Here is a 115,343-nt window from a genome sequence, read left to right on the forward strand (position 1 = left end):
CTCCAGAAGTGATAGCACAATACCGTGAAAAGCTCAAGGCAAGAATAGAAAGTTATTTAACGGAACCGATTGATGAAGCACGCCTTATTACAGAAGTGGCGATTTTTGCAGATAAAGCAGATATTAATGAGGAATTGGTTAGATTACATAGTCATATTAGACAGTTTTATCAAATTATGGAAGAAAATAACCCGATTGGAAGAAAGCTTGATTTCTTACTTCAAGAAATGAACAGAGAGGTTAATACCATTGGCTCCAAAGCTAATTCAGCTGATATTGGAGCAAATGTGGTGGAGATGAAAAGCTGTTTAGAAAAAATGAAAGAGCAAATTCAAAATATTGAATAATAAGGGTTTAGAATAAATCTTCCTAGTTAAAACTAAAAATAATAAGATTGGAGAAGACGAATGTCCATAAAATTAATCAATATTGGTTTTGGAAATATAGTTTCTGCAAATAGAATTATCTCTATTGTCAGTCCAGAATCTGCTCCTATTAAACGTATTATCCAAGATGCTAGGGATAGAGGATCCTTAATAGATGCAACGTATGGACGAAGAACAAGAGCTGTTATTGTGATGGACAGTGACCATGTTGTTCTTTCAGCAGTTCAGCCAGAAACAGTTGCACACCGTTTAAACGATCGTGATGAGATCATAGAGGAAGGGTAGGAGAAAAATTTGGTAGAAAAGGGACTTTTAATCGTTTTATCTGGACCTTCTGGTGTAGGGAAAGGAACAGTGAGAAAGGAAATCTTCTCACAAAAAAATACATCCTTTGAATATTCTATTTCCATGACAACCAGATCACCGCGCGCTGGTGAGGTAGATGGAGTAGATTACTTCTTTAAATCAAGAGAAGAATTTGAGAATTTAATTGAACAAGGAAAATTACTAGAATATGCAGAGTTTGTTGGAAACTACTATGGTACACCTGTTGACTATGTAAGAGAAACAACATTAAAGGGCAAAGATGTCTTTTTGGAAATTGAAGTAGAGGGTGCGAAACAGGTTCGTGAGAAGTTTCCAGATGGATTATTTATCTTCTTGAGCCCGCCGAGTTTATCAGAGTTAAAAAATCGTATTGTGACAAGAGGAACAGAGTCAGAAGAAATTATTAACAACCGCATGAATGTGGCAAGAGAAGAAATAGAAATGATGCACTTATATGATTATGTCGTAGAAAATGATACAGTAGAGAATGCTTGTGAAAAAATAAAAGCAATCATTGTTGCAGAGCATTGTCGCAGAGAAAGAGTAGAACCAAAATACAAAAAAATGCTGGAGGCTAATTAATCTATGTTATATCCATCTATTGATAAATTAATGACAAAAATCGATTCCAAATATTCATTAGTATCTGTTGCTGCAAAAAGAGCAAGAAAGCTACAAACAAATGCGAAACCGCAATTAGCAAAATATGTTTCTCATAAAAATGTCGGGAAAGCATTAGAAGAAATCAACAAAGATCAATTAACTTATCGTGTGAATACACCCAATGGCGCAAGCGAGGAATAATTAATATTTAATCAATATAGTACGGAATAAAAGGCTTAAGTAAAAGGAATGATTCCATTTACTAAGTCTTTTTTCATGGACATAATGATTATTTAATTATATGCTAACAATAATAAAAGAAATGCAAATCTTACATATGGCTGAAGTTTAAGCATATTGATTCTAACAAAGTTGGGGGAATTTCTGTTCAGGATTGCTCACATTTTTTATGAGCAACTTGCTTCTTTAATTCAATAGCCTTATTCATAAACAAACAATATATCTTATTCTTAACGAAAAAAAGATTCATATAAGTCTGACAGATACAAATGGTTCAACTAACCGGTAAGAGAGGGTGAGGGACAACTTCTCTGACTGATGATATGATCATAAACTTTAGAATAAAAAGAAAGGAAGTAGGCACATGATGTTGAATGGCAAGAAGATTCTTCTGTGTGTAACAGGGGGAATTGCGGTATATAAGGTATGTGCTTTAACTAGTAAATTAACGCAAAAGGGTGCAGATGTGAAGGTTATCATGTCGGAATCGGCAATGGAATTTGTGAATCCATTAACCTTTAAAGCCCTCTCTAAAAACGAAGTATATACAGACACCTTCGATGAAAAAGATCCAAAAGTGATAGCACATATTGATTTGGCTGATTGGGCTGATCTAATTTTAGTGGCCCCAGCAACGGCCAATGTGATTGGAAAGATTGCAAACGGTATTGCGGATAATATGATCACAACAACTTTGCTTGCAGCAACAAGTGACGTTTGGATTGCGCCAGCGATGAATGTACATATGTATGATCATCCTGCTGTTATTAAAAATATTAACACGCTTCATGACTATGGTTACCGTTTTATCAACCCAGGTGAAGGCTATTTAGCATGTGGCTATGTCGGAAAAGGAAGATTGGAAGAACCGGAAATGATTGTTCAGCATATGGAGGACTATTTTTCCGATAATAACAAGAACAAAATCCTAACTGGAACAACCGTCCTCGTGACTGCTGGACCAACGCGTGAAAAAATTGATCCAGTTCGTTTTATTTCTAATCACTCCTCTGGAAAAATGGGATATAGTATTGCTAAAAAAGCAATTGCGTATGGGGCAGATGTTATTTTAGTATCTGGACCTACGAATCTAGCTCCACCAAAAGGTGCTCAAGTTATTTCAGTGGAAAGTGCGGAAGAGATGTATAACGCTGTAATGACATCCAGAGAAAAAGCTGACATTATTATTAAAACAGCTGCGGTAAGTGACTATAAACCCACGATTGTTTATGACCACAAAGTGAAAAAGCAAAGTGGTCCCGAAACAATTGAATTCACGCGGACCCAAGATATTTTATCCGAACTTGGAAAAAGAAAAGAACAGCAGATTCTCATTGGCTTTGCAGCAGAAACGCAAAATATGGCTGAATATGCAATGGATAAATTAAAACGGAAAAATGCAGATATGATTGTGGCTAATAATGTAAATAGACAAGATTCTGGCTTTGGAACCGATACAAATCTTGTGACGATGTACAAGAGAGATGGAACTTCTATCGAATTACCGCTTCTTTCTAAGGATGAAGTAGCGGAAAAAATCTTGGAACAAGCTATGTTGATGAAGGAAGCTGTTCAAAAATGACGGTAGCCAAAGTAATTGTCGATGTACCGGCAAAACAAACGGACAGACCCTTTGATTATCTAATTCCAGAAGAATTGGAAGATGTTATTCAACCAGGAATGCGCGTAATTGTTCCATTTGGTCCTAGAAAGGTGCAAGGTTTTGTGGAAAGCATAGAAGAAACCTCAAGCTTTAAATCATTAAAAAAAATCATAGAACCGATGGACTTAGTGCCCGTTTTAAATAAAGAACTTTTATCTCTTGCTGACTGGTTGTCCCATTCTACGCTCTGTTATAAGATTTCTGCTTTTCAAGCGATGTTACCACCGGCTTTAAAAGCTAAATATGAGCGTAAAGTAAAGAAGGTATCTGGGGAAGAAGAGAAGATGGCTGAAGGGGTAGCCGCTCTTTTTACGAAAACGGGAGAAGTGGTTTGGGAGGAAGCGTTAAAGAATGTATCTCTTTCTTCCTTACAAAAGGAAGTGAAGAAAGGAACAATCGAGGTTTCCTATGAGGTACAATCAAGAGGCAAGAAGAAGAAGGTAAAACATATTTATCCTCTTCTAAATAGGGAAGAATTACTTCATTATGAAGACTCGCTGAATAAAAACGCTAAAAAACAAAAAGAATTATTGGTTTATTTTAGTGAGCATCCAGACCCAATCGAACAAAAGCAACTACTTACGAAATTGAGTATTTCAACAGCTGTAATAAAAGGCTTAGTCGAAAAAGGGCTTCTTGCAGAAATGGAAAAAGAAGTATACCGCGATCCTTATCAAGAGCGGGAGTTTGAAAGAACATTTGCCTTGCCTTTAACCGATGATCAGGCGAAAGTGGTGGCGCCGATTCATCAAGCGGTAGAACAAAATCAGCATGAAGTTTTTCTGTTGTATGGTGTAACCGGTAGTGGGAAAACAGAGGTATATTTACAATCCATTGATAAAGTGCTGGCAAAGGGAGAAGAAGCAATTGTGCTTGTTCCGGAAATAGCGCTGACACCACAGATGGTCAATCGCTTTAAAGGCCGCTTTGGCGATCAGGTTGCCGTTCTCCATAGTGGGTTATCGGTGGGAGAAAAATATGATGAGTGGCGGAAAATCCAAAGAAATGAAGTAAAGGTGGTAGTTGGAGCTAGATCTGCTATCTTTGCGCCATTTACAAATCTCGGGCTTATCATTATTGATGAAGAGCATGAAATGACATATAAGCAAGAGGAGAATCCTCGCTATCATGCTAAAGATGTCGCGATCGAGAGAGGGAAAAAGCATGGCTGTCCGATTATTTTGGGTAGTGCCACGCCATCTTTAGAAAGCTTTGCAAGAGCTCAAAAAGGTGTATATTCTTTACTGTCCCTTCCAAATCGTATGAATAACCAAGAACTCCCAAAAGTGGAAATTATTGATATGCGAGAAGAATTGAGAAGTGGTAATCGTTCCATGTTTTCCGAAGTGTTGCTGGAAAAACTAAAAGATCGTCTAGAAAAGAAAGAGCAAACAGTATTGTTTTTAAATAAACGGGGACATTCCTCCTTTGTCATGTGCCGTGATTGCGGTTATGTGGTGAAATGTCCAAATTGTGATATTAGCTTGACCTATCACCGTTTTCAAAATCAGATGAAGTGCCACTATTGTGGATATGAAACGTATACGCCTACCACTTGTCCAGAATGCAGCAGCGAGCATATTCGATATTTTGGCACAGGGACGCAAAAGGTAGAAGAAGAGCTGACGAAAATTTTGCCTGAAGCAAGGGTTATTCGCATGGATGTCGATACAACAAGTCGAAAGGGAGCCCATGAAAAGCTGCTGCAAAAATTTCAAGAGGGAGAAGCAGATATTCTATTAGGCACCCAAATGATTGCCAAAGGACTAGATTTCCCAAGAATTACGCTAGTTGGTGTACTGTCAGCTGATACAATGCTTCATTTGCCAGATTTCCGCTCATCGGAGAAGACCTTTCAATTACTGACACAAGTAAGCGGAAGAGCAGGCAGACATGAATTGCAAGGCGAAGTAATTTTCCAAACCTATACGCCAGAGCATTATAGTATTGAGCTTGCGAGCGAACAGGATTATGACCGTTTTTATGAAACAGAGATGATGATTCGCAGACAACATGCTTATCCTCCCTACTATTTTCTTACGATGATTACGATTAGTCATGAAGAGCTAATGAAAGTAGTCGGGGTTGCGGAAAAAATCACGCAGATCGTCCGAAATAGATTATCACCGCAAACGGTTATTTTAGGACCAGTCGCTTCACCAATTGCTAGAATAAAAAATAAATATCGCTATCAATGCCTAATAAAGTATAAACAAGAACCAAACTTAGAAGAAGTTTTAAAATCAATATTAGATCATTACCAAACAGAAATAAGCACAAACGGCCTACAGATTTCGATTGATGTTAATCCGTTTATTTTGATGTAATGTTCTGTAGAGTAATCGAACTGTTTGATCAGATTGTAACTAGTAAGACCATAGTATTAAAAAAACATGGGTAGGGTCTCAGTCAATGACCTTACCCATGTTTTTTCTTTCGTTAATTATTTTCCTTCTCCAAATAATAAATGCCAACCTGAATATTTTGTTTATGGTTCCCGAAATGTTCCCCGAATATAGTTAATCCACCAACTCTTTCAGATTCCTCTTCGACCGCAATTCTCAGAGTGAGGAAAGGAGAGCTCTCAAGCTGTAATTCATTAATCGTTACGCTCGAAAAGGGTTCGCCATCAATCCCTGTATCGATTTTATTCACTCTGATCGTTTTTAACAAACCGTACTGACTAAATTTATCATTCCACCATTTTGGTGTATAGCGACCTCTCACATCAGAAAAATTACCGGGAACAGTGTATGTACCGAGCTTTACATTATTTAAATAAAATGTTATGTCGCTCGGCCAAACATTATTGGAAAGTGGGAATTCAGAAGCAAGCTCCAGACTGATTTCTACCATTTCTGGAATTTCATTTGGTCCTAGTAAGTTAGGGATTTTATACTCTACAAATCCTTGAGACAACCATAATAGCTGGGCGTCCACTCTTTGGCTGTCCATAAAATATTTTGGATCATCTGCTTTCCCGATTATTTCTTTTTCTGTTGCGATCCCACAAGTAGGCTTTACAGAAAAATCTGTATAATGGCCAATTTTTAAATCAGTTTCGTGTAGTTGATATTCTTTAAATATTTTTCGTGGAAAATGAATTTCAATATTGTCTATCGCTAAATAAACAATTTTTTGGAGTCCTGATTTTCCAGGGATTCGTTCCGATTTAACAATCCCTGCTTCTTCTAGCTTTTGAATATGACGGGTAACAATGGCGGCGCTTATGCCTAATTGTTTTGCTAAATCAGAAATATTCATGTTGTTTTTTGCGAGAATTTCTATAATCTCTATTCTTGTTTCACTAGCAAGGGCTTGATAAATATGAAAATAGTCTTTTGAAATTTGTATTTGCATAGCAATCTCCTTTAACTTTATGGTTAAAAAGTAGCTTGTCTGTTTATTTTATCATTCACAGTGTTTAACTACAATAGAAAACACTAAAAATATTGTTTAAATAAGATTGACAACGCTTTCTTATGTTGTTAAATTAATAGTGTAATAAGAAGTTGTGCAATTACTTTAACTTTTTAGTTAAAGATTTTTACTAAGTGTTAAGTTAAATAAAAGGAGGAATTAATGTGGGGGCAAAGAGCAAGCTTTGGAAGTATGTTGGTGTGATTGGACTCTCAATCAGTATTTTAGCAGGCTGTGGCGATTCAGAAGCAAGTAGCAGTGCCAAGAATGAAATAACGTTTTGGAATCCGTTTACAGGTCCAGATGGAAAAAATATGCAGGCGATGGTAAATGAATATAATAAAACAAATCCCGAGTACAAAATCAAAAACGTCTCTTTAAAAGAAGGAGATATGTATACGAAAATTCCAACGATTGTAAACTCTAAAAAGAATATTCCAGATTTAACAATTGTCCATGCAGAACGAATTAAACAGTTTAAAGATAATGATATGCTGACTTCTTATAATGACTTGCTTGCAGATTTTCCGGAAATTAAAGCAGATAACTATGTAGCAGAAGCTTGGAAGATTGGAGAACTAGATTCAGAGCGTTATAGTATCCCGTTAGATATTCATACTTTCGGTCTTTACTACAACAAAGATTTAGTTGATCAGTATTTGCCGACAGCATTGGATGACAATATCGTTACATTTGATGAAATTAAACAAGTTGGCGAGAAAGCCCAAAAAGATAAAATCAGAGCACTAGGGGTAACGTGGCTAAAACCTAATTTCTTGTCCTTGTATGCACAAAATGGTGGTGAGTTAACAGAAGATGGTATTCAACCAACTTTAGTTAACCAAGCAGCAAAAGATACTTTTAATCTATGGAGAGATTATGTAAAGGCTGGTTATACAACAAAGGATGGAGAAGATCCGACCCAAATGTTCTTAACTGGAAAAGTTGTCTTTCTTCCTGAAGGAATTTGGATGCAAAACCAAATTAAAGAATCAAAGGTAAATTGGGGTTTAACTAATGCGCCTCAATTATCAGATGATCTATCAAAAGCGGTCAACTGGTCTTCTTCTCACCAATTTGTCATGTTGAAAGATGACTCACGTACGGAGGAAAAAGAAAAAGCTGTTGTGAAGTTTTTAGACTGGGTTCGTGATAATTCAATGGAATGGGCAAAATCGGGACAAAATCCAGCTACGCTTGCGCTTTTAGAAAATGAAGAATATAAAGCAATGCCACAATCCTTCTTCTTGGCAACGCCTGAACAACAAGCAACATTAAAAATCTTTGACTATAAATACAATGGTTATGTTTCAGAACTATTAGATTCTAAAGCTGGGGATGTTGTATTCTCCAAAACAGAAACAGACAAAGCATTAGAAGATATGGAAAAAGAAATATCTGCTAAGGTAGAAAAAGATAATTCGAATTAATGTTTGCCAAAAAGTAAAAACGCTTACTTATAGAGTGATTGGAGAAGCCGCTGACTTTAAAAAGGTAGTGTTTACTGTTGTGGAATATTATTATGCGAATTCTTATTGAACTTTATCCTAAACAGCTAATGGAATAAAAAGCAAGCAGCCTAAATATAGAAACAAAAGTGCAGCAGGAAATCGAAGTATTTAGGCTGTATGCTCAAACTAGAATAAGATTAAAATCTTATTCTAATAGAAGCGAGAGGAAAGGAAGTAGGGCGTATGGAAACTGTTCCCGCTACGAAAAATGTAAAACAAATGAAATTAAAAAACTCCAGAAGTACATCCTTTGCACCATGGCTATTTTTAGCCCCTCATTTGATCATTTTTGGAGTGTTTTTTCTTATTCCAATCTTTTTTGGAATTTATATTTCTTTTACAGAATGGGATTTAATTAGTTCGCCAATTTTTGTTGGATTGGATAATTACAAAGAATTATTACTTCAACCAGACTCCGTCTTTTATGAACAACTTCATAATGGGTTGAAAAATACCTTTTTATTTGTTCTATTTACTGTCCCATTTTGTATTATTGTACCTCTGCTTCTTGCAGCAGCTTTGAACACAAAACCAGTTCTATGGAAAGTATTTCAGTCTTTATTCTATTTACCATCATTGTTTGCAATTTCTGCTGTCATCATTATTTGGGGGCTTATGTTTAATGTAACATATGGTCCAATTAATAATATTTTCAATCTGGAAACCGTTTGGACTGGTACTCAGCCATATGCATGGATTGCATTGGTAGCAGTAACAGTTTGGTGGACGATTGGAGGAAATATGATCATTTACCAAGCGGCATTGAATGGTATTCCGAAAGATTATTATGAAGCGGCAGATATTGATGGCGCATCTCCTTTTCAGAAGTTTATGAAAATTACCCTTCCGAGCATTAGAGGTCAAATTCTATATACGGTTGTTATTACAACCATTGCTCAATTTAATGTTTATGGACAGCCGTTGATGTTAACAGGTGGCGGTCCAACAGATTCAACAAGGGTGTTATTAATGGATATTCAGCAAAATGCCTTTGGTTCAGGTCAATCAATTGCGGGGATCTCGTCGGCGATGGCTGTTATTCTTGGACTTTGTATAATGGTTGTTGCATCATTACAATTCTTTTTCTTGAGAGAGAAGAAGAATTAATTAAAGGAGGAAGAGTATGAGCAGTAAAAGAATCAATCCACTACCTAAAATAATCGGGTTTGCCTTTTTGCTTATCATGGCTGTGATTTGGATTATTCCTTTATTATGGGGAGTTGTAACCTCCTTTAAATCAGAGATAGAACTACAAACAGTAGGCTTTAAATTTCTTCCCATTGAATGGGTACTGACAAATTACACGACTTTATTAGTTGATAATACAAGTACACCATTGGTTCGTTGGTTTACAAATTCAGTTGTTATTTCTGTGTCACACACATTATTAGTATTAATTGTGGTGACATTATCAGCCTTCGCTTTTAGTAGATTGAATTTTAGAGGGAAAAATGGTTTGTTTGCCTTTTTAATGGCAACGATGATGTTTCCTGGTGTAGTAAATCTTATTCCTCTCTATAAAATCATCGATATTCTTGGTTGGGTAAATTCTCCGATTGCGATGATTGTTCCAGGCGCAGCAGGTGTATTCAATATTTTTCTAGTTAGACAATTTATGAATAATATTCCTCTCGAATTTGATGAAGCAGCTCGTATGGATGGGGCAAGTGATTTTCAAATTTTAGGTAAGGTAATTTTGCCTTTGATCAAACCGGTTCTCCTTGTTGTTGCCTTATTTTCCTTTACAGGATCATGGAATGACTTTTTATGGCCATCAATTGTTTTTAATGATATAGAAAAAATGCCGATCACACCGGGGCTGCAGCTATTGCAAGGGATGTATCAAGCACAGCCAACCTTATTAATGGCAGGCGCATTGGTTGCGATAATTCCCACCTTTATCCTGTACCTATTCGCACAGAAATATTTCTTAGAATCAATGTCCTTATCAGCTGGAGTGAAAGGATAATGAATAGAAAACTAGAAAGAAATTTAGTTAGAATAGTAGGCGTTTGGCAAATCGTTGATGGACTTATTACGATCCTGCTATATGGAACAGTAAAAAAGGTAGAAGGTGCTAAGCTTGTGGAGGACTCGGCTTTTGTCTATATAAAAGCGATGGAATCTTATGTTGGAAGTATCTATATATTCATTGGTATGTTTGGGGCTTTATTAATTGGTCTAGGATTAATAAATTTAGTCTGTGCCAAGAAATATATGATAGATGATCAAGTTCATGTAAAGGTTGCCGTATGGCTGTTTGTATGTGGAGCACTATCCTATATCATCATGGATATTATCAGTCTAGTTTTATGTATGTCAGCGGGTATTTTAGTTTTAGCAAAAAATAAATCTATTCGAAAAATAAATAGGACAATAAATAAACGAGTCGGAGGTATAAATTAATGAATGTATTGCATCCAAATCCTCAGTTTCACAGAGTGGAATGGGTTTCTTTAGATGGAAAATGGAAATTTGCGTTTGATGATAAAAAAGTGGGAGACAAAGAGAGATGGTATGACTCTTTTCCAGAAAGCCAAACAATCAATGTGCCGTTTACTTATGAGACGAAAGCGAGCGGCGTCAATCAGCAAGAACATCATGAAACAGTATGGTATGAAAGAACAATCGTAATCGATGATACAAAGAAGCATCCAATTGTCCATTTTGAAGGAGTAGATTATGAGGCTTTTATCTATGTAAATGGGAATCTTGCCACGATCCATCAAGGAGGTTACCATGGTTTTTCTGTGGATGTAACTGACTTTGTAACAACTGGAGAGAATAAACTAACTATTAAAGTCAAAGATTCAAAGGATTGTGCACAACCAAGAGGAAAACAGCGCTGGCATGATGAGAATTTTGGCTGCTGGTATGTTCAGACAACAGGAATATGGAAATCCGTTTGGTTGGAATATGTAAATGAGTTTCACTTAAATCATGCGAAAATTACACCATTATTTGATGCCCAACAAGTAGCGATTGAAGTAGAAACAAAAGGAATTCCGCTAACGGCAGATGGCTATAAAATAGTGGCATCCATCCAATTTGACGATAAAGTAATCAATGAATTAACAGCTAATATAATTGATAATGCAGCGTCCCTTACTGGAAGTGTATTAGAAAGACTGGATCCATGGACAATGAAAGTATGGAGTCCAGAAAGCCCTAAATTATATGATTTGACGCTTAAATTGTACCACCATGATGAATTACTGGATGAAATTCACTCTTATTTTGGTATGCGCAAGATATCTATTGAAGGAAATAGAATTCTTCTTAATAATAGAGAGTTATATCAACGCTTAATTTTGGATCAAGGCTACTGGGAAGAATCAGATTTAACACCACCAAGTGTTGCGGCGTTGGAAGAAGATATCGATAAAATATTAGAGTTGGGATATAACGGAGTTCGTAAGCACCAAAAAGTAGAAGACAGCAGATTTTTATATTTAGCAGATAAGAAAGGGCTTCTTGTCTGGCTGGAAGTTGGTTCAACGTATGGCTTTAGTGACAAAGCAGTCCGCAATTTTACCCATGAATGGCTGGAAATTGTGAAGCAAAATTACAACCATCCGAGTGTGATTACATGGGTGCCATTTAATGAATCGTGGGGCATTGGCGATATCCATCATGATAAGCAGCAACAAGCTTTTACGGAAAGTATCTATCATTTAACTAAAGCGTATGATCGTAATCGCCCTGTTATCACAAATGATGGCTGGGAACATACTATTTCCGATATTATCACCCTTCATGACTATGAGGAATATGGAGCGTTGCTTGCAAGTAGATATAAAGACAGCGACAAGTTAATGTCAAATGGCATCCAGTTCAATAAAGGTTTTTATGCTTTTGCAGATGGTTATCCGTATAAAGGACAGCCAATAGTTATTTCAGAGTTTGGCGGAATCGCTTTCCAAACAGAGGAAGGTTGGGGCTATGGGAATCAAGTGAAGGATGAAGAAGCGTTCTTTAAACGTTTTGAAGACATCCACCATGCAGTTCAGGATTTAGAATACGTATGTGGTTATTGTTATACACAACTAACCGATGTCCAACAAGAAGTAAATGGCTTACTTACAATCGATCGGAAGCCAAAAGTTTCTGTAGAGAGAGTAAGACAAGTAAATACCCGAAGATTATAATCATAGGAGTGTATACGATGACGAGACAAGAATATCCCCGTCCGCAGTTCGTACGTGACCAGTGGATTAACTTAAATGGAACTTGGCAATTTCAGTTTGATGATAAGAATGTTGGTGAACAAGAGCAATATTTTAATAAAGAAACACTGGATAAAGAAATACAAGTACCTTTTGTTTACCAATCTAAGTTAAGTGGAATTGGGGAAAGAACCATTCATGAATATGTATGGTATAAGAAAGAAGTAGTGATTCCTAAATACGCAGATAAACGAACGATCTTGCATTTTGGTGCAGTAGATTACTATTGCAAGGTATACGTGAACGGAAAATTTGTGGGAGACCATGAAGGCGGGCATACTTCATTCTCATTTGATATTTCGAATTATTTATTAGACGAAAACCAAAGTATTACTGTTAAAGTCTATGATCCTATCAAAGATGAAACCATTCCACGAGGGAAGCAGTTCTGGGAAGAAGAACCAAGGGCGATTTGGTATACGAATTCTACAGGGATTTGGCAGACGGTCTGGGTGGAACAAGTAAATAATGATTATCTGGAAAAAGTTCGATTTACTCCTGATCTAGACCGCGGTGTCGTCTGGATGGATTTTGATTTAAATAAAGAAGCAGAAATATCAAAAGCGAATTATTATGTGAAATACAAAATAAGTTTTAAGAATATTTTAATTGCGGAAGATCGAATTAAAATGAATAATCTTGCGGAAAAACGTGCGGTTGATATTATCCAAAATAAAATCTTTCGCACAAATTTTCACGATAGCGGCTATACTTGGTCACCGGAACACCCAAATTTATTTAACGTATCTATCGAACTTTGTGATGAAAAAGGAATCGTTTTAGATAAAGTACAATCTTATTTCGGCTATCGAAAAGTTCATACAGAAAATGGTATGGTTTATTTAAACAATAAACCATATTATCAAAAGCTGGTTCTTGATCAAGGTTATTGGCCAGAGGGGCTTTTAACGGCGCCGAAAGCAGAAGATTATAAAAAGGATATAGAATTAGCGAAAGAAATGGGATTCAATGGCTGTAGAAAGCATCAAAAAACAGAAGATCCTCTCTTCATGTATTATGCAGATACATTAGGTTTTCTAGTATGGGGAGAATGTGCATCTGCTCCTGTTTATACAAAAGAAGCGGCGACAAGATTAATGAAGGAATGGATGGAAATAGTCGATCGTGACTATAATCACCCTTCTATCGTTACTTGGGTTCCCTTAAATGAAAGCTGGGGTATTCCGGATATTCATCATGATAAAAAACAACAGCATTTCTCTACAACCATGTATCACATGCTCCATGCTATTGATGGTACACGTCTGGTTATCTCAAATGATGGCTGGGAAGCAACCGTTACAGATATCTGTGCGATTCATAACTACGGTCATGGAAATGCCGATGAAAAAGCGAAGTATCAATACTTTAAAGAGTCCATATCTACAGTTGATAATTTACTTACACATTCACATAGTAAATGGGAAGTGTATGCAGAAAACCACTCCCACCAAGGAGAACCAATCCTGTTAACAGAATTCGGAGGCATCGCCTTTAAAATCGGCGAACAAAGCGGTTGGGGCTACACTTCTGTGGAGAACGCAGAAGATTATATAACAGAATACCGCAAAATCATGGAAGCAATCTTTCAATCAAAGGGATTATGGGGCTATTGCTATACGCAGCTGACAGATGTTGAACAAGAAATTAATGGGATTTTAACGTATAATCGGATTCCAAAATGCGATTTATCCAAGATTAATGAACTGAATAATCTCTTCTTTCCCGAGCGATTGGCGATTAAAGGGAAGGTGGCTAATGGAGGCATAAACTAACTAGATAATCTGTAAAGACCAACAATCTCTCATTTAGCTATTAGCTAATGGTTATTTTCTAATGCTGGTTGTTGCTGGTTTAAATGTAGTCATGTTTAAAAACTAATTTGTTCCAAACTATACTTATCAACAGTAATATGTTAAAATGTTCAAGGCTCATGACAGCGAAAATGATGGATGGTTTCAAGTTATCCTGAGTTTCCTGACATGGGTTTTTATTTTGTCCGCTCAAAAAAATAGTAACGAACGAATTAATTTCCAAAAGGAATACATAGCTATTTAGTAGCAGGGTTTGATAAAATACAAAAAGGAATGAGTTTTAGCATAGGCTGTTTGTCTGAACAATAATGGCAAGACTGTCTTCGATTAATACTAGCAAACCTTTAATCGACTATCTCTCTTAACGTTTGGAGGAAATAATGTGGCAGTAAAACAAATTGTAATGTACCCGGATCCGGTGTTAGAAATACCATGCGCGGAAGTTACAGTCTTTGATAAAAAATTAGCAAAGTTATTAAACGATATGTATGATACAATGATTGAATTTGACGGAGTAGGACTAGCTGCTCCACAAATCGGTATATCGAAACGCATTGCTGTAGTAGATATTGATGATGATATGGGTACACTGGAATTAATTAATCCCAAATTATTAGAAGTAAATGGCTCTCAAGTTGGTCCCGAAGGATGTTTAAGTTTCCCGGGATTATTCGGAGATGTCGAAAGACCATTGTCTATTACAGTAGAGGCGCAAAATAGAAAAGGAAAAAAATATATAATAGAAGCAGAAGAATATTTAGCACGAGCAATTTTACATGAAATGGATCATTTAGATGGAGTGCTATTTACATCAAAGGTAATTCGCTATCTAGAGGAAGATGAGCTAGAAGGAGTGGAAGCAAATGACTAAAGTAGTGTTTATGGGAACCCCGGATTTCTCTGTTCCTGTATTACAAAGATTATTAGAAGAAAAGTATGAAGTAATTGCGGTTGTGACACAGCCTGATCGTCCTGTGGGCAGAAAAAAGGTGTTAACCCCGCCGCCAGTAAAGGTAGAAGCTCTAAAACATGATATCCCTGTCTATCAACCAGAGAAGATTCGTCAATCAGACGAGCTGAAAGCTATTATCTCTTTGAACCCGGATATTATTGTGACTGCTGCGTTCGGTCAAATTTTGCCAAAAGAGCTATTAGATGCACCAAAATTCGGCTGTGTGAATGTTCATGCGTCCTTGCTTCCTGAATTAAGAGGAGGAGCTCCAATTCATTACAGTATTTTACAAGGAAAAGAAAAAACCGGTATTACGATTATGTATATGGCGGAGAAGTTGGATGCTGGTGATATTATTTCAGTTGCGGAAGTGGAAATTGAAGAAGAAGATACAGTAGGGACACTGCATGATAAATTAAGTCGTGTCGGAAGTGATTTATTAGCGGAAACTTTGCCTAAACTGTTAGCAGGAGAAATTACACCAATTCCGCAAAATGATGAGGAGGCGACGTTTGCGCCAAATCTGAAGCGTTCGGACGAACAAATTGACTGGACTGTTTCTGGAGAAGAAATTTACAATAAAATACGTGGACTAAATCCTTGGCCAGTAGCTTTCACTCTTTATCAAGGAAAGGTGATGAAAGTATGGGCGGGGAAGAAAGTGGCGAAAAAGAAAGATGCCGCTCCTGGAACGATTGTCGACATAACAGATCAAGGTCCAATTGTCGCAACAGGTAATGACACATACATTCAATTAACAGAAGTACAACCAGCGGGCAAGAAGAAAATGGACATCAGCGAATTCTTACGTGGGGCTGGCAGTAAAATGCAAGTAAATGAGATATTAGGAGTTACGAATGAAGAAAACTAAAAAAAATGTGCGAGAAGCAGCATTAGATATTTTGGAAGCTATTCAAAAAAATCAAGCGTATAGTAACTTATTGCTAAATACGACGATTAAGAAAAATGAGATTCCATCTAAAGATATCGGTTTGTTAACAGAAATTGTTTATGGAACGCTGCAACGAAAAATGACCCTTGAATTTTATCTACGTCCTTTCCTCAATAAAGGAAAGAAAATAGAAGAGTGGGTTTATATTCTTCTGCAGATGACTGTCTATCAAATTGTTTATTTAGATCGTATTCCCGATCATGCTGCCATAAATGAAGCAGTAGAAATTGCTAAAAAAAGGGGTCATAAAGGAATAAGCGGCTTTGTAAATGCTGTACTAAGAAATATGCAAAGACAAGGCTTGCCATCCTTTCATGAGATTCAAGATGAAATAGAACGACTTTCCATTGAAACAAGTCATCCAACTTGGCTTGTAAAAAGATGGGTCGAGCAGCTTGGTGTAGAAGAAGCGAAAAAAATGTGCGAAATTAATCTAACAGCACCGATGCAAACTGCAAGGGTTAATACAACAAAGGTTTCTGTAACGGAATGTATAGAACTTTTAACAGAAGAAGGATTTCAAGTAGAAGCAAGTGAGGTAATTCCAGAAGGGATTAAAGTTTTAAAGGGAAATATCGCTCATTCATCTGCTTATGAAAAAGGGCTGCTGACGATTCAAGATGAAAGCTCGATGATTGTTGCTTATGCACTAGATTTAGACAAACCTTATTCCGTATTGGATGCTTGTGCAGCTCCAGGTGGTAAATCTACTCATATTGCAGAGAAGATGAATAAGGACGGCAACATCCTTTCTATTGACCTTCATGACCATAAAGTAAAGCTGATTAAGCAAAATGCAGACCGCTTAAATTTACCAACGATTGAAACGAAGGCAATGGATTCAAGAAAGCTGGACAAAAGCTTGGAGCAAGAAAGCTTTGATCGAATTCTGTTAGATGCACCATGTTCAGGGTTTGGCGTAATGAGAAGAAAGCCAGATATGAAATATACAAAAACAGAAGCAGATGTCGATCGGCTGCAGAAAATTCAGTTGGATTTACTAGCATCTGTTTCCCTGCTTTTAAAAAAAGGTGGAATATTAGTATATAGTACCTGTACCATTGATAAAGCAGAGAATGAAGAAGTGGTGGAGAAATTCTTAGCTGCCAATACGCAGTTTGAGAGAGATAGTACATTGGCAGATCGTCTGCCTCAAGATGTAAAGAATTACGCAGAAGGAAATGAATTACAGATATTACCGCAATATTTTGGCTCAGATGGCTTTTATATTGCAGCATTAAGAAAGAAGGTGCAATGATGGAACAAGTAAAAACATCATCAAGAAGAAGACAAAAAGCAGAACCAACTATTCCCTCGATATACTCAATGGAATTGCAAGCACTAAAGGATTGGCTGACAGCGCATAATGAAAAGGCGTTTCGTGCGGATCAAATTTTTGAATGGCTATATAAAAAGAGAGTAACCTCTTTTGAAGACATGTCTAACTTATCGAAAAATTTACGTTTAATGCTTCAGGAAAATTTTACGATTACAACATTAAATACGCTTATTCAGCAAACATCAAATGATGGGACTATTAAATTTTTATTTGAATTACATGATGGATATTCCATTGAAACAGTTTTAATGCGCCATGATTATGGTAATTCTGTTTGTGTAACAACCCAAGTTGGCTGTCGAATCGGCTGTACTTTCTGTGCTTCTACATTAGGTGGATTAAAAAGAAACTTAGAAGCAGGAGAAATCGTTGCACAAGTCGTAAAAGTACAACAGGCATTAGATGAATTAGGCGAACGTGTAAGTTCAGTTGTTATTATGGGAATTGGGGAACCATTTGATAACTTTACTAGTATGTTAAGTTTCCTCAAAATTATTAACCATGAACAAGCATTAAATATTGGAGCAAGACATATCACTGTGTCAACCAGTGGGATTATCCCGAGAATTTATGAATTTGCGGATCAAAATATGCAAATTAATTTCGCGGTTTCCCTGCACGCGCCAAACACAGAGTTAAGAAGCAGACTAATGCCAATTAACAGAGCGTATAAATTACCTGATTTAATTGAAGCTATCCGCTACTATGTGGATAAAACAGGTAGACGTGTAAGTTTTGAGTATGGTTTGTTTGGGAACGTAAATGATCAAGTTGAGCATGCGGAAGAGTTAGCTGAGCTTGTGAAAGGAATCAAGTGTCACGTAAACTTAATTCCTGTTAACTATGTACCAGAAAGAGATTATGTAAGAACACCGAAGGATCAAATCTTTTTATTTGAAAAAACGTTAAAGAAACATGGAGTAAATGTAACAATCCGTCGTGAGCAAGGTTCAGATATCGATGCTGCATGTGGACAGCTTCGTGCGAAGGAGAGAAAAGAAGAGACGAGGTGATCACCTTTGAGTCAAATTTTTATGACTGATAAGGGGAAAGTTAGACAACATAATGAGGATAGTGGAGCAATTATTAGAAATAAAAGCGGTCAACGCCTTGCCATCGTAGCTGATGGCATGGGTGGACACCGTGCAGGTGACGTTGCAAGCTCACTCACTGTTGAGAAACTGACAGAACTTTGGACAATGGTTGAGGAAATTAAAACAGCAGATGAGGCAGAAAACTGGTTGGAATCCAATATTTTAGAGGTCAATCAATATGTTTTCGATTATGCTTCCACCCATCCAGAATGTGAAGGCATGGGTACTACTATTATAGGGGTAATCAGTACGGAAAATTTTGCGACGATTGCTCATGTGGGAGACAGTCGGTGCTATCTTTATAACGAAGATGGCTTTAAACAAATTACAGAAGATCATTCCTTAGTAAATGAATTAGTTCGCATGGGCCAAATTTCGAAAGAAGATGCAGAGCATCATCCCAGAAAAAATGTTGTTTTGAGAGCGCTTGGAACAGATGCTCAGTTAAATATTGATGTGATGACCATTATATTTGAAGAAGGCGACATCATATTTATTTGTTCTGATGGACTATCGAACAAAGTAACGGATCAACAAATAAAAGAGATTCTTGAAAAAGAGATTACATTAGAAGAAAAGGCTTCTACTTTAATCGAAACTGCCAATATAAATGGCGGAGAAGATAATATTACGGTCGTTATTTTGGAGTATGGGGATGGTCATCAAGCAGGTGAAGGGCAATGATGATTGGAAAAAGAATAAGTGGCCGTTATAAAGTCTTAGAGATGATTGGCGGAGGTGGAATGGCAAACGTCTACCTTGCGCATGACATGATTTTAGATCGAGATGTAGCAGTGAAGATGCTAAGACTCGATTATGTCAATGATGAGGAGTTTATTAAACGATTTCATCGCGAGGCGCAATCTGCTACAAGCTTAGCTCATCCGAATGTCGTCAATATATATGATGTAGGAGAAGAAGGGGACATCTATTATATTGTTATGGAATATGTGGAAGGCGATACACTGAAACAATACATACATAAAAACTCACCACTTTCTGTAGAGACAGTTATCGCAATTATGCAACAAATAACATCAGCAATCGCACATGCACATCAAAATAATATAATCCATCGCGATATAAAACCGCATAATATTTTAATAGATAAAGAAGGAAAAGTAAAAGTAACCGATTTTGGAATTGCGATGGCGTTAAGTGCGACAAGCATCACGCAAACAAATTCTGTGCTAGGCTCTGTTCATTATTTATCACCAGAACAAGCTCGTGGTGGAATGGCGAATAAAAAATCTGATATTTACTCTCTTGGGATTGTAATGTTTGAATTATTAACAGGGAGATTGCCTTTTTCTGGTGAATCAGCTGTTTCGATTGCTTTAAAGCATTTGCAGTCTGAAACTCCTAGTGTTAGAAGATGGAATGAAGCGATCCCGCAAAGTGTGGAGAATATCGTCTTAAAAGCTACTGCGAAAGATCCTTTTTATCGGTATAATAGTATGGAAGAAATGTCAGAGGATTTGCAAACAGCTTTAAATTTAGAGAGACTAGATGAACCCAAGTTTGCAATACCAGTTGATGACGAAGCAACAAAAGCAATTCCGGTTATTACAAATGATGGTTTATATAAAAATTTTGATGAGACGATTATTCATACAAATGAAAAAGAAGATCAAGGAAAAACCTTGGTAAAGGAATCTCCAAAAAAGAAAGAAAAGAAAGAGAAAAAGAAGAAAGCTAAGAAAAAGGGAAAGAAAATTGCTGCGATTATTATTTCAACCTTTCTCGCCTTGCTATTAATAATGGGACTAGTATTATTTCTTCTGCCAGATTTACTTGCACCAGAAGATATAGTTGTTCCTGATGTCGCTGGTTTAGAATTAGATAAAGCAAAGACAACGCTCGAAGAAAAAGGCTTCGTAGTGTCTGATACTATTACCTTAAATAGTGATGATGTGGAAAAAGGTCATGTTATTAAAACAAGTCCTAGTGCAGGCAGCGCGCGAAGAGAAGGGACAGAAATTACTATTTATGAAAGTCTTGGAAAAGAGACGGTCGTTCTCAGTGATTATGTAGGAAGAAAATATGATGATGTGGTGAAACTATTAGAATCAGAAGGATTCGATTTTAAAGATATTGAGCCTATCGAAGTATTTGATGATAGTGAACCAGGAACAATATTAGAACAAAATATTAAGCCAAAAGAGGAAGTAGTACCAAGTGAAACATCATTAGAATTTACAATTAGTAAAGGTGCACAATTGATTAGTGTCAAGGATTTATCGGATTATACGAAAAAAGAAGTAAATGACTATGTGGACGATGTTGGTTTAACGGTAACTTTTAAGGAAGAATATAGTGACACAGTGGAAAAAGGTCTAGTCATTTCTCAAACGCCTGAAGCTCGTACTAATTTGAAAAAAGGAGCAGAAATTACTGTTGTTCTTTCTAAAGGAAAAAAAGAAGTCCAACCGAAAGAAGTAATGAAAGAAATATCTATTCCATATGAACCGACGGAAATGACTGCTGATGGGAAGCCGGTCGAACAAACAGTAAGAATATATATTGGTGATTTTAATAATAGTATGACAGAACCAGCTGAAACATTTAAGATTACCGAAAATACTAAAAAGACAATCTATCTGCAAATTCCTGAAGGGCAAAAAGGATATTATCGAGTGCAGATTGACAGTGTGGTCATTATTGATGAAGAGGTTCCTTATCCTAACTAGTAATTGGTTTGAATTAAGCAAGAAAGGGAATGCTTTTTAAGTAGCTAGTTTCTAATAAGCTGTCGTTTTTTTAATAGTTTTTAGAGACACGCAAGAACTTTTATAAGCGAGTTGAAGTAAGTAAGGAGCGTTATATTTATGCCTAAAGGCAAAATTATTAAAGCGTTAAGTGGATTTTATTATGTATTAAGTGAGGGGCAATTAATACAGTGTCGCGGTCGAGGCGTTTTTCGAAAAAATAAGATAACTCCTTTAGTAGGTGATGAAGTCGTTTTTCAGGCAGAGAACACAACAGATGGCTACATTCTAGAAGTAAAAGAAAGAAAAAATGAATTAGTTAGACCACCGATTGCCAATGTGGATCAAGCAATTCTTGTCTTTTCTAGTGTGGAACCTGATTTTAGTACTGCATTATTAGATCGTTTTCTAGTATTAATTGAATACAATAGAATTGATCCGGTAATCTGTATGACAAAAATGGATTTAGCAAGTAGTGAGGTGGTTGAAAAGATGAAGGAGTACGCAGCACAATATGAAGCTGTGGGGTATCCTGTCATTTTAACCTCTTCTGAAACCGAAACGGGTATAGGACAGCTGCTGCCTTATTTAAAGGATAAAATATCGGTATTTGCCGGACAATCGGGAGTAGGAAAGTCTTCTTTGTTAAATGTAATTAGACCTGATTTAGACTTAAAGACAAATGAAATCTCCTCCAGTTTAGGAAGAGGAAAGCATACAACAAGACATGTAGAGCTTATCTCAATTGGAGATGGACTTGTTGCAGATACACCTGGCTTTAGTTCACTGGAGTTTCTAGAAATTGAAGGAGAAGATTTGAATTATTGTTTTCCTGAAATAGAAAAAACAAGCGAAAACTGTAAGTTTAGGGGCTGTCTACATCTTTCAGAACCAAAATGTGCAGTGAAAGAAGCGGTAGAAAATAATGAAATTCCAACTTATCGTTATGAGCACTATAAAGATTTCTTACAAGAAATTAGAGATCGAAAACCGAAGTATTAGTTTTTTCTGATTAGGAGAGAATTCTATATTCCATTTTGGGAGCTTGGGCAGAGATGAGAAGACCGAGCATATACACCTAAAAACGATTGAATTCTTGGAAATCACATCTCAATAGACTTTTACTTATTTTGTATTTACAGCCTTAAAGCAGATTCTTTCTATATAGCCGTTTGGACTATTTATCTGGATTGATTAGTAATCAAAGTAGATAAAGAAGACAAAGGCATATAAAAAAGGATCTGTATTTTTGTATAGAAAAGTAATAAGAGGAGGAGAAATATGATTGTTCATATTATGGCTGGAGGACCAAAGCAGTATATTCCTAATTTAGATAACTATTCAAAAGATATTTGCTGGATAGGTGTGGATAGAGGTGTTATGTATTTAATCGAAAGATCCTTGCCGATTTATGCTGCTTTTGGTGATTTTGATTCTATTTCGGAAACAGAACTGCATGCGATGGAGGAAAAAACAGGGATTATTAAACGTTTTAAACCAGAAAAAGATGAAACAGACATGGAACTTGCTCTTTTATGGGCTATTAAAGAAGGTGCAACGACTATTCGGTTATTTGGTGCGACAGGGGGAAGACTCGATCACACAATCGCAAATCTTCAGCTATTACTACGAGAAGCGTTAGACAATAAGCATATTCAACTAGAAATAATCGATAAACAAAACAGCGTATCTGTTGTACAAGCAGGAGCTTATACGGTAAAAAAACTGGAGGAATATAAATATATTTCATTTTTCCCATATAGTACAAAGATTGTAGGTCTATCTTTAGAAGGTTTTAAATACCCTTTAGTAAGGAGAAATCTTCCTGCTAGCAGCACATTGTGTATTAGTAATGAACTAATTCGAGAAACTGGTACTTTTTCCTTTGAAGAAGGCATATTAATGGTAATAAGAAGTTGTGATTAAAATCTGATAAATGATGGTACTAATAATTTTTATCTTAATAGGAAATGTGAGTGCTAGCGATGTTTATTGATTAAGGAGGGACAGTATTCATGAGATTTTATACCATTAAATTGCCGAAATTTTTAGGAGGACTTGTCCGGGCGATGTTGGGGACCTTTAAAAAGGATTAACAACGGATTCTGCGAATTTTTTTAGTAAAGACAACCATTCGCGATATTGGCGGGAAATTTCAAGGACTTACGGTACTTATACGACTTGCCTATTGTAGTTTGGAGACAAAATAAAAAAGGACATGTAACATGTCCTTTTTTATTGCGATCTGATTAAACACGTTCTACTTTACCAGATCTTAATGCTCTAGCAGAAACCCAAACACGTTTAGGTTTACCGTCTACTAAAATACGAACCTTTTGAAGGTTAGCTCCCCAAGTACGTTTGTTAGCGTTCATTGCATGGGAACGAGCATTACCTGTAGTTGTTTTTCTTCCAGTGATAACACATTTACGTGGCATGTATATTTCCCTCCTTATTACAGAAACTCATTAAAATGAGTTTGAAAAGTCATAGATAGCAATTTACTTATAGTCTGCTAAATAATCCTCGTTACAGATACCTTAATAATTTATCATACAACTTAAATGAATGCAATAGTTGGATGAAAAGCTTTCAAGAAAATTTCCTTGACATGTCTTTCCTTATTAAACAAATCCGTTTATCTCAAGACTTTATGGGAATAGTAAAACAAGTAGGTGTTTTCTGAATTTATCCCAATGCTTTAATAGAAGGGTTATTTTGTTATATAATAATAATAAGCTTTTTAACTATAGCTTTCAAAAACGTTTTGATTATAGTAAAATGTCAGTAGTCAAGGAGCAATTCCAAAGGGGGAAAACTCATGTCCATTGAACTAAGAACGAATTTCGGACAAATTGATATATCTACAGAAGTTATCGCTACAATCGCAGGTGGGGCAGCAGTAGACTGCTACGGTATCGTTGGAATGGCGTCGAAAAATCAAATTAAAGACGGTTTAACAGATATTTTGCGAAAAGAAAACTTTACACGTGGTGTAATCGTTCGAAAAGTTGAAGAAGAAGTACATATTGATATGTATATCATTGTAAGTTACGGAACGAAAATCTCCGAGGTTGCGCACAATGTTCAATCGAAAGTAAAATACACACTCAATAAGACAGTTGGACTTGCCGTTGACTCGGTTAATATTTACGTTCAGGGAGTTCGTGTGACGAACCCGTAGTAGAGGAGGAAACACAGTGTCAATTACAGTTTTAGAAGGAAAGCGATTTGCCGAAATGGTAATCCAAGGAGCAAACCATTTGTCCTCTAATGCTAAATATGTAGATGCGTTAAATGTTTTTCCAGTGCCAGATGGAGATACAGGAACGAATATGAATTTATCGATGACTTCAGGTGCAAAGGAAGTTCAAAAGAATATTCAATCACATATCGGTAAAGTTGGAACCTCATTATCGCGAGGTTTATTAATGGGAGCCAGAGGGAATTCAGGGGTTATTCTTTCCCAATTGTTTCGAGGATTTTCCAAACATATTGAGCAAAAAGAGACAATAACTGGAAAAGAATTTGCTAATGCTTTACAATTCGGTGTGGAAACAGCATATAAAGCAGTAATGAAACCTGTAGAAGGGACGATTCTTACAGTTGCAAAAGATGCTGCAAAGAAAGCGGTTCAATCTGCCGAAAAAAATGATGATATCATTGTTATCATGGAGGATACAGTAAAAGAAGCAAAAGCTTCGTTAAACAGAACACCTGAACTACTGCCTGTGTTAAAAGAAGTAGGCGTTGTTGATAGTGGTGGGCAAGGACTAGTATTTGTATATGAAGGGTTTCTTGCGGAGCTAAAGGGTGAAAAACTTCCAGACGCCGTGCAAAATGTTGTTTCCATGAATGAATTGGTAAATGCTGAACATCATAAAAGTGTTCACAGTTATATCAATACAGAAGATATTGAATTCGGCTATTGTACAGAATTTATGGTTCGTTTAGAACAAGAAAAGTTAGGAAATAAGCCGTTTTCAGAAGATGACTTCAGACAAGCGTTAAGTAAATATGGAGATTCATTACTTGTTATTGCGGATGATGAAATTGTGAAAATTCATATTCACTCCAATCAGCCTGGTGAAGTATTAACATTTGGACAAAAATACGGTAATTTGGTAAAAATGAAGATTGAAAATATGCGTGAACAGCATAGTAGCTTAGTGGATGCAGCTGAAAAAGAGGAAGTAAACAATACTCATTCTGTGGAAGAACAAAAAGAGTATGGGGTTGTAACAGTTTCGATGGGAAGCGGAATTGCAGATCTTTTCAGAAGTATCGGTGCTCATTATGTTATTGAGGGCGGTCAAACAATGAATCCAAGCACGGAAGACATTGTTAATGCTGTGAGACGTATCAATGCGAAAAAGGTCTTTATTTTACCAAATAATAAAAATATTATTATGGCAGCAGAACAAGCAGCTGACGTATTAGAACAAGACGTTGTGGTTATCTCTTCTAAAACTGTTCCACAAGGAATGTCAGCATTACTCGCTTTTAATCCTTCTAGTGATTTAGAAATAAATGAGAAGAATATGAAAGCAGCGCTTGAACATGTGAAAACCGGCCAGATTACGTATGCAGTCAGAGATACGAGTATTGATGGCCTAGCGATTGAAACAGGCGACTTTATGGGACTTGCAGAAGGAAAAATTATTGTAAAAAGTAAAGATAAAACAGAATCTGCAATGGAACTTTTAAAGTCAATGATCGATGAGGATACAGAAATTGTGACGATAATTAAGGGAGAAGAAGCGACAGAAGAAGAGGTTGAAACGCTTGTATCTTTTATTGAAGACAATTTTGAAGATGTGGAAGTAGAAGTCCATGACGGTAAACAACCACTGTATTCTTTTATTTTTTCTATTGAATAATAGTACTTTTAAAAGGGTGTGCCTGTATATATGGAGGCATGCCTTTTTTATTTTATAGAGAGTCGAAGGAATGGAGCGGTCCGTCTGTTATTTGTTCCCTTTTTCGGGAGAAGTAGAGAAAAAGGGAACAGAGAGACGTCCTCTGTCCTCGTATAGCGTCAATGACTATATATATGTCAAAGAAAAAAGGAACGAATATACCGTAACAAAAGTTATGCAGGAAGGAAACTTTCGACATAATTCCCTTCAAATTTTCATACTTCCCTAATCTAAATTAGCTATTTTCTATCGAACAATAAGAATTAGAACCATATATTAATATAGTATGATATTATATAGTGTAATCATTTTAAACACAGTATTATGTTAAAGAAATATCAATTCCATTTTTGGCCATTAAGGAGAGACAAATCCATGAAATTTAAAAGCGTTTTTGATATTATTGGTCCAGTCATGATTGGTCCATCCAGTTCTCATACAGCTGGTGCTGCAAGGATTGGCAGAGTGGCGCGTAATCTTTTTGAAAGAGAACCAAAATGGATAAACATTCATTTTTATGGTTCATTTGCCGAAACATATAAAGGCCATGGAACAGATGTAGCGATAATTGGAGGGATTCTTGATTTTGATACCTTTGATGAGCGAATTAAAGAATCCTTAGAAATTGCAGAACAGCATGGAATCCAAGTTAAATTTCATATAGAAGAAGCGATCCCGGAACATCCTAATACAGCAAAAATTCATTTAGGGGACGACGACGGAGAAATGGAGCTTGTTGGTATTTCTATTGGCGGCGGGAAAATAGAAATAATCGAGTTAAATGGCTTTCAATTAAAGCTTTCTGGTCATCATCCTGCAATATTAGTTGTTCATAATGACCGATTTGGTGCCATTGCGAAAGTGGCTAATGTATTGGCTAAACACGAAATTAATATTGGTCATATGGAAGTTAGTCGTAAAGAAAAAGGAAAACTGGCTTTAATGACAATTGAGGTCGATCAAAATATAGAAGAAGCGATTTTAAAAGAGCTTGAACAGTTAGATTCAATTGAAAAAGTTACAACAATCGTGGAATAAAGGGAGGGGTAAATATGTTTCGTAATGTAGCAGAATTGGTAGAAATAGCAACAACTAGAAGTTTACCGATTTCCGAAATAATGATAGAACAAGAAATGCAAGTAACAGGAAAAACAAGACAAGAAATTATCGGTCAAATGGAAACGAATCTTCAAGTAATGGAGCAAGCGGTTGAAAGAGGGTTAAAGGGAGTTGTATCCCATTCTGGATTAACTGGTGGAGATGCGGTGCTTCTCCAAAACTATATTAAGAAAGGTCAATTTCTTTCCGGAGAGATTATTCTAGATGCGGTAAGTAAAGCTGTTGCAACAAATGAAGTAAATGCCGCTATGGGAATGATATGTGCAACACCGACAGCAGGGTCAGCAGGAGTGGTGCCTGGTACGTTATTTGCTGTACAAAATAAACTGAATCCTACAAGAAAGCAAATGATTGCATTTCTTTTCACATCTGGTGCATTTGGATTTGTTGTGGCAAATAATGCTTCCATCTCAGGTGCGGCAGGGGGATGTCAAGCAGAAGTTGGCTCGGCTGCCGGAATGGCTGCAGCAGCAATTGTAGAAATGGCAGGAGGAACACCAGAACAATCAGCACATGCTATGGCCATCACGTTAAAGAATATGCTCGGTCTTGTTTGTGATCCAGTTGCTGGATTAGTGGAAGTTCCTTGTGTAAAACGAAATGCAATGGGTGCAGCGAATGCGATGATTGCTGCTGATATGGCTTTGGCTGGTATTAAAAGTCGTATCCCCTGTGATGAAGTAATTGATAGTATGTATCGCATTGGTCAGGCAATGCCTACAGCGCTTAAAGAAACAGCACGGGGAGGGTTGGCAGCAACACCGACAGGTCGCAGGTTAGAAGCTGAAATCTTTGGTAGTGCAGCTGCCGCAAACAAGTGAGTGAGTCTTTACAACTATCCGTTGAACATATAAAAGGGGTTGGACCCGAAACAAAAAAACAGTTAGAAGAAATGAATATTCATAAGATTAATGATTTGCTAGAATATTTTCCTTATCGCTATGAGGATTATCGTCTGAAAAACCTCGAAGAAATAAAGCATGAAGAAAAAGTGACGGTAGAAGGGAAGGTTCATAGTGAACCATCCCTTATTTTTTATGGAAGAAAGAAATCTAGATTAACTATAAAGCTATTAGTCGAACAGTACTTAATTACGGTTGTGTTTTTTAATCAGCCCTATTTAAAAAGTAAATTAGCTGTGCAAGAATTGATTACGGTAACAGGGAAATGGGATCAGCACCGGCAGACCATAACAGCAAACCATTTGCAAATTGGCAGTAATCAAAAGGGGTATGTATTCGAACCAGTCTATGCTGTAAAAGGGAATATGACCGTAAAAAGTTTACGTAAATATATATCCTCTGCTTTAAATCAATATGGAGAATTAATCGAAGAGAATTTTCCCCCTTCGATGTTAACGAAGTATCGTTTGCTGCCTCGAAAGGAAGCACTCAAGATTATCCATTTTCCTGAAAAGAGAGAGGATCTAACGCAAGCTAGAAGACGTTTTGTGTATGAAGAATTTCTTTTGTTTCAATTAAAAATGAGTGCCTTAAGAAAATACGAAAGAGAACATTCTGGTGGCAAAAGCCAGCAATATTCCCTTGAAAAACTAACCACTTTCATTAAGGAGCTTCCTTTTCCGTTGACAAATGCTCAAAAAAGGGTAGTAAACGAAATTCTCACAGATATGAAAGCAGATGTGCGAATGAATCGTTTACTGCAAGGGGATGTAGGATCAGGGAAAACAATTGTTGCTGCGATTGTGTTATATGCTTCGATCCTTTCAGGCAACCAAGGTGCGCTAATGGCACCGACAGAAATCCTGGCAGAGCAGCACGCAGATTCGCTGCATCATATTTTTTTAGAATTTGGCGTAACATGTGGTTTGTTAACAAGCTCTGTTAAAGGTAAAAAAAGAAAAGAATTACTAGCCCAACTAAAAGAAGGGAAAATCGATATTTTAATAGGGACACATGCATTAATCCAAGATGATGTAGTATTCAAATCATTAGGATTAGTCATTACAGATGAACAGCACCGCTTTGGTGTGGAACAAAGAAGAGTACTGCGGGAGAAGGGGGAAAATCCAGATGTTCTGTTTATGACTGCGACCCCAATTCCACGAACGCTTGCCATCACGGTATTTGGTGAGATGGATGTCAGTATTATCGATGAAATGCCAGCAGGGCGAAAAAACATCGAAACATATTGGGTAAAGCATGATATGTTAACAAGAATCCTGCAGTTTATGGAAAAAGAACTCCAGCAAGGAAGACAAGCTTATGTAATTTGTCCGTTAATCGAGGAGTCCGAAAAACTGGATGTTCAAAATGCGATCGACGTGCATGCGATGTTATCTACCTTTTTCCAAGGCAGATACAATGTAGGGCTTATGCATGGAAAACTGCATCCAGAAGAGAAAGATAATATGATGAAACAGTTCAGTCAGAATGAGATCCAAGTGCTTGTAAGTACAACGGTTGTTGAAGTTGGAGTTAATGTACCAAATGCGACATTTATGCTCGTATATGATGCAGAACGATTTGGGTTATCGCAGCTTCATCAGCTAAGAGGGAGAGTAGGGCGAGGGGATGCCCAGTCTTACTGTGTATTAATCGCAGATCCGAAAACAGATGTTGGCAAAGAACGAATGAAAATTATGACGGAAACAAGCGATGGGTTCGTGTTAAGTGAGAAGGATCTAGAATTAAGAGGACCAGGAGATTTCTTTGGGAAAAAACAAAGTGGTCTACCTGAATTCAAAATGGGTGATATGATACACGATTATCGCATCTTGGAAACAGCAAGAAATGACGCTGCTATCCTAATCGAGTCAACTGCATTCTGGCAAAATGACGACTACAAAGCGCTAAGAGATTCTCTCGAAGAAACAGGAGTCCTTAACGGAGAAAAGCTAGATTAATCACAATATATTTTCTAGTAAATAACAAGTTTAAGTATGTTGACATCTTTTTTATAGAGAGAGTTTAGGAATCATAAAGTAGCTTGAATAACCGCAGATAACATAAGAATAGTATAGCCCCTTATCGTACAGCTGGAAAAGATAGGGTAGGGAATTCAGGCTGAGGTTTATGTTTTTATTCACTAGCGGAGAACAAAACTTCGGCTTGCAATCCCATTGTATAAATTATATACTACTATTAGTACCTAGTCTTAATAATGCGGTGGTGTGAATAAATGAAGAGGAACAAAAGAGAACGTCAAGAGCTTTTAGTGGAGACAATCAAGGAAACTCCATTTATTACAGACGAGGAATTGGCGGAAAAATTCTCTGTTAGTGTACAGACGATAAGACTAGATCGGTTAGAACTATCCATTCCAGAGCTTAGAGAGCGCATTAAAAATGTCGCCAAACAATCACTTGAAGACGAAGTGAAAGCATTGCCTATCGAAGAAGTCATTGGTGAAATAATCGATATGGAATTAGATAGTTCAGCTATATCTATCTTTGAAGTGAAAGAAGAGCATGTTTTTAAAAGAAATGGTATTGCAAGGGGTCATCATCTCTTTGCACAAGCGAATTCTCTTGCGGTAGCCCTAATTAACGATGAACTAGCACTAACGGCAAAAGCCAGTATTCATTTTACGAGATCGGTTAAATTAGGTGAACGAATTATTGCTAAAGCAAAAGTAAAGCATATAGATAGTATAACTGGCAGAACAACAGTAGAAGTGAATAGTTATGTGAACACAGAATTAGTTTTTAAAGGTGAATTTGACATGTACCGTGCCAAAAGATAAAGGAGTAATCAATATGATGAAAATTGCAATGGATGCAATGGGGGGAGACAATGCCCCAAAGGAAATAGTTATTGGTGCCCAAAAAGCAATTGAAACTTTTTCAGACCTAGAGATACTTCTTGTTGGGGACGAAAAACAGATTCAAGCTTCTCTAACCAATAAAGAACGAATCAACATTTTACATACAGAAGAGCAAATTTTAGCAACAGATGAACCAGTAAGAGCAGTACGCAGGAAAAAAACAGCTAGTATGGTCCTTGGTGCTACAGAAGTAAAAGAGGGAAGAGCAGATGCGTTCATATCAGCAGGAAATACAGGTGCCTTAATGGCAACTGGATTATTCGTTGTTGGTAGAATGGAGGGGATTGACCGCCCAGCATTAGCACCAACCTTGCCGACGATTGGTGGAGAAGGATTCCTTTTACTTGATGTTGGTGCGAATGTAGACGCTAAGCCAGAAAACTTAGTTCAATATGCCATGATGGGGAGCATCTATTCTGAAAAAGTAAGAGGAGTTGCTAAACCAAGAGTCGGCTTATTGAACATTGGAACAGAAGAGAAAAAGGGAAATGAGTTAACAAAGAAAACCTTTGAACTTCTCCAAAATACCAATATTCATTTTATCGGAAATGTGGAAGCACGTGATTTGCTTGAAGGAGTATGTGATGTTGCTGTGACAGACGGTTTTACAGGAAATATGATTTTAAAAACGGTTGAGGGAACAGCGATGTCTATGTTTAAAATGATTAAGGCCGAGTTAATGAGCAGCTTTACTTCTAAAATGGCTGCTGCCGTCTTGAAGCCTAATCTAAAGCAGATTAAAAATAAGTTAGATTATTCAGAGTATGGCGGAGCTGCCTTATTCGGTTTAAATGCCCCTGTAATCAAGGCCCATGGTTCGTCTGATAGTCAAGCGGTTTTTAGTGCAATCAGACAAACAAGAGAATTTGTGCAATCAGGGGTAGTCGCTCAAATTAAGGATGCAATGGAGAATAAATAGAGACAGATATAGTGAATTCCACTTCTAATGGGAAGAAAAGGAGAGTAAAAATAAATGAGTAAAATCGCTTTTGTTTTTCCAGGTCAAGGCTCACAAGTAGTTGGAATGGGAAAAGATTTATTTGAACAATTTGAACCGGCAGCAAATGTATTTAAAAAAGCGGATCAAAAATTAAACTTTTCTTTGACGGACTTAATTTTTGATGGACCAAAGGAAGAGCTTACGCTTACCCATAATACACAGCCAGCTTTACTTACAACAAGCATCGCCATTTTAGAACATTTTAAGCAGTTTAATATACAGCCAGATTTTGTTGCTGGTCATAGCTTAGGTGAGTATTCAGCGTTAGTAGCAGCAGGTGTGCTATCTTTTGAAGAGGCTGTATATGCGGTTCGCAAGCGTGGAGAATATATGCAAGAAGCTGTTCCAGCAGGCGAAGGAGCAATGGCCGCTGTGCTTGGATTAGAAAGAGAGAAATTAACTGCGGTCACACACGAGATTTCAGATGCAGGTAATTCTGTACAGTTGGCTAATCTTAATTGTCCTGGACAAATTGTAATCTCAGGAACAACAAAGGGTGTTGAATTAGCGGGAGAAAGAGCGAAGGAAGCAGGTGCAAAGCGTGCAATTCCTCTGGAAGTAAGTGGTCCCTTCCATTCTGAGTTAATGAAACCAGCAGCGGAAAAATTTGCATCTGTATTAGATGGATTGCAATTAACAGATGCAAAAATTCCTGTCATTGCTAATGTAACGGCAGCTCCAATTCAAGATCACGCAGAAATAAAAACAAAGCTGGTGGAGCAATTGTATTCATCTGTCCTTTGGGAAGATTCCGTTCGCAACATGCTTGATTTAGGGGTAGATACATTTATTGAAATTGGACCTGGTAAAGTTCTTTCCGGTTTAATCAAGAAAATTGATCGAAAAGCAAAAGTATATGCTGTAAATGATATAGAAACAAGTAGTAAAGTTGCAGAAGAATTAAAGGGGGATATTTAAGTGAAATTAGCTGGTAAAGTTGCTGTTGTCACTGGAGCATCTCGAGGAATTGGCAAATCGATTGCACTTGAGTTAGCAAAGCAAGGTGCAGACGTTGTTGTTAACTATGCAGGAAGTGTAGAGCGTGCCAATGAAGTAGTGAAGGAGATCGAAGCTTTAGGAAGAAAAGCAATAAGCATTCAATGTGATGTATCAGATAGTGATGCTGTAAATGCGATGATGAAAGAAGTGTTAGAAGCGTTTGGCAGTCTGGATATTTTGGTGAATAATGCTGGAATTACAAGAGATAATTTGCTAATGCGTATGAAAGATTCAGAGTGGGACGATGTTATTAATACCAATCTTAAAGGTGTGTTCCTCTGCACGAAAGCAGTCACAAGACCAATGATGAAGCAAAGAAAAGGCAGAATAATTAACATCACCTCCATTGTTGGTGTGACAGGAAACCCTGGGCAAGCCAATTATGTTGCAGCAAAAGCAGGTGTGATTGGTTTTACAAAAACAACTGCGAAAGAACTTGCTCAGCGTAATATTACGGTAAATGCGATTGCTCCTGGATTTATTACAACAGATATGACGGATAAATTGACAGAAGAAGTGAAAAATGGCATGCTTACGCAAATTCCGTTAGGTCAATTTGGTAAACCAGAAGATATTGCTAATGCTGTTGTCTTTTTAGCTTCTGATGAGAGCAGCTATATCACAGGGCAAACATTGCATATTGATGGTGGAATGTATATGTAATCTTTCCTAAACAAAGGGAAAAATGCGAAATAGTAAGAGAATAAACATCAGATAAAGTTCTCATTTATTATTTCGTTAAAATACTCTATAATGCATTTGAGGGGAGGTGAAATAAATGGCAGATGTATTAGAGCGTGTAACAAAAATCGTTGTAGATCGTCTTGGCGTAGAAGAATCAGAAGTAACTTTAGAGGCTTCTTTCAAAGATGATTTAGGGGCTGACTCTCTTGATGTAGTTGAACTTGTTATGGAATTAGAAGATGAGTTTGATATGGAAATTTCTGACGATGATGCTGAAAAGATTTCTACAGTTGGTGATGCTGTGAACTACATAAGTAATCGCTAATCAATGTTTAAAAGCTCCGTTATAACGGGGCTTTTAATTTTGTATGTTAGCGGTGATTTATGTATATTCTATGATTGTAGAAATATCAGGGAAATCCATTATGAAAATGGCTCTAAGAATAGATGACAATATCTGTTTGTTTGATGTATACTAATAACTAAATACCTATTATTATAGGCAAAATATTAGTTGTTGGACGGATAGATATCGATTCGTGCAAATGAATAACAAATACAGCGTTTATTGACGCATAAAAGGATAGAAATAGTTTTTCTTATGTGAAGTGGGGTTAGCCCCCTAGTGGTAGCCCGATTTCTGTAATAGAAAAGGCTTGGAGAGAAAAAACTTTCCAAGTTTCTTTGCGTTTTTTATCTTTTTTACTTAAACTTGAAATGAATTGTAAACTTAGTGCTAAGGTGGATGCAAAATGCGAGGCAATCGAAAAGACAAAAGAACTGTTCGACCAAATGAGAAAAAAATGAAAGAACTCCAAGATAAATTGGGGATTCATTTTACGAATGAAAAACTATTAAAGCAAGCTTTTACCCATTCATCATATGTGAATGAGCATCGAAGAAAACCACATGAAGATAACGAAAGATTAGAATTTCTTGGGGATGCTGTTCTGGAATTAACGGTTTCTAAATTTCTTTTCAATAAATTCCCGATGATGAGCGAAGGTGAGCTGACTAAATTGCGAGCTGCAATCGTTTGTGAACCATCGCTTGTTTCCTTTGCTAATGAACTTTCCTTTGGTAAGTATGTGCTCTTAGGTAAAGGAGAGGAAATGACTGGGGGAAGAACTAGACCAGCGCTGCTTGCTGATGTATTTGAAGCGTTTATTGGTGCTTTATATTTAGACCAAGGATTAGACTCAGTGGTAGCATTTTTAGAGGAAGTTGTATTCCCGAAAATTAATAACGGTGCTTTTTCTCATGTGATGGATTTTAAAAGTCAACTACAAGAATATGTACAAAGAGATGCTGTTGGAACAATCGAGTATAAAATATTACTTGAAAAAGGACCTGCACACAATAGAGAGTTTATTTCACAAGTCTTTTTAAATAATCGAGAACTTGGAACAGGTATGGGGCGTTCCAAGAAAGAAGCAGAGCAGCAAGCTGCCCAAAAATCATTATTAATGCTAAAGGCGGAAAGTGAAAACTAAATGCTCAAGAAAACAAACGAAGAAAAACAACTAGAGGAAAACAAGGAAGAATCGGGGTGAGGTCATGTTCTTAAAACGGTTAGATGTTATCGGTTTTAAGTCATTTGCAGATCGGATTTCTGTCGATTTTGTGCCAGGTGTGACAGCAGTAGTAGGACCAAACGGAAGTGGGAAGAGTAATATTACGGATGCAATTCGTTGGGTACTTGGAGAACAATCTGCAAAGTCCTTGCGTGGAAGTAAGATGGAGGATGTTATCTTTTCAGGTAGTGACTCAAGAAAAGCGGTTAACTTTGCAGAAGTAACGTTAACTTTAGAAAATGAAGATCATTTCCTGCCATTGGATTTCCATGAAGTAAGTGTGACGAGGCGTGTATATCGATCAGGAGATAGTGAATTTTTAATTAATAAACAATCTTGTCGTCTAAAAGATATTATTGATTTATTTATGGACTCGGGGCTTGGGCGCGAGGCATTTTCGATTATCAGTCAGGGAAAAGTCGAAGAAATTTTAAATAGTAAGGCAGAAGATCGCCGGTCTATCTTTGAAGAAGCAGCAGGTGTATTGAAATATAAAACTCGTAAGAAAAAAGCAGAAGGCAAGCTTGTAGAAACACAAGATAATCTGAATCGTGTAAATGACATATTACATGAATTAGAAAGTCAGGTTGAGCCACTAAAGATTCAAAGCTCAATGGCTAAAGAATATCTACATCATCGTGAAAATCTTGAATCGATTGAAGTAGCCTTAATGGTTCATGATATCGAAGAAGCGCATGAGCGATTTGAAGCTATTTCAAAGCAATTAGAAACATATAAACAGGAAGAACTAAAACTATCCTCCATGCTGCAAAATAAGGAAGCGAAGATGGAGGAAGTGAAAAATGAAGTCGCCGCTTTAGATGAATCGATTGATGATCTTCAACAAGTACTTCTTTTAGTGAGTGAAGAATTAGAAAAATTAGAAGGTCGAAAAGAAGTATTAAAAGAGCGAAAAAAGAATGCAACACAAAATCGAGATCAGCTTGAAAAGAGCAAGGTGGAGCTACAAGAAAGAGTAGAAACCCTTGTGTTGCAAAAAGAAAAGCAACAAAAGCTTGTTCATGAATTGCAAGCAGAGTCGAAAGCGATTGAAGAAACTTTAAAAGCTAATGAAAAAAATCTTGCTCTTTTTAATGAAAACCTAGAAGAAAAAATTGAGATGCTAAAAAGCGACTATATTGAGATAGTGAGTAATCAAGCAGCGGCAAAAAATGAATTGAATTCGGTTATTCAGCAACTAGAAAATCATGAAAAAAGAACGTCGCAGCTTGATGAAGAAAATGCTAATTTTACAAATGAACGTATGCATATTCAAGAAAAAAAGACTAAGTTTATGGAGAAATTAAAGGAACTTTCTGATGAACTGGAGAAATGGTCTAAACAATGGCAGGAAAAGCAAAGTCATTTTCAAGGAATAGAAGCAAAGGTTCAACAAGTCGAGAAGGCACTATATCAATCATACCAATATGCACAGCAGGCGAAATCACGTAAAGAAATGCTTGAGGAATTAGAAGATGACTATTCTGGATTTTTCCACGGAGTAAAGGAAGTACTTAAAGCTAGAGGGAAATCCTTACAAGGGATCAGAGGTGCAGTTGCGGAATTAATGCAAGTGCCAAAAGAATATAGTGTGAGCTTAGAGATTGCATTAGGTGGATCGATGCAGCATATTGTGGTGGAAACAGAACAAAATGGACGGGAAGCAATCGCTTTTTTAAAAAAGAATGGGTTTGGACGAGCTACGTTTTTACCAATGAATGTGATTAAGGGAAAAACGCTTGCTGATTCCCAGCTCCGATTAATTCAAGAGCATCCATCCTTTATGGGGGTTGCGGCAGATTTGATTAATTATGACAGTCAATATCGGGAAATTATCCGCAGTTTATTAGGAAATGTTGTGATTACGAAGGATTTAAAGGGCGCCAATGAGATGGCAAAAATTCTTCAATATCGTTCCCGTTTTGTAACGTTAGAAGGGGAGATAGTTAATCCTGGTGGGTCGATGACTGGTGGAGCGATGAAGCAGAAACAAGCTTCGATCATCACTAGAAAAGGAGAATTAGAAGAGCTTAAGAAAAAGATTTTTGAAATGGATAAAACATCTTTAAAGCTTGAGGAACAGCTGAAAAAAGGAAAAGCAGCATTGCAAGCAGAAGAATCATCGATAGAAGAAGCGCGCTTAAAGGTGGAAGATCTTCGTTTCCAAATTCAAACATGGAAAGATGACTTAAAAGAGGTGGAATTCGAAGAAAGAGCAATGAATGATAAATTGTCTCTATATGACCGCAATAAGGCCGATTCGCATCAAGAGCAAGAGCTTCTGCAGCAAAGAAGAACTGCTTTGCAAGAAAAACTGGAACAGCAAAGTAAAAAGTTATCTGAATTGGATAAAGAGATTGCTTTAGTTACCGAGCAAAAAAATAAACAAACAGTTTCAAAAGAATCAGTCGTAAATACAATTAGTGATTTACGAATTCAATCGGCAGCTAAAAAGGAACAGCTCCGCCATGAAAAGGATAAGTTAGCAGCTATCATTCAAGAACATGAATCAACTGAAGAAAAGTGGGAGCTTGTCAAAGAGGACTTACGCTTGCTTTCTTCTGAAATGAGTAATTCTCATTCAGGGGAAGCGACATTAGAAGAAGCAGCAGAACAAAAATTGCAAGAAAAACAAGAAACGATCCAGCTTATTTCTTTACGCAGAGAGGAAAGATTGCAAAAACAAATGCGCTTAGAAGAGCTGGAGCTGGAAACAAAGGAGCAGCGCAGGCTTCATAGAGGGATTGTTCAGGCACTAAAGGATGAAGAAGTTAAATTAAACCGTGTAGACGTGGAATTGGATACACGATTAACGAATCTACGCGAGGAATACTTATTAACGTATGAAGGGGCTAAGCTTGATTATCCTTTAACATTAGAAGTCGAAGAAGCCCGAAAAAAGGTAAAGCTCATTAAATTAGCTATGGAAGAACTAGGAACTGTAAATCTTGGGGCCATAGAGGAATACGAGCGAATCTCGGAAAGATACGAATTCCTTCTCGAACAAAAAACAGATTTAGAAGAAGCGAAGGATACTCTTTATCAAGTAATCGATGAAATGGATGAGGAAATGAAAAATCGATTTGAGCAGACTTTCGAAGGGATTAAAGCTCATTTTGAAACGGTATTCCAAAGCTTATTTGGCGGAGGAAGTGCCGATTTAGTCTTAACAAATCCAGAAGATCTTTTAAATACAGGAGTAGAGATCGTAGCCCAGCCGCCAGGGAAAAAACTTCAAAATCTAAGTCTTTTATCTGGTGGAGAAAGAGCACTAACAGCAATTGCTTTATTATTCTCTATTCTAAAAGTAAGACCAGTTCCTTTCTGTATTTTGGATGAGGTGGAAGCGGCATTGGATGAAGCAAATGTATTCCGATTTAGTTCCTATTTAAAACGCTACAGCCATGAAACACAATTTATTGTCATTACTCATCGCAAAGGGACAATGGAAGAAGCAGATGTTCTTTATGGGGTAACTATGCAAGAGTCAGGTGTTTCAAAGCTAGTTTCCGTTCGATTGAGCGAAACAAAGGAATTAGTTGCAAATGGATAATTCTTTTATAGTTAGTTAGAAGCCTAATACGTTTTAAAAAACACTATTTCTTATTTCAATTCCGAGGCCTATTACTCTGTAAAGTTAAGGCCTTGGAAACTTTTAATGTTTACTTATAAATAGTTTTTACATGTACATAACCATATTTTGTAACGAAAGAAGGGATAATAATGAGCTTTTTTAAAAAGTTAAAAGAAAAAATGTCTCAGCAGACTACAACTGTAACGGAGAAGTTTAAAGAAGGCTTATCGAAAACGAGAAATAACTTTTCCGAAAAAGTGAATGAACTTGTGTCACGTTATCGAAAAGTAGATGAAGATTTTTTTGAAGAGCTGGAAGAAATTTTAATTGGAGCAGATGTTGGTTTCGAAACAGTCATGGAATTAATTGATGAGCTAAAAAAAGAAGTAAAAAGAAAAAACATCCAAGATCCAAAAGAAGTACAAGATGTAATTTCCGAAAAGCTAGTTGCTATTTATCAGAACGGGGAAGATCAATCCTCTACGATTAATATGCAAGCAGAAGGATTAACTGTGATCTTGTTTGTTGGCGTAAATGGAGTAGGGAAAACAACGACCATCGGTAAGCTTGCTCATAAGTATAAAGAAGAAGGAAAAAAAGTTTTGCTTGCTGCAGGCGATACCTTCCGTGCTGGAGCAATCGAACAGCTGGAGGTATGGGGAGAGCGCGTCGGTGTGGATGTCATTAAACATACAGAAGGCTCTGATCCAGCAGCAGTTATGTTTGATGCTGTACAGGCTGCTAAGTCTCGTCAAGCAGATATTCTTCTTTGTGATACAGCTGGAAGATTGCAGAATAAAGTCAATTTAATGAAGGAATTAGAAAAAGTAAAGCGAGTAATTGAACGAGAGGTCCCAGGTGCTCCGCACGAAGTTTTACTCGTGCTAGATGCAACTACTGGACAAAATGCATTAGTGCAAGCTAAAACATTTAAAGAAACAACAAATGTAAGTGGCATTGTGCTAACAAAATTAGACGGAACAGCAAAGGGTGGAATTGTATTAGCAATCCGAAACGAATTACATATTCCAGTTAAATTTGTTGGTTTAGGTGAGAAAATGGACGATCTCCAAAGCTTCGATCCAGAAAAATATGTCTATGGTTTATTTTCAAACTTAGTAGAGCAAAGCGAAGAGTAACAGTGAGTAGCTTGGAAAGATGTCGTTAAGGAAGCTTTACGACATCTTTTTTTGGTGTGCCCGGCATGGGTGCAATCTTTAGGGTGAAAGTCCCGAACTGCGAAGGCAGAAGTAGTAGTTAGCCTAACGCAAGGGTGTCCGTGGTGACGCGGAATCTGAAGGAAGCGGGCGGCAAACTTCCGGTCTGAGGGACACGAACTTCATAGAAGGCTAGGTATCATTGGATGAGTTTGCCAAACAAAACAAAGTCCTTTCTGCCGAAGGTGATACAAAGTAAATGAAGCAGATAGATGGAAGGAAAGATTGCACTCTTACCCGGGGAGGTCTGATGGATACGGGAAGTACTCTTCCTAACCTACTTAGCGATAAGTAGCTGAACCATCAGAAGTCAGCCGATGTCATAGTACAAATCGGTCTAGAACGATTTGGAAGGACGGAACAATTAGGAGAGAATAGCCCTTGGCTTTCAGTAGGTCATGAGGAACACAGAAAACATAGTACCTCACTTGAGGAAGGAAACGGTGAATTCCGTGGGGGATCTCTTGGAGGGTGGAGTGACCACTGGCATAAGAAGATAAGCTATTCACGGAAGGAAGAATAACGATGCTTTTAAATCAAATCCTGTCACGGGAAAATATGCTTCAAGCATTAAAACGAGTAGAACAGAATAAAGGAAGTCATGGAGTAGATAGGATGCCCGTACAAATCCTACGACAGCACCTAGTCGAAAACTGGCATTCTATCAGAGAGGCTATTTTCAAGGGTACTTATGAGCCAATGCCTGTCCGAAGAGTCGAAATCCCGAAAACTGGTGGAGGTTTTCGGCTACTAGGTATTCCAACCGTGAGAGATCGTTTGATTCAACAAGCCATTGCCCAAGTATTATCGAAGATATATGACCCGATGTTCTCCGAACATAGCTATGGCTTTCGACCAAACCGAAGCGCCCATGATGCGGTAAGGGAAGCAAAGGGATATATCAAAGAAGGATATAGATGGGTTGTAGATATGGATTTAGAGAAGTTCTTTGATAAGGTCAACCATGATAGACTCATGAGTACACTTGCGAAAAGAATCAAGGACAAACCACTATTAAAGCTAATCCGCAAATATTTACAGGCGGGCGTTATGATGGATGGAGTTATTTCAAGTACAGAAGAAGGAACGCCACAAGGCGGACCATTAAGTCCATTACTCTCTAACATAGTTCTGGATGAACTAGATAAAGAGCTAGAAAGTCGAGGGCATAAATTCGTTCGTTACGCAGATGACTGTAATGTTTACGTAAAATCGAAGCGGGCAGGAGAACGAACAAGGGCAAGCATTCAACGATTTATCGAAAAGAAACTTCGATTAAAAGTGAATGAGAAGAAGTCAGCAGTAGACCGACCATGGAAACGGAAGTTTCTAGGTTTTAGCTTCACGTCTTCTAAAGAACCAAAGATTCGTATCGCAAAAGAAAGCTTAAAACGAATGAAGAAGAAAATACGAGAAATCACTTCGAGAAAGATGCCCTATTCTATGAGATATCGGATGGAGAAATTAAACCAATATCTAATGGGTTGGTGTGGATATTTTGCATTAGCGGATACTAAATCACTGTTTATAAAATTAGATGGTTGGATACGAAGAAGACTTCGCATGTGCCAATGGAAAGACTGGAAGAAACCAAAGACAAGGATTCGCAACCTTATACATTTAGGTGTCCCAAAAGGGAAGGCTTATGAATGGGGAAATAGCCGAAAGGGCTATTGGCGCGTCTCGAACAGTCCTATATTAGATAAAACCCTCGATATTTCCTATTGGAATAATCAAGGGTTTAAAAGTCTACAAACTCGTTATAAATTCTTGCGTCATTTATCTTAATTGAACCGCCGTATACGGAACCGTACGTACGGTGGTGTGAGAGGTCGGGAGTTAATCACTCCCTCCTACTCGATTAAATGAATGTTAAATTATTGCAAAGACGTAATAAAAATAAGGATAAGAAGAATAATAAAAGTAATATCTTTTTTTTCGGAGGGAAAACGTTTGATTATTCAAAGCGTTGTTTTGCTTATTCTTATTGGAGGCGTTGTCTTAACAGTAAAAGGCCATCTTGTTCAGCATCATGCTTATGCTCGACTAGGTGATTCCTTGCCAGCAAAAAAATTCAAAGAAGCAGAAGGAGAAAATCTGCTCACGATAGAAGAAGAAAACCTATTTTTAAGCAGCTTATCAGGCCTGCGCATGAAAATAATTGGTGCAATTTTAATAGCGATTCCATCCAGTATCCTTATCCTTTTTCATTTAAACTAGCATATGTTCAAAGTTAGTTGAATTGCCTTTAAAGATTGAATGAAAGCGAAATGAATATTTTACAAAAAAATACTACAGGTTGTCGACAATTCTAAAATACATGAGTTTATCTACACTTTGGACTATTTTACAAAAATACTAACACTGATAATTATAAAACAATATTAAACTCAAACTTCTGTTCAAAGGTTAACAGAAGTTTTTTTATGCTTCCAAAAATAGCTTCCAATACATAAAACATTTCTAACAGTCTCTTCGTCTAATGAAGGAGAGGCAAGTATTAAGTAATATCCAAAAAACATATGTATAAAATGCTCTAAATAGTGTAAAATTACATTATGATATTTTTGGTATTTACTGTAGGGTGGAAACCACTGCCAATCGTTAATTAATTAGAACCAAAAAATAGAAAATGGGGGAAACAAAGTTTGCGAAAAGTAAAAAAAGTGATAATTATATGTTTTATCTTGTTATTGGCCACTACTTTTATTGTCAAAGAAGCAAATGCCGCTTCTACTGACACCATAAAAATCACAACAGAGGCTGGATTTGCTGGTAAGGTAATGGATGGAAAAGGATTTCAATTAAAAATTATACTGGAAAATAGTGGAGAAGACTTTAAAGGAGATTTATTAATTCCCTATTCTCCAAGCTATGAAGCGGGAGGACAAACATTAGTATCTGTCGATATACCGGCAAATAGTAAGAAGACCTATATGGTCACAATCCCTGGGATTTCTTCTGATACAGACTATGCTAACAAAAAGATGAAATTATATCGCGGAAGTTGGCAGAATGGCGATGAAGTAACTTTTACTGGAGTAAAAGAAGTGAGGGTAAATCTTATCCCTGAACAGGCTTTAGGTATACTTACTGATCAATATGATAAATTTAAAGATTTAAGAAAGCTGCCTAGTAATTCCATTTATACAACGGAAATGATCAAAGAAGAAATACCTGATCAGGCATTAGCGCTTGAAACAATAAGCTATCTGCTGGTTGATCAATTTTCACTGAGTGAATTAACGGATGAGCAGCAGCAAGCAATAAAAAAATGGATTGAAAATGGAGGTATTTTGATTACTGGTGCACAACCAAATGGAAAGCAAGCATACGGTCAGTTAGAAACATCGATGCCGCTAGCACTTGGCAAAAAAGAAGCTTTTTCCTTGGCGGTTCTAGACACAAAAAATAAACAGCAAGCGAAAATAGATGGTTATCAATCTACCTTAATAGAAGGCGCAGAAGCAATTGTTTTACATAATGACCAGCCGATTATTGCGAAAAAGGAGCTCGGTGAAGGAAAAATTATACAAGCTTCCTTTTCACTTAGTGATCCCAGTTTTCTTGGCTGGTCCGGATTTAATAGTTGGGTAGAAAAAATACTATTAGCTGAAAGTTCGCAGCATGCCAATAATTCTCAATATAACAGTAACCCGATTGGTGATCTTTATAATAGTTTTGTGCAGGCAAATGAATATTTCGAGAGCTCTACTATATCCACAAGTATCTTATTAATTATTTTGGCAGGTTATTTGCTCGTTATTGTGCCGATTTTATACGTCGTGTTAAAAAGAATCGACAAACGAGAGCATGCTTGGTGGATTATTCCGAGCTTATCGATTCTTTTATCGATTGCAGTGTTCCTAACGGGTGCAAAGGATAAAATAAGAAATCCGCAATTTAATGAAATGGGTGTCTATCAATATAGCAATAACTATTTATCTGGATATCAAGCTACAACTCTTTTATCGAATAAATCTGGTGATTTTACGTTAATGTATGATAAAAATTTGTATACTCCTATTCCTTTTGCAGGATATGGAGAATTACAGATGAAGGCCGTTACCAAGGAAAAAATAAAAAAGAATGAAATGATTTTTCCGGATGTAGAGTATTGGTCCAGTCGTACTATGTACGGCAAGTCCAGTATCCCGGTAGAAGGTGGATTCAGTCATAAGTTTGAAACAACAGAAAAAGAGATTACTGGTTCCATAACCAATCATTTTCCATATGATTTCTCCAACCTATTTATATGGTCGGGAACGGAAAAAATCGAATTAGGTTCGCTTGCTGCTGGAGAAACAAAAAAAATTAAGGTTTCTCGTAAGCATAAGTATTTTTCTAAACCATCTGATTCGAATCAAGGTTCCTATGTTTATGATTACAATGGAAATGATTTAAATGAATATAGAGAATTAGTTGCTTCAGGATTGGTGTTGAATACGGAGTATTTTAAGACTGTGACAACTGGAGATCCATTATTAATTGGAATTACAAATGAGGATATCATCAAGGTTGGTTTAACAAGTGGAAAGGTAACAAAGAACAGCACTAATTTAATAATGGAGCCTTTTACAATAGCCAATAATTTTCCTGGGCCTTTTACCTTGAATGAAGGAGATATGTACCAGAAACTAGCAGTAATTAAAGGAACTGTCTATAATCAGAATTTCCAAGAAAATGATTTTACGTTAGAAGATGGGGAGTATCTCTATACACTTGGAATTCCGAAATCTTATGAAGATAGCTCGATTGCTTTTGAATCTATTACGATACAAGCAAGCGGAACTCCAGGTGTGAAGTACAGTATTTATAATAAACGCACAGGAAATTATGAAGAAGTAAAAAATCTTTTCAAATTGGAGAAACAAAAGATTGCAGACTATTTGGATGAAAATAGAAAAATTACGCTGAAGGTGAATAAAGCAACAAATGGTGACCCATACATGCAATTGCCATCTGTTAAGGTGAAAGGAGAGATAAAAGAATGATAGAAATTAAAGGTCTTTCCAAGAAGTATGGAAAGTTTACAGCACTTGAACCATTAGATTTACAGATTGAAGCAGGATGTGTGTTTGGGTTTGTCGGCCAGAACGGAGCTGGTAAATCTACGACCTTCTCTATTCTTGCTACTTTATTAGCACCTACTTCTGGAACAGCAACGATAAATGGGGCTGATATTATTAAACAGCCGAAAGAGGTTAGAAAACAGTTAGGATATATGCCTGATTTCTTTGGTGTTTATGATCAGTTAAAAGCAGAAGAATACTTAGATTTTTATGGTGCTAGCTATGGGATTTCAGCTGCGCAAAGAGAAAAGTTAATTCCGCAGCTGTTAGAGCTAGTAAATCTTTCTCATAAGCGAAAAGAATATGTTGATCTTTTGTCGCGAGGAATGAAACAAAGACTTTGTCTTGCGAGAAGCTTAATCCATGATCCAGCAGTTCTTATTCTAGACGAGCCAGCATCTGGATTGGATCCACGGGCACGCATTGAAATGCGGGAGATTTTAAAAGAATTAAAGAATATGGGAAAGACTATTCTTATCTCTTCACATATCTTGCCAGAACTAGCAGAAATGTGTGATGTCATTGGAATTCTGGATCAAGGAAAATTAGTGGCACAAGGAACGGTTTCAGCTATTCAACAGCAATTACAGAGTGAAAAAATCATTAGTGTAAAAACATTTGATATACAAAAAACGATTGAATTTTTGGAGGAAAGTCCACGAATTTCAAAGATAGAAGTGCTGGAAGATGGCAAAGTAATTCAGTTCCTCTTTAAAGGTGGAGATAAAGCGCAGCAAGAATTATTAAAAACAGCGATTCAAAAAGAAATTCCGATTATTAGTTTTTCAGAAATGGAGAGCAATTTAGAGGATGTCTTTATGGAGATTACAAAGGAGGTTGAATTCTCTTGAAAGCTTATTTCATGAATCCAGTATTAAATAAAGAGTTAAAGCTACGTTTTCGTTCAGGAAAAACATTTGTCGGAATTCTGTTTTATCTACTTGCGCTTACCTTGCTGATGGTTGCTTTAATGTATGTACTCAGAACCTCGAGCCCAAATGGATTTTTTAAGCCGCAGGAGAGCCGCTTGATGTTTATGTTTTTGGCGTTTGTTCAATTAGGATTAGTTTTATTTATTACACCAGGACTGACAGGTGGGGTGATTAGTAGTGAAAGGGAAAGACAAACCTTAAGTATTCTTTTAACAACCACTCAAAGCAGCTTTACGATTATTCTCGGCAAATTGCTTTCGTCCATTTCGTACTTAGTACTATTAATTTTAGCAAGTCTTCCGATATACAGTTTTGTGTTTTTATATGGGGGGATTTCGCCAACGCAGTTAACACAAGTATTTTTCTTCAGTTTATTTACAATGCTTGTCATTGGCAGTTTCGGGGTTTTATTTTCAACTCTCATACGCAAAACAATTGTTAGTATGGTGACAACCTATAGTGTTGCGTTATTTATTGTGGCTGGAACGGCAGTTATTTCTCTTATTCTTTTTCAAATAGCGAATATTCATGCTGCTTCGACTCCTGCAAAAGTACCTTCTGTATACTTTAGTGCCATGTTTAATCCTGGTATTGTGCTAGCAGATATATTTGAACCAACTGTTTCTGAACAAATTAAAGAATTGACAGGCATTAAGTTTCCGATTTGGGCTGCCCATCTTATTACTTATTGTATTGTGATTGCATTGTCATTAACAATTAGTGTTCGTAATTTACGTGCTAATATGAAAAAGGGAAGTTGATAAGTTTATGGAAAATCTTCAGCAGTATAAGGAATTGCTCAAACCAGTAAGAAAATCTATTGCTAGAGAGTTGCTTGCAAAAGAGCTATGCCTATTACTAGCACTTTTAGGAGGAGGATTTCTCCTCCTTTCCATAATGGCGTATCTTTTTATTCTGCCTTTTTTGTTGTACTATCTCTTCGCGGTGTTTTGTGTTGGTGTTTCCATCTTTCTCATTCGCTTATGGAGAAAATGGCCAACAGAAAAACAAGCGGTAAAACTATATAATCAATTTGTTGCCGATGATTATGCAACGACGGCCTTTTCCTATCTACATAGTGAAGGTGCGGTCGAACAAGTAGTTGTAAAACAAGCGATAGCGCAAATGACAGAGAAACAATTAGCTGTATTAAGCCGAAAGAAAAGATATATTTATCCGAAATTTATTCTTTCAGGAATGGTATGTTTCATCATTTGTCTACTGTTACAGTTTTTTCCATCAGCTAATATGGAAGCTGCCAAGAAAAAAGAGAATGAGATAAAAACGATCGCTAAAGCGGAAAAGGAATTAGAAAAAGCGATAAAAAAAGAAACAGATAAACAGGTGAGAAAAGAGCTAAAACAAATCCAAAAGCAATTAGAAAAGAAGGACACGGTAGAAAAAACCTTTGCAGAATTGGAAAAACAAGCGAAAGAGCTTCAGCTGCAAAAGAGAAAAATCCAAGAGAAAAGCAAGGAACGCCAACAGATAGAATCGATGCTGAATGAGACTGGTTTGAAGTCTCTCTCTAAGGCTATCTCAGAGAAAGATAAGGAAGCAGTACAGAAGGAATTACAAAAAGCAAACGAACAATATAAACGATTAACAGATCAACAAAAAGATGCTCTCAATCAATTGACAGGTGCAAATAAGCAATTATCAGAAGAGCAGTTTCAACAGCTATTAAAGCAAATGGATGAATTGCTGAGTAATGAGGAATTGCTGCAACAATTAGAAACTGTGCAAACAGAACTTGCTCAGGTTGGGAAGAAGCTGGAGGATGAAAGTCTAGCAAATGGAATAACGATCCCTAAGTCTCGTACGGTTGCCAAAGGCTCCAGTAATAATGATACAACTTCCTCAGGAGAGACAACTACCAGTGGTCAGCAAGGGAAGAATGATAAGGGCAATTCAACAAATGGAAATAATGATTCTTCCAGCTCAGGCAACGGTTCAGGCAATAGTAATGGATCAGGATCAGGCTCTGGAAATGGCTCTGATTCCAGTTCAGGTTCGGGTTCAGGTTCAGGCAATGGTGCTGGTGGATCAGGGAATGGGAATGGCTCAGGAGCTGGATTCGGAAGCGGTAGCAGAGAGTTATTAACAGTACCGGAAAAAGTGGTTGGAAAAGATAATGTCGAAGTGGATTCAGGTAAATTAGGCAATGGCAAGCAAGGTCAGATGACAGAAGGGGAGGGTCCAGTTTTAAAAGGGAATATTCGTCCGTATGAACAGGTATTTTCAGAATATGAAGCTTCTTACAGGGAAAGTACTTCAAGATATAAATTGCCAAATGACTTAGAAAATATTGTAAAGAACTATTTTACTGATATCAAACCAAATGAAAAGTAGGGGAAAAGATGGAAAAAGAACTAGTGGAACAGGATTTTATCCAAGCAGAGGCTTTGCTTAAAAAGGTGAAAGAGGAGATTGGCAAATTCATTGTCGGACAGGAAAAAATTACTGATGAGGTACTTTGGTGTATGCTGGCAGGTGGACATGTACTTTTAGAAGGACTTCCAGGTCTTGGAAAGACGATGATGATTCGAACTATTTCGGAAGTCTTGGACTTATCCTTCGCGCGAATTCAGTTTACGCCAGATTTAATGCCGGCAGATATTACTGGTACGATGGTGCTGCAGCCTGATAATAAAGGAAAACAACAATTTCATTTTCATGAAGGACCTTTATTTAAGCATATTGTTCTTGCAGATGAAATTAACCGTGCAACACCGAAAACGCAAAGTGCTTTATTGGAAGCGATGGGGGAGAAAACAGTCACCATTATGGGGGAAACGAAAAAATTAGCAGCGCCATTTTTTGTTTTGGCAACACAAAATCCCCTTGATATGGAGGGAACTTATCCATTGCCGGAAGCTCAGTTAGATCGGTTTCTATGTAAATTGCATGTTACTTATCCGTCAAAAGAAGAACTAAAAGCCATTATTAAAAAGACTACTGGAACGGAGTCAACTGTATTAACGCGTGTTGCCTCTGTAGAGGATATTCTTCATTTACAAAGTCTTGTCAAACAAATTCTCGTTGCGGATGATATTTTAGACGTTGCTGTTAATATTGTTTCTGCCACTCATCCTGGTTCGGAGGATGCGACAGAATTAGGAAATAAGTATATTCAGGCAGGAAGTGGTCCGAGGGGACTGCAGTCCTTAGTAACCATGGCAAAAGCAAGAGCATTAGCTTCTGGAAGACTGCATGTCTCCATGGCAGATTTGCGTTATGCGGCACTACCAGTGTTTAGACATCGAATTTTGCTTAATTTTGAAGGGGAAATTGCGGGCGTTACGACTGATCAAATTATGGAAGATATTTTGGAAAAAACATTACGCATTGAAGCAGGGAAGGGACGATGAAGAACTATCATTCCTTATTAGCAAGAATGAATCGAAAAAGACTGCAAGTTTCGACGAAGGGTGCAGGAATGCAGAATGGTCGAAGAAAATCTCATATTCACGGAACCTCCTTGGATTTTGCTGATTATAAAATCTATCATCCTGGTGATGATATTCGCCAAATCGATTGGAATGTATATGGCCGAACAAATAAGCCATATATTAAAAGATTTCAAGATGAAAAGGAGATATCAGTTAGTATCTTCCTTGATGGGACAGCCTCAATGAAACAAATACCTTCCAAGTGGGAGCTAGCAAGAGAATTAGCGGCAAGCTTAGCTTATATCACATTATCACATGAGGATAGACTGAGTTTTTCTGTTGTTTCTACAAAGCATTCCTTTCATCGCAAAGGTTCGGTTCATAATAAACGAACCTTTTATGAGATTGTTGATGTGAAGGAGCAGACGATTAATGAAAGCTTCACACAATCATTAAGCAATTCTATAAAAGCGCCGACCCAAATGATTATTTTGATAACAGACGGTTTAGAAGCTTTGTCATTATTTGAGGAAAGTTTTAAACGGTTAAAATATCGCAATCAGCAAATATGGCTGATTCAATTACTAAGTGAGAGCGAGATTCATCCGAATCTATCTGGTGACATACAATTAGTCGATAGTGAAAATGGAAAAACCGTGGATGTAAGTCTAAATAGCTCGATTAAAACACTTTATAGAAAAAGACTCGATCAGCATAATCAAGAACTAGAAGTTCTTTGTGCCACAAATGGTATCCGTTATTGCCAAATCAGCGATAAACTAGATATCCAAACGATTATTTTACGAGAACTGGCGTTTGCTGGATTGGTTCAATAATTCTTTTTCATTACGAGCCAAAAGGAGAGACAAAATGCATTTAGCACAACCCTATTATTTTTTGCTGCTAATTTTTATTGGATTATTCATCCTAATATATTTTTTTCGCAAAAAATATACAAAACAAACTATCCCCTCCAATTTACTTTGGGAGGAAGTTCTTAAGGAAATGAGGGCATCCTCCTGGTTTCATAAATGGCAAAATAATGTTCTATTCTGGCTGCAGCTTCTATGCTTGCTACTCTTGATGTTTGCATTAGTAGGACCATATTTTGCTAAAGAAACGATGAAAGGGGAGCAAATCATATTCTTATTTGATACCTCGGCTTCGATGGCCGCGAATGGTAGTAGCTCTAACCGTTTAGAAGATAGCAAAAAAGAAGCACTCGAAATGATGAAAAGTCTTCAGAAAAATCAAGCTGTTACGATTTTAGAGGTAAATGATCGTCCTCAAATTCTTCTGCATAATGAGTCAGAGCGCGATAAAATAAGTGCTGCAATTAAAGGGTTAGAACTTTCCTATACACATGAAGACTGGCAAAGTGCAACAGAGCTGACGGCAAGTCTAGCGAAAGAGGGTAAAACGGCCATTCATATTTTTTCGGATGGGCTGGAGAAGGAAAGGATAAAAAATATCGATTCTTTTTATGTAAAAGTACATAATCAAGAGCAGGAAAAAGCAGAAAATATTTCGATTTTATCTTTTGGTGTATCAAAAAATGCCGATAAAGTAGCGGGTGTTGCACTGGTGGAAAATCAAACTGATTCCCATAAAACCATACCTTTTCAAGTTGAAAGTGAAAAAACAGTACTTTATCAACAAGATATTGAATTAAAGCCAAAGGAAAGAAAAGTAATTGCGATAAACGAGCTTCCTGAGAAATCTTATTACGATGCTAAACTTAATGCTTCAGATGATTTTGCAGTTGATAATATGCAAACCGCTGTATTAAATAAACAGGCAACAACTATTTATACTGATAATGAAATGAATCCTTTTTTGGTAAAAGGATTTGAGGCGATTGGGCTTCAAGTTATCCAAATGGAGAATAAAGAAGATTTTCTCACCAAAAAGGATAGTATTTTCCTATTATCTGGGTCTGCGTTACCCGAACACATCGAAGGTCCATTTGTTTTCTTCTTTACAGGAGGAAAAAAAGAAGAAGTGCAAACAGTGATAGAACCAAGTGAGGATGAACTACTTTTACATGTCGATATGAAGGATGTTTTTATCGCAAGTGCAATGAAGCAGACAATGAAAACGATGAAACCTATTGTTAAAAGTGGAGAACTGCCGTTAATTCAAAAAGGCGAATGGAATAATCAGCCCGCTATAGCTATTCAATTTGACTTAAAAGATAGTGATTGGCCATTACATCCAAGTTTTCCGATCTTTTTATATAATATGTATCAATGGCTTTCTTCTCAATCCAATTATGTTGGTGATTTTCAGCCATTAGAATCGCGGACCATTCATTTAACAAGCAAAGAAACAGAGTGGGATATTTATAATGAAAACGACCAATTAGTGAGAACCTTCTCGTTGGATGATGGTTTTCAAGCACCTAAGCTGCCTGGTGTTTATCAATTGACAAATGGCTCTGAAATTCTATATTTTTCCGTAAATCTCGATGATCGAGAGAAGACGACTGCTACGCAAAAGTCGTTTGTTCTAAATGAAGATAAACTAATAGGCAATGAAATGACAAAAACGCAGAATGATTGGTTATGGTATATTTTATGCTTGCTTGCGCTGATCATTTTATGTATGGAATGGGAGGTGTACCGACGTGCAGATAGAGTTTAAATACCCATTCATTCTATTAATCTTTCTACCTATTATCTTTCTTCTTTATCGATATTGGAAACAGTCAAGGACGATGTCAAATAGAAAAGAAAGACAAGTTATTCTCTTTTTAAGAAGCTTGATTTTTGCTTTATTAATCCTTGCGCTTGCCATTCCACAAATAGTTCTGCCGCAAAAAGAAAACCAAGTTGTTTTTCTAATGGATCGCAGTGCAAGTGTACAAGATGCAGGAGAGCAGCAGCTTGAATGGCTGGAAAAAAGCTTGCGATATAAAAAGGAAAAAGATCTCTATAGTGTACTTTCCTTCGGAGAAAAAACAACTATAGAGCAAATGATGGGCAAAGAGGAACTTCGTTTTTCTAAATGGAATGAGGAGTTAGGTAAAGACCACACAAATATTGAAGGGGCGCTTAACCTTGCTAGCAGTGTTTTTTCCAATAATAGCGGCGGTAGGATTATACTGTTTACCGACGGGAACGAGACGATGGGGAATCTTACCGAAGCGGCAAAATTATTAAAAAACCGCTCCATTGAATTAGACACTGTGCTGCTTGAACCCTCTTTATATGAAGATACTGCTGTTACAGATGTAGAAGTGCCGTCTACTTTATTTGAAGGGGAACAAGCAAATGTTTCTGTAACCATTGAAAGTAATAAGGCGAAAACGGGCTTACTTCATTTTTATGAAAATAATCATAAAATTGTTTCAAAGTCTATCAAAGTGAAAGAAGGTACAAATGTAATCCCTATTCAGTTTCCTGTAAAACAGACTGGATTGGTAACATATAAAGCAGAAGTTGATCTAATGAATGATGCCTATGCTGAAAATAATAAGCTTCAGGTTGTCAATATGGTTAAAACCATTCCGAAAATTTTAGTAGTGCAAAATAGCCCCAATGAATCATTTGTTCAAGCATTAGAAGCTGCTGGATATAAAGTAGAGGTTCGTTCCTCTATTCAGCTTCCTACTGTGCTTTCTGGCTATTTGAATTATCAGTCGATTATTTTTAATAATATTGCAGCAACAGATATTACGGAAAAGCAAATGAGTCTTATTGAAAAAAGCGTGAAAGATTTTGGCGTCGGTTTTCTCATGACAGGTGGAGAAAATAGCTTTGGATTAGGAGGATATTTCCAAACCCCTATCGAAAAACTATTGCCTGTTGATATGGATATAAAAGGGAAAAAGGAAATGCCCTCACTAGCATTAATGATTGTGTTAGACCGCTCTGGAAGTATGGACGGATCGAAATTTTCGTTAGCAAAAGAAGCAGCAGCACGGACTGTTGAATTGCTTCAAGAGACAGATACATTAGGATTTATAGCTTTTGATGATAAGCCATGGGTGATCGTAGAACCTAAACCTTTGAAAAATAAAGAGGAAGTTGTAGATAAGATTCGTTCTGTCCCAGTTGGCGGCGGAACCGAAATTTATGGATCATTACTGGAAGCCTATGAGCAAATCAGTGATTTAGATGTAAAAAGAAAACATATTATTTTGCTAACAGATGGACAATCCGCAACGAATAATAATTATGAGGAGTTAATTAATAATGGCAGTAAGAAAAATGTTACAATTTCGACGGTGGCTTTGGGGGCGGATGCAGATTGGAATTTATTAGAAAAATTAGCGGAAATGGGAGCTGGACGTTTTTATGATGTACAGGATTCTTCGGTAATTCCTTCGATTCTATCAAGAGAAACCGTTATGGCGACAAAAACTTATATTGAGGATAATCCGTTTTATCCCCAAATAAAGTCTGGTTATGGGTGGGATTCCTTGTTTAGTAAAGGGGTACCAGAAATGAATGCCTATATCGCCACAACGCCAAAATCAGAAAGCATCGTTCCAATTGAGAGTACAAAAAAAGATCCTATTCTTGCGGAATGGCAATACGGTCTAGGAAAGGCAATAGCTTTCACTTCTGACGTAAATGGCATGTGGGCAGGAGATTGGGCGCGTTGGAACCAATGGAGTAGTTTTATGACAAAAATGGTCGCAAAAACCTTGCCACAGTACGATTCGGAGGCATATTCTTTATCTGTTGAAAAAGCGAAGGACAGAACCTATCTATCGATAACAGCGGATCACTTATCAATGCTTCCGATTGAAACAACCATTATCTCCGAAAGAGGAGAAACGGTGGAAGGAAATACTAAAATGCTCGCTCCTGGAAAATATGAAGTGGATGTTGGCAATGATCCTGGTCTTTATTTTATTCATGTCAAACAAACAGATGAGGACGGAAACGTTACTGTTTACCAATCAGGATTTACCGTTCCCTATTCAGACGAATATTTAATTACCGGAGCAAATAAAGAAAAGCTTGCTGAGCTTCTGGCGATAACTAACGGATCTCAGCTGGAGAAAGAATCACAAGCGTTTCGTCCGTTGAAGGAACCAGTTAAACAAAAGCAGGAGATTACCGAAATCTTGCTGTTAATTAGCTTCCTGCTTCTATTTTTCGAAATTGCTATTCGAAGACTTGGATTACCAGTGAAATTTTTCCCTGTCTTTGAAAAGAGAAAAAGAGGTAAGCGTCAAAAGAGTCGAATACCTTCTATCGAGAAGAAAGGTGCAGCACCTAAAGAAAGACCAGTTACTTTCAAAAAAGATGTTTCAAGCAGAGAACCGAAACAAAAGCAAGAAAAACCGCGAGAGAAGATAAAGACGGAAAAGGTAGACAGCGAAAATCATTTGGAACAATTATTAGAAATGAAGCGGAAGAAAAAGCGATGAATCAGATTGTTATAAGACTGCAGACAAACTTTATTGGTTGTCTGCAGTTAGTTTTTTGAGGTGGAAAGGGTAATAAAGAAGAGTTCTCTGTGACCGAAAGAAGGGGAAATAAGAGAAAAAGGTAATAGAGAAGTACCCTCTGTGACCAAAAACGGTGTGAAGCGGAGAAAAAGGTAATAGAGAAGAGCTCTCTGTGACCGAAAACGGTGTGAAGCAGAGAAAAGGGTAATAGAGAAGAGCTCTCTGTGACCGAAAACGGTGTGAAGCGGAGAAAAGGGTAATAGAGAAGAGCTCTCTGTGACCGAAAACGGTATGAAGCGGAGAAAAGGGTAATAGAGAAGAGCTTTCTGTGACCGAAAACGGGATGACGCGGAGGAAAAGGTAATAGAGAAATCTAATGAAAACCAAAATCTATTTTATGTTATATGAAAAAATCTAAGACAGAGTCAAAAAAACTAATTCATTTATAGAATTTCCGTCCAGTTTGTACAACGATAACCGAGGCGCTTCCGCATTTCGGTTTGTCCAGCTCCGGGGGTCTAGGGGCTGATGGGCTTCCCGCCGCTTCCCTACGATAATTCAACATCAGTTCACTGTCGTTCACTGTGTTTCCTATATCTCAGGAAACGCCACTCCACCCCACACGCCACTAAACGGACCCCCGCCGCTTTTTGATTTGTCCAGCTGCAACGCCTATCGTTTAGCAAACTTCCAGGTGTCTTCCCTACGATAAGTCAACATCGCTTCCCTACCGTTCACCGTGTTTCCTTTATCTCAGTCAGAAACCTTCCAGTTTGTACAACGATAATCAAGGCGCTTCCGCATTTCGATTTGTAAAGATATTTTCTTGACATCTTTTTTTCTGGTGTGTAAAATAGTTGATGTAAAGGCTTTTGACTTAACACGGGGGTATTATTCGATGCTTGAGAAAACAACGAGAATGAATTATTTATTTGATTTCTATCAGTCGTTGTTAACACCGAAGCAACGAAGCTATATGTCTCTTTACTATTTGGATGATTACTCTCTTGGGGAGATTGCTGCTGAGTACAATGTAAGCCGTCAAGCGGTGTATGACAACATTAAACGTACGGAAGCAATGCTAGAAGAATATGAGAATAAGTTAGGGTTACTTCAGAAATTTCAGGAACGTCAAGTTCTTTTTGAAAAGATGAAAAAAATGCTAGAACATGATACCTTATCTATATCTGCGTTGCGAGAAGCAGTAGAGGAACTAGAGAAATTAGATTAAGGAGGCTGACGTATGGCATTTGAAGGTTTAGCTGACCGACTGCAGAACACGATGCAAAAAATCCGTGGAAAAGGGAAAGTAAATGAAGCGGATGTTAAAGAAATGATGCGTGAAGTTCGTCTTGCACTCCTTGAAGCGGACGTTAACTTTAAAGTGGTAAAAGACTTTGTTAAAAAAGTAAGTGAACGTGCAGTTGGACAGGAAGTGCTAAAAAGCTTAACTCCTGGACAACAAGTTATTAAAGTAGTAAAAGAAGAACTTACTGAATTAATGGGTGGAGAAGAAAGTAAAATTGGTGTTAGTAAGCGCCCGCCAACTGTTGTTATGATGGTCGGATTACAAGGGGCAGGTAAAACAACAACTACTGGTAAGCTTGCGAATTTATTGCGTAAAAAACATAATCGTAATCCGTTATTGGTTGCTGCTGATATTTATCGTCCTGCTGCAATTAAGCAATTACAAACTTTAGGCAAGCAGCTTGATTTTCCGGTATTTTCACTAGGAGATCAAGTTAGTCCAGTTGAAATTGCAAAACAAGCAATTGAAAAAGCAAAAGAAGATCATCATGATTATGTTTTAATTGATACAGCTGGTCGCCTTCATGTAGACGAAGCACTAATGGATGAATTAAAGCAGATCAAAGAACTTGCAAACCCAGAAGAAATATTACTCGTTGTCGATGCAATGACAGGGCAGGATGCTGTTAACATAGCTGGCAGTTTTAACGAGCAGTTAGGATTAACGGGAGTTGTTTTAACAAAGCTTGATGGGGATACACGCGGGGGAGCAGCACTTTCGATACGTTCTGTAACAAATACACCAATTAAATTTGTTGGTTTGGGAGAAAAAATGGATGCGCTTGAAGCATTTCATCCTGAGAGAATGGCTTCCAGAATCTTGGGAATGGGCGATGTCCTTAGCTTAATCGAAAAAGCACAAATTAATGTAGATGAAGAAAAAGCAAGAGAGTTAGAAAAGAAAATGAAGTCTGATTCATTTACCTTTGATGATTTTCTTGATTCCCTAAGCCAAGTTAGAAGTATGGGACCACTTGACGAATTATTAAAAATGATGCCAGGTGCGAACAAAATCAAAGGCTTAAACAATATGAAAGTGGATGAAAAGCAAATTGCCCATGTTGAGGCAATCATTAAGTCCATGACAAAGCAAGAAAAAGAACATCCTGAAATTATCAATTCTGGCAGAAGAAAGCGTATTGCGAAAGGAAGCGGAAGAACGGTTCCAGAAGTAAATCGACTTTTAAAGCAGTTTGATGATATGAAAAAAATGATGAAGCAAATGACCAATATGGGTCAAAAAGGCAAGAAAAAAGGTAAATTTAAATTACCATTTAACCCTTTTTAACAGCGGTTTTTTGTAAAAAAAAGGATCTGTTTGTCCATTGAAATGGCGCGGAGACTGTCTGTGAGAGGGCGTAAATAAAGATTTTTAACACTGACAAGAAAAAACACTTTACAAAGTGTTGGAGTATCTGATAATATACTATCTTGTGTGAAACTATTCGGAGGTGCAATATTAAATGGCAGTAAAAATTCGTTTAAAAAGAATGGGAGCAAAAAAATCTCCTTTTTATCGTATCGTAGTAGCAGATTCTCGTTCACCACGTGATGGACGTTTCATTGAAACAGTAGGAACTTACAATCCAGTAGCAAACCCTGCTATCGTGGAAATCAACGAAGATAAAGCTCTACAATGGTTACAAAATGGTGCAAAACCATCTGATACAGTACGTAACCTATTCTCTAACCAAGGTATTATGGAGAAATTCCACAATATCAAAAACGGTAAATAATATTTGATGCAATGAAAGAGCTTATAGAAACGATTGTTAAGCCCCTTGTTGATTTTCCAGAGGAAGTTGCTGTCACTGTAACAGAAGAGGATAATCGTATCACTTACTTGCTTTCTGTCAACGAGAATGACATTGGAAAGGTAATAGGGAAGCAAGGGCGAGTTGCTAGAGCAATTCGAACGATTGTTTATGCAGCAGGATCATTACAACAAAAGAAAATTATTGTTGATATTAGAGATTAAATGAAAAGGAAGGAGGGGGAACCCTCCTTCCTTTGTTTTTTAGGGAAAATAGTAGCCTTTGGCTGATAAAATGGAAATTTAGCTGAAAAAGGAGCAATCTAGGCTGATAATCGCGCTATTTAGCTATTATTATCAAAATTTAAGCTAATATATACTTCATTACCCTAAAAGGATGAAACAAACGCTAGCTTTTCTGAAAAATAGCTGTAATTTCATTCGGTACATGAATTTTCCCCTTTGCTTTTAGACGAAAAGAGTAATCTGTGTTACTTTGTTAGTAGTAAGGACTAAAGTTGTCATCTGTTAGGAGGAAGTAAATGAAGATTCTTCAGTCTGTAACAGTAAAACAAGTATTAACCGAAACTACCAAAAAGTCGATTTCCGATCGATATAAGCAAGAAATACAGCAGCTAGAAAAAGAAATACAGCAGCTTCAATTTGAAGAAAGAAAACAATTGAAAAATAATCCTTCTATTTCGGAAATAAAAACTTTTTTTCGTAAGGAAGTTACAAATAAATTAGAGAAACAAAAAACGATAGAGTTTCAATTAAAGCAATTACATATACTACCACTAGGGACAGAGATTAAAGAACAGGAAGTAATGGGACTTGTTGATGTTCAAGTAGGACAGGTTTGGGAAAGTGCTAATAAGACGATTGTTCTCAAAGATGGAATAGTGGTTGATATTCGATAGAGGTGAAGGTAATGGAAAAATGGTTTAATGTTGGAAAAGTTGTGAACACCCATGGGATAAGAGGAGAAATTCGCGTTATTTCTCGTACTGATTTTCCAGAAGAACGATATAAGATTGGAAACACCATTTATTTTTTTCAAAATGATAAAGCAAATCCCCTAGAACTGATAATTAAAAGCCATCGTGAGCATAAGAACTTTAATCTACTTACATTTGAAGGCTATGATAATGTGAATGATGTAGAATTTATGAAGGGAGGTCTCCTGAAGGTTCCAGAAAGTTTTTTAGGAGAGCTCGCGGAGAATGAATACTACTTCCATGAAATTATTGGCTGTAAAGTAGTGACAGTTGAAGGAGAAGAACTTGGAGAAATCACAGAAATATTAACACCAGGTGCAAATGATGTTTGGGTGGTAAAGGGGAAAGATAAAAGTGAAATTTTGATTCCTTACATTGAAGAGGTAGTCATGAAAGTAGATGTAGAAGAAAAAGTAGTTGTCATAGAGCCGATGGAAGGGCTGTTGTCTTAATGAAAATAGATGTATTGACGTTATTTCCTGAGATGTTTGAAGGAGTCCTTCATAGCTCCATTTTAAAAAAAGCACAAGAAGCAGAAAAAGTAGCTTATAATATCGTCAATTTTCGCGATTACTCCGATAATAAACATCAAACCGTTGATGATTATCCATATGGAGGAGGTGCTGGGATGGTGTTGAAGCCACAGCCTATATTTGACGCTGTGGATGCTCTAAAACCAAAAGATAACAGAAAGCCTCGTGTCATCTTAATGTGCCCGCAAGGAGAAAGATATAGTCAAGCAAAAGCGGAGGAATTAGCACAAGAAGAGCATTTGATTTTCATTTGCGGACATTATGAAGGCTATGATGAGAGAATTAGAGAACATTTAGTGACAGATGAAATCTCCATTGGTGATTATGTCCTTACAGGCGGCGAATTAGGGGCTATGGTCGTTATTGATAGTGTAGTACGTTTATTACCAGGCGTGCTTGGAAAAGAAGCATCCCATGTTAATGACTCTTTTAGCACTGGTTTGTTGGAGCATCCTCATTATACTCGTCCGGCCGATTTCCGAGGAATGAAGGTACCAGACACGCTGCTTTCTGGAAATCATGCACATATTGATGAATGGAGAGAAAGGGAATCCTTCCGAAGAACGATTGAAAGGCGCCCGGATTTACTAGAAAATTATCCGCTGACTGAGAAGCAGAAAAAGTTGGTAAAAGAGTTGACAAATCAGCATCATCCAAGCTAATTGGATACGGTATGGTGATGATTAGATGAATGAATCTATTAAGGAGCAAGGTAATACTATTATTTTTAGAAAAAATATTGCTGTTATTCTCTTTTTATGTTAAGATAACACTTGTGACTTAAACAGATGAATTTCTGTGAAGGGTCTTATAACGATGTTCCGCTGCAAGAGGTCTCAAACTATGAGTGCAAGAGCGTCTGTTGGAAGGAGTTGAAAACGATGCAAAAATTAATAGAAGAGATTACAAAAGAACAACTTCGTTCTGATCTTCCTGCGTTCCGTCCTGGTGACACTGTACGTGTACACGTGAAAGTTGTTGAGGGTACTCGTGAACGTATTCAGTTATTTGAAGGTGTTGTAATTAAGCGTCGTGGTGGTGGAATCAGCGAAACTTTTACAGTACGTAAAGTTTCTTACGGAGTTGGCGTTGAGCGTACATTCCCTGTTCACACACCTAAAATTGCGAAGCTAGAAGTTATCCGCCGCGGTAAAGTACGCCGTGCGAAACTTTACTACCTACGTAACCTACGTGGTAAAAAAGCTCGTATTAAAGAAATTCGATAATTGTTACCAAAAAAGAGCCTGTTCTTGTAACAAGCTCTTTTTTATATTTTTAAATGCTGCTTATAGAAAACTCGTATATTAGAAAGAATAGTTCTGTAATTCATCCAAAAATGAGAGAGATGCAGAGAGGAAAGGAAACTGAAGTGATCTTTTAATGGAATCACTACTTTGCAAATCGATCTCTAATCTTTATATTAACGATTTTAAGTAATAGGAAGCAAAAGTCCAACTGCAATCTTTCCAATTTTACTTCACTCGGAAATTCCGCTAAAATATTATCATGATGGATAAGTTTTTTTATCTTACATAAAAAATACCTATATTGTTCAGTTAAGGATTGGTGAAAGGTATGGCAACTGAAAAGAAGAAGAAAAATGAAGTATGGGAATGGAGTAAAGCATTAATAATTGCTGTTTTACTTGCTGTTGTTATTCGCTATTTTTTATTTGCTCCAATTGTAGTTGATGGTGAATCCATGCAGTCTACATTGCTCGATCAAGATCGAATGATTGTCAATAAGATAAATTACAAAGTAAGTGAACCAAAGCGCTTTGATATTGTTGTGTTCCACGCTCCAGAAGGTAAGGACTATATAAAAAGAGTAATTGGTCTACCAGGAGACACAATTGAATATCGCGATGATGTATTATATGTGAACGGACAAGCTTATGAAGAACCTTATTTAGAACATAATAAAGAAGGCGTAATGGGCCCTCTAACAGAAGATTTTACAGCAACTGTGCCAAAAGGAGAATTGTTTGTGATGGGAGATAACCGTCGCAATAGTAAAGATAGTCGCCATATTGGTACGATTGGTTTTGATAAAATTATTGGCACCACAAGTGTTATATATTGGCCAATAGCTGATTGGAAAATAGTAGAATAATGTTAGTGGAAGAAATAGAGGTGCATGCATGACTATACAATGGTTTCCAGGCCATATGGCCAAAGCCAGAAGGCAAGTAACGGAAAAATTAAAGCTAGTTGATATTATTTTTGAATTAGTGGATGCGAGAATTCCACAATCTTCACGAAATCCAATGATTGATGAAATTATTCAGCATAAGCCAAGAATTGTTTTATTAAATAAAGCAGATATGGCAGATAAAGAACGAACAAAAGAATGGATTCACTATTTTCAAAGTAAAGGCATAAGAGCACTTGCGATTAACTCTCAAGCAGGTGTTGGAATGAAAGAAATTACTTCTTTAGCAAAAGAAGTACTAGCAGAAAAATTTGATCGGATGAAAGCGAAAGGGATTAGACCGCGAGCGATTCGAGCGATGATTGTCGGCATTCCAAATGCAGGTAAATCCACTTTAATCAATCGGTTGGCAAAGAAAAACATTGCCAAAACAGGGAATACACCTGGTGTAACCAAAGCACAGCAATGGATTAAAGTAGGGAAAGAGCTGGAGTTATTAGATACACCAGGAATACTATGGCCGAAATTTGAAGATCAAGAAGTAGGCTTAAAGCTTGCGTTAACAGGAGCAATAAAGGATACAATTTTGAATTTGCAGGACATTGCCATATTCGGGCTTCGTTTTTTGGAAAAGGAATATCCGCAACGCTTAAAAGAAAGATATCAATTAGAAACGATTCCAGAAGATACAGTAGAGTTGTTTGATCGTATTGGTGAGATTAGAGGAGCTCTGTCAGGGGGAGGTATCGTTAACTATGATAAAGTAACGGAACTAATTATTCGTGACATTAGAGGTGAAAAGTTTGGTCCGCTAACGTTCGAAAAAGCAGACGAAATGTAAGGATGAAAACTGCAATGAGAAGTGGCTAAAAACAGACACTTCTCTTTTTTGTGTAATATAAATGATTAGGTTTATTGCATTTGTGTAGACGCTTTGAATTTTATGGGAGAAAAGAAATAAAGCATCCAACAAGAACGATAGGACGATTTATAGGCCTGATATGTATATTGGAAGGCAATGTGACCAGGGCTGTAAAAAAGGAAGCGATTAAACCGATATAACTACTGAGGTGTAAACAATGAAATTAGCAACAATGAAAGATATTAAAGAGGCGCTAGAAGCAATAAGGGAAGTAAATGACCCATTTATCCTCGAATTAGAAAAGGACGAGAGGAAAGGGGCTCAGAAGCTCTTAGAGGCTTGGAAGAAGAGGATAGAGAAAGAAGAAAAGCTTCATCAGCATTTTCTATCGATGAACTACTATGAACAAATGATTAGAAAGCAGGGATATACATATATTGCAGGAATCGATGAGGTTGGCAGAGGGCCGCTTGCAGGTCCTGTTGTTACAGCAGCTGTCATCCTGCCAGAAGATTTCTATTTACCAGGTATCGATGACTCAAAGAAATTATCTGAGAAAAAAAGAGAACTATTTTACGAGGTAATCCAAAAAGAAGCAATCGCCATCGGAGTGGGAATTATTTCACCTGCTGAAATTGATCGCATAAATATTTATCAAGCAACAAAAAAGGGGATGCTTCTAGCAATAAATGAACTTTCACAAACACCAGAATACTTACTAATTGACGCAATGAAATTAACGACACCTTATCCAAGTCAATCTCTTATTAAAGGAGACAGTAAAAGTGTTTCTATTGCTGCAGCAAGCATAATAGCAAAAGTGACAAGAGATCGTATGATGAAAGAGCTGCATCAAGAATATCCAGATTATCATTTTGCAACAAACATGGGCTATGGGACACAGGAACATGTGGCTGCCCTAAAAGAATACGGAATTACCATTCATCATCGTAAAAGTTTTTCTCCTGTGAAAGAGATGGTAGAAACTAACTAATTTGGTCAATCTGTATGGAAGGAAGGAGGAAGAGAAAGATGAATGTTAACCATATTGTCCAAACTTTATTTCAAGAAAACGTGATGAGTAATAAAAGTCTTGAATTACGAGATGGACAACTAGTTTATGGGAAATTGACGAAGCTTTTTCCTCAACAAATGGCAGAGGTGCAAATTGGCTCACAAAAAATGCTTGCAAACCTAACGATTCCGTTAACGCTTGATAGAAGTTATTGGTTTCAAGTTTCCATTACAGATAATAAACCAGTCCTAAAAGTATTGCCGCAGTCATCAGAAGTTCCAGCTGAAAAGGGAAATATCAATGGTCTGCTTCAGCAGCTACATCTAACCGAGACGAAAGAAAATAAATTGCTCCTTCATTTTCTACTATCTAATAATCTACCAATTTCGAAAGAAGCGATAAGATCTATAGGTGAATGGCTGCCAAAATCAATAGGGAAGCAAGAGCTTGCTACTATCGGTCTTATGATGGAAAGACAGCTCCCTCTAACGAAGGAAGTATTTACAAGTATTTCGGCCTTGCAATCCAATAAAGGTGTTAGTGTGCTGTTAAATGAACTCCAGCAGCAGTTGTCTACCTATCATATTCTAGAGCCAAAAGTAGCGGATGTCCTATCGGAGATTAGTCAAGGGGGGAAGCTTGTTCAAGATAATATGCTTGCTGCACTAAAAGCTGTCCTGCATAAAATTGGCTATTCATTTGAAGCGGGACTGTTACAGCATGCACAAATAGAGGAGCAAACATCACAAGAAATATTAAAACCGCTACTGCTAGGATTAATGGGAAAAGACATCCCTGATGCGGTAAAAGAAACTGCAGGTCAACTAATTGATAAAGTGACAGGTTATCAGCTTATCAGTCAGCAAACAGGTCCAATGATGCAAATGGTAACGGAAATTCCTCTGCGTTTTTTTAATCAACAAGTGGATGTGACAATGCAATATAATGGCAGAAAAACAGCAGATGGAAAAGTCGATAGTAATTATTGTCGAATTCTTTTTTACTTAGAACTGGCTAATTTAAAGGATACAGTTATTGATATCCATATTCAAAATAGAATCATGAACATGATTGTATTAAATGATCGGTCAACAGAAATAATGCCTTTAATTAAACAGGCAGAGGAGCTCTTAAAAGAAAAACTACGGGAATTAGATTATACTTTACTGTCTATACATGTAAAAGACTTGTCAAAAGAACATAAGCCAGTATGGAGTTCCCAACAAGCAGTGAAAGGAAATGCCTATAAAGGGGTGGATATAAAAATATGAATAAACACCATTCTTTAAAAAGGAAAGAAGCAATAGCATTAACTTATGAACAGCAAAAACACGCTGCACCTACCGTTATTGCAAAAGGCAAGGGTATGATTGCGGAACAAATTCTGGAACGTGCCAAAAAAGAGAATATTCCAATTCAAGAAGATCCCTCTCTTGTAGAGCTTTTAAGTAAATTAAATATAAATGAACAAATTCCTGAAGATTTATATATGGCTGTGGCAGAAGTGTTTGCGTTTATTTATTCTTTAGAGAAGGAAGCGACGGAAAAAGAGGGGGAAAAAGCAAACTAAGAAAGAAAAAATATTTTTAATTGTAAAATATTTAAAGATAAAAGCCTTTTTTATAGACAAAGAAAGGTTTTTTCCTTTAAAATGAAAGCGTGAACATATTTTTGTCTTTTCTAAATACATAAAATAATCGTAATTTGCTCTCGAAAAGAATATTAATACAGTGATAACGATACTTATGTTTTGGAAAAAACAAATAAATGGATGAGAAAAAGTTATTCATTCACGAAAGTCATCATGCAGTTGTCTCCAATTTTACACAAAAAGGGAAATTAAGGGGTGTGGAAGCTTGAATATTCATGAATATCAGGGGAAAGAGATTTTAGAATTAAATGGCGTCGCAGTACCAAAAGGAAAAGTAGCTTTTACAGTAGAAGAGGCAGTGCGAGCTGCGGAAACATTAAATAGTGATGTATGGGTAGTGAAAGCGCAAATCCATGCAGGTGGTCGCGGTAAGGCTGGAGGAGTAAAAGTTGCCAAAAGCTTAGATGAAGTACAAACATATGCTTCAGATATTCTAGGGAGCACATTAGTAACTCATCAAACAGGTCCCGAAGGAAAAGTTGTGAAACGATTATTAATTGAAGAAGGTTGTCGAATCAAGAAGGAATATTACATAGGATTTGTCGTGGATCGAGCAACATCTAGAATCGTATTGATGGCCTCTGAAGAAGGCGGCACAGAAATTGAGGAAATTGCAGAAAAGTACCCCGAGAAGATCGTAAAAGAAGTTATTGATCCAGTGACTGGTCTAACTCCATTTCAAGCACGTCGAGTTGCTTTCTCTATTAACATTCCGAGCAAGCAAGTTAATAAAGCAGTTGCCTTTATGACTGGATTATATAAAGTATTTGTTGAAAAAGACTGCTCTATCGCCGAAATTAATCCCTTAGTTTTAACGGAAGATGGGAATATTATCGCACTGGATGCAAAATTAAATTTTGATTCAAATGCATTGTATAGACATAAAGATATTGTTGCATATAGGGATTTAGATGAAGAAAATGAAAAAGAATTAGAAGCTTCTAAATATGATTTAAGCTATATTGCGTTAAATGGAAATATCGGCTGTATGGTAAATGGTGCTGGACTTGCTATGGCAACAATGGATATTGTTAAGCATTATGGCGGAGAACCGGCCAACTTCTTAGATGTTGGGGGCGGCGCGACAGCAGAAAAAGTAACGGAAGCATTTAAAATCATTCTATCTGATTCTAACGTGAAGGGGATTTTTGTCAATATTTTTGGTGGCATCATGAAATGTGATGTTATTGCGACCGGAATTGTGGAAGCTGCAAAGCAAGTTAGTCTTCATGTGCCATTAGTTGTTCGCTTAGAAGGAACAAATGTGGAACTTGGCAAAAAAATTCTTCGAGAATCTGGAGTAGATATTGTTGCAGCAGAATCGATGGCTGATGGTGCTGAGAAAATTGTAACCCTAGTAGAACAAGGAGGGAATGCATAATGAGTGTTTTTATTAATAAAGATACAAAAGTCCTTGTCCAAGGAATCACAGGTGCAACAGCACTATTTCATACTAAGCAAATGCTTGAATATGGGACGAAAATAGTTGGCGGGGTAACACCAGGGAAAGGTGGTACAACGGTAGAGGGAGTGCCTGTATTTAATACCGTTAAAGATGCAGTAGATGTAACCGAAGCAAATGCATCTGTTATTTATGTACCAGCTCCATTTGCAGCAGACGCTATTTTAGAAGCGGTTGATGCTGAACTAGACTTAGTAATCTGTATTACCGAACATATTCCTGTTCTGGACATGGTGAAAGTTAAGCGCTACTTGGAAGGGAAAAAGACTAGATTAATAGGACCAAACTGTCCAGGAGTGATTACCCCAGAAGAATGTAAAATTGGTATTATGCCAGGATATATTCATAAGAAAGGGCATGTAGGGGTTGTCTCTCGTTCTGGTACTTTAACATATGAGGCTGTTCATCAACTATCTCAAGCAGGGATTGGTCAGTCAACAGCTGTTGGAATTGGTGGAGATCCAGTCAATGGAACAGATTTTATTGATACGTTAAAAGCATTTAATGAAGATGAAGATACGTATGCAGTTATCATGATAGGGGAAATCGGCGGGACGGCTGAAGAAGAAGCAGCCCGCTGGGTGAAAGAAAATATGACGAAGCCAGTTGTTGGATTTATCGGCGGTCGTACTGCTCCTCCAGGAAAGCGTATGGGTCATGCGGGGGCAATAATCTCTGGTGGTAAAGGAACAGCAGATGAAAAAATTAGTGTTCTAACGGAATGCGGCATTAAAGTAGCCCCAACACCATCTGATATGGGAGCAACGCTAATTGAGGTGTTAAAAGAGCAGTCGATATACGAAAAATGTAAGACGCATGAAGTAGTAGCAAAATAGAGAAAAGCTTAATCTAGCCTTATTCTACTAAATAAGGCTAGGTTTTTTCTTGATTTTTTTCAAGAGGATGGCATATGTAGCTAATCTACTAATTTACAAGGGAAACAGTATAACAATGCTAGGAATTTTCAGGAAAACTCATTATAATGAAGGAAGATAATTCCTTACTTAATTTATGTTTCTCTTTCTTTTGTATTTTTAGCTAATTTCTTTGTGAAAAGGAGAAAGCGAAAGGAAGAAAAGATGGAAATAATAAATAAATTATTAGTGAAATTACATCATTGTCAAGGAATCAGCTGGAAAATGATCGATCGTCTTCTAAAAGAAGATCCCACTCTTCAGTTGGAGAAAATCCCTTCCTTTATATCCTCTATTTCACCTACTATGGAAAAGGAAATAGTAAAGACAATCCATTCTCATCATGTAGAAGAACAATTAATCCAGTATCGTTATAATCAAATTCATCCAATTACATTTTTTGATCCGTTATATCCGCCGTTTTTAAAAGAAATATATCAGCCACCTTGGGTTCTTTATGCAAAAGGAGATCTTGAGCTGCTACAATCGAAGAGAAAGCTTGCAATTGTAGGTTCGCGCTTAGCTACCAGTTATAGTACTAAAGTAATAAAGAGGTTGATGAAAGAACTAGTAGAGGAGAAAATCACCATTGTAAGTGGACTTGCGCATGGGGTTGATTCGATTGCCCATAAACTGGCAATTGAAAATGGCGGCAAAACCATCGGTGTTATTGCTGGAGGTATTTTTCATATCTATCCAAAAGAAAGCATACAGTTAGCAGGAGATATGATGAAACATCATTTAGTCATCTCCGAATATCCTCCGCTAACTAAGCCGCTAAAATGGCAATTTCCCATGAGAAATCGAATTATAAGCGGTTTAAGCAATGGAACACTTGTAGTAGAAGCGAAGAAAAAAAGTGGATCGTTAATAACTGCTAATTTCGCAGTAAATGAAGGACGGGATGTATTTGCTGTTCCAGGAAATATATTTAGTCCCTATTCAGATGGTCCAAATGAATTAATACAACAAGGCGCAAAGCCAGTGCTTGAAGCAAAAGATATACTAGAAGAATGGAAGCATATATCGGAGTAAAAAAAAGTAAAACTAGAGTAGCTTAGCATACAAATATATTAAGTAAAATAATCATTTTCACAGATAGTAAAATGAAAATAGTTTGCAATACAAAAGGAAAGTGATACGCTATAAGCAGCAAATTATATAAGGGATTATCTTTTTTTGTAAGGTCAGTATGACTAATACCTCTTCTAATGAGAATTTAACGGAGGGGATTTAGCGGCAGTTAAGAAAGTAAAAACGTTACTCCAAACCAAAGCGTAAGAAATTCCATAAATTTGGAGTTTTTCATGAAACTTCAAAAAAAGTGTTGCTATTTTTATCATTTTGTTATACATTTTGCAACGTATAGATATTTAAAAGATAAAATGATGTAAATAAAGAGAGTGAAAACGTTTGCTAGTTATCGGAATGTTTGACAAATCAAAACATAGTATACAATAATAGTGAATATTTAAATCCCTCTTAAGGAGGACAGTTAATGTCAGATTTTTTAGTAATCGTTGAGTCACCAGCTAAAGCAAAGACAATAGAACGATATTTAGGAAAAAAATATAAAGTGAAAGCATCAATGGGGCACATTAGGGATTTGCCTAAAAGCCAAATGGGTGTTGATATAGAAAAACAATTTGAGCCGAAGTACATAACTATCCGTGGAAAAGGCCCTGTATTAAAAGAACTGAAAACAGCAGCAAAAAAAGCCAAAAAGATTTATTTAGCAGCTGACCCGGATCGTGAAGGAGAGGCAATTGCTTGGCATTTAGCAAATAGCTTAAATGTGGATATCGAATCAGATTGCCGCGTTGTTTTCAATGAGATAACAAAAGATGCCATCAAAGAATCATTTAAGCATCCTCGTGCAATAAATATGGATTTAGTAGATTCTCAGCAGGCTAGAAGAGTTTTAGACCGCTTAGTGGGGTATAATATCAGTCCATTATTATGGAAAAAAGTAAAAAAAGGGCTTAGTGCGGGAAGAGTACAATCAGTTGCAGTACGTCTCATTATTGAAAGAGAACAAGAAATTAAAGAATTTGTACCAGAAGAATACTGGTCCATTGAAGGAAGCTTTATAAAAGGAAAAAATAATTTTGAAGCATCTTTTTATGGTATCAATGGAAAAAAAGTCGAGTTGCATTCAGAAGATGAAGTGAAAAAAATTACTAGTCAGTTAAAAGATAATAAGTTTACTGTCGATAAAGTGAGTAAAAAAGAGCGGAAGAGAAACCCTGCCGTTCCATTTACAACTTCTTCTTTACAGCAGGAAGCTGCCCGCAAATTGAATTTCCGAGCAAAGAAAACAATGATGTTAGCACAGCAATTATATGAAGGTATAGATCTTGGTAAAGAAGGAACAGTGGGTTTGATAACCTATATGAGAACGGATTCCACTAGAATATCAGAGGTTGCACAAAGTGAAGCATATGACTATATAAATAGTCATTATGGCAAAGAGTATACACGTGAAGAGAAGAAACAAGAGAAGAAAAATCCAAAGGTCCAAGATGCCCATGAAGCAGTCCGTCCAACTAGCATTGGTCGTGAGCCGAGTAAGATGAAGGAATATTTATCTCGAGATCAATTTCGATTGTATAAGCTAGTGTGGGAAAGATTTATTGCCAGCCAAATGGCTCCGGCAGTTATGGATACAATGAGTGTGGATTTATCAAATGGTAACGTACTTTTTCGTGCTAATGGTTCAAAAATTAAGTTCCCAGGTTTTATGAAGGTATATGTGGAGGGTACAGATGACAACGTTGATGAGAAAGATCGACAACTCCCAGATTTAAAAGAAGGAGATGTTGTCTTAAATAAGGATATTGATACAAAGCAGCATTTCACTCAGCCACCTCCACGTTATACAGAAGCAAGATTAGTTAGAACACTAGAGGAATTGGGAATAGGAAGACCATCTACATTCGCACCAACCTTAGATACGATTCAAAAACGAGGTTATGTGGCCCTTGATAACAAACGATTTATTCCAACGGAGCTTGGGGAAATTGTTTTAGAGTTAATTTTAGAATTTTTCCCGGAAATATTAAATATTGAGTTTACAGCCAATATGGAACAAGACTTGGATAATATTGAGGCGGGCAAGGTCAATTGGGTAAAGGTTATCGACGATTTTTATAAAACGTTCGAGAAAAGACTGGAAGTTGCAGAACAAGAGATGCAAACCATTGAAATCAAAGATGAGCCAGCTGGAGAGGATTGCGAAGAATGTGGCCACCCGATGGTATTTAAAATGGGCCGTTATGGGAAATTTATGGCATGTAGTAATTTTCCAGAGTGTAGAAATACGAAAGCAATCGTGAAGGATATTGGAGTGAAATGTCCGAAGTGCCATGAAGGAAATATAATTGAAAGAAAAAGTAAAAAACGTAGAATTTTTTATGGTTGTGATCGATTCCCAGAATGTGACTTCATTTCATGGGATAAACCACTACAAAGACCATGTCCAAAATGTGAAAATATGTTAGTGGAGAAAAAATTAAAAAAAGGTGTTCAAGTACAGTGCGTAAACTGTGACTACAAAGAAGAACCACAAAGCTAAAAATAGCTAGAATAAATAAATTTATATGAGGGTGAGCAAATGCTCACTCTCTTGTCACGTTACTGTCGAAGTTTTCTCTCCTAAATTAGATATATAATGGAAGAAAAATAGATGTTTGCGAAAAAAATATTAATTCACTTGAAGTAGAAACTTTTCATTCTTTCAATCGTATAGTAAAATGCTATGAGTGAACATCATCCATACTTTTTAACAGAATAAAAAATGACAATTTATTTACGTTTGTAGTATTATTCTAATTCCTTTGTGCTTAAAGCGATATACTCTAAAAAGAAAGTGCCATAAACATTTAGGGTTAGTCCTAATCTCAAAAGGGAAGAATGTAGAAACAATAGGACATGAAAGAATTATTGCGAACAATTCGGAACTTTGTGAAAAATATGTAAATTAATTGATTGTAGCTAAAAAGTATGATAATATGATGAAGCCATTGTGAGGTGAGGTTATGAAACAGGAATTAAACAATCATGTTCAAGCATTTATTGCCTATTTGCAGATTGAAAAAAATTACTCACCATATACAATAGAATTTTATACACAAGATATTAACCAATTCTTTCACTTTATGAAAGATCAAGTAATAGACAAGTTAGAAGACGTGAGTCCATCTGATGTAAGAATATACTTAACTGAGCTTTTTTCAATGCAATTAGCAAGAAAAACAATTGCGCGAAAAATCTCTAGTTTGAGAAGTTTTTATCGTTTTTTGCTTAGGGAAAAAATAGTAGAAAATAACCCGTTTTCTGCTGTATCAATCCCAAAGCTAGAAAAGAGATTACCTGATTTTTTCTACGAGGAAGAATTGCAGCAACTCTTTTTATCATGTGATACGAACACGCCCCTTGGACTAAGAAATAAAGCATTGCTTGAATTATTGTATGCAACCGGCATCCGTGTTGGTGAATGCACAAAAATTCAGTTGAGTGATATTGATTTTAGTGTCTCAACTGTGTTAGTTAGGGGAAAGGGCCAAAAGGAAAGATATGTTCCGTTTGGTAGTTTTGCTCATAATGCTCTGGAAGCGTACATAAAAGCGGGTAGGAATCAGTTGATGAAAAACTCAACAGATCATTCTTATCTGTTTGTTAATTATCGCGGAGGAATTTTAACAGATAACGGAGTTCGTGATATCTTAAATAAAATGATGAATACTTCATCCTCACAAGGGAAAATTCATCCCCATAAATTGAGACATTCATTTGCCACACATTTACTGGCTAATGGTGCAGATATGAGAACCGTTCAGGAATTATTAGGTCATGCATTTTTAACGTCAACACAAATATATACGCATGTCACAAATGAGTATCTAAAAAAGACGTATATGTCTTATCATCCTAGGGCATAGTCAATTGGTAGAAGGAGGAAGTAACATGTCTGAAATGCCACAATTTCATGCAACAACAATTTTTGCAGTTAAACATAAAGGGAAATCAGCAATGTCTGGTGATGGTCAAGTCACGCTTGGAAATGCTGTTGTGATGAAACATACAGCCCGTAAGGTTAGAAAGCTTTTTAATGGGAAAGTAATTGCAGGATTTGCGGGATCAGTTGCGGATGCCTTTACTCTTTTTGAACTATTTGAAGGAAAATTAGATGAGTATAATGGGAACCTACAACGTGCCTCAGTAGAGCTTGCGAAGCTCTGGCGCAGTGATAAAGTTCTTAGAAAACTTGAAGCGATGCTGATCGTAATGAATGAAACGGATCTATTATTGGTATCTGGAACAGGAGAAGTAATAGAACCAGATGATGGTATACTTGCAATTGGATCTGGCGGAAACTATGCTTTAGCAGCTGGCAGAGCACTAAAAACTTACTCAGGAGATAATCTTTCTGCATATGATATCGCTAAAGCAGCTCTAGAGATTGCTGGTGAGATTTGTGTCTATACAAATAATAATATCATCGTGGAAGAATTATAGGGGAGGATTTTTAATATGCAAAAAAGCGCTAGTTTAACACCTCGGCAAATTGTAGAACGACTTGATCAATATATTGTCGGACAAAAAGATGCAAAAAAAGCGGTGGCTGTCGCTTTAAGAAACCGTTTTCGCAGAAGTCTTCTTGATGAAAAGTTAAGAGATGAGATTAGTCCGAAAAATATTTTGATGATTGGACCTACTGGTGTCGGAAAAACGGAAATTGCCAGAAGAATTGCAAAAATTGTTAATGCACCATTTGTTAAGGTAGAAGCTACTAAATTTACAGAGGTGGGATATGTTGGCCGTGATGTAGAATCAATGGTCCGTGATCTTGTCGAAACATCTGTACGCTTGGTAAAGGAAGAGAAGATGTTTCAAGTAAGAGAAAGAGCGGAAGTTGCGGCAAATAATCGTCTCGTTGAATTATTAGTTCCGTCTGCTGCAAAGAAAACATCCAGTTATAAAAACCCTCTGGAAATGCTTTTCGGCGGCGGTGGGGCAGACACAGAGGAAGAAGAGCCTACTGTAGAAGAAACTAGTAAATCAGAAAAGAGAAAAATAGTAAAAGAAAAGCTTGCTCAAGGTGAACTGGAAGATGAAGTGGTTTCTGTAGAGGTGGAAGAACAACAGCCTTCTATGTTTGATATGCTCCAAGGTTCTGGTATGGAACAAATGGGGATGAATATGCAGGACGCTTTAAGTAGTTTTATGCCGAAAAAGAAGAAAAAGCGAAAACTAACAGTTAGGGAAGCACGTACAATATTAACAAACGAGGAAGCTCAAAAATTAATCGATATGGATGAGGTTACCCAAGAAGCAGTCGTTCGTGCTGAGCAAATGGGAATGATATTTATCGATGAAATTGATAAAATTGCCAGCAAATCAAACAGTAGTTCTTCAGCTGATGTTTCCAGAGAAGGTGTGCAGCGAGATATTTTACCTGTAGTAGAAGGATCAACGGTTGTGACAAAATATGGATCAGTTAAAACAGACCATGTATTGTTTATTGCTGCTGGAGCATTTCATATGTCAAAGCCTTCTGATTTAATTCCAGAGCTACAAGGAAGATTTCCGATTCGTGTAGAACTTACTAAATTAACAGTGGATGATTTTTATCGTATTCTTGTGGAACCAGATAATGCGTTGATTAAGCAATACCAAGCATTATTGTATACAGAAGGTATAGAAATTGAATTTTCTGACGAAGCTATTCGTAAGATAGCTGAAGTGGCTTATGAAGTCAATCAAAATACAGACAATATCGGTGCGCGAAGACTGCATACTATTCTCGAAAAATTATTGGAAGATCTGTCTTTCGAAGCACCAGAAATAACAATGGAAAAAATAACGATTACTCCAAAGTATGTGGAGGAGAAGTTAGGAGCCATCTCAAGAAATAAGGATTTAAGTCAATTTATACTCTAATGAAAGCCAATTGGAATTTAAACTCCTGAATTGTTAAAGGTATAAGTAGACATAGATTTATTTCAAGTGTTGGTTTTAGTTAACAGGAGGAATAAAAAATGGATTTATTAACAAAAACGAGAAAAATTAATGCAATGTTACAAAGAGCTGCTGGAAAACCAGTTAATTTCAAAGAAATGTCTGAAACATTAAGTGATGTTATCGAAGCAAATATCTTTGTTGTTAGCAGAAGAGGAAAATTATTAGGTTTTGCAGTTCATCAGCAAATCGAAAATGATCGTATGAAAAAAATGTTTGAAGATCGTCAATTCCCTGAGGAATACACAAATAGCTTGTTTAATATTCAATCAACTTCTAGTAATTTAGAAATTGAAAGTGAATATACTGCTTTCCCAGTTGAAAATAAAGAATTATTTGCTAAAGGGTTAACAACTATTGTACCAATTATTGGTGGAGGAGAAAGATTAGGAACATTAATTCTTGCAAGATTACAAGAACAATTCCAAGACGATGATTTGATTCTTGCTGAATACGGTGCTACTGTTGTTGGTATGGAAATTCTTCGTGAAAAAGCAGAAGAAATTGAAGAAGAAGCAAGAAGTAAAGCGGTTGTTCAAATGGCAATCAGTTCACTATCCTATAGTGAATTAGAAGCTATTGAGCATATTTTTGAAGAATTAAACGGAAGTGAAGGCTTATTAGTAGCTTCTAAAATCGCAGACCGTGTAGGAATTACAAGATCTGTAATTGTCAACGCATTGCGTAAATTAGAAAGTGCTGGTGTTATTGAGTCTCGTTCATTAGGAATGAAAGGTACTTATATAAAAGTGCTTAACGATAAATTCTTATTAGAACTTGAAAAGTTAAAAACAAATAAATAAGGATAAAATATTATTCATTATAAAAAAACCTTTTTCTTTAATAGAAAAGGTTTTTTTATGTGACAAAAATAGAGAGGATTTTTTGAAATCATCAATCGAATAGCTAATAAGCTATGTACATATTATTCGACAAAAACCGCGTATTTTCCATTTATTTTTCATTTACATTACAGTATGGCAAAAGGTATATTAAATCTCATAGCAGAAAAAGGGAAGCGATTAGTAAGTTATAACTATGATAATAGTAACATCGGCATAGTGAAAAAACATTTTTTACCCTGATTTAAGATAATTTAAACCAAATATTAACTAAAATAGGAAAAAAGAATCACTAAAATATTCCTCTTTTCCATGGACATATTATTACAAATTAATTAAAATTAAAACTATCATGTAAAAATCGTCATCAAAAAACAAAAATCAACATTTTTTTCAAAATGACTGCTCGAGGTGTGATGAAGTGAAACTTTTCTCAAATACAATAACTACCTTAGAAAATGCAATAAATTATTCGAATCAAAAGCAAAAAGTAATCTCGCAAAATATTGCAAATGTTGACACGCCGAATTATAAAGCAAAGACAGTGACTTTTAAAGATTCGTTATCTAGTGCAATGGAAGCTAATGTAACGAATAGTAAGCATATTCCGTTTTCAGCTCCTAATACTGCTTCAACATCTGTCATTACAAAGAATAGAGTTACTTACAATAACAGCGGAAATAGTGTCGATATGGAAAAAGAGATGACAGACCTTGCGACAAACCAAATCTATTACAATGCATTAGTAGATCGAATTAGCGGAAAATTTAGTTCCCTTGAAAATGTAATTAGGGGAGGTAAGTAATAAAAATGACCATTTTTACTAGTATGAATACTACTGCTTCTGCTTTAACAGCACAACGGCTAAGAATGGATGTAATTTCATCTAATATGGCAAATGTTGATACAACAAGAGGTAGATTAGTAAATGGTGAGTGGGAGCCATACAAAAGAAAACAAGTAGTGTTTCAAGAACAAGAAGGATCATTTGCCTCTCATTTAAATGCTGCAAGAGGGAATAGCGCGAATACTGCAGGTGGAGTGAAGGTGTCACGCATTGTAGAAGATGATACACCGTTTGAAATGGTGTACGATCCGGAGAACCCAGAAGCGGACGAAACAGGATATGTTCGTATGCCAAATGTGGACCCTTTACGAGAGACGGTTGATTTAATGAGTGCATCAAGATCATATGAAGCAAATGTGACTGTTTTAAATGCATCAAAAAGTATGTTAATGAAAACATTAGAAATCGGTAAATAAAACAAAAAAGGAGTACTTAAATGGAACCAATTAATTTTTCATCCGTATCATCTGCATTACCGTTAACAAATTCGGCAACGAGTAATAAGACAGCTGTAGCAGATACGCAAAAAAAATTTGCTTCGTTTTTAAAAGAATCAATTAACAATGTAAATCAAGCGCAAAACGAATCAGATATGCTAACAAATAAGTTAGCAAGAGGAGAAAACGTTGATTTATCTCAAGTGATGATTGCCTCGCAAAAAGCAAGCATTACCATGCAAGCTACATTAGAAATTCGCAATAAGGCAGTAGAAGCTTATCAAGAAATGATGCGAATGTCAGTTTAATGTAAGACTGTTTTCTATAAAGATTAAACTTTTAGCAAAGAAAACGAAGTTGCTTCTACTTTAGACAAGTAAGTGTCCATGTCATTTAAGTAGAAGACAGTCAATATAAAAGATGGGCGGTTTATACCTATACAAATTACGGTAGCCGGGGGAAGAGAATGAAAGAGAATCTAAATAAAATATTTAATCCTTTAAAAGAGTTTTGGCAAAGTCGTTCTAAAAAGCAAAAGACTGTGATAACAGGTAGCGGACTTTTGCTTATTCTAATTGCTGTGTTTGCGACTTATTTTTTTACAAGAGTAACGTTAGTGCCATTATACAGTAATTTAACACCTTCTGAAACAGGAGCTATTAAAGAGAGCTTAGATAGCAAAGGGATAACTTCGGAAATTTCAGGTGGAGGTACCGTGATTAGTGTTCCAGAGGAAGTAGTCGATACATTAAAAGTACAACTTGCAGCAGAAGGAATTCCAAAGTCTGGTAATATTGATTATTCCTTTTTTAGTAAGAATGCAAGCTTTGGTATGACAGATAATGAATTTAATGTATTAAAATTAGATGCTCTGCAGACCGAGATTGCCAATTTAATAAAGAGTGTTGAAGGAATTAATGATGCCAATGTTGTTATTACATTACCAGAAGAAAGTGTATTTGTTTCAGATCAAGGGAAAGAAGCTACAGCTTCGATTGTATTAAATACAAAGCCGGGCTATAACTTCTCTGAAAATCAAATAGAAGGGTTATATACACTCGTGTCCAAAAGTGTACCGAACCTTCCTACAGATAATATCGTCATTACGAATCAAAACTTTGAGTATTTTGATTTAAATTCTTCAGATAATTCTGCGACAGATACTTTTACTGCGCAAAATAATGTGAAAAAGCAAATTGAACGTGATATTCAAAGACAAGTCCAAACAATGCTAGGGACGTTGATGGGCCAAGATAAAGTTGTAGTGTCTGTTACTGCTGATATAGACTTTACCCAAGAAAACAGAGAAGAAAACCTAGTTACGCCAGTTGATGAAGAAAATATGGCGGGAATTGAAATAAGTGCACAGAATATTACAGAAACATATACAGGTGAAAATGCTGCCGGTGGAGTTGTGCAGGCAGAAGACGATGCAGATGTAACTACTTATAATTCAGAAACAGGATCCGGAAATGGCAACTATGAAAAAGTCGATCAAACCGTTAATAGGGAAGTAAATCGGATAAAAAAACAAATTGTGGAAAGTCCCTATAAAATTCGCGATTTAGGCATTCAAGTAATGGTAGAGCCACCTGATGCAAATGATTCTACTTCCTTACCACAGGAAAGTATCGATGATATTTCTAATATATTAGGGACAATTGTTAGAACTTCGATTGACAAAACATCAACAGGTGGAGAATTAACAGATGAGGATATCCAAAGTAAGATTGCCGTGTCTGTTCAGCCGTTTAACGGTAAAAAACAAGCAGCAGACGTTGTTCAAGCATCAATTCCATGGTGGATTTACGCTGTTGGAGGAGGCTTGCTTGCAGTTATTATTCTATTAATCTTCTTCGTTATGAGAGCAAGAAAGAAAAAACAGGAAGAAGAAATAGAAGAAATTATTCAGCCGGTTGCTCCTGTAGCAGATATTAATGAGGAACAACAAGAATCAGAAGGAACAATAAGACGAAAACAGCTTGAAAAAATGGCGAAAGAAAAACCAGAGGAATTTGCAAAATTACTTCGTACATGGATTACGGAAGATTAAGGGGTGGTGTAGATGGCAAGAAAAGAATCAAATGAGTTATCTGGGAAACAGAAAGCGGCCATTCTCCTTATATCGCTAGGTCCTGATGTTGCAGCTTCGGTTTATAAGCATTTGAGTGAGGAAGAAATTGAGAAACTATCTTTAGAAATATCAGGAGTTAGAAAGGTCGAGAATACTTCTAAAGAAAGTGTTTTAGAAGAATTTCATAATATTGCACTTGCTCAAGATTATATTTCTCAAGGTGGTATTGGCTATGCAAAAACGGTGTTAGAAAAGGCACTTGGGGCAGAACAAGCGTCGATTATTTTAAATAGGCTTACTTCTTCTCTGCAAGTAAGACCTTTTGATTTTGCGAGAAAAGCAGATCCAAACCAAATATTAAATTTTATTCAAAATGAACATCCACAGACGATTGCGTTAATATTATCTTACTTGGATCCCACTCAGGCAGGTCTAATCCTGTCTGAGCTTCCACAGGAAGTCCAAGCTGATATTGCAAAGAGAATTGCTGTAATGGATAGTACTTCACCTGAAATCATTAACGAAGTCGAGCAAATATTAGAAAGAAAATTATCGAGCACTGTTACGCAAGATTATACACAAACTGGTGGTATCGAAGCGGTTGTTGAAGTACTAAATGGAGTCGATAGAGCAACAGAGCGCACTATTTTAGACGCACTCGAAATCCAAGATCCAGAATTAGCAGAAGAAATTAAAAAGAGAATGTTTGTCTTTGAAGATATCGTTACATTGGATAATAGAGCAATTCAAAGAATTATTCGTGATTGTGAAAATGAAGATCTTATGCTTGCACTTAAGGTATCTGGTGATGAAGTGAAAGAGATTGTTTATGGCAACATGTCTACTAGAATGGCTGAGTCCTTTAAAGAAGAGATGGAATTTATGGGACCTGTACGCTTGAAGGATGTAGAAGAGGCACAATCAAGAATTGTTGGTATTATCAGACGTCTTGAGGATGCTGGCGAAATCGTAGTTGCCCGAGGCGGAGGAGATGATATCATTGTCTAGATTAATAAAGTCAAGATATTCAAAGCCAGAGGACGCTAATGAGAAAGTTATTTCGATTAAGTATATAGATACCTTCAATGCTGAGGTGGATCTTTCTAGAGAAGTTACACAAACGGAATATAACAGAATAGTAGAGTCGGCTCGGAAAGAAGCAGATGAAATGAAAGCCCAAGCTTTGGAAGAAGCCGAACTTATACGAGCACAGCTTATGGAAGAAAGACAAAACTGGGATATAGAAAAAGGGGATTTAATAGAAGAAGCGAGGAAAAGTGGTTTTCAAGCAGGTTACGAAGAAGGTCAAAATGTAGGATATAATGAAATGTTAAGTTTTATTCAACAAGCGAAAGACACAGTAACTGCATCAAAAGAGGATTACGAAAAATACTTACAATCTGCTGAAACTACTATATTGGAGCTTGCAATTGAAGTTGCCGAAAAAATTATGAATAACAAGATAAAAGAAGAGGAAGAAAACTTCCTCTATCTTGTACAAAATGCTCTTAAAGAAGTAAGGAAACAGAAGGAAATACAGTTACATGTCAGTCCTATCCATTATGAAATGGTAATAGCAGAAAAAGAAGAATTGTTACAACTATTTCCGATTAAGCCAAATCTTTTCATTTTCCCTGATGAAACGATTGAGGAAAATGCTTGTATTATCGAAACGGCAAATGGGCGTTTAGATGCAAGTGTTGATACGCAATTGCTTATGATTAAAAATAAGTTACTTGAAATATTGGAGAGTGAAGAAGGGTGAAAGCACTTGAGTTACTAAGCTCGATTTCGTCCATTGACACTTATAAGCAATATGGCCGTGTGAATAAAGTTGTAGGGTTAATGATTGAATCACAGGGACCGGAAAGTTCTATTGGTGATGTGTGTAATATCCACATTGGTACAAAGCATAAACGAATTATCAAGGCAGAAGTTGTAGGGTTTAATGAGGGGAATATCATTTTAATGCCATATACAACTGTCCAAGACATTTCACCAGGCTGTTTAGTAGAAGCCTCTTCTGAGCCATTAGAAATTAAGGTTGGACCAGGATTAATAGGTACTGCGGTTGATGCTTTAGGAATGCCTTTAGACGGATCGATGTTACCAAAAGGGTTGAAGTCTGTTCCAATTGATCAAGAGCCTCCTAATCCAATGACAAGACCACCTATTTCCCAATCGATGGAAGTAGGAGTTCGGTTAATTGATGGACTTTTAACGGTTGGCACTGGACAAAGACTTGGGATTTTTGCAGGTAGTGGTGTTGGGAAAAGTACATTGCTAGGAATGATTGCCAGAAATACAAAAGCAGATTTAAATGTGATCGCCTTGATAGGGGAACGCGGTAGAGAAGTACGAGAATTTATTGAACGTGACTTAGGGCCAGAGGGGCTGAAGCGATCGATTGTTGTTGTTGCAACATCTGATCAACCAGCTTTAATGCGAATTAAGGGTGCGTATACTGCTACTGCTATTGCCGAATATTTTCGCGATAAAGGATTAAATGTCATGTTAATGATGGATTCTGTTACTCGGGTTGCAATGGCGCAAAGAGAAGTGGGACTTGCTATTGGTGAACCGCCGACCACAAAAGGATATACACCTTCTGTATTTGCTATCTTGCCAAAACTCTTAGAAAGAACGGGAACAAACGAATTTGGAAGTATAACAGCCTTTTATACCGTATTGGTTGATGGGGATGATATGAATGAACCGATCGCAGATACCGTACGCGGTATTTTAGATGGCCATTATGTATTAGACCGTGAGCTTGCTAATAAAGGGCAATATCCTGCTGTGAATGTCTTAAAAAGTGTAAGCCGCGTGATGAATCATGTTGTCTCAAAAGAGCATGTAAAAGCGGCCGAGCGATTACGAGATCTTTTGAGTACTTATATGAATTCGGAAGATTTAATCAACATAGGTGCCTATAAAAAAGGTTCTTCTAAAGAGATTGATACAGCAATTAGGTTATATCCTAGCATCCTATCTTATATAAAGCAGGAAACAGATGAAAAGGTTTCAATTGAGGAGAGCCTTCATTCCTTATTAACTTTAGTTGGAACAGAGGGATAAAAAGATGAGCTATCAATTTAAATTCGAAAAAATTTTAACGATTCGCGAAAGAGAAAAAGAGGAAGCAAGCTCTGCTTACAATCAATCGGTAAACAGATTTGAAGAAGCGGCTGAAAATCTCTATGAGCTGTTGAAAAGAAAAGAAGATCTGGAAGCATATCAAGCAGAAAAAATGATGTCCGGATTATCGGTTCAAGAAATTAGACACCATCAGCAATTCGTGGGCAATTTAGCAAAAACAATTGAACATGCCCAAAAAATGGTGCAAAATGCACGGAATTCAATGGTTTATTTTCAAGAGAAAATGCTTGAAAAAAACCTTGAAGTAAAAAAGTTTGTGAAAATAAAAGAAAAAGACCATTCGAATTATTTAGCAATAGCAAGAGCGGAAGAGGCCAAGCAAATGGATGATATTTCTCTTCAACAATACATGCAACATGAAAAGGTAGGTGGCTAAATGGAAAATTCATGGGAAGAAAAAAAGAAGCCATTTAATATTTTTCAACGATTTCTTATGGTTGCAGTCATTCCGACAATATTTGCAATCATCGTTCTCGTCCTTTTGCTTATGTATTCAGGAGCAGATGTTGCAGAGAAAGGAAAAGAGTTATTAAATGCAATTCCTTTTCTGAGTGAAGAAAAAAAATCTACCGATAAATTACTGGAAAATAATAAAAATACAATTAGCTCTTTACAAACAAAGCTAAAAGAACGAGATAAAGAAATAAAGTCACTAGAATCACAATTAGAAAATAGTGAAAATAGATTTCAATCTGCTAATTCGGAAAAAGAGAAGCTGCAGAGTGAGTTACAATCTCTCCAGTCAGCCCAAGAGGAAACAAAGAAAGCTATGAATGAGATTGTTAAAACATATGAAACAATGTCTCCGAAAAATGCAGCGGCTATTTTATCAGAAATGAGCGAAAAGGAAGCAATGAAAATTTTGGGAGAGCTTAAACCAGCAAAACTTGCTTCGGTATTAGAGAAAATGGAGCCACCTGTTGCATCCAAATATACAGAGCTGCTATCAAAATCAGCAAAAGCAAGTCAATAAAACTTAAATTGGCTAGAAAGGGGGTGAAAAATTGCAATTAGAACTGATAAATTCATTGCGAAAAGTGGAAGTAGCTAGTGGAAACAAAGGGATGCTAAACGAAAAACTTGGCGGAAAGTTTTTATTGCTGATAAATTCTTTACAAACAACTAATCAACAAGAAAAATCAAGTCCAAAAGTTGCTCAAGATCAACAGAAAGAAGGCTTAAATCAGCTTTTAGCATTATTGTCTAGTTCATCAAAAGAAATTCCCAATGAAGAAATTTCTATGAGTCTAGAAAAGCTATGGAATACTTACTATGATATTTCAGATCAAAGTGGTATCAATGATTTAGAAGCGACCGATATGGAAGGTATCATAGCTGCAACATTTATTAAGATTGAAAACAAGATTACTCAAGTATTAATAGAAGGACAAAATTCGAGGATAACTCCAGAAATGTTTAATCATACAGAGTTACCAGATTTATTTTCTGATTTAAAGCTGCTTGAGAAAACAGTAAAAAGTTTACCTGATCTTACTATCAATGAAAAAATTGCTGAAACCGTCGAAGATTTACAAGGATTTATTCTTTCCTTAAACAATTTTTTTGAACAAAATGTGTACTCGAATGAAAGCATAGCAGGTACGGTGCAAAGCGCTGAACAGAACGTGGAACCTTTTGTAGAGGGTGAGAGTGAACTAAAGAAAGTAGCTTTCAGTCAAAATAAAGCTAATCCTGCCTATACTATGATTACAAGTGATGCTAATTCTGGTAAGGAAAACTTGGTATCTGGAGGTTTTTTTGCTTCTGTTGTCAAAGAGATAGAAAATCAAAAAGTACTGAATAATGAAATTTCAAAAAATACTACTGGGAACTTCCTTTCAGAGGATATACCAGTCGATATTGCAATTAATGATATTAAAGAAGATTTTCAAAAAAAAATTCCCGAAGTCGATCAGAAACTAACAGCAATGCAAAATCGTTTGTTACAAGAAAACAGAAATGTTGTTGGGAAGGGACAACAACTGGCAATGCAGAAATTAGTGTCTTCAGAAACAACGCAAGCTAATCTTAACCGTGTAGCAGGGACAGAAAATGGTATTGCGGCAGCAACAACTGAGCTAAAGACAATTATATCTTCTATTCTTGCGAAATTAGATAAGCAATTTGTGGAAAAGAATACGATTCTACCAAAAATGGTTAACCCTATTATGGTAAGCTCCTTAAGAAAGTCAGGAGAGTTATTAGTGTCAAATGCAGAAATAAAGGGAAACGTTGAAGTTGGTGAAGGAGATACAGACACAAAAATATTTTCATCTATTCCAACTACTTTTCTGAAGCAAGACCCGCTTATGCTCCTAAGTGATTCAGGAGAAGCAATCCATTCGAAAAAGGTAGAAGAGCAATTTGTAAAAATTTTGGCCAATAGTACATTTACTAAAACGAGCGATATGCAAAAGCTAACTATTCGACTAGCGCCAGATCATTTAGGATCTATTCGAATTGAGGTAACTCAGAATGAAGGAAATATGATTGCTCGAATTATTACTGCGAATACTGAGGCGAAAGACGTACTGGAAAAACAACTTACTAGTTTGAAACATGGTTTAACCGCGCAGAATTTACAAGTTGATAAAGTGGATATTGTTGTTTCTCCACAATCTCAAGATAGGTTGCAAAGAGATCAGCAGCAAGAACAGCAACATCCACATCAGCAAAGAGAAAAGAAAGATGCAAATGATGATGAGAATAAACAAAAAACTTCTTTTATTGAGGAGTTATTAAATATTGAAGTATAGAGGAGCAAGTACCGATGGCAAATACAATAAATGACCCTTCTCTCTCTTTATCAGAATATCAGAAATCGAAATCTAATACTTCCACAGGCAGCTCATCACTAGGAAAAGATGATTTCTTGAAGCTTTTAATTACACAATTACAAAACCAAGATCCAACAAGTCCAATGGATGATAAAGAGTTTATCGCACAAATGGCTCAGTTCTCAAGCTTGGAACAAATGCAAAATTTAAATACTGCGATGACTAATTTAATTTCGCTGCAAACTCAGTCGAATCTTATCTCATACGGACAATTTATTGGTCAAGAAGTAAATTGGAGCAAAGTAGTAACTGATAAAGCTGGGAATGACAAAACATATTCTGGTACTGGAAAGGTGAGTTCGATTGCTTATTCAGAAGACAGTGTGATTTTCACATTGGAGGATGGAACAAAAATTGTGCCTGCTAACATATCAAGTATGAATAAAAAAGCTTCGGAAAATAATCTCGTGCTAGCAAGTCAATTGATTGGAAAAAACGTTTCTTATTTGAATGAGAATGAGGATGAAGTAAGTAATAAAGTTCTGTCTGTGTCCTTGAAAAATGGACAAATTCAACTAACTTTAGGTGATGATGCAGAAACGAAAATTACTTCAGGACAAATTATAAAAATTGAATAGGAAGTGATTAAATGGATAAGCCAGTTTATCCTTCCATAAAATCACATGCAGCAATTAAGAATGGTATTGAGGCGCTTAAAACTAAGTCAACTTTGCATAAAGCCCAAAACATTCCATCATTTTCTACTCATTTACAACAGTCTATTTCTTCATTAAATACGCTGAATATTAGTAAACATGCTAATGAAAGACTTCAGGAGCGAGGAATTAAGATAGAGGCCGCTAAATGGAGAGCGATCGAGGAAAAAGTTACCGAGGCAAAGAAGATGGGAATAAAGGAATCGTTAGTACTTTTAAATAATGCAGCCTTAATTGTTAGTGCAAAAAATAATACCGTAATAACAGCAATGGACCGTGAAGAAGCAACAAACCAAATTTTTACTAATATAAATGGAACAATTATTATGAATTAAAAGGCTGGACCAAAATTGGAGGCCAAAAACTGCTGAGTGATAGACGCAGTTCATTCGAAGGGAGATAATATAAATGTTACGTTCATTATATTCAGGGATAAGCGGAATGAAAAACTTTCAAACAAAATTAGATGTTATTGGGAATAATATCTCCAATGTAAATACTTATGGTTTTAAAAAAGGTCGTACAACATTCAGTGATTTGATTAGTCAAACGGTTTCTGGTGCAACCGCTCCTGCAAATGGAAATGGTGGTACGAATTCGAAGCAAATCGGGCTAGGATCTCAGCTTTCTTCAATTGATACGGTTCATACTCAAGGACCTACACAATATACAGGCAGAGGGCTTGATTTGGCAATTTCTGGTGAGGGGTACTTTGTTGTAGAAGATGGAGAGGGTAATCCATTTTATACTAGAGCAGGGAACTTTTACTTTGATGAAGACCGAAATATCGTTACGTCAAGTGGACTTAAAGTGTCTGGTGTAGGTATTATTCCAGCCACAGCAAAAAGTTATAGCATAGGTACGGATGGAACCGTTACTTATGTTGCTGAAAATGGAGAAACACAAAATGCTGGACAAATCGTACTTGCAAAGTTTAATAATCCAGAAGGGTTAGAGAAAGTAGGCGGGAATATTTTTCAGGTTTCTAATAACTCTGGAGATGCTATTTTGTCTACTCCTGGACAAGCAGGTACTGGTTCAGTTAATAGTAGTTACTTAGAAATGTCAAACGTTGACCTATCAGAAGAATTTACAGATATGATCGTTTCTCAAAGAGGTTTTCAGGCAAATACAAAAATCATTACAACTTCAGATGAAATTCTTCAAGAATTAGTTAATTTAAAACGATAATTTAATTGGAGGGGCAGGGGTTATTCGTAAGGTTAGCCCCTAATAAAAAAATGATACAGTTAACTCGGCTAAATGGAAAAAAGTTTTTACTTAATGCTTTATTTATTGAAACAGTCGAATCTTTTCCTGATACAACGATAACTTTAACTAATGGAAATAAATTTGTTGTTAAAGAAAGTGAAGAGGATGTATTAGAGAAAATGAATCATTTTTTTCAAAAAGTAAACCTCTTCGGATTACCACATGTGGGAGAGAAAGACGATGAAGAATAATAAAGTTATTATTATAATGCTCGTTTTATTATTAGTTATTACACTGGCAGGAGCAGGAGCTTTCATTTATATTTGGAAATTTACTGGCGAGCAAAAGACAAATGAACCTTCGATTGACGAAATCTTGGAATCTTCTGTGGATATTGAGGAAATGACGACAAATTTAGCTTCTAATAATTTCATCCGAATATCCTTTAAGATCCAGACAGATAGTAAGGAAGCAAAGGAAGAATTAGAAAAGAGAGATTTTCAAGTTAAGAATATTATTATTCAAGAATTATCTGAGAAAAAATCAGAAGAATTAAAAGGGAAAAATGGCCAAATTAAATTAGAGAACGATCTTAAGGATAAAATTAATGAACTGATGCAAGAAGGCAAAGTAGTCCAAGTTTATATTGTAAACTCTCTACTCCAATAAAATAAAAGAGAATAGATGGAGGTGAGTAATTTTGTCAGCTGATATTTTATCCCAAAATGAAATAGATGCCCTGCTATCTGCTTTATCATCTGGTGAAATGGATGCAGATGAGCTGAAAAAAGAACAACTGGAAAAAAAGGTCAAGGTATATGATTTTAAAAGAGCATTACGGTTTTCGAAGGATCAAATTCGAAGCTTAACAAGAATTCATGAGAATTATGCTAGATTATTAACAACTTTTTTCTCTGCACAATTAAGGACATATGTGCAAATATCTGTTACATCAGCAGATCAAATTCCATACGAAGAGTTCATTCGTTCGATTCCGAAAATGACTATTTTAAATGTATTCGATGTTCCGCCGCTAGAAGGCAGAATCTTGATGGAAGTAAATCCTAATATTGCCTATGCTATGATGGACCGAATGATGGGCGGTAGAGGCAGCAGTCTAAATAAAGTGGAAAATTTGACAGAAATTGAAACGAAAATTATGTCAAATACATTCGAAAGTGCCTTTGATCATTTTAGAGAGGCAATGGAAGATTTAGTGGATATTGAACCAAGTCTTGCTGAATTCGAAGTAAATCCACAGTTTTTACAAATGGTTTCTCCTAATGAAACGGTTGTAGTAATTTCCTTAAGTACTACAATTGGGGAAACAAGTGGAATGATAAATATTTGTATTCCGCATGTGGTGCTAGAGCCGATTATTCCGAAGCTATCCGGGCATTATTGGATGCAGGCAGAGAAAAAGGAGAGATTACCTGAATTTACTGCTCGTTTAGAAGAAAATATTCAGCAATCGATTGTGCCGGTTGTCGCTGAACTTGGAACTTCTGATATTTCCATCCAGGATTTTTTAATGTTGGACATTGGAGATGTTATTGAAATGAATCAAACGATACAACAGCCCTTAATCATTAAAGTTGGAGATATCCCTAAATTTATTGGACAACCTGGTAAATTAAATAAAAAAATGGCTGTTCAAGTATTAGGAACTTTAGAGGAGGGGAAGGAAGATGGTGAGTAAGGATATGCTTTCACAAGATGAAATAGATGCTCTCTTAAGGGGAGATAGTGATACAAATGATAGTTCAGAAATGGATGCAGAAAAGTATTTATCAGATATAGAGAAAGATACGTTAGGAGAAATCGGAAATATATCCTTTGGTAGCTCAGCGACAGCTCTGTCTACGTTATTAAATCAGAAAGTAGATATTACGACACCTACCGTAAGCGTAATATGCAAGAATATGCTGGCAGATGAGTTTCCCCAACCTTATGTCGCAATAAGGGTTAATTATACAGAAGGATTTTCGGGCATGAATTTACTTGTTATTGAACAAGCAGATGCAGCTGTTATTGCTGATTTGATGCTTGGGGGAGATGGATTGAATACAAATCCTGAAATGTTAGGAGAAATCCAGCTAAGCGCAGTGCAAGAAGCGATGAACCAAATGATGGGATCTGCTGCAACATCCATGTCTACCATTTTTAGCAAAAAAGTAGATATTTCTCCACCAAGTATCGATATTTTAAACATTCATGATGGAGAAGGAACGGAGTCGATTCCGGATGAAGATGTCTTAGCTAAAATTTCTTTTCGAATTAAGATTGGGGATTTAATTGATTCAAAGATCATGCAAGTATTACAGCTTTCTTTTGCGAAAAAGTTAGTGGAAGGGTTAATAAATCCTAATAATAGAGAAGAAGAAGTTTCCAATATTCCCGAAGTGGATTATAATTCAGTATATGAGCCAAAAGAACCAATGCAAGAGTCACATGCAACGGCTAATTACCAAACAGCTTCAAATCCAATGGCGAATAATCCTGTTAATACTAATTCTCAGCCAGCAAATGTGACGCAGCAGCAATATTTTGGTTCAGGAAATCATACACAAGGTCCACCACCAAATGTGCAGCCTGCAGGATTTTCTAGTTTTGATACACCGACTTCAACCGTTACAGAAACAAAGAATTTGGATATGTTACTAGATATACCATTACAAGTAACGGTTGAGCTTGGCAGAACGAAGCGATCAGTTAAGGAAATTCTAGAGTTGTCTTCAGGCTCTATTATTGAATTAGACAAGTTAGCAGGAGAACCTGTTGATATTCTTGTAAATAACCGATTGGTTGCACAAGGAGAAGTAGTGGTAATTGATGAGAATTTCGGTGTGCGTGTAACTGATATTGTTAGTCAAAAGGATCGATTAAAAAATTTAAAATAATTTTTGGGGGTTTTGAGGAATATGGCACAGAAAATATTAATCGTTGATGACGCCGCTTTTATGCGAATGATGATTAAGGATATATTATCGAAGAATGGGTATGAAATCGTAGGAGAAGCTGCAGATGGTATGCAAGCAATCGAAAAATATAAGGAAACACAACCAGACTTAGTAACAATGGATATTACCATGCCAGAAATGGATGGAATTACTGCCTTAAAAGAAATTAAAAATATTAATCCAAATGCGAAAGTTATTATGTGTTCAGCAATGGGACAACAAGCAATGGTTATTGATGCAATCCAGGCTGGTGCAAAAGATTTTATTGTTAAGCCATTCCAGGCAGACCGTGTATTGGAAGCTATCAGTAAAACATTAGGCTAAAAATTATATTAGAGGGTGCCGAATGTGAATAAAGTAAATTTATTAATTCGTTGTTCACTGCTCATCATTGTTCTGCTAGGCTTTGGTAATCAAGCCTACGCAGAACAAATTGATAAAAGTGTATATGATATCTTACAGAACGAATCAGAAAAGAATAAAGCACAAGACGATACAAAGAAAGAGATGACAACAGAGCAGAATTCTAAAAATGACAATCAGACTAAGGAGCAATCTGATTTACTTTTAGAAGAAACAAATTCAGATGAACCACGTTCCATCGGGGTTACTATTTGGGATTTCGTGAAAATGATTTTTGCAACAATATTTGTTGTTTTCTTAATATATTTTATCTTGCGTTTTATAAACAAAAGAAATCATGGTTATAAAAATTCGCAAATTATTGAAAATATTGGTGGTACAGCGTTAGGTGCAAATCGCTCCATTCAATTAATAAAAGTAGGGAAGCGGTTATTAATAGTAGGTGTGGGAGATAGTATTCAATTAATCAAAGAGATTGAGGATGAACAAGAGTATAAAGAAATATTAGCAGAATATAATCAGAAATTAGATCAACTAGTACAACCAAGCGATATTGTGACAAAGGTGAAGAATGTAATATCTTCTAGTCATTCTGCTCCGAAGACAAAAGAATCTTTTTCTATTCGTTTATCAAAAGAATTAGAAAGAATATCAAGTGAACGTAAGGAAAAGTTGGACGTACTAGAGAAGAAAAAGAAAGGATCGTCAGAAAAAAATGAATGAGTTTATGCAGTTTTTTAATAACAATGACCCAGGTAATGTTTCTACTTCTGTCCAATTGTTATTATTATTAACCGTCCTTTCTTTAGCACCTAGTATCATCATATTACTAACTAGCTTTACAAGAATAGTGATTGTTCTTTCCTTTGTCAGAACGGCGCTTGCAACCCAACAAATGCCCCCTAACCAAGTCATTGTAGGGCTAGCATTGTTTTTAACATTCTTTATTATGGCTCCTACTTTTCAGGAAGTAAACGATAAGGCTTTAACACCATTGTTTAATGAAGAAATAACATTAGAGGAAGCCTATGATAATGCCTCTTTGCCACTTAAGGAATTTATGAGCAAACATACGAGGCAGAAGGATTTAGCATTATTTTTAAATTATTCAAAAGCAGAAGCACCAGAATCTATTGAGGATATTCCATTAACTACGTTGGTACCCGCTTTTGCAATTAGTGAATTAAAAACAGCTTTTCAAATCGGATTTATGATCTTTATTCCGTTTTTAGTTATTGATATGGTTGTTGCCAGTATTTTAATGTCAATGGGGATGATGATGCTACCGCCAGTAATGATTTCCTTACCATTTAAGATATTATTATTCATTATGGTGGATGGTTGGTATTTAGTTGTAAAATCACTGTTAGAAAGTTTTTAAGAAGGTGAAAGAATGTCACAGGAAATGGTTATTTCCATAGCAGAGAAAGGCGTACTTACAGTATTAATTATCAGCGGTCCACTGTTAATTATTGCGTTGGCAGTTGGACTAATCATCAGTATTTTTCAAGCAACGACACAAATCCAAGAGCAGACTTTGGCGTTTGTCCCAAAAATTGTAGCGGTTCTTGTTGGACTTGTTTTTTTTGGATCATGGATGCTGAGTCATATGCTTTCTTATACGAAAGATATATTTTCAAATCTAACAAGGTTTATTGGATAGAAGGATGATGGATGAACTTTTATCAAATTTTCCAGCATTTTTATTAATCCTTGTTCGAGTTACTTCGTTTTTTTTAATGCTACCTTTATTCTCTTATCGGACGATCCCTACGACTTTTAAAGTGGGTTTAGGATTTTTTTTATCGCTAGTTATGTTTTGGGGGATGGATGTACCTACATTAACCATTGATACAGGTTACTATTTTCTTATTCTCAAAGAGGCTTTAGTGGGGCTTTCCATTGGATTTGTCGCATATATGTTATTTTCTGCTATTCAAATTGCGGGAGGATTTATTGATTTTCAAATGGGGTTTGCAATTGCAAACGTGATAGATCCTCAAACAGGATCGCAAAGTCCGCTGACTGGTCAATATTTAACCATTATCGCTATGTTTTTTTTATTGGCATCTAATGGTCATCATTTGCTATTAGACGGTATTTATTATAGCTATCAATTTATTCCGCTTGAACAGCCTTGGATTAAATTTGGAAATGGTGAGTTAGCGGAGTTTCTTATTAAAACATTTAGTTTAATGTTTATGATTGCTTTTCAGATGTCTATTCCTGTTGTGGGAAGCATCTTCTTAGTGGATGTTGGATTAGGGATTGTAGCAAGAACTGTCCCTCAATTAAATATTTTTGTTGTGGGTGTTCCTATCAAAATTATTGCAGGACTAATTATTCTTTTTATAGTTATGGGTGTACTAATGACCTCTGTAACCCATTTGTTCTCTTCCATTGTTACAACGATGAGAGGAATGATGAACATTATAGGGGGGGTTGGTTAATGAAGCTTCTATCATTAGATCTTCAGTTTTTTGCAGGCGAAAAAACGGAAAAGGCCACTCCAAAGAAAAGACAAGACACGAGAAAAAAAGGACAAGTGGCAAAAAGTCAGGATGTTAATACAGCGCTTGTTCTTTTAGTTGTTTTTGGTGTTTTAAGTTTCACAGGGGAATACCTTTTAGATGGACTACTGTCTCTTTTCACCTTTACCTTTAGTGATTTTATGGGCATTAATCTTTCAATCAATTCGATACAAGGTTTGTTTTTAGATATTCTTAAGGAAGTGGCACTTTTATTAAGTCCTATTTTAATTGCTGCTCTTGCTGGGGGACTAATTGCCAATTATATGCAGGTCGGTGTTTTATTTTCTCCGGAAGCAATTAAATTTAAATTAGAAAAAATAAATCCAATTTCGGGATTTAAGAGATTGTTTTCACTACGTTCGATTGTAGAATTGTTGAAGTCATTGTTGAAAATTACAGTGATTGGTATTGTTGTATTTTCTGTTTTATGGGGAAAAATGAACGAAATCCTAATCCTCTCTCATAAATCTATTGGTTCTATTGCTGTTACAATTGCTAAGTTAACCGTACAGATGGGGCTTTATGCTTCGATTGCGCTGTTAGTGATAGCACTCATGGATTATATGTATCAGCGATATGATTATGAAAAGAATATTCGAATGTCAAAACAAGATATTAAAGACGAATATAAAAACATGGAAGGTGACCCCTTAATAAAGTCCAAAATTAAGCAGAAGCAGAGAGAAATGGCAATGCACAGAATGATGCAGGATGTGCCTACCGCTGATGTTGTCATTACGAATCCAACTCATTATGCGATCTGTCTGAAATATGATGAAGATAAGTATGACGCACCTTATGTTGTGGCAAAAGGGGTCGATTTTGTTGCCCAAAAAATAAAATTAGTGGCAAAAGAAAATAATGTTGTTATGGTAGAGAATCGACCATTGGCAAGGGCAATGTACAGCCAAGTAGAAATAGGTGATTTAGTTCCGGAAGAATTTTATAAGGCTGTTGCAGAGATTCTGGCTTTCGTCTATCAAACTAGAGATAAATAATAGCATTTTTAGTAAAGAATTTATTGTAAATAATATAGACATAAACGTGTTTTTTTAAGGAGCGGAAGAAATGGCAAGGAGAGACTTAATCGTAGTGATTGGGGTAATCCTCATTATTGCAATGTTGATTATCCCATTTCCAACATGGTTATTAAGTGTGTTAATTTTGCTTAATATTACGTTGGCATTACTTATCTTATTATTAACTATGAATATGAGTGAGGCTTTAGAGTTTTCTATTTTCCCTTCACTTTTGTTGTTAACGACCCTATTTCGCCTTGGTCTCAATGTATCCACCACTAGAGCTATTTTATCAAAAGGGGATGCAGGTGGGGTAGTACATACCTTTGGAACATTCGTAATTGGCGGCAATATTGTTGTTGGGTTAGTAGTCTTTCTAATTCTTGTCATCATTCAATTTATTGTTATCACCAAAGGGTCTGAGCGTGTATCAGAGGTTGCTGCACGTTTTACATTAGATGCAATGCCAGGTAAGCAAATGAGTATTGATGCTGATTTAAATGCGGGGATTATTTCCGAGCAAGAGGCAAGACAACGGCGTGAAAAAGTTGGTAGAGAAGCTGATTTCTATGGTTCGATGGATGGGGCAAGTAAATTTGTCAAAGGAGATGCCATTGCTGGAATCATAATTGTTTTTATTAACTTGATTTTTGGAATCGTCATTGGGATGACTCAGCTTGGTATGGCAGCAGGAGATGCTGCCCAGCATTTTTCCTTATTATCCGTTGGGGACGGGATTGTCAGTCAAATACCTGCATTACTAATTTCAACAGCAACAGGGATTGTTGTAACAAGAGCTGCTTCAGAAGGAAACCTTGGCTCCGATATCACTTCGCAGTTATTGTCATACCCAAAAATGCTTTATGTAGCAGGAGGAACAATCTTTTTATTAGGTCTTTTTACGCCAATTGATGATTTTTTAACAATTCCTATTGCGGGACTTCTAATATTTGGAGCTTATTATTTATCAAGAAAGCCAAAGCAAAATTTAGAACAAATGCAGGAGCTTGAGGAAGATATCCAAACAGATGAGCTAAAAAGTCCTGAAAGTGTAGTTAGTTTACTAAGTGTGGATCCAATTGAATTTGAGTTTGGTTATGGTCTTATTCCTTTAGCCGATGCCAATCAAGGAGGGGATCTATTAGATAGGGTGGTCATGATCAGAAGACAGCTAGCGATAGAGTTAGGTCTTGTCATTCCTGTTGTTCGGATTCGCGATAATATTCAATTACAGCCAAATGAATACCGATTAAAGATAAAGGGAAATGAGAGAGCAAGCGGGGAACTGCTTCTGGATCATTACTTAGCGATGAGTCCTGGGATGGACGATGATTCCATTGAGGGAATTGATACGATTGAACCATCTTTTGGCCTGCCGGCTAAATGGATAACAGAAAGTACGAAGGAACAAGCCGAAATCTTTGGTTATACCGTGGTTGATCCACCCTCCGTTGTTTCTACCCATATTACAGAGGTAATTAAGGCAAATGCCCATGAGTTATTAGGAAGACAAGAAACGAAACAATTAGTGGATCATGTAAAAGAAAGCTATCCGATTTTAATCGAAGAAGTAACACCAAGTCCGTTGTCGATTGGAGAAATTCAAAAGGTTTTAGCAAAACTTTTAAGGGAAAATGTTTCTATTCGTAATTTACCAGTCATTTTCGAAACATTAGCTGATTTTGGAAAAATGACAGCTGATACAGATTTATTAGTTGAATATGTTAGACAATCTTTAGCCCGTCAAATAACTACCCAATACACGAATCAAAATGACTCTTTAAAAGTGGTAACTTTGTCAGGAAAAGTGGAAAAACTAATAGCGGATAATATTCAGCAAACAGAGCACGGAAACTTCTTAGCATTAGATCCAAATATTTCCCAATCAATTTTAGAGAGTATTGCTGGGCAAATTGAACAATTATCTGTAATGGAACAGATGCCAATTCTTTTATGTTCGCCAGCTGTTCGTATGTATGTAAGACAATTGACAGAACGTTATTTTCCACAAGTTCCAGTATTATCGTACAATGAATTAGAAGCAAATGTAGAAGTTCAAAGTGTGGGAGTTGTGAATATCGAATGAAAATCCAAAAATACGTAGCACGGGATATGCCAGAAGCAATGAAAAAGATTCGAGCGGAATTAGGGAATGATGCTGTCATTCTTCATTCAAAAGTAATTTATACAGGCGGCTTCTTAGGCTTATTTAAAAAAAGAAATATCGAAGTACTCGCAGCCATTGATCCGAGCATTTCAGAGACAACAATTTCTAAGCAAACAAAAAAGCGAGAAATGCGCAGTCCTGTTTTAATTAAAGAACCGGCTTTTAGGGCTGATGCAGATAATTCAACTAATAATATAAGTTTAAAAGAGGGAAAGAGAATATCTGATTATCCAGAGATAGTAAAGCATTTAAATGAAATTAATCAAAATGTAAAAGCGAATAAAAGTATGACATTTTCTATTCCTTCTCCTATAACTAACATAGTAAATCAATTAGATAAACAAGGGATAGATGAAGAAATTAAGACTGGATTAGTGAAAGAATTAGTAGCTAAATGGTACGCAGCAGGCGAAGACGTTTTAGAGTCTCAGGTTTCTGAGTGGGCACGGCAATTTCTATTAGCGGAGATTTCCCCTTATTCATTTGGGGAAATCTCTTTAGCCAAAAAATATATTAATGTCATTGGGCCAACAGGGGTGGGAAAAACAACAACTTTAGCCAAAATTGCTGCCAATATCATTTTAAGACAGCAAAAATCAGTAGGATTTATTACAACAGATACATATAGGATTGGGGCAATCGAACAACTTAAAACATATGCGAATATTTTAGATGTACCCTTAGAGGTTTGTTATTCTCTGGAAGATTTTGAGCATGCTACAAAAAAACTGGAAGAATGCGATGTTATTTTAATTGATACAGCAGGAAGAAATTTCAGAAATAAAAAATATGTAGAAGATTTAATGCAAGTGGTCGATTATAAAAGAGAAATGGAAACGTTACTTGTTTTATCTATGACAGCAAAGCAAGATGACTTAGAAGAGATTTATCAACAATTTTCCGCAATCAAGATTGATGCTTTCGTGTTCACAAAATTAGATGAAACATCTTCGTACGGGGCAATGATTAATTTAATTGTTGCTTGTAAAAAAGGTGCTGCTTATATTACAACAGGTCAGAATGTTCCTGATGATATAGTTCCAGCAACCCCAGAGGAGTTAGTAAATAAGCTATTTGAGGTAGTTGAAGAATGAACGATCAAGCTTCTATCTTACGAAAAAAAATTGAACAATTAAATGCAAACAAAAGGGACTCCAATCACAAAACATTGGCGATTATCAGTGGAAAGGGCGGTGTGGGAAAGTCGAATTTTTCGCTTAACTTTGCGCTCACTCTTCAAAAAAGAGGATATCGTACTTTACTGATTGATATGGATATTGGAATGGGGAATATTGATATTCTAATGGGGACACAGTCTCGCTTTACGATCGTTGACTTTTTTAGAAATGATATTAATTTTGAGTATATTATTTCTAAAGGATTTGATGGATTAGACTATATTGCAGGTGGTTCTGGACTAAGTGATTTTGTCGATATGGAAGAAGAAAAACTAGAGAGCTTTTTTCAGCATTTTCAAAGGATATTAAATCACTATGACTATATTTTATTTGATATGGGAGCTGGAATTAGTACGGATTCTTTAAAGTTTATTCTATCTGTTGATGATTGTATCGTCATCACAACACCTGAACCTACTTCTATAACAGATGCATATGCTGCAATGAAATTTATTCATACAAAAAATGCAGTACTTCCGTTATACCTTGTCGTTAATCGAACAATGGAGAAAAAAGATGGGGCAGAAACGTTACAAAAACTTCAGCAAGTTGTAAAAAAATTTTTGCAGCGGGATCTTATTAATCTTGGCTATATACCAGATGACACAAATGTAGCACAAGCTGTACGAAAACAAATTCCTTTTGTTTTTTTTAATGAAAAATCAGAAGCGGCTAAAGCTTTGCGCGAAATTGCCGATAGATATGGTAAACAACAGTTTACAGAACCCTATCCAGCTAATAGACATAATTTCTTGTCTAAATTAAAAAGGTTTTTGTTTGAAAGGTAGTTGAGTTTAAAGTGGAGAAAATAAAGGTTCTTGTTATTGATGATTCTGCATTTATGCGTAAGCTAATTACAGATTTTCTCTCCGAAGACTCGAGAATAACCGTTATTGGTACAGCCAGAAATGGTGAAGACGGAATAAAGAAAATTAAGCAATTAGCTCCTGATGTTGTAACGCTTGATGTCGAAATGCCAGTCTTAGACGGTTTAAGTGCTTTAAAGAGAATTATGTTAGAGCATCCTGTACGAGTTCTTATGCTATCAAGCATAACAAAGGTTGGAGCAGAAAGTACGATTCAGGCAATGCAAGCAGGGGCAATTGACTTTATCACAAAGCCTTCTGGGTCTATTTCACTAGATTTATATAAAGTTAAGCAGGAATTGGTAGAAAAAGTTATTTTAGCTAGTAAAGTAAAACCAAAAACATTATTAAATCTTTCAAATGAAGGAAAAAAGACTATTAATTCACAATCTTCTTATAGTAAAATGGAACCAAGAGAAGAGAATGAAAGAATAGTCCAAAAGATAGAATCCATCAGTAATTGGATGAACTCCATGAAAAAGATTGTCATAATTGGAACCTCAACTGGTGGCCCAAGGGCATTGCAGAAAGTCCTAACTAATTTACCAAGTGATATTGAAGCACCTATTTTAATCGTTCAACATATGCCAGCAGGATTTACCCGATCCCTTGCAAATCGTCTAAACACGTTATCCGCTATTACGGTAAAGGAAGCGGAGCATGGGGAGATCATCCGTAATGGAGTTGCCTATATTGCCCCAGGAGGTCAGCATTTAAAGGTAAAAACAGTTGGTGTCCATACAGCAATTGATCTGGATCAAACTGCCCCTATAAATGGTCATAGGCCATCTGTTGATATTATGTTTGAATCTGTCAGCGATTTGAAAGCCTATGCAAAAATAGCAGTTATTATGACTGGGATGGGATCAGATGGCACAGATGGTTTAATAAAATTAGCAAAAAAAGGTAACGTAAAAGCTATTGCTGAGTCACAGGAGACATGTATTGTTTACGGAATGCCTAAAACAGCTATTGCCACGAATTATATTGATGAAATTCAAAAGGTAGATCATATTGCTGAAACTATTATGAAATATGTATAACGTCAAGGGATGTGAAGCAAGTGGAAATGAGTCAGTATTTAGAAGTTTTTATTGAAGAGAGTAAAGAACATTTACAAGCATGTAACGAACATTTATTAGAGTTAGAAAAGGATCCTGAAAATTTACAAATAGTAAATGAAATTTTCCGTGCAGCTCATACTTTAAAAGGTATGTCTGCAACAATGGGGTATGAAGATTTGGCAAGTCTAACCCATCAAATGGAAAATGTACTCGATGCTATAAGGAATAAGAAAATTATTTTTTCTCCAGAAATATTGGATGTCATTTTCTTAGCTGTCGATGATCTTGATGCAATGGTAGAGTCAATCGCTAGTGGTGGAGATGGAAAAAGAAATGTAGAAGCAGTAGTTGAAAAGCTTATACAAATTGAAAAAGGACTTCCTTTAAACCAAAATACAGCAGAAGCAGAGGTTGCAGTAACTGCCATAGAGGATGCTCCTGCAAAGCAAAATCAATATGATGAATTTGAAACAACTGTATTACAGCAATCATCCGATCAAGGCTTTTTTACTTATGAAATCAATATTACATTAAAAAGTGACTGCTTATTAAAAGCTGCAAGAGTTTATATGATATTTGAAGCTCTAGAATCATTAGGAGAGGTTGTTAAGTCTATTCCTCCAGTGGAAGAGCTTGAAGAAGAAAAATTCGACTATGATTTTATGGTAACCCTTATATCAAAAGAGGCAGCAGATAAAATTGAAGCGTCTGTTATGAAAGTTTCAGAGGTAGAAAAGGTAGCTGTAAGGGAATTCTTTGCAAATAGTCAGTCTGCTAAGCAGCAAACGATAGTAGAAACTCCGGTTGTAGAAGCAGTACAAGCAAAAACGGATAATACATCTGTTACAGAAAATAGCACTCCGGCTGAGACTAAACAGACTGAGAAACAAACAGGAACTAAAGTATCTAATAAAACCATTCGCGTTAATATTGAGCGTTTAGATATTCTAATGAATCTATTTGAGGAACTTGTTATCGACAGAGGAAGATTGGAACAAATTTCTTCCACCCTTAAAGATCAAGAGCTTCATGAAACGGTAGAAAGAATGTCAAGAGTTACTGGTGATCTTCAGAATATTATCCTAAATATGCGCATGGTTCCTGTTGAGACTGTATTTAATCGTTTCCCAAGAATGGTTAGGCAGCTTGCGCGTGATTTAAATAAGAAGATTGATTTACAAATTGTTGGTGCAGAAACAGAGCTTGATCGCACCGTTATAGATGAGATTGGTGATCCATTAGTTCATTTAATTCGAAATGCTCTTGACCATGGAGTCGAAACACCAGAAGTAAGACGAGCGAATAATAAAAGCGAAGAAGGAACAGTTGTTCTTCGTGCATATCATAGCGGAAACCATGTTTTTATTGAGTTGGAAGATGATGGAGCAGGAATTAATAAAGAAAAAGTCCTTTCTAAAGCAATTAATAAAGGAATTATTTCAAAAGAAGTAGCTAAAACATTAACGAATAATCAAATCGCTGAACTTATTTTTGCTTCTGGTTTTTCTACTGCTGATCAAATTTCTGATATTTCAGGACGTGGAGTAGGGCTGGATGTAGTGAAAAATACAATTGAATCACTAGGTGGTTCGATTACAATCGAATCAGAGGAAGGAAAAGGATCGTTATTTTCTATCCAATTACCATTAACCTTATCGATTATTTCTGTTATGCTAGTTGAAATTCAAGCAGAAAAGTATGCTATCCCATTGTCATCTATTATTGAGACAGCTATTGTCAATAAGAATGATTTAATGCATGCCCATGATCAAACAGTTATCGATTTCCGTGGCAAAGTGGTGCCATTATTATTCTTAAAGGATATTTTTGATGTGCCATCAGCAGGAATCGAGAGTGACTATTATTCTGTCGTTATCGTAAGAAAAGGAGATAAATTAGCTGGTCTAGTTGTAGATGGATTTATCGGTCAGCAAGAAGTGGTTTTAAAATCACTAGGTACTTACCTTTCTAGTGCGTATGCTATTTCTGGCGCAACTATCTTAGGAGACGGACAAGTAGCTTTAATTATGGATTGTAATGCTTTAATTAAGTAATAACCTGTACAAGGATTAATAGATGTTAGCGCAAGTGGCTTTACCTTGGAATAAACTCATTAAGCAGAATTACTACTTGTCAGAATTTGTTTATAAATGGGGGAATAATGATCTTGCGCTTTATAAATTGCAGATAGGTTATGTGAGAGGGATGAAAAGGAAATGAGCGATGCAGTTTCAACAGAAGAGAAATTAATAATATTTGAATTGAAGGGAAAAGAATATGCTATTTCTGTCAATGAAGTAATGTCGATAGAGAAAAACATGCATATTACTAGAATTCCAAATATCGCTCCTTTTGTTAAAGGCGTGATTAATTTAAGGGGAGTAGTAACTCCCATTATTGATTTGCGACTTCGTTTTAATTTGGAAGAAATTCCATACACGGATAGCACAAGAATTATCATTATTATGTTGGAAGATATGGAAGTAGGTATAATTGTTGATTCTGCTAATGATGTCGTAGATGTCGATACTTCTCTTTATGAGCCTGCTCCAGAGACAATCAATGGCGATGAAGTCGATTATATAAAAGGTGTAGTAAAGCTTGATAAACGTTTATTAATTCTTGTTGATTTAGAAAAAGTGTTTGATCGAAATATATTAAGAAATTATGCTAATACTAAAAGTGATGAGTAAGTATGGGGTATATTAATGATATAAATTCCTTAAAGCTTGATGTACTAAGAGAAATTGGTAATATTGGAGCAGGACATGCTGCAACTTCTTTATCTAAGCTTCTGAATAAAAAGATTGATATGAAGGTTCCGGATGTTCAAATTGTGACATTTGATGAGATGATGGAAATGGCAGGCGGTGCTGATAATATTGTTGCTGGGGTGTTTTTACGAATTGAAGGAGATGTTCCAGGAAGTATGTTTTTTATACTTCCTTTAGAGCAAGCTACTAAATTGGTTCAAGATATGATTGGTGACCCGTCTGTTAACTTAGCTAAACCGCCATATGATGAGTTATCTATGTCTGCATTACAAGAACTAGGCAATATATTATCCGGTTCTTATTTGTCCTCTTTATCTGATTTTACGAAGTTATCTTTGTATCCATCCGTGCCAGCACTCGCAATTGATATGGTTGGTGCAATTGTTACATATGGATTAGTTGAACATTCTCAAGTAAGTGATTATGCGATTGTCATCAATACGGAGTTAAATGGAGAAGAAATCACATTAGCCGACACTGTAAATGGCCATTTCTTTTTGCTGCCTGATCCTGATTCTTTTGCCGCTTTATTTCAATCATTGGGAGTGAAGGATGGTGACTGACCAAATTACAGTAATAAAAGTTGGGATTGCTGATATGAATGTGGTAGAGTCTCCTAATACAATTCGGACTTCTGGACTTGGTTCATGTGTGGGTATTGTATTATATAGCTCCCTAAAACCAATTGCTGGTTTAGCACATATTATGCTTCCAGAAGCATCCATATCTAAATCCGGAACTCTTAATAAAGCTAAATTCGCAGATACAGCCATTGTAGAACTAGTAGAGCGTTTAGAAGGATTAGGAATAAAGAGAAGTACGTTGTTAGCAAAAATTGCCGGAGGAGCTCAAATGTTTCAGTTTACTGGGACAAGCGATGTTATGAGAATAGGACCTCGAAATGTTGAAGCGGTTAAAAATACACTACAATCTTTAAGGATTAAATTGGTAAGTGAAGATGTGGGTGGAAATAGTGGTAGAACAATTGAGTTCTGTCCTGCTACCCATGAATTAACAATTCGAACGGTGAATAAAGGGATTCATATTATATAGTGTATAGCAATACTTTTAAAAGCAGTGAAATAAGACTACCTCTAATTTAAAGAATCCATGGTTGGGACTTTGGAATGTATTCTTTTATTAAGAGATAGTCTTTTTATTTATTTTTCTTGGGAATTTCACTAAAAAAGAACGGATAATTACAGTTGGTAGTTCTTATTACCTAATTTTAAATGAGGTATTAGAAAGAATAGCTAATAATTCACATCTTCTGCTAAAATCAATAGTGAAATATATACATAAATAAATGGATAGGTATATCTTCCTTTCCTATCAAATCTATTTTTAAACTGAATGGATAGGAATATAAATGCTAAAAATAAAATATGCAGACAAGCTCCTTATATGGTAATGAATACAAAAATATTGATTTTTTTGCTGGATTTAGGGGATATAGATAGGGAAGAAATATACTTATATCCTTTTCAAGTTGTTACTTATATAGATAGAACTAGTTATATGCGTGTATGGGGTTCATTGTTTATAGAGGAGGGAAATAATTTAATGGCAAAGGAATCAACAACAGAAGAGAAGCAAGCGTGGGAAATGTGGACTAGTACGAGAGATCAGGAAGCAGGTAATCAATTAATTAAAAAATATATGCCTTTAGTGAGTTTTCATGTTCAAAGAATTTCGATAGGGTTACCAAAAAGTGTTTCACGAGATGAACTAACAAGTCTTGGAATGATGGGCCTATATGATGCCTTACAACGCTTTGATCCAAATAGGGACTTAAAGTTTGATACATATGCCTCCTTTCGAATTAGAGGCAGTATTATTGATGGGCTTCGTAAAGAAGACTGGTTATCTAGAGGCACGAGAGAAAAGTCAAAAAAAATTGAGGCGGCTATTGAAAAACTCGAACAGAAATTAATGAGAAATATTACTGTTCAAGAAATTGCTGATGAGTTAGAGACTAGTGTTGACGAAGTATATGCAACAATGAATGAACATTTTTTTGCAAATATATTATCTATTGATGAGCAGATGAATGAAGGAGAAGAGAAAGAAGCACAGAGTTTCTCGATTCGTGATGATAAAACGGTTATTCCAGAGGAAAAAGTCGTAAAGGATGAACTAGTCCAAGAGATGGCCGCAAAAATTAAAGAGCTTAATGAAAAGGAGCAGCTTGTAATTAGTTTGTTTTATAAGGAAGAATTAACATTAACGGAAATTGGACAAGTAATGAATTTATCTACTTCTCGCATATCTCAAATTCACTCCAAAGCTATATTTAAATTAAGACATTCATTAGAAAAAGTAATATAACGAAAAAGGATGAGTGCACATGAGTTTAAAAGCATTAGAAATGCAAGTTGCATTACCACGAACTTATGATGCAGGGAAGCTTCAAGAACAACAGGATCAAAAACATCAGCAAATGTACACCTTCGCTGCTCAAGAAACCGGTAAGGAGGAAGAAAGAAAGCGAACAACGGTTATTAAGGGGGAAGGGAACGGTAAAGTTACTTCCAAGAAAAAAAGGGATAAGCAGTTTTTCGAAACAGAGATGAGGAAAGATGAAAAGGAATTAGACGATTTAGAGAGAATACAAACGATACATCCTTATAAAGGAAAAAGTATCGACTTTAGTGGATAGAGGGATGAAATGGTTAATTTTTTACTTTTTTTAAGTATTACTTTAAATTTAATTGCTATACTTTGCATCGTTATTTTGTATGTCAGACAAAATCGCTTTGTAAATCTTGAAAAGGATCAGAGAAAGAATTTAGAAGAAATGGAAGAAGTGATTTCTACTTTTATTACAGAAATAAAAGTAGAAAATGAACAGTTTTTAAATAGACTTACTAGCTTTGATCCTAATGAGGATCTACTAGGTAAGAAAGTAGAAGACAATAAGGGTAAAGCTGAAAGTTTGGAATATAAGCCGAGAGAGATAAAAGGCAATAAAGCGATGCTGAATGCTTATAAAAATGTGACGGATTCTATACAAGAAAATAGTTTAACAGAGGATCGGTTGGAGAAGGAAGATGTCAACGAACTATTAAATTTAATCTTGCCACCAGAAAAAAAGCAGAAAGAAAAGTCAATAGTAGAAGTAGCAAAAGAGATGCAGGCGGAAGGGAAAAGCATCGAGGATATAGCAAAAGCATTAAATAAAGGCAAGACAGAGATGGAACTATTGCTTAAATTTAGACAAAATTCGTAAATGTACTTGATTGTGCACAGTACATATGCTATATTAACAAATGGTGTTAATACACACGCTTTTGGATTTAATCATTGGTGCTGTAAACTTTACAGTTTTGATTAAAAATGATAAAAGCGGAGGAAATCAAAACCATTAGGAGGAAAAAAACATGTCAGTTATTTCAATGAAACAATTACTTGAAGCTGGTGTACATTTCGGTCACCAAACTCGCCGTTGGAACCCAAAAATGAAAAAATATATTTTCACAGAGCGTAACGGCATCTACATCATCGACCTTCAAAAAACAGTTAAAAAGGTTGAAGAAGCTTATAACTATGTGAAAGAATTAGCTGGAAACGGCGGTACAGTTCTTTTCGTTGGTACTAAAAAGCAAGCACAAGATTCAGTTAAAGAGGAAGCTATCCGTTCTGGTCAATATTATGTTAACCAACGCTGGTTAGGTGGAACTTTAACTAACTTTGAAACAATTCAAAAACGTATTGCTCGTTTGAAAGATATTGAAAGAATGGCTGAAGACGGTACATTCGACGTACTTCCTAAAAAAGAAGTAGTTCAATTAAACAAAGAGCTTGAGCGTTTAGAAAAATTCCTAGGCGGAATTAAAGATATGAAAAAAATTCCTGACTGCCTATTCATCGTAGATCCACGTAAAGAACGTATTGCAGTAGCAGAAGCTCATAAATTAAATATTCCAATCGTTGGTATTGTTGATACTAACTGTGATCCAGACGAAATTGACGTTGTTATTCCTGCGAATGATGATGCAATCCGTGCTGTTAAATTATTAACTGCGAAAATGGCAGATGCTATTCTTGAAGCTAAACAAGGCGAAGAAGTAACAACTGCTTAATTAGAACCGAATGACTTGTTATACAAAATAGTTTTGGATCAATTGATAAACTAAAATGGATAATAAGTAATTGTTAGGGACTTGTGGAAAAGGTGATAAAGAGCATCCCTCTTATCACCTTTTTTTCAAGCGTCCTGCTTAAAAGGGAGATAAATTGGATAAAAAAATAATACATAAACCTTAAGGAGGCAAATTACTATGGCTGTTACAGCTCAAATGGTAAAAGAACTACGTGAAAAAACTGGTGCTGGAATGATGGATTGTAAAAAAGCACTTACTGAAACAAATGGTGATTTAGATAAAGCGATTGACTTCTTACGTGAAAAAGGGATTTCAAGTGCTGCAAAGAAAGCAGATCGTGTAGCAGCTGAAGGTTCAACTTTCATCGCGGTAGAAGGTAATGAAGCAGTAATTCTTGAAGTTAACTCTGAAACAGATTTCGTTGCGAAAAACGAAGGTTTCCAAACTTTGGTTAAAGAACTTGCTTCCCATCTCTTAGCTACTAAGCCTGCAAGTGTTGAAGAAGCACATACTTCTAATATTACAGAAGGAACTACTGTTGAAGCACACATCAATGCTGCAATCGCTAAAATTGGCGAAAAATTATCTTTACGTCGTTTTGAAATCAAAACAAAAACGGATAATGATGCTTTCGGTGCATACCTTCATATGGGTGGACGCATTGGTGTTCTAACTGTATTAGAAGGAACTACTGATGAATCAGCTGCTAAAGATGTTGCAATGCACATTGCTGCATTAAACCCTAAATATATTTCTCGTGACCAAGTTTCTCAAGAAGAAGTGGCACATGAGAGAGAAGTATTAACACAACAAGCACTTAACGAAGGAAAACCAGCTAACATTGTTGAAAAAATGGTTGAAGGCCGCTTAGGTAAATATTTTGAAGATGTATGTGCACTTGATCAATCATTTGTTAAAAACCCAGATCAAAAGGTTCGCCAATTCGTAGAATCTAAGGGTGCAACTTTACGTGAATTCGTTCGTTACGAAGTAGGAGAAGGAATCGAAAAACGTGAAGATAACTTTGCTGAAGAAGTTATGAACCAAGTAAACAAGAAATAATAAATGAGCGATTAATGTTTTCATAGGGGGCACCATGGTGTTCCCTATTTTTCAAGATATTACAAATAAAGCGGAGGTTTCCATGAGTAGTAATCCAAAATATAAACGTGTTGTTCTGAAATTAAGTGGCGAAGCATTAGCTGGTGAGGCTGGATTTGGTATAAATCCAAGTATCATTAAAAACGTAGCACAGCAAGTAAAGGAAGTTGCTGATCTTGGTGTGGAAGCAGCTGTAGTAGTCGGCGGTGGAAATATTTGGCGTGGTAAAATTGGGGAAGAAATGGGAATGGACCGTGCAAACGCTGATTACATGGGAATGCTCGCTACAGTAATGAATTCATTAGCCCTTCAAGATAGTTTAGAGCAAATGGGCATTGAAACACGTGTTCAATCTTCTATCGAAATGAGACAGGTAGCTGAGCCATATATTAGAAGACGTGCAATTCGACATCTTGAGAAAAAACGTGTTGTGATTTTTGCAGCGGGAACAGGAAACCCTTATTTCTCAACAGATACAACAGCTGCCTTACGAGCTGCTGAAATAGAAGCAGACGTTATACTAATGGCGAAGAATAATGTGGATGGCGTATATTCTGCAGATCCGAAAGTGGATAAAACTGCTACGAAATACGAGGAACTTACTTATTTTGATGTGATTAAAGATGGTCTTGCTGTAATGGATTCAACCGCTTCATCATTATGTATGGACAATGATATTCCGTTAATTGTATTCTCTATTACGGAAAATGGCAATATTAAGAGAGCTGTAATGGGAGAAACAATTGGAACAATAGTGAGGGGGAAAAATAATGCCTAAACAAGTTATCGCTAATACAAAGGACAGAATGGATAAAGCAATTCAAAGCTACTCGCGCGAGCTTGCAAGTATTCGTGCTGGAAGAGCAAATGCTTCCTTATTAGACCGTATTACAGTTGATTATTATGGTGCTCCAACACCGGTTAACCAACTTGCAGGTATCAGTGTACCAGAGGCTAGATTACTTGTTATTCAGCCGTACGATAAAACCGTTCTTGGAGATATTGAAAAAGCTATTCTTAAATCTGATATAGGTTTAAATCCTTCTAATGATGGTAGTGTTATCCGTCTTTCTATTCCAATGTTAACAGAAGAGCGTCGTAAGGAATTAGTGAAGAATGTGAAAAAAGAATCAGAAGAAGCAAAAATTGCTATTCGAAATATTCGCCGTGACGGCAATGATGATTTGAAAAAGTTAGAGAAAAATGGAGAAATCACAGAAGATGATCTTCGCGGCTACAATGATGACATTCAAAAATTAACAGATGAGTACATCAATAAAGTCGATGCTTTAACAAAAGAAAAAGAAAAAGAAATTTTAGAAGTATAATCTAAACGTATTTTAGTGGATATTTCTACATTTCAATTGAATAGGATGTTTACTATTCTTGAGTTAAACCCTCTACTTTATAGGGGGTTTTTTTCTTCATTTTAGCAAAAATAAGGATTGAAATATTGCTCGAAATATTATTTCTTTGCACATAAAATAGTGAAAACCAATGAGTTTTTTAATTGATAGTTGCTTAGGTTGACTATTTTCCTATAATATAGAAAGGGAACTTATTTGATTATCTTTTTGTTGGATAGGTTCATGGAAAAGAATTTAATAGAAAAGTGGATCCTTACCATTAGTAGTTTATGCAATATCGTTATCATGATGATTATCCTAATTAGTAGATAATATAAACAGATATAGATAATAGTATTTACCATATACATAATCACTGTGAATAGAGAGTTACAAAAGGGATCTATTTTGGAGGAGCTATTTTATGTTTAACAAAATAAGGTTATGGAAGAAGAAACCTGTTTCTTCTACTTTCCAAGACCGAATATCAGCACTTAAAATGCGACAAATTCCAGAGCATGTTGCAATTATCATGGATGGAAATGGAAGATGGGCGAAAAAGAGAACGTTGCCTAGAATTGCAGGCCATCATGAAGGAATGAAATGTGTAAAGCGAATTACAGCTATTGCAAATGATCTTGGAATCAAAGTGTTAACTTTATATGCGTTTTCCACAGAAAATTGGAAAAGGCCAAAATCGGAAGTTGATTACATTCTGTCCCTTCCAGAACAATTTCTTAGTACATTTTTGCCTGAATTAATTGAAAAAAATGTTCGCGTAACAGCCATTGGCTATACAGAAGGATTACCAGAATCTACTTTGAATGCCCTAAATCGAGCAGTAGAACAAACAAAGCATAATACAGGTCTTCATTTAAACTTTGCCTTAAATTATGGTTCTCGGGCCGAAATCATAGATGCTGTTAAAAATGTTGTAAAAGACAGTCAAACGGGAAAAATAGAAATAGATAACTTAACAGAAGAAGTATTTTCCTCTTATTTGATGACAGAAGATATAATCGAGCCAGATTTATTAATTCGTACAAGTGGGGAAGTAAGAATAAGCAACTTTATGCTTTGGCAAATAGCTTATTCTGAACTGTACTTTACAAATGTACTATGGCCAGATTTTAATGAACTACATTTATTCGAAGCAATAGAAGAATTTCAAAACAGACAACGCCGTTTTGGCGGAGTCTGAAGAGAGTTGGTTTAGAGATGAAGCAAAGAATCATTACAGCAATTATTGCAATAGCCGTTTTTTTACCATTTGTATTAATTGGAAAACTACCATTAGTTCTTTTTACTTTTCTATTAGTTGGAATTGGTGTATTTGAAATGTTTAGAATGAGAAAAATTTCGTTCTTTTCTATTCCAGGGTTTATTTCATTAGTTACCGTATGGATGATTGTCCTGCCGAATCATTATATAAGTTCATGGAATATGAATAAAATAGAATTGGGCTTAATTGCTGTTTTATTTTATTTAACGTATATGGTTTTTTCTAAAAATAAATTTACATTTGATGATGTTGCTTTTACTATATTAGCTGTCATCTACATTGGAACAGGATTCCATTTCTTTATTGAAATTAGAGAAACCGATTTAGCTTTTCTTATTTATTCGCTATTTATCATTTGGGCAACTGATTCTGGTGCATACTTCATCGGAAGAGCAATTGGAAAACGAAAATTATGGCCAGAAATAAGTCCAAATAAAACAGTTGAAGGATTTATTGGCGGGATAGTCAGTGCTTTAGTAGTAGGAGTTCTATTTAGTGTGTTTGGATACATAGAATGGTCTATAGGTTTTGCTTTTACTACCATCATCTTATCTATTTTTGGACAAATTGGTGATTTAACAGAATCTGCGTTAAAACGTCACTATGATGTGAAGGACTCAGGAAAGTTATTACCAGGGCATGGCGGAATTCTTGATCGGTTTGACAGTCTTATTTTTGTCTGGCCACTGCTTTATTTTATCTTTGAACGTTTTCTTCATTTAATTTAGAATAAATAGTAGAAAAATTGGGTGTAGGAGTGAGGTAGTGAAGTATATTAGTTTGCTAGGGGCGACAGGATCGATTGGAATGCAAACCTTGGATGTTATTAAAAGTCATTCAGATAGGTTTGAATTAGTTGCCTTTTCATCAGGAAAAAATATAGAATTAACAAAAAAGATCATTCAAGAATTTCGTCCGCTGCTTGTATCTGTTGCAGAAAAAAAAGATTATGAGCAATTAAAACAAATCTTCCCAGAAATCCATTTTAGCTATGGAATGGATGGATTGATAGAAGTAGCTGTTTTTGATAAAGCAGATATACTGGTAAATGCAGTAATCGGTAGTGTTGGATTACATCCAACATTACAAGCAATTGAAGCGGGAAAAGTTATAGCGATTGCGAATAAGGAGACATTGGTTACTGCTGGACATATTGTGATGGATGCAGCGGCAAAATATAATGTTCCTGTATTACCAGTTGATAGTGAGCATTCTGCTATTTTTCAATGTTTACAAGGGGAAAACCCGAAAAATATTGAGCGCCTCATTATTACTGCCTCTGGAGGAAGCTTCCGCGACCTTAGTAGAAAAGAGTTAGAGCAGGTGACAGTGGATGATGCTTTAAATCATCCAAATTGGTCAATGGGTGCAAAAATTACGATTGATTCGGCGACAATGATGAATAAGGGGTTAGAAGTAATTGAGGCACACTGGTTATTTGGACTTCCATATGAGAAAATAGATGTATTACTACATAAAGAAAGTATCATTCATTCAATGGTAGAATTCCATGATAGTAGTGTAATCGCTCAATTAGGTACTCCAGATATGCGAATACCCATTCAATATGCTCTTTCGTTTCCAGAGCGTCTTCCAGCTGCGAATGGGAAAAGATTAGATTTAGCTGCGATGGGAAAGTTGCATTTTCAGCATATGGACTTAGAGAGATTTAGATGTCTTCATTTAGCCTTTGAGGCTGGAAAAGCAGGTGGAACTTTACCAACAGTATTAAATGCAGCTAATGAAGTGGCAGTACAAAAATTTTTAAAACAAGAAATTAGCTTTCTGCAAATTGAAGATTTAATTGAAAAAGCACTAAATAGTCATCAGAATATACTAAACCCTAGTCTTGAAGTGATCCAAGAGATTGACTTAGAAACAAGAAAAAGAGTAAGCACACTTCTATAAAAAGGTGGTTAAAAATTTTGTATACAGTTATAGCTTTTATCATCATTTTTGGTGCGTTAGTTTTTTTCCACGAATTAGGGCATTTCGTATTAGCTAAACGTGCAGGCATTTTATGTCGTGAATTCGCAATTGGAATGGGACCTAAAGTTCTTTCTTTAAAAAAGGGAGAAACTGTTTATACGATTCGCCTTCTGCCAATTGGGGGTTATGTGCGGATGGCTGGAGAAGATCCTGAAATGGTTGATATAAAACCTGGTCATCGCATCGGCTTAATCCTTAATGATAAAGAAGAAGTAACGAAAATTATTATAAACAATAAAGAAAAGTATCCGAATGCTCGTGTTATTAATGTAGAGGATGCTGATTTAGAGCATAAGCTTTTTGTGAAAGGATATGTTGAGGAAGACAATGAAGATAATCTTCTCGTTTTTCCTGTGAAAAAGGATGCAGTTTTTGTTGAAAATGGAATCGAAACACAAATTGCACCATATGATCGCCAATTTGCCAGTAAGTCACTATGGCAGCGCACACTTGCTATTTTTGCAGGTCCGGCCATGAACTTTGTGTTAGCTTTTCTTATTTTTATTGTGATTGCCTTATTACAAGGAATTCCTTCAAATGAAGCAAAGCTTGGTAAGTTAACAGATGATGGAGTTGCAATTAGTGCAGGACTGCATGAAGGTGATAATGTCATTAGTATCGACGGACAATCTGTAGGTTCTTGGGAAGAAGTTGTTACCATTATTCAAAAAAGTCCTGGAGAGAACCTAGAATTTTTAATCGATCGTAATGGAAAAGAAATGACGATTGAGGTAACGCCTAAAGAATCGGAAGTAGATGGAAAAACAATTGGGTTAGTTGGTGTATACAGCCCAATGGAGAAATCACCATTAAAGTCTATCCAATTTGGTGCAACACAAACCTATAATTGGACAAAGGAAATTTTTGGTGCAGTTGGTAAACTAGTAACTGGCCAATTTTCGATTGATGCTTTAGGTGGACCTGTAGCCATTTATCAATCAACCGATACGGTTGCTCAATCAGGTGTCTATTCCTTAATGAATTGGGCGGCTGTTTTAAGTATTAACTTAGGTATTATGAATCTTCTTCCGTTACCTGCATTAGACGGTGGGCGACTATTGTTCTTTGCAATTGAAGCAGTTCGTGGTAAACCAATTGACCGGCAAAAAGAGGGCATCGTTCATTTTATTGGATTCGCCTTGCTCATGTTATTGATGATTGTCGTCACTTGGAATGATATCCAACGATTTTTTATACAGTAGGATACTTTTCATTCCCCTTATTGTAAGGGGAATGTTGTTTTGTCAGGAAAATCTTTTTTTGATAATAGGTATGAGACGGTTGACTGCAGTACAAGATACTAGACTTAAATACGTAATATATCCCGTAACAACTTAATAACAACATAAATAATAGAGGTGCAATGATAGATGAAGCAAAGTAAAATGTTAATTCCAACATTAAGAGAAGTACCAGCAGATGCAGATATTAAAAGCCATCAGCTTTTATTAAGAGCAGGCTATATTAGACAAAACGCAAGTGGTATCTATTCTTATTTACCACTAGCAAACAAAGTAATAAAGAAAATTGAACAAATTATTCGTGAAGAAATGGATGCAGCTGGTGGAGTGGAGTTATTAATGCCTGCATTGCAGCAAGCAGAATTATGGCAAGAATCCGGCAGATGGTTTACTTACGGACCTGAATTAATGCGCCTAAAAGACCGTAATAGTAGAGAATTTGCTTTAGGTGCCACACATGAAGAAGTGATAACTAGCCTAGTTCGTGATGAGGTAAAATCCTATAAGCGTTTACCATTAACGCTTTATCAAATCCAAACGAAATTCAGAGATGAGAAAAGACCCCGTTTTGGAATTTTACGCGGCAGAGAGTTTATTATGAAAGATGCCTACAGCTTCCATTCGACGCATGAAAGCTTAGGGGAGGTTTATGACTCAATTTTCCAAGCATATTGCAATATTTTTGAGCGCTGCGGCTTAAATTATCGGGCAGTTATTGCAGATAGTGGAGCAATGGGCGGAAAGGATACGCATGAATTCATGGTGTTATCTGATGTTGGAGAAGATACGATTGCGTATTCAACGGAATCTAATTATGCTGCAAATATTGAAATGGCACCTGTTATTAATTCCTATGATAAATCGGACGAGCCTGCTAAAAAATTAGAAAAAGTAGAAACAAAAGAACAAAAAACTATTGAAGAAGTTTCTTCTTTCTTAAATGTAGCAGCAGAAAAATGCATTAAATCTCTTTTATTTAAAGTTGATGAAAGGTTTGTTCTAGTATTAGTTCGCGGTGACCACGAAGTAAATGATATTAAGGTGAAGAATCTTTTAGAAGCAAATGTAGTAGAATTAGCAGATCAGGCAGATACGGAACAAGTATTAGGAAGCAAAGTTGGTTCAATAGGTCCAATTAACGTGAAAGAGGTAGAAGTAATTGCAGATCACGCTGTGAAAGCAATTGTAAATGGTGTTTGTGGGGCAAATGAAGAGCATTACCATTATGTGAATGTAAATCCAGACCGTGATTTTGCTGTCGATCAATATGCAGATATCCGTTTTATTCAAGAAGGTGACCTATCACCAGATGGAAAAGGTACGATTACTTTTGCTAAAGGAATTGAAGTAGGCCATGTCTTTAAGCTTGGTACTCGATATAGTGAAGCAATGGGCGCGACCTATTTAGATGAAAATGGCAGAAGCCAAGCACTTATTATGGGTTGCTATGGAATTGGTGTGTCAAGAACAATGGCAGCGATAGTGGAGCAATTTAATGATGACAGAGGGATTGTATGGCCAAATGCTGTAGCGCCATTTGATATTCATTTAATTACTGTAAATACAAAAGATGACACACAAAATGAGTTATCCGAAAAATTATATGCAACATTAAAGGCTAATCGTTTTGATGTATTAGTAGATGACCGTGCTGAGCGCGCAGGTGTAAAATTTGCTGATTCTGATTTAATCGGACTTCCAATTCGCATAACAGTTGGTAAAAAAGCAGCTGAAGGTATCGTAGAAGTAAAAGTCAGAAGTACAGGAGAAATGCTAGAAGTACATGAAAGTGAACTTGCTGCTACGATTCTTCGCTTAACACAAGTAGAAGGGTGAGCACAAACAGGATAAAAGAAAAAGGTTTAGCAATTGGCTAAATCTTTTTCTTTTTGTAGATTAGATTGTATGCTAAACTGCATTAAGGAAAAGAACAGTTTATTTCTGTGATATAATATTTTTTATAGAAAATAAGCAAGATTGGAAGGAGCGACATAAATGAGTGATATACAGGGGAAAGTAGATCGTTTCCAGATTTTGCTGCAACAATTGCAATTAACGGAGGATTCATATATTTCCCATTTTCGCAACGCAAGTATAGAAAAAATTGTTGTCGAAAAACGGTCCAAAAAGTGGCATTTTCATTTTTTGTTTGATGATATCATTCCATTTCAAATCTATCAATTATTTACTGCCAAGTTAAAAAGTAGTTTTTCTCATATTGCTACTATTACGTATGATATTCGAGTAAGAAATGGAATCGTTACAGATGTATTAATTCGAGACTATTGGTCTGCATGTATAGAGGAGATGCAAGGAATTTCTCCACCGCTATTAAAACTATTAAATGAACAAGTGCCGCAATTAAATGGAAATAAGCTGACAATTCAAGTTAGAAATGAAATGGAAGGCTTAGCGATTAAGCGTAAATACGCTAATTTAATAACAGACGCCTATCAATATTTTGGTTTCCCTGCAATGAGTTTAGACACAGAAATAGTTGCAGAAAAATCAAATTCAGAGTATGAACAATTCTTGCTTGCGAAGCAAAAAGAGGATGAAGAAAGAGGAAAACAAGCTTTATTAGATATCCAGAAGATGGAAGCTGAAAAAGAAGCTGGTGATTCGCCAATTCCAAGTGGTCCATTAACAATCGGCTTAACGATCAAAGATGATAGCGATTATCGTCGTATGGAAGAGATTGTCGATGAAGAAAGACGTGTT

At 36.3% G+C, this 115,343-nt stretch carries 111 protein-coding genes (2 of these 111 running past the window's edge); 109 read left to right on the top strand and 2 right to left on the bottom strand.

Going from position 1 to position 115,343, the window contains the following annotated elements:
• The 6 genes from NX902_RS09480 to priA form a co-directional block, all read left to right on the top strand.
• Positions 1 to 347, top strand: partial view of a YicC/YloC family endoribonuclease gene (locus tag NX902_RS09480; protein ID WP_217279701.1) — the final stretch only. Its footprint begins 526 nt before the window's first position; 347 of the gene's 873 nt are visible here — the last part of the coding sequence; its start codon lies beyond the left edge, outside the window; its stop codon occupies positions 345 to 347.
• Between the two features lie 60 nt (positions 348 to 407).
• Positions 408 to 671: an extracellular matrix/biofilm regulator RemA gene (gene remA / locus NX902_RS09485; protein ID WP_016201046.1), complete on the top strand. Its 264-nt coding sequence runs from the start codon at positions 408 to 410 to the stop codon at positions 669 to 671.
• 9 nt (positions 672 to 680) lie between these two features.
• The gene (gene gmk / locus NX902_RS09490) at positions 681 to 1,295 is read left to right on the top strand and encodes a guanylate kinase (RefSeq protein WP_095329125.1); all 615 of its coding nucleotides are present in this window, start codon (positions 681 to 683) and stop codon (positions 1,293 to 1,295) included.
• 3 nt (positions 1,296 to 1,298) lie between these two features.
• Entirely contained in the window at positions 1,299 to 1,517 is a 219-nt protein-coding gene (rpoZ, locus tag NX902_RS09495; protein ID WP_047939945.1) for a DNA-directed RNA polymerase subunit omega, read from the top strand.
• Between the two features lie 406 nt (positions 1,518 to 1,923).
• Positions 1,924 to 3,138, top strand: coding sequence for a bifunctional phosphopantothenoylcysteine decarboxylase/phosphopantothenate--cysteine ligase CoaBC (gene coaBC / locus NX902_RS09500; protein ID WP_095329175.1), 1,215 nt, complete (start codon positions 1,924 to 1,926; stop codon positions 3,136 to 3,138).
• On the top strand, positions 3,135 to 5,546 hold the full coding sequence (gene priA / locus NX902_RS09505; RefSeq protein WP_095329126.1) for a primosomal protein N': 2,412 nt from the start codon (positions 3,135 to 3,137) through the stop codon (positions 5,544 to 5,546). The genes coaBC and priA overlap by 4 nt, the downstream gene beginning before the upstream one ends.
• A gap of 112 nt (positions 5,547 to 5,658) precedes the next feature.
• Here priA and NX902_RS09510 read toward each other — a convergent pair whose 3' ends face one another.
• Positions 5,659 to 6,579, bottom strand: a complete 921-nt coding sequence (locus tag NX902_RS09510; protein ID WP_095329127.1) for an ArsR/SmtB family transcription factor — start codon at positions 6,577 to 6,579, stop codon at positions 5,659 to 5,661.
• 224 nt (positions 6,580 to 6,803) lie between these two features.
• Between NX902_RS09510 and NX902_RS09515 the strand changes: the two genes are divergently transcribed.
• The 15 genes from NX902_RS09515 to spoVM all read left to right on the top strand — a co-directional run bounded on the left by NX902_RS09515 (position 6,804) and on the right by spoVM (position 23,331).
• The gene (locus NX902_RS09515) at positions 6,804 to 8,069 is read left to right on the top strand and encodes an extracellular solute-binding protein (RefSeq protein ID WP_095329128.1); all 1,266 of its coding nucleotides are present in this window, start codon (positions 6,804 to 6,806) and stop codon (positions 8,067 to 8,069) included.
• Positions 8,070 to 8,333: 264 nt separating this feature from the next.
• Positions 8,334 to 9,257 carry a carbohydrate ABC transporter permease gene (locus NX902_RS09520; RefSeq protein WP_328587979.1) on the top strand — a complete coding sequence of 308 codons (924 nt, stop codon included), beginning with the start codon at positions 8,334 to 8,336 and terminating at the stop codon, positions 9,255 to 9,257.
• Positions 9,258 to 9,273: 16 nt separating this feature from the next.
• Positions 9,274 to 10,119 (top strand): carbohydrate ABC transporter permease, encoded by an 846-nt coding sequence (locus NX902_RS09525; protein WP_095329129.1) that lies wholly within the window; start codon positions 9,274 to 9,276, stop codon positions 10,117 to 10,119.
• Positions 10,119 to 10,556, top strand: coding sequence for a hypothetical protein (locus NX902_RS09530; RefSeq protein ID WP_095329130.1), 438 nt, complete (start codon positions 10,119 to 10,121; stop codon positions 10,554 to 10,556). Before NX902_RS09525 ends, NX902_RS09530 begins: the two co-directional genes overlap by 1 nt.
• Positions 10,556 to 12,298 (top strand): glycoside hydrolase family 2 protein, encoded by a 1,743-nt coding sequence (locus tag NX902_RS09535; RefSeq protein WP_095329131.1) that lies wholly within the window; start codon positions 10,556 to 10,558, stop codon positions 12,296 to 12,298. The genes NX902_RS09530 and NX902_RS09535 overlap by 1 nt, the downstream gene beginning before the upstream one ends.
• A gap of 17 nt (positions 12,299 to 12,315) precedes the next feature.
• Positions 12,316 to 14,151, top strand: a complete 1,836-nt coding sequence (locus tag NX902_RS09540; RefSeq protein WP_095329132.1) for a glycoside hydrolase family 2 protein — start codon at positions 12,316 to 12,318, stop codon at positions 14,149 to 14,151.
• Between the two features lie 421 nt (positions 14,152 to 14,572).
• Positions 14,573 to 15,061 carry a peptide deformylase gene (def, locus tag NX902_RS09545; RefSeq protein ID WP_095329133.1) on the top strand — a complete coding sequence of 163 codons (489 nt, stop codon included), beginning with the start codon at positions 14,573 to 14,575 and terminating at the stop codon, positions 15,059 to 15,061.
• Positions 15,054 to 16,013, top strand: coding sequence for a methionyl-tRNA formyltransferase (gene fmt, locus NX902_RS09550; RefSeq protein WP_095329134.1), 960 nt, complete (start codon positions 15,054 to 15,056; stop codon positions 16,011 to 16,013). The genes def and fmt overlap by 8 nt, the downstream gene beginning before the upstream one ends.
• Complete coding sequence (gene rsmB, locus NX902_RS09555) at positions 16,000 to 17,352, top strand: 16S rRNA (cytosine(967)-C(5))-methyltransferase RsmB (protein WP_095329135.1); 1,353 nt, start codon at positions 16,000 to 16,002, stop codon at positions 17,350 to 17,352. The genes fmt and rsmB overlap by 14 nt, the downstream gene beginning before the upstream one ends.
• Positions 17,349 to 18,446 carry a 23S rRNA (adenine(2503)-C(2))-methyltransferase RlmN gene (gene rlmN, locus NX902_RS09560; RefSeq protein ID WP_341160697.1) on the top strand — a complete coding sequence of 366 codons (1,098 nt, stop codon included), beginning with the start codon at positions 17,349 to 17,351 and terminating at the stop codon, positions 18,444 to 18,446. Before rsmB ends, rlmN begins: the two co-directional genes overlap by 4 nt.
• Positions 18,447 to 18,452: 6 nt before the next feature.
• Positions 18,453 to 19,211 (top strand): Stp1/IreP family PP2C-type Ser/Thr phosphatase, encoded by a 759-nt coding sequence (locus tag NX902_RS09565; RefSeq protein ID WP_095329137.1) that lies wholly within the window; start codon positions 18,453 to 18,455, stop codon positions 19,209 to 19,211.
• Positions 19,211 to 21,217 carry a Stk1 family PASTA domain-containing Ser/Thr kinase gene (pknB, locus tag NX902_RS09570; protein ID WP_095329177.1) on the top strand — a complete coding sequence of 669 codons (2,007 nt, stop codon included), beginning with the start codon at positions 19,211 to 19,213 and terminating at the stop codon, positions 21,215 to 21,217. The genes NX902_RS09565 and pknB overlap by 1 nt, the downstream gene beginning before the upstream one ends.
• Before the next feature lie 138 nt (positions 21,218 to 21,355).
• Complete coding sequence (gene rsgA / locus NX902_RS09575) at positions 21,356 to 22,237, top strand: ribosome small subunit-dependent GTPase A (RefSeq protein WP_095329138.1); 882 nt, start codon at positions 21,356 to 21,358, stop codon at positions 22,235 to 22,237.
• 279 nt (positions 22,238 to 22,516) lie between these two features.
• The gene (locus tag NX902_RS09580) at positions 22,517 to 23,161 is read left to right on the top strand and encodes a thiamine diphosphokinase (RefSeq protein WP_095329139.1); all 645 of its coding nucleotides are present in this window, start codon (positions 22,517 to 22,519) and stop codon (positions 23,159 to 23,161) included.
• A gap of 89 nt (positions 23,162 to 23,250) precedes the next feature.
• Positions 23,251 to 23,331 (top strand): stage V sporulation protein SpoVM, encoded by an 81-nt coding sequence (gene spoVM / locus NX902_RS09585; protein ID WP_016201070.1) that lies wholly within the window; start codon positions 23,251 to 23,253, stop codon positions 23,329 to 23,331.
• A gap of 153 nt (positions 23,332 to 23,484) precedes the next feature.
• Here the strand turns inward: spoVM and rpmB are convergent, their stop codons facing one another.
• A complete protein-coding gene (gene rpmB, locus NX902_RS09590) occupies positions 23,485 to 23,673 on the bottom strand; it encodes a 50S ribosomal protein L28 (protein WP_016201071.1) in 189 nt (62 codons plus the stop codon).
• Positions 23,674 to 24,056: 383 nt separating this feature from the next.
• Here rpmB and NX902_RS09595 point away from each other — a divergent pair, with 383 nt between their 5' ends.
• The 88 genes from NX902_RS09595 to NX902_RS10030 form a co-directional block, all read left to right on the top strand.
• Positions 24,057 to 24,419: an Asp23/Gls24 family envelope stress response protein gene (locus tag NX902_RS09595; RefSeq protein ID WP_095329140.1), complete on the top strand. Its 363-nt coding sequence runs from the start codon at positions 24,057 to 24,059 to the stop codon at positions 24,417 to 24,419.
• 16 nt (positions 24,420 to 24,435) lie between these two features.
• On the top strand, positions 24,436 to 26,115 hold the full coding sequence (locus NX902_RS09600) for a DAK2 domain-containing protein (RefSeq protein WP_341160698.1): 1,680 nt from the start codon (positions 24,436 to 24,438) through the stop codon (positions 26,113 to 26,115).
• A gap of 414 nt (positions 26,116 to 26,529) precedes the next feature.
• A complete protein-coding gene (gene sdaAB, locus NX902_RS09605) occupies positions 26,530 to 27,192 on the top strand; it encodes an L-serine ammonia-lyase, iron-sulfur-dependent subunit beta (protein WP_095329142.1) in 663 nt (220 codons plus the stop codon).
• Positions 27,193 to 27,206: 14 nt separating this feature from the next.
• The gene (sdaAA, locus tag NX902_RS09610) at positions 27,207 to 28,094 is read left to right on the top strand and encodes an L-serine ammonia-lyase, iron-sulfur-dependent, subunit alpha (protein ID WP_095329143.1); all 888 of its coding nucleotides are present in this window, start codon (positions 27,207 to 27,209) and stop codon (positions 28,092 to 28,094) included.
• Positions 28,091 to 30,139 carry an ATP-dependent DNA helicase RecG gene (gene recG / locus NX902_RS09615; RefSeq protein WP_163184954.1) on the top strand — a complete coding sequence of 683 codons (2,049 nt, stop codon included), beginning with the start codon at positions 28,091 to 28,093 and terminating at the stop codon, positions 30,137 to 30,139. Before sdaAA ends, recG begins: the two co-directional genes overlap by 4 nt.
• 275 nt (positions 30,140 to 30,414) lie before the next feature.
• The gene (fapR, locus tag NX902_RS09620) at positions 30,415 to 30,978 is read left to right on the top strand and encodes a transcription factor FapR (RefSeq protein ID WP_095329145.1); all 564 of its coding nucleotides are present in this window, start codon (positions 30,415 to 30,417) and stop codon (positions 30,976 to 30,978) included.
• Between the two features lie 16 nt (positions 30,979 to 30,994).
• Complete coding sequence (gene plsX, locus NX902_RS09625; protein WP_095329178.1) at positions 30,995 to 31,978, top strand: phosphate acyltransferase PlsX; 984 nt, start codon at positions 30,995 to 30,997, stop codon at positions 31,976 to 31,978.
• 54 nt (positions 31,979 to 32,032) lie between these two features.
• On the top strand, positions 32,033 to 32,977 hold the full coding sequence (gene fabD, locus NX902_RS09630; protein WP_163184957.1) for an ACP S-malonyltransferase: 945 nt from the start codon (positions 32,033 to 32,035) through the stop codon (positions 32,975 to 32,977).
• Positions 32,978 to 33,721: a 3-oxoacyl-[acyl-carrier-protein] reductase gene (fabG, locus tag NX902_RS09635; RefSeq protein ID WP_123257441.1), complete on the top strand. Its 744-nt coding sequence runs from the start codon at positions 32,978 to 32,980 to the stop codon at positions 33,719 to 33,721.
• A 115-nt stretch (positions 33,722 to 33,836) separates the two neighbouring features.
• Positions 33,837 to 34,067 carry an acyl carrier protein gene (locus NX902_RS09640; protein WP_016201082.1) on the top strand — a complete coding sequence of 77 codons (231 nt, stop codon included), beginning with the start codon at positions 33,837 to 33,839 and terminating at the stop codon, positions 34,065 to 34,067.
• A gap of 427 nt (positions 34,068 to 34,494) precedes the next feature.
• Entirely contained in the window at positions 34,495 to 35,235 is a 741-nt protein-coding gene (gene rnc, locus NX902_RS09645; protein ID WP_163184960.1) for a ribonuclease III, read from the top strand.
• A gap of 64 nt (positions 35,236 to 35,299) precedes the next feature.
• Positions 35,300 to 38,869 carry a chromosome segregation protein SMC gene (gene smc / locus NX902_RS09650; RefSeq protein ID WP_163184963.1) on the top strand — a complete coding sequence of 1,190 codons (3,570 nt, stop codon included), beginning with the start codon at positions 35,300 to 35,302 and terminating at the stop codon, positions 38,867 to 38,869.
• A gap of 170 nt (positions 38,870 to 39,039) precedes the next feature.
• Positions 39,040 to 40,029 carry a signal recognition particle-docking protein FtsY gene (gene ftsY, locus NX902_RS09655; RefSeq protein WP_047939970.1) on the top strand — a complete coding sequence of 330 codons (990 nt, stop codon included), beginning with the start codon at positions 39,040 to 39,042 and terminating at the stop codon, positions 40,027 to 40,029.
• Positions 40,030 to 40,632: 603 nt separating this feature from the next.
• Positions 40,633 to 41,895: a group II intron reverse transcriptase/maturase gene (gene ltrA / locus NX902_RS09660; RefSeq protein ID WP_341160699.1), complete on the top strand. Its 1,263-nt coding sequence runs from the start codon at positions 40,633 to 40,635 to the stop codon at positions 41,893 to 41,895.
• Positions 41,896 to 42,060: 165 nt separating this feature from the next.
• On the top strand, positions 42,061 to 42,327 hold the full coding sequence (locus NX902_RS09665) for a hypothetical protein (protein WP_095329150.1): 267 nt from the start codon (positions 42,061 to 42,063) through the stop codon (positions 42,325 to 42,327).
• A gap of 428 nt (positions 42,328 to 42,755) precedes the next feature.
• Entirely contained in the window at positions 42,756 to 45,101 is a 2,346-nt protein-coding gene (locus tag NX902_RS09670) for a hypothetical protein (protein ID WP_303981894.1), read from the top strand.
• Positions 45,098 to 46,030 carry an ABC transporter ATP-binding protein gene (locus NX902_RS09675; RefSeq protein WP_095329152.1) on the top strand — a complete coding sequence of 311 codons (933 nt, stop codon included), beginning with the start codon at positions 45,098 to 45,100 and terminating at the stop codon, positions 46,028 to 46,030. The genes NX902_RS09670 and NX902_RS09675 overlap by 4 nt, the downstream gene beginning before the upstream one ends.
• Positions 46,027 to 46,872, top strand: a complete 846-nt coding sequence (locus tag NX902_RS09680; RefSeq protein WP_095329153.1) for an ABC transporter permease — start codon at positions 46,027 to 46,029, stop codon at positions 46,870 to 46,872. Before NX902_RS09675 ends, NX902_RS09680 begins: the two co-directional genes overlap by 4 nt.
• A 7-nt stretch (positions 46,873 to 46,879) precedes the next feature.
• Positions 46,880 to 48,463 (top strand): hypothetical protein, encoded by a 1,584-nt coding sequence (locus NX902_RS09685; RefSeq protein ID WP_172859530.1) that lies wholly within the window; start codon positions 46,880 to 46,882, stop codon positions 48,461 to 48,463.
• An 8-nt stretch (positions 48,464 to 48,471) separates the two neighbouring features.
• Complete coding sequence (locus NX902_RS09690; protein ID WP_123259607.1) at positions 48,472 to 49,482, top strand: AAA family ATPase; 1,011 nt, start codon at positions 48,472 to 48,474, stop codon at positions 49,480 to 49,482.
• Positions 49,479 to 50,339 (top strand): DUF58 domain-containing protein, encoded by an 861-nt coding sequence (locus NX902_RS09695; protein WP_123257446.1) that lies wholly within the window; start codon positions 49,479 to 49,481, stop codon positions 50,337 to 50,339. Before NX902_RS09690 ends, NX902_RS09695 begins: the two co-directional genes overlap by 4 nt.
• Positions 50,340 to 50,373: 34 nt before the next feature.
• A complete protein-coding gene (locus NX902_RS09700; RefSeq protein WP_171509518.1) occupies positions 50,374 to 52,146 on the top strand; it encodes a vWA domain-containing protein in 1,773 nt (590 codons plus the stop codon).
• The gene (locus NX902_RS09705) at positions 52,130 to 54,886 is read left to right on the top strand and encodes a VWA domain-containing protein (RefSeq protein WP_341160700.1); all 2,757 of its coding nucleotides are present in this window, start codon (positions 52,130 to 52,132) and stop codon (positions 54,884 to 54,886) included. The genes NX902_RS09700 and NX902_RS09705 overlap by 17 nt, the downstream gene beginning before the upstream one ends.
• Positions 54,887 to 55,805: 919 nt before the next feature.
• Entirely contained in the window at positions 55,806 to 56,138 is a 333-nt protein-coding gene (locus NX902_RS09710) for a putative DNA-binding protein (protein WP_095329158.1), read from the top strand.
• Between the two features lie 12 nt (positions 56,139 to 56,150).
• Positions 56,151 to 57,503 carry a signal recognition particle protein gene (gene ffh, locus NX902_RS09715; RefSeq protein WP_341160701.1) on the top strand — a complete coding sequence of 451 codons (1,353 nt, stop codon included), beginning with the start codon at positions 56,151 to 56,153 and terminating at the stop codon, positions 57,501 to 57,503.
• A 175-nt stretch (positions 57,504 to 57,678) separates the two neighbouring features.
• Entirely contained in the window at positions 57,679 to 57,951 is a 273-nt protein-coding gene (gene rpsP / locus NX902_RS09720) for a 30S ribosomal protein S16 (RefSeq protein WP_016201097.1), read from the top strand.
• Positions 57,952 to 57,962: 11 nt separating this feature from the next.
• On the top strand, positions 57,963 to 58,193 hold the full coding sequence (locus NX902_RS09725) for a KH domain-containing protein (RefSeq protein ID WP_031534442.1): 231 nt from the start codon (positions 57,963 to 57,965) through the stop codon (positions 58,191 to 58,193).
• A 317-nt stretch (positions 58,194 to 58,510) separates the two neighbouring features.
• Positions 58,511 to 58,888, top strand: coding sequence for a YlqD family protein (locus tag NX902_RS09730; protein WP_095329160.1), 378 nt, complete (start codon positions 58,511 to 58,513; stop codon positions 58,886 to 58,888).
• An 11-nt stretch (positions 58,889 to 58,899) separates the two neighbouring features.
• Positions 58,900 to 59,418 (top strand): ribosome maturation factor RimM, encoded by a 519-nt coding sequence (rimM, locus tag NX902_RS09735; RefSeq protein ID WP_095329161.1) that lies wholly within the window; start codon positions 58,900 to 58,902, stop codon positions 59,416 to 59,418.
• Positions 59,418 to 60,161 (top strand): tRNA (guanosine(37)-N1)-methyltransferase TrmD, encoded by a 744-nt coding sequence (gene trmD / locus NX902_RS09740; protein ID WP_095329162.1) that lies wholly within the window; start codon positions 59,418 to 59,420, stop codon positions 60,159 to 60,161. The genes rimM and trmD overlap by 1 nt, the downstream gene beginning before the upstream one ends.
• 219 nt (positions 60,162 to 60,380) lie before the next feature.
• Entirely contained in the window at positions 60,381 to 60,725 is a 345-nt protein-coding gene (gene rplS, locus NX902_RS09745) for a 50S ribosomal protein L19 (protein WP_047939984.1), read from the top strand.
• Between the two features lie 349 nt (positions 60,726 to 61,074).
• Positions 61,075 to 61,611: a signal peptidase I gene (gene lepB / locus NX902_RS09750; RefSeq protein ID WP_095329163.1), complete on the top strand. Its 537-nt coding sequence runs from the start codon at positions 61,075 to 61,077 to the stop codon at positions 61,609 to 61,611.
• A 28-nt stretch (positions 61,612 to 61,639) separates the two neighbouring features.
• The gene (gene ylqF / locus NX902_RS09755; protein WP_163184984.1) at positions 61,640 to 62,491 is read left to right on the top strand and encodes a ribosome biogenesis GTPase YlqF; all 852 of its coding nucleotides are present in this window, start codon (positions 61,640 to 61,642) and stop codon (positions 62,489 to 62,491) included.
• A 238-nt stretch (positions 62,492 to 62,729) separates the two neighbouring features.
• Positions 62,730 to 63,506, top strand: a complete 777-nt coding sequence (locus NX902_RS09760; RefSeq protein ID WP_095329165.1) for a ribonuclease HII — start codon at positions 62,730 to 62,732, stop codon at positions 63,504 to 63,506.
• Between the two features lie 38 nt (positions 63,507 to 63,544).
• Positions 63,545 to 64,798 carry a hypothetical protein gene (locus NX902_RS09765; protein ID WP_123257449.1) on the top strand — a complete coding sequence of 418 codons (1,254 nt, stop codon included), beginning with the start codon at positions 63,545 to 63,547 and terminating at the stop codon, positions 64,796 to 64,798.
• Positions 64,795 to 65,097 carry an EscU/YscU/HrcU family type III secretion system export apparatus switch protein gene (locus NX902_RS09770; RefSeq protein ID WP_095329167.1) on the top strand — a complete coding sequence of 101 codons (303 nt, stop codon included), beginning with the start codon at positions 64,795 to 64,797 and terminating at the stop codon, positions 65,095 to 65,097. Before NX902_RS09765 ends, NX902_RS09770 begins: the two co-directional genes overlap by 4 nt.
• Positions 65,098 to 65,383: 286 nt before the next feature.
• Positions 65,384 to 66,559, top strand: coding sequence for an ADP-forming succinate--CoA ligase subunit beta (gene sucC, locus NX902_RS09775; RefSeq protein ID WP_047939991.1), 1,176 nt, complete (start codon positions 65,384 to 65,386; stop codon positions 66,557 to 66,559).
• The gene (sucD, locus tag NX902_RS09780; RefSeq protein ID WP_095329168.1) at positions 66,559 to 67,476 is read left to right on the top strand and encodes a succinate--CoA ligase subunit alpha; all 918 of its coding nucleotides are present in this window, start codon (positions 66,559 to 66,561) and stop codon (positions 67,474 to 67,476) included. The genes sucC and sucD overlap by 1 nt, the downstream gene beginning before the upstream one ends.
• A gap of 243 nt (positions 67,477 to 67,719) precedes the next feature.
• Entirely contained in the window at positions 67,720 to 68,589 is an 870-nt protein-coding gene (gene dprA / locus NX902_RS09785; protein WP_095329169.1) for a DNA-processing protein DprA, read from the top strand.
• Positions 68,590 to 69,052: 463 nt separating this feature from the next.
• Positions 69,053 to 71,128 carry a type I DNA topoisomerase gene (gene topA / locus NX902_RS09790; protein ID WP_095329170.1) on the top strand — a complete coding sequence of 692 codons (2,076 nt, stop codon included), beginning with the start codon at positions 69,053 to 69,055 and terminating at the stop codon, positions 71,126 to 71,128.
• A 463-nt stretch (positions 71,129 to 71,591) separates the two neighbouring features.
• Positions 71,592 to 72,494 carry a tyrosine recombinase XerC gene (xerC, locus tag NX902_RS09795; protein ID WP_123257451.1) on the top strand — a complete coding sequence of 301 codons (903 nt, stop codon included), beginning with the start codon at positions 71,592 to 71,594 and terminating at the stop codon, positions 72,492 to 72,494.
• A gap of 34 nt (positions 72,495 to 72,528) precedes the next feature.
• Positions 72,529 to 73,071, top strand: coding sequence for an ATP-dependent protease subunit HslV (gene hslV, locus NX902_RS09800; RefSeq protein WP_016201113.1), 543 nt, complete (start codon positions 72,529 to 72,531; stop codon positions 73,069 to 73,071).
• A gap of 15 nt (positions 73,072 to 73,086) precedes the next feature.
• The gene (gene hslU, locus NX902_RS09805; RefSeq protein ID WP_163184987.1) at positions 73,087 to 74,496 is read left to right on the top strand and encodes an HslU--HslV peptidase ATPase subunit; all 1,410 of its coding nucleotides are present in this window, start codon (positions 73,087 to 73,089) and stop codon (positions 74,494 to 74,496) included.
• 98 nt (positions 74,497 to 74,594) lie between these two features.
• Entirely contained in the window at positions 74,595 to 75,377 is a 783-nt protein-coding gene (gene codY / locus NX902_RS09810) for a GTP-sensing pleiotropic transcriptional regulator CodY (protein WP_095329173.1), read from the top strand.
• Positions 75,378 to 75,837: 460 nt separating this feature from the next.
• Positions 75,838 to 76,221: a flagellar basal body rod protein FlgB gene (gene flgB / locus NX902_RS09815; protein WP_095329180.1), complete on the top strand. Its 384-nt coding sequence runs from the start codon at positions 75,838 to 75,840 to the stop codon at positions 76,219 to 76,221.
• Positions 76,222 to 76,226: 5 nt separating this feature from the next.
• Complete coding sequence (gene flgC, locus NX902_RS09820) at positions 76,227 to 76,679, top strand: flagellar basal body rod protein FlgC (protein ID WP_123257452.1); 453 nt, start codon at positions 76,227 to 76,229, stop codon at positions 76,677 to 76,679.
• A 20-nt stretch (positions 76,680 to 76,699) separates the two neighbouring features.
• A complete protein-coding gene (gene fliE / locus NX902_RS09825; RefSeq protein WP_095329182.1) occupies positions 76,700 to 77,008 on the top strand; it encodes a flagellar hook-basal body complex protein FliE in 309 nt (102 codons plus the stop codon).
• Between the two features lie 158 nt (positions 77,009 to 77,166).
• Positions 77,167 to 78,753, top strand: a complete 1,587-nt coding sequence (gene fliF, locus NX902_RS09830) for a flagellar basal-body MS-ring/collar protein FliF (protein ID WP_163184990.1) — start codon at positions 77,167 to 77,169, stop codon at positions 78,751 to 78,753.
• A gap of 12 nt (positions 78,754 to 78,765) precedes the next feature.
• Positions 78,766 to 79,782 (top strand): flagellar motor switch protein FliG, encoded by a 1,017-nt coding sequence (gene fliG, locus NX902_RS09835; RefSeq protein ID WP_123257454.1) that lies wholly within the window; start codon positions 78,766 to 78,768, stop codon positions 79,780 to 79,782.
• Positions 79,775 to 80,539 (top strand): flagellar assembly protein FliH, encoded by a 765-nt coding sequence (gene fliH, locus NX902_RS09840; RefSeq protein ID WP_163184993.1) that lies wholly within the window; start codon positions 79,775 to 79,777, stop codon positions 80,537 to 80,539. Before fliG ends, fliH begins: the two co-directional genes overlap by 8 nt.
• Positions 80,536 to 81,852 carry a flagellar protein export ATPase FliI gene (gene fliI / locus NX902_RS09845; RefSeq protein WP_095329186.1) on the top strand — a complete coding sequence of 439 codons (1,317 nt, stop codon included), beginning with the start codon at positions 80,536 to 80,538 and terminating at the stop codon, positions 81,850 to 81,852. The genes fliH and fliI overlap by 4 nt, the downstream gene beginning before the upstream one ends.
• 4 nt (positions 81,853 to 81,856) lie before the next feature.
• Entirely contained in the window at positions 81,857 to 82,309 is a 453-nt protein-coding gene (gene fliJ / locus NX902_RS09850) for a flagellar export protein FliJ (RefSeq protein WP_095329187.1), read from the top strand.
• The gene (locus NX902_RS09855; RefSeq protein WP_095329188.1) at positions 82,310 to 82,906 is read left to right on the top strand and encodes a MotE family protein; all 597 of its coding nucleotides are present in this window, start codon (positions 82,310 to 82,312) and stop codon (positions 82,904 to 82,906) included. It abuts the gene before it with no gap.
• Between the two features lie 31 nt (positions 82,907 to 82,937).
• Positions 82,938 to 84,689, top strand: a complete 1,752-nt coding sequence (locus NX902_RS09860) for a flagellar hook-length control protein FliK (protein WP_341160702.1) — start codon at positions 82,938 to 82,940, stop codon at positions 84,687 to 84,689.
• Between the two features lie 14 nt (positions 84,690 to 84,703).
• Positions 84,704 to 85,348, top strand: a complete 645-nt coding sequence (flgD, locus tag NX902_RS09865) for a flagellar hook assembly protein FlgD (protein ID WP_172859995.1) — start codon at positions 84,704 to 84,706, stop codon at positions 85,346 to 85,348.
• Positions 85,349 to 85,359: 11 nt separating this feature from the next.
• A complete protein-coding gene (locus NX902_RS09870; RefSeq protein WP_095329191.1) occupies positions 85,360 to 85,761 on the top strand; it encodes a TIGR02530 family flagellar biosynthesis protein in 402 nt (133 codons plus the stop codon).
• 73 nt (positions 85,762 to 85,834) lie between these two features.
• A complete protein-coding gene (gene flgG / locus NX902_RS09875; protein WP_172859994.1) occupies positions 85,835 to 86,617 on the top strand; it encodes a flagellar basal body rod protein FlgG in 783 nt (260 codons plus the stop codon).
• Between the two features lie 50 nt (positions 86,618 to 86,667).
• Positions 86,668 to 86,889 (top strand): flagellar FlbD family protein, encoded by a 222-nt coding sequence (locus tag NX902_RS09880; protein ID WP_095329193.1) that lies wholly within the window; start codon positions 86,668 to 86,670, stop codon positions 86,887 to 86,889.
• Entirely contained in the window at positions 86,879 to 87,307 is a 429-nt protein-coding gene (gene fliL / locus NX902_RS09885; RefSeq protein WP_095329194.1) for a flagellar basal body-associated protein FliL, read from the top strand. Before NX902_RS09880 ends, fliL begins: the two co-directional genes overlap by 11 nt.
• Positions 87,308 to 87,338: 31 nt before the next feature.
• The gene (gene fliM, locus NX902_RS09890) at positions 87,339 to 88,337 is read left to right on the top strand and encodes a flagellar motor switch protein FliM (protein ID WP_095329195.1); all 999 of its coding nucleotides are present in this window, start codon (positions 87,339 to 87,341) and stop codon (positions 88,335 to 88,337) included.
• Entirely contained in the window at positions 88,327 to 89,538 is a 1,212-nt protein-coding gene (gene fliY, locus NX902_RS09895; protein ID WP_163185005.1) for a flagellar motor switch phosphatase FliY, read from the top strand. Before fliM ends, fliY begins: the two co-directional genes overlap by 11 nt.
• 21 nt (positions 89,539 to 89,559) lie before the next feature.
• Positions 89,560 to 89,922: a response regulator gene (locus NX902_RS09900; RefSeq protein WP_016201134.1), complete on the top strand. Its 363-nt coding sequence runs from the start codon at positions 89,560 to 89,562 to the stop codon at positions 89,920 to 89,922.
• Positions 89,923 to 89,946: 24 nt separating this feature from the next.
• Complete coding sequence (locus tag NX902_RS09905; protein WP_235850223.1) at positions 89,947 to 90,684, top strand: flagellar biosynthetic protein FliO; 738 nt, start codon at positions 89,947 to 89,949, stop codon at positions 90,682 to 90,684.
• Entirely contained in the window at positions 90,677 to 91,342 is a 666-nt protein-coding gene (fliP, locus tag NX902_RS09910; RefSeq protein WP_095329197.1) for a flagellar type III secretion system pore protein FliP, read from the top strand. The genes NX902_RS09905 and fliP overlap by 8 nt, the downstream gene beginning before the upstream one ends.
• 12 nt (positions 91,343 to 91,354) lie before the next feature.
• The gene (gene fliQ, locus NX902_RS09915) at positions 91,355 to 91,624 is read left to right on the top strand and encodes a flagellar biosynthesis protein FliQ (protein WP_016201137.1); all 270 of its coding nucleotides are present in this window, start codon (positions 91,355 to 91,357) and stop codon (positions 91,622 to 91,624) included.
• Between the two features lie 7 nt (positions 91,625 to 91,631).
• Positions 91,632 to 92,411 (top strand): flagellar biosynthetic protein FliR, encoded by a 780-nt coding sequence (fliR, locus tag NX902_RS09920; RefSeq protein ID WP_095329198.1) that lies wholly within the window; start codon positions 91,632 to 91,634, stop codon positions 92,409 to 92,411.
• Entirely contained in the window at positions 92,411 to 93,490 is a 1,080-nt protein-coding gene (gene flhB, locus NX902_RS09925; RefSeq protein WP_095329199.1) for a flagellar biosynthesis protein FlhB, read from the top strand. The genes fliR and flhB overlap by 1 nt, the downstream gene beginning before the upstream one ends.
• Positions 93,491 to 93,560: 70 nt before the next feature.
• Positions 93,561 to 95,597 (top strand): flagellar biosynthesis protein FlhA, encoded by a 2,037-nt coding sequence (gene flhA, locus NX902_RS09930; RefSeq protein ID WP_095329200.1) that lies wholly within the window; start codon positions 93,561 to 93,563, stop codon positions 95,595 to 95,597.
• Positions 95,594 to 96,772 (top strand): flagellar biosynthesis protein FlhF, encoded by a 1,179-nt coding sequence (flhF, locus tag NX902_RS09935; protein WP_341160703.1) that lies wholly within the window; start codon positions 95,594 to 95,596, stop codon positions 96,770 to 96,772. Before flhA ends, flhF begins: the two co-directional genes overlap by 4 nt.
• Positions 96,769 to 97,644 carry a MinD/ParA family protein gene (locus NX902_RS09940; protein WP_341160704.1) on the top strand — a complete coding sequence of 292 codons (876 nt, stop codon included), beginning with the start codon at positions 96,769 to 96,771 and terminating at the stop codon, positions 97,642 to 97,644. The genes flhF and NX902_RS09940 overlap by 4 nt, the downstream gene beginning before the upstream one ends.
• A gap of 11 nt (positions 97,645 to 97,655) precedes the next feature.
• The gene (locus NX902_RS09945; protein WP_172859861.1) at positions 97,656 to 98,765 is read left to right on the top strand and encodes a protein-glutamate methylesterase/protein-glutamine glutaminase; all 1,110 of its coding nucleotides are present in this window, start codon (positions 97,656 to 97,658) and stop codon (positions 98,763 to 98,765) included.
• A 20-nt stretch (positions 98,766 to 98,785) separates the two neighbouring features.
• Complete coding sequence (locus NX902_RS09950) at positions 98,786 to 100,840, top strand: chemotaxis protein CheA (protein ID WP_123257462.1); 2,055 nt, start codon at positions 98,786 to 98,788, stop codon at positions 100,838 to 100,840.
• A 162-nt stretch (positions 100,841 to 101,002) separates the two neighbouring features.
• Positions 101,003 to 101,479, top strand: coding sequence for a chemotaxis protein CheW (locus NX902_RS09955; protein ID WP_095329205.1), 477 nt, complete (start codon positions 101,003 to 101,005; stop codon positions 101,477 to 101,479).
• A 2-nt stretch (positions 101,480 to 101,481) separates the two neighbouring features.
• The gene (locus tag NX902_RS09960; protein WP_095329206.1) at positions 101,482 to 102,123 is read left to right on the top strand and encodes a chemotaxis protein CheC; all 642 of its coding nucleotides are present in this window, start codon (positions 101,482 to 101,484) and stop codon (positions 102,121 to 102,123) included.
• Positions 102,116 to 102,613, top strand: a complete 498-nt coding sequence (locus tag NX902_RS09965) for a chemotaxis protein CheD (RefSeq protein WP_123259102.1) — start codon at positions 102,116 to 102,118, stop codon at positions 102,611 to 102,613. The genes NX902_RS09960 and NX902_RS09965 overlap by 8 nt, the downstream gene beginning before the upstream one ends.
• A 510-nt stretch (positions 102,614 to 103,123) precedes the next feature.
• Positions 103,124 to 103,888 carry a FliA/WhiG family RNA polymerase sigma factor gene (locus tag NX902_RS09970; protein ID WP_095329207.1) on the top strand — a complete coding sequence of 255 codons (765 nt, stop codon included), beginning with the start codon at positions 103,124 to 103,126 and terminating at the stop codon, positions 103,886 to 103,888.
• A 19-nt stretch (positions 103,889 to 103,907) separates the two neighbouring features.
• The gene (locus NX902_RS09975; protein WP_095329208.1) at positions 103,908 to 104,219 is read left to right on the top strand and encodes a hypothetical protein; all 312 of its coding nucleotides are present in this window, start codon (positions 103,908 to 103,910) and stop codon (positions 104,217 to 104,219) included.
• A gap of 9 nt (positions 104,220 to 104,228) precedes the next feature.
• Complete coding sequence (locus tag NX902_RS09980) at positions 104,229 to 104,789, top strand: hypothetical protein (protein WP_095329209.1); 561 nt, start codon at positions 104,229 to 104,231, stop codon at positions 104,787 to 104,789.
• Between the two features lie 151 nt (positions 104,790 to 104,940).
• Complete coding sequence (gene rpsB / locus NX902_RS09985; RefSeq protein WP_016201151.1) at positions 104,941 to 105,642, top strand: 30S ribosomal protein S2; 702 nt, start codon at positions 104,941 to 104,943, stop codon at positions 105,640 to 105,642.
• Positions 105,643 to 105,840: 198 nt separating this feature from the next.
• Positions 105,841 to 106,725 carry a translation elongation factor Ts gene (gene tsf, locus NX902_RS09990; protein WP_095329210.1) on the top strand — a complete coding sequence of 295 codons (885 nt, stop codon included), beginning with the start codon at positions 105,841 to 105,843 and terminating at the stop codon, positions 106,723 to 106,725.
• An 82-nt stretch (positions 106,726 to 106,807) separates the two neighbouring features.
• Positions 106,808 to 107,542: a UMP kinase gene (gene pyrH / locus NX902_RS09995; protein WP_095329316.1), complete on the top strand. Its 735-nt coding sequence runs from the start codon at positions 106,808 to 106,810 to the stop codon at positions 107,540 to 107,542.
• Positions 107,535 to 108,092: a ribosome recycling factor gene (frr, locus tag NX902_RS10000; protein ID WP_047940028.1), complete on the top strand. Its 558-nt coding sequence runs from the start codon at positions 107,535 to 107,537 to the stop codon at positions 108,090 to 108,092. Before pyrH ends, frr begins: the two co-directional genes overlap by 8 nt.
• A 442-nt stretch (positions 108,093 to 108,534) precedes the next feature.
• Positions 108,535 to 109,311: an isoprenyl transferase gene (locus NX902_RS10005; RefSeq protein ID WP_095329211.1), complete on the top strand. Its 777-nt coding sequence runs from the start codon at positions 108,535 to 108,537 to the stop codon at positions 109,309 to 109,311.
• Positions 109,312 to 109,328: 17 nt separating this feature from the next.
• The gene (locus tag NX902_RS10010) at positions 109,329 to 110,120 is read left to right on the top strand and encodes a phosphatidate cytidylyltransferase (RefSeq protein ID WP_095329212.1); all 792 of its coding nucleotides are present in this window, start codon (positions 109,329 to 109,331) and stop codon (positions 110,118 to 110,120) included.
• 37 nt (positions 110,121 to 110,157) lie between these two features.
• On the top strand, positions 110,158 to 111,300 hold the full coding sequence (gene dxr / locus NX902_RS10015; RefSeq protein WP_123259590.1) for a 1-deoxy-D-xylulose-5-phosphate reductoisomerase: 1,143 nt from the start codon (positions 110,158 to 110,160) through the stop codon (positions 111,298 to 111,300).
• A 17-nt stretch (positions 111,301 to 111,317) separates the two neighbouring features.
• The gene (gene rseP / locus NX902_RS10020; protein ID WP_163185014.1) at positions 111,318 to 112,583 is read left to right on the top strand and encodes an RIP metalloprotease RseP; all 1,266 of its coding nucleotides are present in this window, start codon (positions 111,318 to 111,320) and stop codon (positions 112,581 to 112,583) included.
• A gap of 168 nt (positions 112,584 to 112,751) precedes the next feature.
• Positions 112,752 to 114,458: a proline--tRNA ligase gene (locus NX902_RS10025; protein ID WP_123257466.1), complete on the top strand. Its 1,707-nt coding sequence runs from the start codon at positions 112,752 to 112,754 to the stop codon at positions 114,456 to 114,458.
• Between the two features lie 159 nt (positions 114,459 to 114,617).
• Positions 114,618 to 115,343, top strand: partial view of a PolC-type DNA polymerase III gene (locus NX902_RS10030; protein ID WP_123259587.1) — the beginning only. The gene runs 3,597 nt beyond the window's last position; 726 of the gene's 4,323 nt are visible here — the first part of the coding sequence; it begins with the start codon at positions 114,618 to 114,620; the stop codon falls past the right edge of the window.

The sequence above is a fragment of the Niallia sp. FSL W8-0954 genome (assembly GCF_038005605.1).
Lineage (GTDB): Bacteria > Bacillota > Bacilli > Bacillales > Cytobacillaceae > Niallia > Niallia circulans_A.

Bases quoted from the DNA above. Each gene is read 5' to 3' on its own strand.
- pknB (WP_095329177.1), top strand. From the start codon at position 19,211: ATGATTGGAAAAAGAATAAGTGGCCGTTATAAAGTCTTAGAGATGATT.
- dprA (WP_095329169.1), top strand. From the start codon at position 67,720: ATGGAAATAATAAATAAATTATTAGTGAAATTACATCATTGTCAAGGA.
- NX902_RS09970 (WP_095329207.1), top strand. From the start codon at position 103,124: ATGGCAAAGGAATCAACAACAGAAGAGAAGCAAGCGTGGGAAATGTGG.
- hslV (WP_016201113.1), top strand. From the start codon at position 72,529: ATGCCACAATTTCATGCAACAACAATTTTTGCAGTTAAACATAAAGGG.
- NX902_RS09855 (WP_095329188.1), top strand. From the start codon at position 82,310: ATGGAAAATTCATGGGAAGAAAAAAAGAAGCCATTTAATATTTTTCAA.
- sucD (WP_095329168.1), top strand. From the start codon at position 66,559: ATGAGTGTTTTTATTAATAAAGATACAAAAGTCCTTGTCCAAGGAATC.
- fabD (WP_163184957.1), top strand. From the start codon at position 32,033: ATGAGTAAAATCGCTTTTGTTTTTCCAGGTCAAGGCTCACAAGTAGTT.
- fapR (WP_095329145.1), top strand. From the start codon at position 30,415: ATGAAGAGGAACAAAAGAGAACGTCAAGAGCTTTTAGTGGAGACAATC.
- NX902_RS09765 (WP_123257449.1), top strand. From the start codon at position 63,545: ATGAATGTTAACCATATTGTCCAAACTTTATTTCAAGAAAACGTGATG.
- xerC (WP_123257451.1), top strand. From the start codon at position 71,592: ATGAAACAGGAATTAAACAATCATGTTCAAGCATTTATTGCCTATTTG.
- tsf (WP_095329210.1), top strand. From the start codon at position 105,841: ATGGCTGTTACAGCTCAAATGGTAAAAGAACTACGTGAAAAAACTGGT.
- priA (WP_095329126.1), top strand. From the start codon at position 3,135: ATGACGGTAGCCAAAGTAATTGTCGATGTACCGGCAAAACAAACGGAC.
- NX902_RS09510 (WP_095329127.1), bottom strand. From the start codon at position 6,579: ATGCAAATACAAATTTCAAAAGACTATTTTCATATTTATCAAGCCCTT.
- fmt (WP_095329134.1), top strand. From the start codon at position 15,054: ATGACTAAAGTAGTGTTTATGGGAACCCCGGATTTCTCTGTTCCTGTA.
- NX902_RS09530 (WP_095329130.1), top strand. From the start codon at position 10,119: ATGAATAGAAAACTAGAAAGAAATTTAGTTAGAATAGTAGGCGTTTGG.
- flgC (WP_123257452.1), top strand. From the start codon at position 76,227: ATGACCATTTTTACTAGTATGAATACTACTGCTTCTGCTTTAACAGCA.
- NX902_RS10025 (WP_123257466.1), top strand. From the start codon at position 112,752: ATGAAGCAAAGTAAAATGTTAATTCCAACATTAAGAGAAGTACCAGCA.
- NX902_RS09880 (WP_095329193.1), top strand. From the start codon at position 86,668: ATGATACAGTTAACTCGGCTAAATGGAAAAAAGTTTTTACTTAATGCT.
- sdaAA (WP_095329143.1), top strand. From the start codon at position 27,207: ATGTTTCGTAATGTAGCAGAATTGGTAGAAATAGCAACAACTAGAAGT.
- fliE (WP_095329182.1), top strand. From the start codon at position 76,700: ATGGAACCAATTAATTTTTCATCCGTATCATCTGCATTACCGTTAACA.
- NX902_RS09580 (WP_095329139.1), top strand. From the start codon at position 22,517: ATGATTGTTCATATTATGGCTGGAGGACCAAAGCAGTATATTCCTAAT.
- codY (WP_095329173.1), top strand. From the start codon at position 74,595: ATGGATTTATTAACAAAAACGAGAAAAATTAATGCAATGTTACAAAGA.
- fliL (WP_095329194.1), top strand. From the start codon at position 86,879: ATGAAGAATAATAAAGTTATTATTATAATGCTCGTTTTATTATTAGTT.
- flhA (WP_095329200.1), top strand. From the start codon at position 93,561: ATGGCAAGGAGAGACTTAATCGTAGTGATTGGGGTAATCCTCATTATT.
- fliF (WP_163184990.1), top strand. From the start codon at position 77,167: ATGAAAGAGAATCTAAATAAAATATTTAATCCTTTAAAAGAGTTTTGG.
- ffh (WP_341160701.1), top strand. From the start codon at position 56,151: ATGGCATTTGAAGGTTTAGCTGACCGACTGCAGAACACGATGCAAAAA.
- flgG (WP_172859994.1), top strand. From the start codon at position 85,835: ATGTTACGTTCATTATATTCAGGGATAAGCGGAATGAAAAACTTTCAA.
- NX902_RS09960 (WP_095329206.1), top strand. From the start codon at position 101,482: ATGGGGTATATTAATGATATAAATTCCTTAAAGCTTGATGTACTAAGA.
- pyrH (WP_095329316.1), top strand. From the start codon at position 106,808: ATGAGTAGTAATCCAAAATATAAACGTGTTGTTCTGAAATTAAGTGGC.
- NX902_RS09540 (WP_095329132.1), top strand. From the start codon at position 12,316: ATGACGAGACAAGAATATCCCCGTCCGCAGTTCGTACGTGACCAGTGG.
- rpoZ (WP_047939945.1), top strand. From the start codon at position 1,299: ATGTTATATCCATCTATTGATAAATTAATGACAAAAATCGATTCCAAA.
- fliP (WP_095329197.1), top strand. From the start codon at position 90,677: ATGAATGAGTTTATGCAGTTTTTTAATAACAATGACCCAGGTAATGTT.
- NX902_RS09710 (WP_095329158.1), top strand. From the start codon at position 55,806: ATGCTTGAGAAAACAACGAGAATGAATTATTTATTTGATTTCTATCAG.
- NX902_RS09955 (WP_095329205.1), top strand. From the start codon at position 101,003: ATGAGCGATGCAGTTTCAACAGAAGAGAAATTAATAATATTTGAATTG.
- smc (WP_163184963.1), top strand. From the start codon at position 35,300: ATGTTCTTAAAACGGTTAGATGTTATCGGTTTTAAGTCATTTGCAGAT.
- NX902_RS09595 (WP_095329140.1), top strand. From the start codon at position 24,057: ATGTCCATTGAACTAAGAACGAATTTCGGACAAATTGATATATCTACA.
- rsmB (WP_095329135.1), top strand. From the start codon at position 16,000: ATGAAGAAAACTAAAAAAAATGTGCGAGAAGCAGCATTAGATATTTTG.
- fliJ (WP_095329187.1), top strand. From the start codon at position 81,857: ATGAGCTATCAATTTAAATTCGAAAAAATTTTAACGATTCGCGAAAGA.
- fliY (WP_163185005.1), top strand. From the start codon at position 88,327: ATGGTGAGTAAGGATATGCTTTCACAAGATGAAATAGATGCTCTCTTA.
- spoVM (WP_016201070.1), top strand. From the start codon at position 23,251: ATGAGATTTTATACCATTAAATTGCCGAAATTTTTAGGAGGACTTGTC.
- NX902_RS09685 (WP_172859530.1), top strand. From the start codon at position 46,880: ATGGAAAATCTTCAGCAGTATAAGGAATTGCTCAAACCAGTAAGAAAA.
- remA (WP_016201046.1), top strand. From the start codon at position 408: ATGTCCATAAAATTAATCAATATTGGTTTTGGAAATATAGTTTCTGCA.
- rnc (WP_163184960.1), top strand. From the start codon at position 34,495: ATGCGAGGCAATCGAAAAGACAAAAGAACTGTTCGACCAAATGAGAAA.
- NX902_RS09980 (WP_095329209.1), top strand. From the start codon at position 104,229: ATGGTTAATTTTTTACTTTTTTTAAGTATTACTTTAAATTTAATTGCT.
- NX902_RS09675 (WP_095329152.1), top strand. From the start codon at position 45,098: ATGATAGAAATTAAAGGTCTTTCCAAGAAGTATGGAAAGTTTACAGCA.
- lepB (WP_095329163.1), top strand. From the start codon at position 61,075: ATGGCAACTGAAAAGAAGAAGAAAAATGAAGTATGGGAATGGAGTAAA.
- rlmN (WP_341160697.1), top strand. From the start codon at position 17,349: ATGATGGAACAAGTAAAAACATCATCAAGAAGAAGACAAAAAGCAGAA.
- rplS (WP_047939984.1), top strand. From the start codon at position 60,381: ATGCAAAAATTAATAGAAGAGATTACAAAAGAACAACTTCGTTCTGAT.
- NX902_RS09525 (WP_095329129.1), top strand. From the start codon at position 9,274: ATGAGCAGTAAAAGAATCAATCCACTACCTAAAATAATCGGGTTTGCC.
- ftsY (WP_047939970.1), top strand. From the start codon at position 39,040: ATGAGCTTTTTTAAAAAGTTAAAAGAAAAAATGTCTCAGCAGACTACA.
- sdaAB (WP_095329142.1), top strand. From the start codon at position 26,530: ATGAAATTTAAAAGCGTTTTTGATATTATTGGTCCAGTCATGATTGGT.
- rpsB (WP_016201151.1), top strand. From the start codon at position 104,941: ATGTCAGTTATTTCAATGAAACAATTACTTGAAGCTGGTGTACATTTC.
- NX902_RS09700 (WP_171509518.1), top strand. From the start codon at position 50,374: ATGCATTTAGCACAACCCTATTATTTTTTGCTGCTAATTTTTATTGGA.
- fliR (WP_095329198.1), top strand. From the start codon at position 91,632: ATGGATGAACTTTTATCAAATTTTCCAGCATTTTTATTAATCCTTGTT.
- flgD (WP_172859995.1), top strand. From the start codon at position 84,704: ATGGCAAATACAATAAATGACCCTTCTCTCTCTTTATCAGAATATCAG.
- topA (WP_095329170.1), top strand. From the start codon at position 69,053: ATGTCAGATTTTTTAGTAATCGTTGAGTCACCAGCTAAAGCAAAGACA.
- NX902_RS09770 (WP_095329167.1), top strand. From the start codon at position 64,795: ATGAATAAACACCATTCTTTAAAAAGGAAAGAAGCAATAGCATTAACT.
- rpsP (WP_016201097.1), top strand. From the start codon at position 57,679: ATGGCAGTAAAAATTCGTTTAAAAAGAATGGGAGCAAAAAAATCTCCT.
- rimM (WP_095329161.1), top strand. From the start codon at position 58,900: ATGGAAAAATGGTTTAATGTTGGAAAAGTTGTGAACACCCATGGGATA.
- ylqF (WP_163184984.1), top strand. From the start codon at position 61,640: ATGACTATACAATGGTTTCCAGGCCATATGGCCAAAGCCAGAAGGCAA.
- fliG (WP_123257454.1), top strand. From the start codon at position 78,766: ATGGCAAGAAAAGAATCAAATGAGTTATCTGGGAAACAGAAAGCGGCC.
- ltrA (WP_341160699.1), top strand. From the start codon at position 40,633: ATGCTTTTAAATCAAATCCTGTCACGGGAAAATATGCTTCAAGCATTA.
- NX902_RS09690 (WP_123259607.1), top strand. From the start codon at position 48,472: ATGGAAAAAGAACTAGTGGAACAGGATTTTATCCAAGCAGAGGCTTTG.
- NX902_RS09900 (WP_016201134.1), top strand. From the start codon at position 89,560: ATGGCACAGAAAATATTAATCGTTGATGACGCCGCTTTTATGCGAATG.
- NX902_RS09640 (WP_016201082.1), top strand. From the start codon at position 33,837: ATGGCAGATGTATTAGAGCGTGTAACAAAAATCGTTGTAGATCGTCTT.
- NX902_RS10010 (WP_095329212.1), top strand. From the start codon at position 109,329: ATGAAGCAAAGAATCATTACAGCAATTATTGCAATAGCCGTTTTTTTA.
- rpmB (WP_016201071.1), bottom strand. From the start codon at position 23,673: ATGCCACGTAAATGTGTTATCACTGGAAGAAAAACAACTACAGGTAAT.
- frr (WP_047940028.1), top strand. From the start codon at position 107,535: ATGCCTAAACAAGTTATCGCTAATACAAAGGACAGAATGGATAAAGCA.
- NX902_RS10005 (WP_095329211.1), top strand. From the start codon at position 108,535: ATGTTTAACAAAATAAGGTTATGGAAGAAGAAACCTGTTTCTTCTACT.
- NX902_RS09725 (WP_031534442.1), top strand. From the start codon at position 57,963: ATGAAAGAGCTTATAGAAACGATTGTTAAGCCCCTTGTTGATTTTCCA.
- NX902_RS09695 (WP_123257446.1), top strand. From the start codon at position 49,479: ATGAAGAACTATCATTCCTTATTAGCAAGAATGAATCGAAAAAGACTG.
- NX902_RS09760 (WP_095329165.1), top strand. From the start codon at position 62,730: ATGAAATTAGCAACAATGAAAGATATTAAAGAGGCGCTAGAAGCAATA.
- NX902_RS09975 (WP_095329208.1), top strand. From the start codon at position 103,908: ATGAGTTTAAAAGCATTAGAAATGCAAGTTGCATTACCACGAACTTAT.
- flhF (WP_341160703.1), top strand. From the start codon at position 95,594: ATGAAAATCCAAAAATACGTAGCACGGGATATGCCAGAAGCAATGAAA.
- plsX (WP_095329178.1), top strand. From the start codon at position 30,995: ATGAAAATTGCAATGGATGCAATGGGGGGAGACAATGCCCCAAAGGAA.
- rsgA (WP_095329138.1), top strand. From the start codon at position 21,356: ATGCCTAAAGGCAAAATTATTAAAGCGTTAAGTGGATTTTATTATGTA.
- NX902_RS09870 (WP_095329191.1), top strand. From the start codon at position 85,360: ATGGATAAGCCAGTTTATCCTTCCATAAAATCACATGCAGCAATTAAG.
- hslU (WP_163184987.1), top strand. From the start codon at position 73,087: ATGCAAAAAAGCGCTAGTTTAACACCTCGGCAAATTGTAGAACGACTT.
- NX902_RS09730 (WP_095329160.1), top strand. From the start codon at position 58,511: ATGAAGATTCTTCAGTCTGTAACAGTAAAACAAGTATTAACCGAAACT.
- NX902_RS09940 (WP_341160704.1), top strand. From the start codon at position 96,769: ATGAACGATCAAGCTTCTATCTTACGAAAAAAAATTGAACAATTAAAT.
- flhB (WP_095329199.1), top strand. From the start codon at position 92,411: ATGAAGCTTCTATCATTAGATCTTCAGTTTTTTGCAGGCGAAAAAACG.
- trmD (WP_095329162.1), top strand. From the start codon at position 59,418: ATGAAAATAGATGTATTGACGTTATTTCCTGAGATGTTTGAAGGAGTC.
- NX902_RS09520 (WP_328587979.1), top strand. From the start codon at position 8,334: ATGGAAACTGTTCCCGCTACGAAAAATGTAAAACAAATGAAATTAAAA.
- NX902_RS09535 (WP_095329131.1), top strand. From the start codon at position 10,556: ATGAATGTATTGCATCCAAATCCTCAGTTTCACAGAGTGGAATGGGTT.
- coaBC (WP_095329175.1), top strand. From the start codon at position 1,924: ATGTTGAATGGCAAGAAGATTCTTCTGTGTGTAACAGGGGGAATTGCG.
- fliQ (WP_016201137.1), top strand. From the start codon at position 91,355: ATGTCACAGGAAATGGTTATTTCCATAGCAGAGAAAGGCGTACTTACA.